The 115,343-nt window shown below is 30.7% G+C and carries 100 protein-coding genes and 3 tRNA genes (1 of these 103 cut by a window edge); 57 read left to right on the top strand and 46 right to left on the bottom strand.

Annotated elements, in window-relative coordinates; translation table 11 throughout:
* The 8 genes from H527_RS0119435 to htpG form a co-directional block, all read right to left on the bottom strand.
* On the bottom strand, positions 1-490 hold the 5' portion of the coding sequence (locus tag H527_RS0119435; protein WP_027414187.1) for a hypothetical protein. It extends 368 nt beyond the left edge of the window; the window shows 490 of its 858 coding nt (coding positions 1-490); the start codon lies at positions 488-490; its stop codon lies beyond the left edge, outside the window.
* 110 nt (positions 491-600) lie between these two features.
* Positions 601-1,206: a MarR family winged helix-turn-helix transcriptional regulator gene (locus tag H527_RS0119430; RefSeq protein ID WP_027414186.1), complete on the bottom strand. Its 606-nt coding sequence runs from the start codon at positions 1,204-1,206 to the stop codon at positions 601-603.
* A 67-nt stretch (positions 1,207-1,273) separates the two neighbouring features.
* Positions 1,274-1,540, bottom strand: a complete 267-nt coding sequence (locus H527_RS0119425) for a DUF2024 family protein (protein WP_027414185.1) — start codon at positions 1,538-1,540, stop codon at positions 1,274-1,276.
* Positions 1,541-1,564: 24 nt separating this feature from the next.
* Positions 1,565-2,290, bottom strand: coding sequence for a hypothetical protein (locus H527_RS0119420; protein ID WP_027414184.1), 726 nt, complete (start codon positions 2,288-2,290; stop codon positions 1,565-1,567).
* 90 nt (positions 2,291-2,380) lie between these two features.
* On the bottom strand, positions 2,381-2,614 hold the full coding sequence (locus H527_RS0119415) for a hypothetical protein (RefSeq protein ID WP_027414183.1): 234 nt from the start codon (positions 2,612-2,614) through the stop codon (positions 2,381-2,383).
* A gap of 131 nt (positions 2,615-2,745) precedes the next feature.
* Positions 2,746-5,061 (bottom strand): outer membrane beta-barrel family protein, encoded by a 2,316-nt coding sequence (locus H527_RS0119410; RefSeq protein ID WP_051316876.1) that lies wholly within the window; start codon positions 5,059-5,061, stop codon positions 2,746-2,748.
* A gap of 85 nt (positions 5,062-5,146) precedes the next feature.
* Complete coding sequence (locus H527_RS23355; RefSeq protein WP_051316875.1) at positions 5,147-6,136, bottom strand: response regulator transcription factor; 990 nt, start codon at positions 6,134-6,136, stop codon at positions 5,147-5,149.
* A 145-nt stretch (positions 6,137-6,281) separates the two neighbouring features.
* Positions 6,282-8,168 carry a molecular chaperone HtpG gene (gene htpG / locus H527_RS0119400; RefSeq protein ID WP_027414181.1) on the bottom strand — a complete coding sequence of 629 codons (1,887 nt, stop codon included), beginning with the start codon at positions 8,166-8,168 and terminating at the stop codon, positions 6,282-6,284.
* A gap of 237 nt (positions 8,169-8,405) precedes the next feature.
* Here htpG and H527_RS0119395 point away from each other — a divergent pair, with 237 nt between their 5' ends.
* From H527_RS0119395 to H527_RS0119385, 3 genes are all read left to right on the top strand, one after another.
* The gene (locus H527_RS0119395) at positions 8,406-9,071 is read left to right on the top strand and encodes a TetR family transcriptional regulator C-terminal domain-containing protein (protein WP_027414180.1); all 666 of its coding nucleotides are present in this window, start codon (positions 8,406-8,408) and stop codon (positions 9,069-9,071) included.
* Positions 9,072-9,116: 45 nt separating this feature from the next.
* Positions 9,117-10,424, top strand: coding sequence for an ABC1 kinase family protein (locus H527_RS0119390; RefSeq protein WP_027414179.1), 1,308 nt, complete (start codon positions 9,117-9,119; stop codon positions 10,422-10,424).
* Between the two features lie 295 nt (positions 10,425-10,719).
* Positions 10,720-11,727, top strand: coding sequence for a 3-oxoacyl-ACP synthase III family protein (locus tag H527_RS0119385; RefSeq protein WP_027414178.1), 1,008 nt, complete (start codon positions 10,720-10,722; stop codon positions 11,725-11,727).
* 209 nt (positions 11,728-11,936) lie between these two features.
* Here H527_RS0119385 and H527_RS0119380 read toward each other — a convergent pair whose 3' ends face one another.
* Complete coding sequence (locus H527_RS0119380) at positions 11,937-14,306, bottom strand: TonB-dependent receptor (RefSeq protein WP_035089160.1); 2,370 nt, start codon at positions 14,304-14,306, stop codon at positions 11,937-11,939.
* 411 nt (positions 14,307-14,717) lie between these two features.
* Between H527_RS0119380 and H527_RS0119370 the strand changes: the two genes are divergently transcribed.
* Positions 14,718-15,080 carry a CoA-binding protein gene (locus tag H527_RS0119370; protein WP_027414176.1) on the top strand — a complete coding sequence of 121 codons (363 nt, stop codon included), beginning with the start codon at positions 14,718-14,720 and terminating at the stop codon, positions 15,078-15,080.
* On the opposite strand, the gene H527_RS0119365 is transcribed toward H527_RS0119370, so the two are convergent.
* Positions 15,051-16,550: a sodium:solute symporter gene (locus tag H527_RS0119365; RefSeq protein WP_027414175.1), complete on the bottom strand. Its 1,500-nt coding sequence runs from the start codon at positions 16,548-16,550 to the stop codon at positions 15,051-15,053. The genes H527_RS0119370 and H527_RS0119365 overlap by 30 nt on opposite strands.
* A gap of 84 nt (positions 16,551-16,634) precedes the next feature.
* Positions 16,635-17,321, bottom strand: coding sequence for an ABC transporter ATP-binding protein (locus tag H527_RS0119360; RefSeq protein WP_027414174.1), 687 nt, complete (start codon positions 17,319-17,321; stop codon positions 16,635-16,637).
* 249 nt (positions 17,322-17,570) lie between these two features.
* On the opposite strand from H527_RS0119360, the gene H527_RS0119355 reads away from it, so the two are divergent.
* Complete coding sequence (locus tag H527_RS0119355; RefSeq protein WP_081414654.1) at positions 17,571-18,167, top strand: PAS domain-containing protein; 597 nt, start codon at positions 17,571-17,573, stop codon at positions 18,165-18,167.
* 122 nt (positions 18,168-18,289) lie between these two features.
* Here the strand turns inward: H527_RS0119355 and H527_RS0119350 are convergent, their stop codons facing one another.
* The 5 genes from H527_RS0119350 to lnt all read right to left on the bottom strand — a co-directional run bounded on the left by H527_RS0119350 (position 18,290) and on the right by lnt (position 24,901).
* On the bottom strand, positions 18,290-19,411 hold the full coding sequence (locus H527_RS0119350) for a nuclear transport factor 2 family protein (protein WP_027414172.1): 1,122 nt from the start codon (positions 19,409-19,411) through the stop codon (positions 18,290-18,292).
* A 123-nt stretch (positions 19,412-19,534) separates the two neighbouring features.
* Positions 19,535-20,581, bottom strand: a complete 1,047-nt coding sequence (locus tag H527_RS0119345; protein ID WP_027414171.1) for a helix-turn-helix domain-containing protein — start codon at positions 20,579-20,581, stop codon at positions 19,535-19,537.
* 106 nt (positions 20,582-20,687) lie between these two features.
* Positions 20,688-21,248 (bottom strand): hypothetical protein, encoded by a 561-nt coding sequence (locus H527_RS0119340; protein WP_027414170.1) that lies wholly within the window; start codon positions 21,246-21,248, stop codon positions 20,688-20,690.
* Positions 21,249-21,288: 40 nt separating this feature from the next.
* The gene (locus tag H527_RS0119335; RefSeq protein WP_027414169.1) at positions 21,289-23,160 is read right to left on the bottom strand and encodes an ABC-F family ATP-binding cassette domain-containing protein; all 1,872 of its coding nucleotides are present in this window, start codon (positions 23,158-23,160) and stop codon (positions 21,289-21,291) included.
* Between the two features lie 160 nt (positions 23,161-23,320).
* Positions 23,321-24,901, bottom strand: a complete 1,581-nt coding sequence (gene lnt, locus H527_RS0119330; protein ID WP_027414168.1) for an apolipoprotein N-acyltransferase — start codon at positions 24,899-24,901, stop codon at positions 23,321-23,323.
* Between the two features lie 351 nt (positions 24,902-25,252).
* Between lnt and H527_RS0119325 the strand changes: the two genes are divergently transcribed.
* The 5 genes from H527_RS0119325 (at position 25,253) to H527_RS0119300 (ending at position 30,598) form a co-directional block, all read left to right on the top strand.
* Complete coding sequence (locus H527_RS0119325; RefSeq protein ID WP_027414167.1) at positions 25,253-25,468, top strand: hypothetical protein; 216 nt, start codon at positions 25,253-25,255, stop codon at positions 25,466-25,468.
* 391 nt (positions 25,469-25,859) lie between these two features.
* A complete protein-coding gene (locus tag H527_RS0119315; RefSeq protein WP_027414165.1) occupies positions 25,860-26,612 on the top strand; it encodes a CDP-alcohol phosphatidyltransferase family protein in 753 nt (250 codons plus the stop codon).
* A 3-nt stretch (positions 26,613-26,615) separates the two neighbouring features.
* On the top strand, positions 26,616-27,173 hold the full coding sequence (locus tag H527_RS0119310) for a hypothetical protein (RefSeq protein WP_211235746.1): 558 nt from the start codon (positions 26,616-26,618) through the stop codon (positions 27,171-27,173).
* A gap of 18 nt (positions 27,174-27,191) precedes the next feature.
* Complete coding sequence (locus H527_RS0119305) at positions 27,192-29,645, top strand: DUF3160 domain-containing protein (RefSeq protein ID WP_027414163.1); 2,454 nt, start codon at positions 27,192-27,194, stop codon at positions 29,643-29,645.
* A gap of 32 nt (positions 29,646-29,677) precedes the next feature.
* Positions 29,678-30,598: a CapA family protein gene (locus H527_RS0119300; RefSeq protein ID WP_035089216.1), complete on the top strand. Its 921-nt coding sequence runs from the start codon at positions 29,678-29,680 to the stop codon at positions 30,596-30,598.
* A 19-nt stretch (positions 30,599-30,617) separates the two neighbouring features.
* On the opposite strand, the gene lptB is transcribed toward H527_RS0119300, so the two are convergent.
* The 4 genes from lptB to H527_RS0119280 all read right to left on the bottom strand — a co-directional run bounded on the left by lptB (position 30,618) and on the right by H527_RS0119280 (position 33,594).
* The gene (gene lptB / locus H527_RS0119295) at positions 30,618-31,361 is read right to left on the bottom strand and encodes an LPS export ABC transporter ATP-binding protein (RefSeq protein WP_027414161.1); all 744 of its coding nucleotides are present in this window, start codon (positions 31,359-31,361) and stop codon (positions 30,618-30,620) included.
* Between the two features lie 81 nt (positions 31,362-31,442).
* Positions 31,443-31,793: a carboxymuconolactone decarboxylase family protein gene (locus tag H527_RS0119290; RefSeq protein WP_027414160.1), complete on the bottom strand. Its 351-nt coding sequence runs from the start codon at positions 31,791-31,793 to the stop codon at positions 31,443-31,445.
* The gene (tatC, locus tag H527_RS0119285) at positions 31,790-32,626 is read right to left on the bottom strand and encodes a twin-arginine translocase subunit TatC (protein WP_027414159.1); all 837 of its coding nucleotides are present in this window, start codon (positions 32,624-32,626) and stop codon (positions 31,790-31,792) included. The genes H527_RS0119290 and tatC overlap by 4 nt, the downstream gene beginning before the upstream one ends.
* Entirely contained in the window at positions 32,626-33,594 is a 969-nt protein-coding gene (locus H527_RS0119280) for a KpsF/GutQ family sugar-phosphate isomerase (RefSeq protein WP_027414158.1), read from the bottom strand. The genes tatC and H527_RS0119280 overlap by 1 nt, the downstream gene beginning before the upstream one ends.
* Before the next feature lie 236 nt (positions 33,595-33,830).
* Between H527_RS0119280 and H527_RS0119275 the strand changes: the two genes are divergently transcribed.
* Positions 33,831-36,035, top strand: coding sequence for an ATP-dependent DNA helicase RecQ (locus H527_RS0119275; protein WP_027414157.1), 2,205 nt, complete (start codon positions 33,831-33,833; stop codon positions 36,033-36,035).
* Between the two features lie 66 nt (positions 36,036-36,101).
* Here H527_RS0119275 and H527_RS0119270 read toward each other — a convergent pair whose 3' ends face one another.
* Positions 36,102-37,352 carry a hypothetical protein gene (locus H527_RS0119270; protein ID WP_027414156.1) on the bottom strand — a complete coding sequence of 417 codons (1,251 nt, stop codon included), beginning with the start codon at positions 37,350-37,352 and terminating at the stop codon, positions 36,102-36,104.
* Between the two features lie 268 nt (positions 37,353-37,620).
* On the opposite strand from H527_RS0119270, the gene H527_RS0119265 reads away from it, so the two are divergent.
* Together H527_RS0119265 and H527_RS0119260 are read left to right on the top strand one after the other, a co-directional pair.
* Positions 37,621-38,553: a peptidylprolyl isomerase gene (locus tag H527_RS0119265; RefSeq protein ID WP_027414155.1), complete on the top strand. Its 933-nt coding sequence runs from the start codon at positions 37,621-37,623 to the stop codon at positions 38,551-38,553.
* Between the two features lie 303 nt (positions 38,554-38,856).
* A complete protein-coding gene (locus H527_RS0119260; RefSeq protein WP_027414154.1) occupies positions 38,857-39,651 on the top strand; it encodes a hypothetical protein in 795 nt (264 codons plus the stop codon).
* Between the two features lie 292 nt (positions 39,652-39,943).
* Here the strand turns inward: H527_RS0119260 and H527_RS0119255 are convergent, their stop codons facing one another.
* From H527_RS0119255 to H527_RS0119240, 4 genes are all read right to left on the bottom strand, one after another.
* Positions 39,944-40,501: a thioredoxin family protein gene (locus tag H527_RS0119255; protein WP_027414153.1), complete on the bottom strand. Its 558-nt coding sequence runs from the start codon at positions 40,499-40,501 to the stop codon at positions 39,944-39,946.
* Between the two features lie 272 nt (positions 40,502-40,773).
* Complete coding sequence (locus tag H527_RS0119250; RefSeq protein ID WP_027414152.1) at positions 40,774-43,287, bottom strand: M14 family metallopeptidase; 2,514 nt, start codon at positions 43,285-43,287, stop codon at positions 40,774-40,776.
* 245 nt (positions 43,288-43,532) lie between these two features.
* Positions 43,533-43,922: a PUR family DNA/RNA-binding protein gene (locus tag H527_RS0119245; RefSeq protein ID WP_027414151.1), complete on the bottom strand. Its 390-nt coding sequence runs from the start codon at positions 43,920-43,922 to the stop codon at positions 43,533-43,535.
* A 79-nt stretch (positions 43,923-44,001) separates the two neighbouring features.
* Positions 44,002-45,759 (bottom strand): ABC transporter ATP-binding protein, encoded by a 1,758-nt coding sequence (locus H527_RS0119240; protein ID WP_027414150.1) that lies wholly within the window; start codon positions 45,757-45,759, stop codon positions 44,002-44,004.
* 137 nt (positions 45,760-45,896) lie between these two features.
* On the opposite strand from H527_RS0119240, the gene H527_RS0119235 reads away from it, so the two are divergent.
* The 4 genes from H527_RS0119235 (at position 45,897) to yajC (ending at position 48,987) form a co-directional block, all read left to right on the top strand.
* The gene (locus H527_RS0119235) at positions 45,897-46,997 is read left to right on the top strand and encodes a Glu/Leu/Phe/Val family dehydrogenase (protein WP_027414149.1); all 1,101 of its coding nucleotides are present in this window, start codon (positions 45,897-45,899) and stop codon (positions 46,995-46,997) included.
* 215 nt (positions 46,998-47,212) lie between these two features.
* Positions 47,213-48,157, top strand: a complete 945-nt coding sequence (nusB, locus tag H527_RS0119230; RefSeq protein WP_027414148.1) for a transcription antitermination factor NusB — start codon at positions 47,213-47,215, stop codon at positions 48,155-48,157.
* 52 nt (positions 48,158-48,209) lie between these two features.
* Positions 48,210-48,689, top strand: coding sequence for a DUF1573 domain-containing protein (locus tag H527_RS0119225; protein ID WP_027414147.1), 480 nt, complete (start codon positions 48,210-48,212; stop codon positions 48,687-48,689).
* Positions 48,690-48,693: 4 nt separating this feature from the next.
* Positions 48,694-48,987, top strand: a complete 294-nt coding sequence (gene yajC, locus H527_RS0119220; RefSeq protein ID WP_027414146.1) for a preprotein translocase subunit YajC — start codon at positions 48,694-48,696, stop codon at positions 48,985-48,987.
* A gap of 183 nt (positions 48,988-49,170) precedes the next feature.
* Here the strand turns inward: yajC and pepT are convergent, their stop codons facing one another.
* Entirely contained in the window at positions 49,171-50,409 is a 1,239-nt protein-coding gene (gene pepT, locus H527_RS0119215) for a peptidase T (RefSeq protein ID WP_027414145.1), read from the bottom strand.
* Between the two features lie 94 nt (positions 50,410-50,503).
* On the opposite strand from pepT, the gene H527_RS0119210 reads away from it, so the two are divergent.
* From H527_RS0119210 to H527_RS0119125, 18 genes are all read left to right on the top strand, one after another.
* On the top strand, positions 50,504-51,526 hold the full coding sequence (locus tag H527_RS0119210; protein WP_027414144.1) for a quinone-dependent dihydroorotate dehydrogenase: 1,023 nt from the start codon (positions 50,504-50,506) through the stop codon (positions 51,524-51,526).
* Between the two features lie 45 nt (positions 51,527-51,571).
* Positions 51,572-52,198 carry a LysE family translocator gene (locus H527_RS0119205; RefSeq protein ID WP_027414143.1) on the top strand — a complete coding sequence of 209 codons (627 nt, stop codon included), beginning with the start codon at positions 51,572-51,574 and terminating at the stop codon, positions 52,196-52,198.
* Positions 52,199-52,247: 49 nt separating this feature from the next.
* Entirely contained in the window at positions 52,248-53,114 is an 867-nt protein-coding gene (locus tag H527_RS0119200) for a hydroxymethylglutaryl-CoA lyase (RefSeq protein WP_027414142.1), read from the top strand.
* Between the two features lie 579 nt (positions 53,115-53,693).
* Positions 53,694-54,926 (top strand): DUF4856 domain-containing protein, encoded by a 1,233-nt coding sequence (locus H527_RS0119195; protein ID WP_035089152.1) that lies wholly within the window; start codon positions 53,694-53,696, stop codon positions 54,924-54,926.
* 102 nt (positions 54,927-55,028) lie between these two features.
* Positions 55,029-56,147, top strand: coding sequence for an imelysin family protein (locus tag H527_RS0119190; protein ID WP_027414140.1), 1,119 nt, complete (start codon positions 55,029-55,031; stop codon positions 56,145-56,147).
* Positions 56,148-56,162: 15 nt separating this feature from the next.
* Positions 56,163-57,524 (top strand): HTTM domain-containing protein, encoded by a 1,362-nt coding sequence (locus H527_RS0119185; protein WP_027414139.1) that lies wholly within the window; start codon positions 56,163-56,165, stop codon positions 57,522-57,524.
* Positions 57,505-59,919, top strand: coding sequence for a TonB-dependent receptor domain-containing protein (locus H527_RS0119180; protein ID WP_027414138.1), 2,415 nt, complete (start codon positions 57,505-57,507; stop codon positions 59,917-59,919). Before H527_RS0119185 ends, H527_RS0119180 begins: the two co-directional genes overlap by 20 nt.
* A gap of 196 nt (positions 59,920-60,115) precedes the next feature.
* Positions 60,116-60,625: a PAS domain-containing protein gene (locus H527_RS0119175; RefSeq protein ID WP_027414137.1), complete on the top strand. Its 510-nt coding sequence runs from the start codon at positions 60,116-60,118 to the stop codon at positions 60,623-60,625.
* A 196-nt stretch (positions 60,626-60,821) separates the two neighbouring features.
* Entirely contained in the window at positions 60,822-61,325 is a 504-nt protein-coding gene (locus tag H527_RS0119170; RefSeq protein ID WP_027414136.1) for a ferritin, read from the top strand.
* 564 nt (positions 61,326-61,889) lie between these two features.
* Positions 61,890-62,330, top strand: coding sequence for a thioredoxin family protein (locus H527_RS0119165; RefSeq protein WP_027414135.1), 441 nt, complete (start codon positions 61,890-61,892; stop codon positions 62,328-62,330).
* Between the two features lie 4 nt (positions 62,331-62,334).
* Entirely contained in the window at positions 62,335-63,312 is a 978-nt protein-coding gene (locus H527_RS0119160) for an FAD:protein FMN transferase (RefSeq protein ID WP_373297423.1), read from the top strand.
* Positions 63,313-63,340: 28 nt separating this feature from the next.
* Positions 63,341-63,553: a DUF4266 domain-containing protein gene (locus tag H527_RS0119155; RefSeq protein WP_027414133.1), complete on the top strand. Its 213-nt coding sequence runs from the start codon at positions 63,341-63,343 to the stop codon at positions 63,551-63,553.
* Between the two features lie 37 nt (positions 63,554-63,590).
* On the top strand, positions 63,591-64,838 hold the full coding sequence (locus H527_RS0119150; RefSeq protein ID WP_035089147.1) for a DUF3570 domain-containing protein: 1,248 nt from the start codon (positions 63,591-63,593) through the stop codon (positions 64,836-64,838).
* A 253-nt stretch (positions 64,839-65,091) separates the two neighbouring features.
* On the top strand, positions 65,092-65,481 hold the full coding sequence (locus tag H527_RS0119145) for a lipocalin-like domain-containing protein (RefSeq protein WP_027414131.1): 390 nt from the start codon (positions 65,092-65,094) through the stop codon (positions 65,479-65,481).
* A gap of 115 nt (positions 65,482-65,596) precedes the next feature.
* The gene (locus tag H527_RS0119140) at positions 65,597-65,980 is read left to right on the top strand and encodes a hypothetical protein (protein WP_027414130.1); all 384 of its coding nucleotides are present in this window, start codon (positions 65,597-65,599) and stop codon (positions 65,978-65,980) included.
* A gap of 284 nt (positions 65,981-66,264) precedes the next feature.
* Positions 66,265-68,631 (top strand): DUF2339 domain-containing protein, encoded by a 2,367-nt coding sequence (locus H527_RS0119135; protein ID WP_027414129.1) that lies wholly within the window; start codon positions 66,265-66,267, stop codon positions 68,629-68,631.
* The gene (locus tag H527_RS0119130; protein ID WP_027414128.1) at positions 68,615-69,850 is read left to right on the top strand and encodes a DUF3999 family protein; all 1,236 of its coding nucleotides are present in this window, start codon (positions 68,615-68,617) and stop codon (positions 69,848-69,850) included. Before H527_RS0119135 ends, H527_RS0119130 begins: the two co-directional genes overlap by 17 nt.
* A gap of 403 nt (positions 69,851-70,253) precedes the next feature.
* On the top strand, positions 70,254-70,733 hold the full coding sequence (locus H527_RS0119125) for a hypothetical protein (RefSeq protein ID WP_027414127.1): 480 nt from the start codon (positions 70,254-70,256) through the stop codon (positions 70,731-70,733).
* 20 nt (positions 70,734-70,753) lie between these two features.
* Here the strand turns inward: H527_RS0119125 and H527_RS24745 are convergent, their stop codons facing one another.
* The gene (locus H527_RS24745) at positions 70,754-70,879 is read right to left on the bottom strand and encodes a hypothetical protein (RefSeq protein ID WP_262891713.1); all 126 of its coding nucleotides are present in this window, start codon (positions 70,877-70,879) and stop codon (positions 70,754-70,756) included.
* 505 nt (positions 70,880-71,384) lie between these two features.
* On the opposite strand from H527_RS24745, the gene guaB reads away from it, so the two are divergent.
* Complete coding sequence (gene guaB / locus H527_RS0119115; protein ID WP_027414126.1) at positions 71,385-72,860, top strand: IMP dehydrogenase; 1,476 nt, start codon at positions 71,385-71,387, stop codon at positions 72,858-72,860.
* A 199-nt stretch (positions 72,861-73,059) separates the two neighbouring features.
* Here the strand turns inward: guaB and H527_RS0119110 are convergent, their stop codons facing one another.
* Both H527_RS0119110 and H527_RS0119105 read right to left on the bottom strand, forming a co-directional pair.
* Positions 73,060-73,578 carry an OmpH/Skp family outer membrane protein gene (locus tag H527_RS0119110; protein WP_027414125.1) on the bottom strand — a complete coding sequence of 173 codons (519 nt, stop codon included), beginning with the start codon at positions 73,576-73,578 and terminating at the stop codon, positions 73,060-73,062.
* A gap of 85 nt (positions 73,579-73,663) precedes the next feature.
* On the bottom strand, positions 73,664-73,903 hold the full coding sequence (locus tag H527_RS0119105) for a hypothetical protein (RefSeq protein WP_027414124.1): 240 nt from the start codon (positions 73,901-73,903) through the stop codon (positions 73,664-73,666).
* Positions 73,904-74,344: 441 nt separating this feature from the next.
* Between H527_RS0119105 and H527_RS22750 the strand changes: the two genes are divergently transcribed.
* The 6 genes from H527_RS22750 to H527_RS0119075 all read left to right on the top strand — a co-directional run bounded on the left by H527_RS22750 (position 74,345) and on the right by H527_RS0119075 (position 82,822).
* Positions 74,345-76,300 (top strand): peptidylprolyl isomerase, encoded by a 1,956-nt coding sequence (locus H527_RS22750; RefSeq protein ID WP_035089143.1) that lies wholly within the window; start codon positions 74,345-74,347, stop codon positions 76,298-76,300.
* Between the two features lie 54 nt (positions 76,301-76,354).
* Positions 76,355-77,203 carry a hypothetical protein gene (locus tag H527_RS0119095; protein ID WP_027414123.1) on the top strand — a complete coding sequence of 283 codons (849 nt, stop codon included), beginning with the start codon at positions 76,355-76,357 and terminating at the stop codon, positions 77,201-77,203.
* Complete coding sequence (locus tag H527_RS0119090; protein WP_229809238.1) at positions 77,196-78,644, top strand: peptidylprolyl isomerase; 1,449 nt, start codon at positions 77,196-77,198, stop codon at positions 78,642-78,644. Before H527_RS0119095 ends, H527_RS0119090 begins: the two co-directional genes overlap by 8 nt.
* A 1-nt stretch (position 78,645) precedes the next feature.
* A complete protein-coding gene (locus tag H527_RS0119085) occupies positions 78,646-79,602 on the top strand; it encodes an AAA family ATPase (protein WP_027414121.1) in 957 nt (318 codons plus the stop codon).
* Positions 79,603-79,812: 210 nt separating this feature from the next.
* Positions 79,813-80,241, top strand: coding sequence for a hypothetical protein (locus H527_RS22745; RefSeq protein WP_051316874.1), 429 nt, complete (start codon positions 79,813-79,815; stop codon positions 80,239-80,241).
* 310 nt (positions 80,242-80,551) lie between these two features.
* Entirely contained in the window at positions 80,552-82,822 is a 2,271-nt protein-coding gene (locus H527_RS0119075; RefSeq protein ID WP_027414120.1) for an aconitate hydratase, read from the top strand.
* Positions 82,823-82,896: 74 nt separating this feature from the next.
* Here the strand turns inward: H527_RS0119075 and H527_RS0119070 are convergent, their stop codons facing one another.
* Positions 82,897-83,079 (bottom strand): hypothetical protein, encoded by a 183-nt coding sequence (locus H527_RS0119070; RefSeq protein WP_027414119.1) that lies wholly within the window; start codon positions 83,077-83,079, stop codon positions 82,897-82,899.
* Between the two features lie 254 nt (positions 83,080-83,333).
* Between H527_RS0119070 and H527_RS0119065 the strand changes: the two genes are divergently transcribed.
* Both H527_RS0119065 and H527_RS0119060 read left to right on the top strand, forming a co-directional pair.
* Entirely contained in the window at positions 83,334-84,002 is a 669-nt protein-coding gene (locus H527_RS0119065) for a Crp/Fnr family transcriptional regulator (RefSeq protein WP_027414118.1), read from the top strand.
* 668 nt (positions 84,003-84,670) lie between these two features.
* A complete protein-coding gene (locus H527_RS0119060; RefSeq protein WP_162143834.1) occupies positions 84,671-85,150 on the top strand; it encodes a TlpA family protein disulfide reductase in 480 nt (159 codons plus the stop codon).
* Positions 85,151-85,166: 16 nt separating this feature from the next.
* Here H527_RS0119060 and H527_RS0119055 read toward each other — a convergent pair whose 3' ends face one another.
* From H527_RS0119055 to H527_RS0119025, 7 genes are all read right to left on the bottom strand, one after another.
* Entirely contained in the window at positions 85,167-85,616 is a 450-nt protein-coding gene (locus H527_RS0119055; RefSeq protein WP_027414116.1) for a sterol desaturase family protein, read from the bottom strand.
* A gap of 27 nt (positions 85,617-85,643) precedes the next feature.
* Entirely contained in the window at positions 85,644-86,483 is an 840-nt protein-coding gene (locus tag H527_RS0119050; protein WP_027414115.1) for a phytoene/squalene synthase family protein, read from the bottom strand.
* Between the two features lie 55 nt (positions 86,484-86,538).
* Entirely contained in the window at positions 86,539-88,014 is a 1,476-nt protein-coding gene (locus H527_RS0119045) for a phytoene desaturase family protein (RefSeq protein ID WP_027414114.1), read from the bottom strand.
* 21 nt (positions 88,015-88,035) lie between these two features.
* Entirely contained in the window at positions 88,036-88,932 is an 897-nt protein-coding gene (locus H527_RS0119040) for a MerR family transcriptional regulator (RefSeq protein WP_027414113.1), read from the bottom strand.
* 487 nt (positions 88,933-89,419) lie between these two features.
* Positions 89,420-89,503 (bottom strand) — tRNA-Leu (locus H527_RS0119035).
* A 64-nt stretch (positions 89,504-89,567) separates the two neighbouring features.
* Positions 89,568-89,640: transfer RNA gene (locus tag H527_RS0119030), tRNA-Lys, on the bottom strand.
* A gap of 77 nt (positions 89,641-89,717) precedes the next feature.
* Positions 89,718-89,790, bottom strand: a tRNA-Lys gene (locus tag H527_RS0119025).
* A gap of 132 nt (positions 89,791-89,922) precedes the next feature.
* Here H527_RS0119025 and H527_RS0119020 point away from each other — a divergent pair.
* The gene (locus H527_RS0119020) at positions 89,923-90,444 is read left to right on the top strand and encodes a shikimate kinase (protein ID WP_027414112.1); all 522 of its coding nucleotides are present in this window, start codon (positions 89,923-89,925) and stop codon (positions 90,442-90,444) included.
* Here the strand turns inward: H527_RS0119020 and H527_RS0119015 are convergent.
* From H527_RS0119015 to H527_RS0119005, 3 genes are all read right to left on the bottom strand, one after another.
* Complete coding sequence (locus tag H527_RS0119015) at positions 90,436-90,936, bottom strand: phosphoribosyltransferase family protein (RefSeq protein WP_027414111.1); 501 nt, start codon at positions 90,934-90,936, stop codon at positions 90,436-90,438. The two genes, H527_RS0119020 and H527_RS0119015, sit on opposite strands and share 9 nt — an antisense overlap.
* A gap of 96 nt (positions 90,937-91,032) precedes the next feature.
* Positions 91,033-91,617 carry a methyltransferase domain-containing protein gene (locus H527_RS0119010; RefSeq protein WP_027414110.1) on the bottom strand — a complete coding sequence of 195 codons (585 nt, stop codon included), beginning with the start codon at positions 91,615-91,617 and terminating at the stop codon, positions 91,033-91,035.
* Positions 91,614-92,003, bottom strand: a complete 390-nt coding sequence (locus tag H527_RS0119005) for an RNA-binding S4 domain-containing protein (protein WP_027414109.1) — start codon at positions 92,001-92,003, stop codon at positions 91,614-91,616. Before H527_RS0119005 ends, H527_RS0119010 begins: the two co-directional genes overlap by 4 nt.
* 173 nt (positions 92,004-92,176) lie before the next feature.
* Between H527_RS0119005 and H527_RS0119000 the strand changes: the two genes are divergently transcribed.
* The gene (locus tag H527_RS0119000; protein WP_027414108.1) at positions 92,177-93,148 is read left to right on the top strand and encodes an FKBP-type peptidyl-prolyl cis-trans isomerase; all 972 of its coding nucleotides are present in this window, start codon (positions 92,177-92,179) and stop codon (positions 93,146-93,148) included.
* A gap of 375 nt (positions 93,149-93,523) precedes the next feature.
* Here H527_RS0119000 and H527_RS0118995 read toward each other — a convergent pair whose 3' ends face one another.
* The 3 genes from H527_RS0118995 to H527_RS0118985 all read right to left on the bottom strand — a co-directional run bounded on the left by H527_RS0118995 (position 93,524) and on the right by H527_RS0118985 (position 96,239).
* On the bottom strand, positions 93,524-94,108 hold the full coding sequence (locus H527_RS0118995) for a porin family protein (RefSeq protein ID WP_027414107.1): 585 nt from the start codon (positions 94,106-94,108) through the stop codon (positions 93,524-93,526).
* Positions 94,109-94,417: 309 nt separating this feature from the next.
* Complete coding sequence (locus H527_RS0118990) at positions 94,418-95,371, bottom strand: transketolase family protein (RefSeq protein ID WP_027414106.1); 954 nt, start codon at positions 95,369-95,371, stop codon at positions 94,418-94,420.
* Positions 95,372-95,393: 22 nt separating this feature from the next.
* On the bottom strand, positions 95,394-96,239 hold the full coding sequence (locus tag H527_RS0118985) for a transketolase (RefSeq protein ID WP_027414105.1): 846 nt from the start codon (positions 96,237-96,239) through the stop codon (positions 95,394-95,396).
* Positions 96,240-96,516: 277 nt separating this feature from the next.
* Between H527_RS0118985 and tgt the strand changes: the two genes are divergently transcribed.
* The 8 genes from tgt (at position 96,517) to H527_RS0118945 (ending at position 106,022) form a co-directional block, all read left to right on the top strand.
* Positions 96,517-97,647: a tRNA guanosine(34) transglycosylase Tgt gene (tgt, locus tag H527_RS0118980; protein ID WP_027414104.1), complete on the top strand. Its 1,131-nt coding sequence runs from the start codon at positions 96,517-96,519 to the stop codon at positions 97,645-97,647.
* A 77-nt stretch (positions 97,648-97,724) separates the two neighbouring features.
* Positions 97,725-98,795 carry an LptF/LptG family permease gene (locus tag H527_RS0118975; protein WP_027414103.1) on the top strand — a complete coding sequence of 357 codons (1,071 nt, stop codon included), beginning with the start codon at positions 97,725-97,727 and terminating at the stop codon, positions 98,793-98,795.
* Complete coding sequence (locus H527_RS0118970) at positions 98,782-99,714, top strand: DMT family transporter (RefSeq protein WP_027414102.1); 933 nt, start codon at positions 98,782-98,784, stop codon at positions 99,712-99,714. The genes H527_RS0118975 and H527_RS0118970 overlap by 14 nt, the downstream gene beginning before the upstream one ends.
* 50 nt (positions 99,715-99,764) lie before the next feature.
* On the top strand, positions 99,765-100,718 hold the full coding sequence (locus H527_RS0118965) for an acetyl-CoA carboxylase carboxyltransferase subunit alpha (protein WP_027414101.1): 954 nt from the start codon (positions 99,765-99,767) through the stop codon (positions 100,716-100,718).
* Between the two features lie 168 nt (positions 100,719-100,886).
* Positions 100,887-102,434 carry a replicative DNA helicase gene (gene dnaB, locus H527_RS0118960; RefSeq protein ID WP_027414100.1) on the top strand — a complete coding sequence of 516 codons (1,548 nt, stop codon included), beginning with the start codon at positions 100,887-100,889 and terminating at the stop codon, positions 102,432-102,434.
* A 115-nt stretch (positions 102,435-102,549) separates the two neighbouring features.
* Positions 102,550-103,734 carry an asparagine synthetase B gene (locus H527_RS0118955; protein WP_229809239.1) on the top strand — a complete coding sequence of 395 codons (1,185 nt, stop codon included), beginning with the start codon at positions 102,550-102,552 and terminating at the stop codon, positions 103,732-103,734.
* An 81-nt stretch (positions 103,735-103,815) separates the two neighbouring features.
* Positions 103,816-104,619 (top strand): hypothetical protein, encoded by an 804-nt coding sequence (locus H527_RS0118950; RefSeq protein WP_027414098.1) that lies wholly within the window; start codon positions 103,816-103,818, stop codon positions 104,617-104,619.
* 281 nt (positions 104,620-104,900) lie between these two features.
* Entirely contained in the window at positions 104,901-106,022 is a 1,122-nt protein-coding gene (locus H527_RS0118945; RefSeq protein WP_027414097.1) for a pyridoxal-phosphate-dependent aminotransferase family protein, read from the top strand.
* A 75-nt stretch (positions 106,023-106,097) separates the two neighbouring features.
* Here the strand turns inward: H527_RS0118945 and H527_RS0118940 are convergent, their stop codons facing one another.
* Together H527_RS0118940 and H527_RS0118935 are read right to left on the bottom strand one after the other, a co-directional pair.
* A complete protein-coding gene (locus H527_RS0118940) occupies positions 106,098-107,393 on the bottom strand; it encodes an amidohydrolase family protein (RefSeq protein ID WP_027414096.1) in 1,296 nt (431 codons plus the stop codon).
* 50 nt (positions 107,394-107,443) lie between these two features.
* Positions 107,444-110,431 carry an amidohydrolase family protein gene (locus tag H527_RS0118935; RefSeq protein ID WP_027414095.1) on the bottom strand — a complete coding sequence of 996 codons (2,988 nt, stop codon included), beginning with the start codon at positions 110,429-110,431 and terminating at the stop codon, positions 107,444-107,446.
* 153 nt (positions 110,432-110,584) lie between these two features.
* On the opposite strand from H527_RS0118935, the gene H527_RS0118930 reads away from it, so the two are divergent.
* Positions 110,585-111,259, top strand: coding sequence for a hypothetical protein (locus H527_RS0118930; RefSeq protein ID WP_155837960.1), 675 nt, complete (start codon positions 110,585-110,587; stop codon positions 111,257-111,259).
* 132 nt (positions 111,260-111,391) lie between these two features.
* Positions 111,392-112,060 carry a hypothetical protein gene (locus tag H527_RS0118925; protein WP_155837959.1) on the top strand — a complete coding sequence of 223 codons (669 nt, stop codon included), beginning with the start codon at positions 111,392-111,394 and terminating at the stop codon, positions 112,058-112,060.
* 5 nt (positions 112,061-112,065) lie between these two features.
* Here the strand turns inward: H527_RS0118925 and H527_RS0118920 are convergent, their stop codons facing one another.
* Positions 112,066-113,130 carry a DUF3810 domain-containing protein gene (locus H527_RS0118920; protein WP_027414092.1) on the bottom strand — a complete coding sequence of 355 codons (1,065 nt, stop codon included), beginning with the start codon at positions 113,128-113,130 and terminating at the stop codon, positions 112,066-112,068.
* A 168-nt stretch (positions 113,131-113,298) separates the two neighbouring features.
* Here H527_RS0118920 and H527_RS0118915 point away from each other — a divergent pair, with 168 nt between their 5' ends.
* Positions 113,299-114,759 carry an aminoacyl-histidine dipeptidase gene (locus H527_RS0118915; RefSeq protein ID WP_027414091.1) on the top strand — a complete coding sequence of 487 codons (1,461 nt, stop codon included), beginning with the start codon at positions 113,299-113,301 and terminating at the stop codon, positions 114,757-114,759.
* Positions 114,760-115,343 lie beyond the last annotated feature (584 nt).

Genomic DNA, 115,343 nt, shown 5'->3' with positions numbered 1-115,343 from the left:
GAGGTTTTGGCTCTGTTAATTCTAATTTAGTGCCAGGATCATTTAATTTATACGGTAATCCAAAAAAATAGGACCAAGTAAACATGTCAAAACGAGCACCTTTATCATTAGCCTCTTTTGGGGATAGAAACACTTTTTTGCCGTCATAAATTAAAGTACTGCCATCTTTTTTATCAATTCTTATTTTGGTAGAATTTGTTAGCATAGTAATTTTTGCATCTAAACGTTGTTTTCCGCCAAAGAAAATATTGGTGTTAAAACTAACCGCTTTATGATTTAAAAATTCAGACTTTTTGTGAGCTTCTTCTATTTTTTTAATATATAGATTAGTTAAAGAAGGCGCTCCATCACCAATCCCCTTGTCTGGTTCTACTGCAATATTTTCGGTATTTTCTTTTGGAGCTTCGTTTATAGGTTGATTTTCTTCTTTTTTATTTTTACCACAGCTTAATACGGTAAGTGTTATAATACAAAGCAATAAATTCTTCATGAGTTAAGAGTTTTAATTTTTATGAGCAAAATTACTGAAAGTAGTTTTTTTTAAACAATATTTAGGATAACTGTAACAGAAAATGACAAGAATATAATGGGATAAAAACTCTACAACCTTTCTTCAAATTCAGGGCAATCTAACCTGATGTCTGTATCTTTTAAATTAGTTTGTATTAGGTTACAATAGTGTTTGCTTTTATCTTTTGTGTAAAATTTACAAGCATAACAAGTTCTTTGTACAGATAATATACCAGATTGATTAAGTTTATAAATGAGAGTATTTATTATTTTTAATAAAGATTCTTGTTCCTCAGTATTAAAGTGAAGTAGTTGTTTTTTTATTGGAGCGGCAAAATTTTCAGTTTCTGAAACTTTTTTGTGCCCTTCTGGAGTTAAGTTTATATAGTAACTTCTACTATCTGAAGCTGTTTTGTTTTTAAAAATCATTTCTTTTTTTTCTAATATTTTAACAGCATCACTAATAGTAGGTTTAGTGACATTAAATTCTTTTGCAAGATGGCTTACTGTGCATAAATCTATTTTATGATATGCTATAAAGATTAGAATCTGTATTTGTATTGGACTTAGACCTAAAAGTTTTGCATGCTCCCATAACAGAGATCTAAAAACTTCTGAGATACGTTCTAGTCCAATTACAATTTTACTATTAACGTCTTTGTGTTGAAATGATATGTCAAAAATACTTTTACTCATTTAGAATGCTAATGAGAAATTTTGTTTTCTCATTAGCAAAGTTAGTAATCCTAATTATTTAAATACCTTATTCTTGGCAATTTTCTATTTCGATGATTGAATATCCTTTGATTTTAATATCATTAATTATTTCGGGGGTTCCTTGTTCGATATGGCAAAGTATACACTTATCCGAAGCAATAGTTTCGACTTTAAAAGACTTATTACTTAGATAATCTTCTCCAAATTTAAAAACAATAGAACGATCTTTTATAAAATCAGGAACAAGTATGTCAAAATGCATTACTATTCCATTGTTTCGTTTCACGTAAGTATCCCAAACTGCTATTTTCATATATTTATTTTATTATTTAAAATACTATTTTGATTTTACCATATATGGCAGAGAAAGATCTTTACTTAGTACACTATATACTTTGTATACACCGAGCATAGGTTTGTCTTTGATTTCTGTATTTACTTGCATGTATGCAGAGACAGCATCAAATTTGAAATCAGTTTTATTATTCATTCTATAATCTGGTATTATAACTTTAATACTGGTTTGATTAGTAATAACCTGAAAACCTGGAGAATCCATGTACATAGGCATTCCTGGATTGGTTGGTGGTAATTTTACTGTTGGATCTGTTTTTTTAAATTGTTTTACAGATAATCCCCCTTCTACGCGTTCATCTTTGTGCAAAATAACCCAGTGAGGATGCCATATAATACCATCATTATCATAGGTAAGATCATTATTTTCATCCCATAAGGGAGTGTCATCAAAATCAGGATGAGAGGTTAAAGCTAGGGCAACAATTCCTTCTGTTTTACTAAACCCTACATCAGTTGGTTGTAATGTAGTAGGAAAAACATAACCTAAAACAGGTGCGCCATGTAATTTTCCTATAGGGGTAGGGGTGGTATTTCCGGCTTTTCCCTTTACATGGATTTCCCAGATAGTACTGGCAATAGTTGTATCATGTATGATAGAAGCTTTTATTATTTGTAGATCATTATTATTGTATTTTATACATGTATCGCAAGCCAATAATGTGCTTGTTAAGAGAATGAATACTAAAGTTAAAATTGTATTTTTCATGTGTTTTTTCATTAGAATTTGTTAAGAACTATTTTTAAATAGTTAGGACTCTATAATATTAGGAATCCTAACTATTTAGATTAAAAAAAATTATCCTTTTACATCTGCTATAGATGCTCCAAAGTTAATATGTAATACATTTCCATTAGGAGTTAGTAATGCAGGAACTGATTGTACACCAGCTAACTCTGCACTTTTAATTTTTGATGGATCATTTCCTAAATGTATGATCTCTATATTATCAGAGCCAATTAAGTTAACAATGTCATGTTCTGCGGTGATACATACAGGGCAACCAGCGTGGTAAAAAATTGATTTATTCATTTTAAAATATTTATAAGTTAATGCAAAATTGCAATACAAATATAGTAAGGAATCCTAACTAAATATAATATTTTAATTGTTTTTTTAAGAGTAGGTTCCGTTAATGGTTAAGTATACTGTGATGATAGTTTTTATTGCATCCTATTCGATGAGTTATCAATATCCATATTTTTAAAAGAAGATTTTTTTGTTTCCCCAAATACATATTTTAAAGAAAATGATATTTCCCGACTATCTGCATAAAAAATATCTTGAACTTTGATGTTATTAGAAGTATAATTACTTTGATGCTTTACACTTTTAAAAATATCATTAAAGTTTATAGCAAGCTGTAATTTTTTTAGAAATGTTTTTGAAAAAGATATACTCGCCATAAAAAGAGCATTTCTTTTAAAAGCACTTTGATTCCTTTTGGTTAGCCCCCATAAACTTAATCCTAAAATTGTTTTTGGTGCAATTTTAAATTCATTATTTGAAAAGTAGTACAGATAAGGTTTACTAGATTTACTTATAGTTGTCGGGTTTTCAATTCTGTTATACTCTAATGTTAATGAATTTGTGGTATTCCAAAACTTATAGGTAGCGGTATTTGTAAATTGAATTTGATATCCTGATTCTTTTTTAAAATTTTGAGGAGAAGATATTACTCTGTTATCTATAGAATTATAGGATACGTCGTAGAAAACAGGATTGTCTTTAATGTAATAATTAAGGTTGAAATTATATTTTTTATATTGCAGTTTAGTAGATATTTCTTCGGTAATAGTTGGTTTTAAATTAACGTTTCTTGAAAACTCTACAAAAGGATTAATGAATGTGCTAATAGAACTAGCGTTAAGGTAATCTGGTCTGCTTATAGTTTTATTATAGTTAATATAGATACTTTTAGCAGTATCTAGAGGGAATTTAATCTGTAGTTTGGGAAAATAATTAAATTGTTTTCTGTCTACTAATAGTTTAGCATCTTTAAAACCACCTTTTACAATATTCATTTCAGATCGAATACCGGCTGAATATTCTATTTTATTAAGTTTTCCAGAAAGTTGTGTATACGAAGCGTAGATAAATTCTTGATAATTATATTTAGAGGTTTTTATATTAGAAGGATTTACAAATTCGAAATTAGAAAGAGCAACAGCATAGGCTTTTGAAATAGCGCCTCCCATTTCAAATTTTATAGTATCATGAATTTCTTTTTCAATATCTATTTTACTAGCAAAAACATCAATTTCGTATCGTTGATTTCTGTTTTGCGATAACTTAAAACCTGTTTCATTTAAGTTATTAAAAATAGTACTTTTTGGATGTCTAATATAGTTGGAGTGTTGAAAACCAAAAAATAAATTAGTTGCAGAATCTATCTTTTTATTAAAATTTATAGTGCTACTTATAAAACTTCTTTTTTCATCATTTTCTCCCTTGGTTAGGATATAATCCTTTTCTGTTTCTTGTTGTAAAACTGTATTTGTTTGGATAGGGAATTTATCAGATTGAGCCCTTAAGTTTGTATAGACTGAGATATAATCTTCTTTATTTAACTGGTAAAACAAACCACCTCCTATAATAAATTGTGGTCTTGGGCCTATAGCATTTACATCGTATTTAGATTCGATATTTTCATCTAAAATTTTGAGTTCAGATCTAGCACTTTCCCAAAATCCTAATTGGTTGTAATTAAAATTTGCTCGTAGTTCTAATTTGTTTTTTTTATAATTAGAATTTATGCCCAAATAGTTGTTGAAACGGTTTTTGAAGGAAGCAATTTCAGATAATGTTATGGTATGACCATTCATTTTACTACTTTCTCTTGTAATTAGGATAAGAATTCTTCCGTCGGCTTCATACTTTGCAGGTGGGTTTTCTATAAGTTCTATATCTTTTATGTCTTCTACGGATAAAGATTTAAGTTGGTCTAAATCGATTTTTTGATTGTCGATATAAAGTAAAGGGTTTCCTTTTCCTATAGTATAGATAGATTGTTTATTTGAGCTTATTTGAATTCCCGGAAGCTTAGATAAAAGATCGATAGCTGATGTAGAAGATTCTAAATTAGAATTTTTAACACTAATTTTTAAATTGCCGTTACGTATTGTCACAGGGTTTTTAATAGTCTTAATAGTTACTTCATCTAATAATTCAGTGTTTTTATGAAGTATAATAGAGACAATTTTATCTTGATCTAATAGGATTTTTATGGACTCTCTACTATACCCTAACGAGGTAACATTAATAGTATATTCGTTTGGTTTTAATTTTTCAATATAAAATTTACCATTTTTTACCCAACTAGATTCTATAATATTTAAATCTTTATCAAGAACAATTACTTCTCCTTTTTCTATTATAATATTATCAGAATTAAAAATAGTTCCGGATATATTATATTTTATTTGACCATAGCAGATATAAGAAAGAAAGAGGAATAGAGGATATACGATGCGCTTCATTTTATTTTTGAAGCAAATAACTCATGAAATATAAAAAGAATAGTAATAAAACTAAGCTGAATAAAGTACTAGTACTGGTATGAATTTATTTTTTAAGGAGTAAATCTTGTCGGCTAGATATATTTAACTTATTGTAAATGTTAGTGATATGAGTTTTCACAGTGCTAAGGCTAATAAATAACTCATTTGCGATCTCCTTGTTGCTTTTACCAGAGATTATAAGGTCTTTTATAACTTTTTCTTGATTACTTAAGGGTATTTCGTTAGTCTTTTTTTGTTTTTTTACGGATCTTATATAAATAAAACTCAATAGAGCAATAATCAAAAAAGCTATTCCATTTATCCAGATACTTATGTTATATTTTTTATTTACAATTTTTTGATCAATAAAGCGCAATTTATTTTCTAAGTACACATAAGTGGAAGGATCCAGTTCGCTGGATTTAAGTTCTTTTAATAAACTTGTATAATAATCAGGATTTTTTCTAACATCTTTTTCTAATAAATTTTGGTCATCTAGTCTTTTTATACCGATAAGTTTTACTAAAAGTATTTGTAAAGAATCTTTTACATACCCTTTGGTTTCTATAAGATATTGTTTTGGATCAAAATCAGATGTCAAGTTTTCGTATCTGGCTTCAAACTTTTTTAATTTTTTCCATTCCCTATTTGCAATATTATCACTTGTTTGCTTATCAAATAGTTTTTTTCCTTTATTAAAAAAGATAGTATCGTTTTTAGATAAGATAAATAGTTCAAAGTTTTTTATTTTATTAAAAAGTATGTCTTTTTCTTTTTTGGGTAGTGCGTTTACATGTACTTTATAAATAAGATTTGTTGAGGTGAACAAGCTTTTATCAAAATTAAAGAAGCCTTCTTTTGTAATGGAGGAAGAAGCAATAGTTTTTACATTATAATTATTTAAGTTTTCTTTAAGTTGAACTTGACTTAAATAAACTTTTGATTCCCATTGCTCAGGGTTTTCAATATTTACATATCCCGAAACACAATTTTGCCCAAATAGATGTACTCCTATTAATAATAGAATGGTAAGAATAAAATTCAAGTTCTTCATTTTATAAAAGTATGTAAATCATTATGGATGTAAAAAAATATAATGTTAGTTTTTTTAAATCAAAAAGTAGTGTTATATAAAAAACCGCTTCAATGATACAACAAAGAAGCGGTTTAATATGTCTAACAACGTTAGTGATCTAATACTATTTTACCATTTCGTAACTACGTTTGATAAAATCTGTTAACTCTTCTCCTTTTAATAGGTTTTGAGAAAGCCTAGCTAAGTCCAAAGATTGTTTTATTAAACGCTCTTTTTTCTTATCTGTTTTGGCATCTTTAATTTGGCTGATTAAATCATGATTTGTATTTACAATAAGGTTATGCATCTCTGGCATATTACCAAACATGTTCATACCGCCGCCGCCTGTTTGCTGCATCTCTTTCATTCTACGCATAAATTCTGGCTGCGTGATCATAAATGGCGAAGCATTGCTATCCATTGCTTCTAGTTGTATCGTGTATTTTTCTTTAGGCACCACTTTTTCAAGATCTGTTTTAAGACTTTCTTTTTCCTCATCAGATAATTTAGAAATTGTTTCTTCATCTTTTTTGATAAGGTTATCAATATGATCTCCATCTACTCGAGCAAAAGAAATATTTTCTTTACTTGTTTCTAATTTTTGAATTAAATGAGAAACGATAGGAGAGTCTAAAAGTAATACTTCATAACCTTTGTCTTTGGCTGCAGAAATATAAGAATGTTGTTCCTCTTTATTAGATGCATACAGAACTATTAGTTTGCCATCTTTATCAGTTTGAGAATCTTTAATTTTTTCTTGTAATTCTTCAAAAGTAAAGAAAGAATTATCTACGGTTGGAAAAAGAGCAAATTTGTCTGCTTTTTCAAAGAATTTATCTTCAGAAAGCATTCCGTACTCGATCACGATTTTTATATCATTCCATTTTTGCTCAAAATCTTCTCTATTGTTTTTAAACATAGAAGTTAATTTATCTGCAACTTTTCGAGTAATATAACTAGATATTTTCTTTACATTTCCATCTGCCTGTAGGTAAGAACGAGATACATTAAGAGGGATATCTGGAGAATCTATTACACCTCTAAGCATTGTAAGGAATTCTGGTACAATACCTTCTACATTATCTGTAACATATACCTGATTTTGGTATAATTGTATTTTATCTTTTTGCATGTTCATATCCTGACCCATTTTTGGGAAATATAAAATTCCCGTTAGGTTAAAAGGATAATCTACATTAAGATGAATATTAAAAAGAGGCTCTTCGAATTGCATAGGGTACAATTCACGATAAAAACTTTTATAATCCTGATCTTCTAAATCTGCTGGTTGTTTAGTCCATGCAGGGTTAGGATTATTAATAATGTTATCTACTTCTTGAGTAGGAGCAGGATCTTCTTCTTTAGCATCTTCAGGCTTTGGTAAAGTTTCAGTCTTCGTACCAAATTTAATAGATACTGGCATGAACTTGTTATACTTTACCAATAACTCACGTATTCTACTTTCTTCAAGAAACTCTGCATCATCTTCTCCAATATGTAAGATAATTTCGGTTCCTCTTTCGGTTTTATCATGAGCTTCAATACTATATGTTGGTGATCCATCACAAATCCAATGTGCTGCTGGCTCATCTTTATAAGATTTTGTGATAATCTCTACTTTACTTGCAACCATAAAAGCAGAATAGAACCCTAAACCAAAGTGCCCTATGATTCCAGAATCTTTAGCACTGTCTTTATATTTTTCAAGAAATTCTTCAGCTCCAGAAAAAGCAACTTGATTGATATATTTTTCAACCTCTTCAGCTGTCATACCAATTCCTTGGTCGATGATATGTAATTGTTTCTTCTCCTTATCAATTTTTATTTCGATAAAAGGATTGCCATACTCTACATTTACTTCACCAATACTAGTTAAATGTTTTAACTTTAAAGTCGCATCTGTTGCATTTGATACTAATTCTCGTAAGAAAATTTCATGATCAGAATACAAGAATTTTTTAATTAAAGGAAAAATGTTTTCTACCGATACATTAATACTTCCTGTTGCCATTTTTATACTGTTTTAATTTAATTATTATCTTCTTTTGAAGAGTACTAGTCAAAAAAAATACCAATTAATAGTAACTGCCAAACTGACACTTTTTCCTATGTCTATTTTGTAATTATTAAGAGCAAAAAAGATTCAATACTTATCAGAAATAATTTTTTAATATATTTTTTTGTTTAACTTATTTTGAAATAAATTAAACAATTTATATCTTTACGTAGAAAAATAATTTATAAAGATATGGCTGCAAGTAAAAAGAATCAGACTATAAATGACCAAATCATAATATCAAAATACATGGATTATGTATTGGAACAGGATCATTATCCAAATTCTGTTTATAAATTTTGTAAGGACAATAAAATAAAAGAAGAAGAATTTTATTCTTTTTTTGGCAGTTTAGATAATGTAGATAATGCTATATGGAGTACTTTTTTTATAAATGCCATGACAGCAATGAATAATAATGATGAGTACGGGGCTTTTTCAAATAGAGATAAGTTACTTACATTTTTTTATACTTTTTTTGAGATACTAACTTTAAATCGGAGTTATGTTTTGTTTGCTCTTAACAGATATAGTATGCCTATAGAAAATTTAAAACAATTAAAAGATTTAAGAGTACATATTAAAGATTTTGCAGGACAATTAATTAAAGAAGGCAATGAGGATAAATCATTTAAAATAACTAAAAATCCTCTTTCAGTCTATGCAGAAGGAACTTGGTTACAATTTCTATTTATATTAAAATTCTGGAAAGAAGATTCCTCACCAGGCTTTGAAAAAACAGATATAGCAATAGAAAAATCGGTAAACACAATCTTTGATTTGTTTGATAATACACCTCTTAATAATGTATTAGACTTTGGAAAATTTCTTTGGAAAGAAAAAATAAAATGGAATTAATGAAATAATTAATAATTGGATAGAAAATAACATAAAAGAAACTAAATGAAGACAATAGATAAAATACCTACCAGCAAATTAGGACGGACGGCAGAGCTTGTAAAAACAGGAGTAAAAGTGGGTGGGAATTATCTAAAATATTATGGCAAAAAAGCAGTTAATCCAGATGTGACCAGAGATCAATTAAATGAAGATAATGCTACAGATATATATGATGGATTAAAAAATTTAAAAGGAAGCGCGTTAAAGGTAGCTCAAATGCTTTCTATGGAAAAAAATATTTTACCTAATGCTTATGTAGAAAAATTTTCCTTATCTCAGTTTAGTGTTCCGCCTCTCTCGCCACCTTTAGTGAGAAAAACTTTTAAAAAATATCATGGTAAATATCCAGAAGATTTATATGATTCGTTTGTAACTCAATCTGTTAATGCTGCGAGTATCGGTCAGGTACACAAAGCTACTAAAGATGGGAAAAAACTTGCTGTGAAAATTCAATACCCTGGAGTTGCAAACAGTATAAGTTCTGATTTAGCGATGGTTAAACCCATCGCTATCAGAATGTTTAATTTAAAAGGAAAAGATTCTGAAAAGTATTTTAAAGAGTTAGAAGGTAAACTTTTAGAAGAAACAGATTATATATTAGAGGTTAAGCAAAGTAAAGAAATTACGGAATCTTGTTCAAGAATTCCTAATTTAAGATTTCCTAAATATTATGAATCCTTATCTAGCGAACGTATCATCACTATGGATTGGATGGATGGGATGCATCTTAGTGAGTTTTCAAAAGTAAATAATGATCAGGATATAGCTAATAAGGTTGGTCAGGCACTTTGGGATTTTTATATGTATCAAATGCATATTCTTAAAGCAGTGCATGCAGATCCGCATCCAGGCAATTTTTTGGTAGATCATGAAAATAATTTGATAGCAATTGATTTTGGATGTGTAAAACAAATCCCATTAGAATTTTATACTCCTTATTTTGAGTTAGCAGAGAAAGAAAACATAGAGAACCCTGAATTTTTCAATCAAAAGATGGTTCAGTTAGAAATATTGAAAGAAGAGGATTCTCCTACAGAAAAAGCATTTTTTTCTAAATTATTTTATGAGATGCTGAGTTTATTTACTAAGCCCCTTAACTCAGAGATATTTGATTTTGCAGATAAAGATTTCTGGAATAGAATAACAGAACTAAGTGAAAAATATTCAAAAGATACAGAATTAAGAAAAATGAATGGTAATAGAGGAAGCAAACATTTCTTATATATCAATCGCACATTTTTTGGACTATATAATTTACTACACGATCTTAAAGCTGAGATTAGAGTTAAAAATTTTGAAAAGTACCTGTGATCAGTTAACTAACTGATCTGGTTTGTTTATTTATTGGTTAGGTTGTTAGAAAGATGCGCTGTGGTTGGCGCATCTTTCTTGTTTAATATCTTATTAAATAGGGTGATTGTTAATCGATTTTACTATGAAATGTTTTTGATACAAGTCTAAAAAACAGGTCTTTGTTGTTATGTTTGTTATGCACGCATATAATATAACAAAGGTTTCTTTTACCAATACCTAGAGAATACATATCTTGTGTGGCAGATTTTTAATAAGGATAGAATAACGCACATAATACACAATAACTAGCTATATGTATACTTCAAAAATATCAGGTTTGGGATCTTATGTTCCTGAAAATATTGTAACCAATGATGATCTTTCTAAAATAATGGATACCAACGATGAATGGATTCAGGAAAGAACAGGTATAAAAGAGAGACGTCATATTAAAAAAGGAGATGGTAATAGTACTTCTGTAATGGGAGTTAAAGCTGCTAAGATAGCTTTAGAAAGAGCTAATCTTGAAGCAGATGACATAGAGTTAATTATTTTTGCCACGCTTAGTCCAGATATGTATTTTCCAGGAGGAGGAGTGCAAGTTCAGGAAATGATGAATATGAAAACAATTCCTGCGTTAGATGTTCGTAACCAATGTAGCGGTTTTATCTATGCTTTATCCGTAGCAGATCAATTTATTAAAACGGGCATGTATAAAAATGTCTTAGTTATAGGAAGCGAAAATCATAGTGGTGGTTTAGATATGACAACCAGAGGTAGAGGGGTTTCTGTAATTTTTGGGGATGGAGCAGGAGCAGCGGTATTAACCAGAAGTGAAGAAGAGGGAAGAGGGATTTTATCCACCCATCTGCATAGTGAAGGGGCTCATGCAAAAGAATTATCTCTGGAAGGACCTAGTACAGAGCATTGGGTACCAGAGATTATTGCAGAAGATCCGCAGGAAAATATTCCGTACTACCCATATATGAATGGTCAATTTGTATTTAAGAATGCTGTAGTGCGTTTTTCTGAAGTTATAAATGAAGGTTTGCAAACCAATAACCTTTCGTCTACCGATATCGATATGTTAATACCACATCAGGCAAATTTGAGAATTTCTCAATTTGTACAAAAAAAGTTTAAATTGTCGGATGATCAGGTGTTTAATAATATTCAAAAATATGGTAACACTACAGCAGCTTCTATTCCGATTGCACTTACAGAAGCATGGGAAAAAGGAAAGATAAAAGAAGGAGATATAATAGTTCTTGCTGCTTTTGGTAGTGGTTTTACTTGGGGAAGTGCTATTTTAAAATGGTAGTAGTCTGCAACATAAATATAATAAAAACGCGAAACATATTGCTTCGCGTTTTTTGCGTGATAACTTGGTTACTTTTTCTTTAAAGGCTAATTCAAATAAATCATAACCATGATTCTATATATAGAAACGTTATAAAATGGATAGTGTTACAGAATATGCTATTTTTTTGTAATTATTTAAGATTATTACGCTATTTTTTTAAGAGTTCTTTAAAGTATTCCTCCACCAGACTTCTCATTAGTATCTCTTTGTTTTCTAGAAGCTTTTCTATTTTTTCCGCTTCCAAATCTATACGATAAACCTAAGAAAACAGTCTGTGTTTCGCCTTTAAACTCTCCATTTTGTGGATACGGATTATCTCCATAAAATCGAAAACGCATGGTGTTAAAAACATCATTAAAATTAACACTGACACTTCCTTTACCTTCCATAAAACTATATCGGGCACCAGTATTTATAAAATAAAATGGTTTTGTTTTAAATTGTACTCCTTCTTGTTCCCCTCTGTAAAAACCAAATACCTGAAATGTTAGATTTTTGGTAGCTTTTAAGCTGTTGTTAACTCTGAAATTATATATAACAGCATCTACTTCTTTACTTATGTTATCTATAATTCCTTTTTGTGTTTGTCCATAAAGATCAAAACTAGCGTTAAAACTCCACCAATTAGTTAGCTTATAATTACTAGATACTTCTATGCCATAAGCAGAATTATTGTCAAAATTTCCAAAAGTTAATATTTGACCTTCTTCTACATCAGGATTTTCTATTAGTGTTTGGTTAATTTCATTATTAATTATCCTATAAAAAACACCGCTAGTTATAGATCCTTTATCAAGCTTTTTGGTATAATTTGCTTCAATAGAGTTTGTAAATTGTGGATCTAATGAAGGATTTCCGATCGAAACTATTCTTGGAGTACTCCATTCTCTAATTGGATTAACTTGATTTAACCCAGGCCTGTCAATTCTTCTGCTATAACTTAATTGATAGCTGTTTTTTTCGCTAGGAGTATAGTTAAGGTATCCAGAAGGATATATTGTAAAAATATCATCTTCAAATACTTTTTCTCCATTAAAAACAGCTTCTACTTCATAGTTCTCTACACGCGCTCCTAATTGATAGGACCATTTCTCAAAATTTTGACCATAAGTAGCATAAAAAGAATGTATATTTCTATCGTAGGTATATTTAGAATTTGAAAATAAAGTAGATTGGTATTTATTATTTGTTCTTCTTAATCGGGTTTCATATCCTAATTCTAACTTAACTTTTTCAGTTAATGGATTTACATAATCTAAATTAATTGTAGTGTTATTTCTCTCATTATCGATAATATCTTTGTAGTCTATCAAAGATCCATCTCCTCCTGTAAAATTAAACCTATCATCACTATCACTATTAAAATTATTATAGTCTACTTCTAATTCGATATTATGACCTTCTTTTTTGAAGTCGTGCTTATAGTCAAAATTATAAGTAGAACCCAAATTATCATTATCGCTGATTAGGTTTTGAGATATATCATTTAAGGTAATATCGGTAAATAAAATATCAGTATTTCCAGAGGTTAAGCCATCAAATAAATTTTGATTAGTGTATACAGAAATAGTATTGTTATCATTAATAAAATAATCTAAACCTATTTTAAAAAGATGCGATTTATTATTATCTAAAAAAGTAAAGTTTGTTCTGTAATCTTCATCTTCTCTAAATACAAACCCACCATTTAATTGTTTTGTGATGTTATTGCCATAGTTACCATAAAAATTTATTTTTCCAGTTCTATAATTTAAATCTACAGAACTATTAAATCGTGCATTTTCATCAAAATTAAGACCTAGATTAACATTCCCGTTAAAACCTATATTACTGTTTTTATGTAATACGATATTTATAATTCCGCTCATTCCTTCTGGATTATATTTAGCAGATGGATTAGTAATTAGTTCTATTTTTTTAATAGAAGTAGAAGGAATTTGTTTTAGTAATTGAGCAGCATCAATATTAGTTGGTTTACCATCAATAAGAATACGAACATTTTGGTTACCTCTAAGTGCTATGTTTCCATCTTGATCTAGATTAACTGATGGTATATTATTCATTATTTCAGAAGCAGTGCCTCCAGTTGTGGTTAGATCTTTTCCTATATTAATCACTTTTCGATCAATTTTTTGCTCTATAGTAGTTCTTTCTGCAATTACAGTAACATCATCTAAGGTTTCAGCTTCCTCTTCTAATGCAATGATACCTATATTTAAATCTTTATTCTTTTTAGAAATCTCTATAAATTGAGAATATGTTTTGTACCCTATAAATTGTAATTTTAAAGTATACCTCCCTTTGGGGATATCTAAGATTAGAAAATCTCCGTTTTCGGTGCTTATACCACCACTAATAATTTTATGTGATCCGTCATGAATTGAAACTGTAGCGTAGGGGATGGGCTGTTGCAAGCTTTTGTCAATAACCTTTCCTTTTAAAGTTCCGATTATAGAATTATTACTTGGTTGTGCTGATAGTAAAAGACACCAGAATGAGAAGAGTAATAAAATAATTTTTTGATTAATTGTATTCATTTGTAATGTTTATTTGATTGATGAATGTTATACATTGTACTTTGTATTGCATAATACATATGCATAGTGATTTCATGTATATAGAAGTAAGACGAGGGTATGGGGATTCTGTTACACTTTATTTTAACAAAATATTGAAAAACCAAAAACCGCCTCTATTTTTTTTTAGAGGCGGTTTTATATAATAATCAAATGATAACACTAACCATCAACTATGAATAAAATTTGATTATTAAAGTAACTAACTAAATTTTATGAAAATACATCTTTTATAAAAAAGACGCGATCTCTTGATTTGTGTTGCAAGTTTTACTTGTTTTTAACAGTTTAAGGATCATTTTTAACATTTATACTTTTATTAAATATTACAATAAAGCTATTTTCCTTATTTTTAAAATTAAGATATTAGTTATGAATAAAAAAACACTAGTGTTGGGAGCATCACTAAAAGCGGATAGGTATTCTAATATGGCAATTAATAAATTGATAAATTATAATCATGACGTTATAGCAATTGGATTAAAAAAGGGAGAGGTTGCTGGAATTGAAATTCAAACTCAGTTAGATATGATAGAGGGTATAAACACAGTTACTTTATATTTAAACCCTATTAGACAACAACCATATTATGACCAAGTGTTAAATCTAAAGCCAGAAAGAGTAATTTTTAACCCAGGTACAGAGAATCCAGAATTTTATCAAAAGCTTAGAGATGCTAATATAAAAGTAGAAATTGCGTGTACATTAGTACTCCTTTCTACGGATCAATATTAATCCTAAAAAAGTCAAAAAACCATTAATAATTAATATTTCAAAACCTACTTGGTAGTATAATTCTTTTGCTATGCTTTCAGAGGTTGTCCACGAATTATTAGTTGTGATATATATATATAATTGAGAAGCAATATTTAGGATTATTGATATTGCTACAGAGATAAAACATATAATTGGTACTAGTTTATCTTTAATTTTGAATTTAGTAAAAAGCCCAAAAGCATATAGCCCTAGTAATGGGCCATATGTAAACCCTGCAAACTTAAATAGTTTGGCAATAACACTTTCGTCTTTTATAATATATTTAAAAGAAATTATAACCAATACAAGTATACAGGAGAACAGAATATGTATTTTTTTTCTGATTTTAACTTGATCTAATGGGTTATGTTTTTTTTCGATATCTAAAATATCTATACTAAAAGATGTTGTTAACGAGGTTAAAGCGCTATCTGCGCTACTATATGCAGCAGCAATAAGCCCTAGTATAAAAAAGATAGCAATACCAAAGCCTAAATTACTTTTAGTAGCAATTACCGAAAAAAGCTGATCTTTATGTGCTTCTATTCCATTTTGAGACGCATATTGGGTTAGTAGCAAACCAAGACCTAAAAAAATAAAATTTACAATGGTTAAAACAATAGTAAACCAAAACATGTTTTTTTGAGCATCTTTTAAACTACGACAAGTAAGATTTTTTTGCATCATATCCTGATCCAAACCAGTCATTACAATTGCTATAAATGCTCCGGATAAAAATTGTTTCCAAAAATAATTAGCACTTTTAAAATCATCAAAAAAGAAAGTTTTAGATAGCTCACTATCTAGTACATAAGCTAACAAATTAGATCCTTTAATTTCCAGATCGTCTGAGACGTAGTATATTGCTACACCTACAGATATTAGCATAAATAAAGTTTGTAAGGTGTCTGTCCATACAATAGTTTTAATTCCAGATTTAAAAGTATATAACCATATTAATAAAATAGTTATAATAACAGTAATCCAGAAAGGAACTCCCAAAGTGTCAAAAAGAATAGCTTGTAAAACATTTGCCACTAAAAATAACCTGAAACTGGCACCTATAACTCTGGATAACAAAAAGAACGAAGCTCCGGTTTTATAGGAATAATCACCAAAGCGTTCTTGAAGATAAGAGTAAATAGAAGTTAAATTAAGTTTGTAATATAAAGGAAGTAAAATGGTGCCTATAACCAGATATCCTAAAATGTATCCTAGGACGACCTGCATATAACTAAATTGCGAGGCTTCAACCCAGCCAGGAACAGAAATAAAAGTAACTCCGCTAAGGGATGCTCCAATCATCCCGAAAGCAACAATATACCAAGGAGATTGTCGATTAGCTTTAAAAAAAGCATCATTCCCAGAGTTTTTTCCTGTGAAATAAGAAATAATAAGAAGAATCCCAAAATAGGCTCCTATGAGAAGCAGGATATGTAATGGTTGCATGAATTTGGGTTAAAATGAATCTCCAAAATACGAATTAATCTTAAACTTTCAAGGTTTTTAAAAACCCCAGAAGATCTTTACGAATTATTTATTTCTTACATCACTTTCGATCACCCCATCACGCAATCGAATAACTCGATGTGCATGAGCTGCAACCTCCTCCTCATGGGTTACTAAAATAACAGTATTACCCGCAGCGTGAATTTCATCAAAGAGTTGCATGATCTCTAGAGAGGTTTTAGAATCCAGATTTCCTGTCGGTTCATCTGCCAGAATTATAGAAGGTTTATTTACCAGTGCCCTTCCAACAGCAACACGTTGTCTTTGACCTCCCGAAAGCTGATTAGGTTTATGATCCATACGATCCGAAAGTCCAACATCTCTTAATACTTCTTCGGCTCTAATAATCCTATCTTTTTTAGAAATACCTGCATATACCATAGGTAAAGCAACATTATCCAATGCCGTAGTTCTGGGAAGTAAATTAAAGGTTTGAAATACAAAACCTATTTCGCGATTACGAATATCTGCCAACTCATTATCGGTCATTTCACTTACATCATTTCCATTAAGAATATAAGCTCCCCCAGTTGGTGTGTCCAAACATCCTAAGAGGTTCATGAGTGTAGACTTACCAGATCCAGAAGGTCCCATTATAGCCAAATATTCTCCTCGGGTAATATCTAGGTCTATACCTTTAAGTACATAAACCGTTTCTTGGCCTAGTTGAAAATTTCGGATGATGTTTCTAATTTCAATAACGTTTTTCATGTAATAATCTTTGCAGATGGTTAATATACAATTTTAGATTATATGACGCGATATAGAAAAAGATGTTACACCGTATAATAAAAAGGTGTTTTACATATATTTGAAATTGTATGGGAATAGTGACTAGTTAAGGGTTCGTTAAAATTTTGAAGACCTTAATTTTCTTAATTAAGACTATGACTTTTGTCATGTTTTGAACTTCATGTTCCTACTAGTTTTGTGCCAAAATATTAACTAGTATAGATAAATATGAAAGCACTAAAAAGACCAGAACCTATCAATGTAGAGATTGTTTTAGATCTAAAACAAACCATCATGAGTAAAACGAACCCCAAAGGGGTTATTGAATATGCAAATGATTATTTTATGGAAATATCTGGTTATGAGGAGTATGAGTTGATAGGGCAACCTCATAATGTAATTAGACATCCAGATATGCCTAAAGTTATATTTAAATGGTTGTGGGAAAGATTAGGAGAAAAGAAAAATATGCATGCTTTAGTGAAAAATATGGCAAAAGACGGACGATTTTACTGGGTAATCACTGATTTTGAAGTTAAATTAGATGATACGGGAGAAATATCTTCTTTTTTTGCAAGAAGAAAAGCTCCCCCTAGAAAAACTATTGAACTGGTAAGTGAACTTTATAGAAAAATCCTGTCAATCGAACAAGCAGGAGGAATCGAGGTAGCCGAAAAATATCTAATAGGGTTCTTAGAAGAAAAAGGAATGACTTATGACGAGTATATAGAGAGTATATGTCTTGCAGAAGAGAAGAAACCTCTAGATATGAAAGAACTTCAATATTATAAACGTAAAGGCTTATTTGTAAGAATGTTTAAATAAAACGATACAACGAAGTCATATGATGTGAAAATACTTGCTATTATTTATTACAAAAAGCCTAAAGACTATTTTAATAGTGATTTTAGGCTTTTTGTATTTTAATAAAAAAATATTTGGAACTATTAGATGTCCTTTTTAGATAATATTTCTATAATTTTTTGAGCAACAATTTCTGAAGATAAATGGTTCTGACCAGTAATTAGATTTCCATCTGTTTCTAGGTGTGGAGAATTTCTTGGAGAAAATTTAAAGGTTCCGCCTCTTTCTTCAATAGTTTTTAGAATTAAAAAAGGAAAATTTTTAAAATATTCTTTAGAGGAGTCTTCATAATTATCGGGATATCCACTTACACGTTTTCCTTGTACAAGATATTTTCCATCTTTCGTTTTTAAATTTACAATTCCGGCAGTTCCATGACATACAGAAGATATAATTCCATTATGTTGCTCATATATCTCCATAGAAATGTCTTGAATTTTTTTATTTTCAGGAACACCATACATAGCACTTCCACCACCGACATAATAGACCGCTTTATATTTTTTTGGATCTATCTCGTTAGGAGTTTTTGTGTTTTTTAGAGCACTCATAAAATTAGTATTATACAAATATTCCTTTTGTAGATTATCTGAGGTATTTATGTATGCTAAAGGTACAGAGCCACCCTCTGGACTTACAAAATCAATTGTATATCCAGCTTTTTTAAAAGTATGAAATGCTTTTACAATTTCAGCAAAGCTATTACCAGTTTTAAGTTTTGAATCTCCATAAAAATGAGCATTCGAAACGATAAATAATATTTGATCCTTATTATTTTTATGAAATATCCTTTTGGAGGCAGACTTACTCATAATTACCCAGGTTTCTTCCAGTTTTTTCATTAAAAAAAGATCTGTATACCTTAATTGTTTGCTGGGAATTAAAATTTCTACTTTAGCGACTGCAATGTCATTTTCTCGATCTATAGCAACTATTCTACCAGTTCTTCCATTAAATTTATTTTGTTCTCCTTTTGTAAACCAACTAATATACTCACTAGAAGGCACAACCCAGAGTTCATCATTTTTATTATTTAAGTATAGATTGGCATCTTTATAAAAGGCTTTGCTTATTTGCTCTGGTCTATTATAAGAAGTCCCTTCTATATAATTTATTAAAGAATTAGAAATAAGCTGTTCTTCAGATTGAGCATTAGTAATATTAAAAATTAGAATACATACAACTGTGTAAAAAATGTTTTTCATGATTTTGTTTTTTATAGAGACAATAGTATGCGGTATCTCGATAAAATCAGTGATGTTTTATAATTTAGGTGTACGGATTTATAATATTGGACACTATGATAAAATAGAAAATGTATTAAGGTGTTATACTTGTGCAGATTTATACTGGGTAGGGGTCATATCCGTAAGTTTTTTAAATGTGGAGTAAAATGTTGATTTGGAGTTAAAACCACATTCGTAACCAATATTCTCTATCGTGTATTTACTATCTTTTGCTAATAAGATTTTAGCTTCATGTATTCGATATTCATTAACAAATACAGAAAAACTTTTGTTTAGGTTATCGTTTATGAATTGAGATAAAATATGGGGTTGTATATTAATTTGTTTAGCTAAATCAGGTAGTTTAAGGTTAGGATTTTTATAGAATTCTTTCGTGTTCATTATTTGTTCCAGCTCTTCAAAAATTCTTTTAGCTTCATTATCCTCTATTTTTTTGTCTGCATATTTTGGTTGCTCCTTAAAAAGAATAGAATATTTCTTTTTACGAAAAAATAATATTAAGATCAATAAATAAAACACAAACGAAAAGGAGAGAGCTCCTACAATATAAGAAGTATAGGAAACTGTTTTGTATGCGACCCAAATAATTAAATTACCAAGATAAACACTAATAATCCATATCTCTACACTATTTAATTTATTTGGTTTCTTTACTAAAATTTTAAAAACGTTTTTTAAAAGAAAGCCAGACGCTAAGATGTATCCTAGCCATTGGTAGTAGATAATTTTTATAAAATAAAACCTCCATAAATCAGGGTGTTCTTGATACGAGTATTGGTAACCAACTACAAGTATAAGGGTCGATAAAAAAACAAAATGATACTTCCAGGAACGATCTAATTTCTTTGAGGAAGGGTATAACATAGATTTTAAATAAAAAAATAAAGAAGGACCAATAAGAAAACAAGCAGATAATCCTATTTGTAAGTAGATTTTGGATAACTCTTTATTAAAATAATAAAATATAGATTTCCAAATTCGAATACTAAGCATGGTTAATAATGTTCCTAAAAAATAATTAGAGGCATGTTTAGGTTTGGCGTAAAAGAAAAAATATATAGCCAGAAGTGTACCATTGAATGCTCCAATTGCGCTAAAAAAAAATAAAAACTGACTGTCAAAATTCATTGGTAGAATAGGATAATCTGAAAACTTATAGGAACACCAAAATTAAACAGAAAAATTCAGTAAAAGGAAGTGAGTTTATTTTTTTTTAGATATGTACTCAAATTCGTTATGTCCTGATACTAAAGTTTTCTTTAGCTTGTTCCTTTCTTATAAATACAAATCCTAATCGAAAAACATCGATAGTTACCGTTACTTTTGGGTGCTGTTTTATTTCCTCCCAGAGGGTGGTATTAGTTATATTATTGTAAATAGAATTAAAGATAAGAACAGTGTCATTATGCATATAAGAAAATAAATTTTCTAGAGTACTACTTTTCTCAAGTGCATCTATATCTGCGTATATCATATCAAAAACGCCGTTGGGTGTTGTTGCAATAGTTATAGAATTGTTTAATGACAGGATGGTCGATATACTTTGTGAGGAGTCTTGCAATATAAGAGCCTTTTTAATCGCAAAATAAGTGATGGTCTTATATAATAGTTTAGCGGTACTATAAGATACCTTATTTTTTGAATTGTATATCTGTCTCAAAGAAACATACTCTTTTCTTTTTCTCCTTTTATAAAAACATTTAGTAACCAGATCGTATACAAAAGGGGAGTGTACCCCATGTTGATTAGTAGACTTTAAAAAAAACTTTAAATATGCTCTAAATATAAAGCTCATGTTTAGATCTGCTCTTTGTTTCGTGATCAGATTTCACAAATTATTCTTCCATTTTTTCAGAAAGCTCTAACCAGCGCATTTCATTTTCTTCAATTTCCTGAATGATTTTATCTAATTTTTGGGATTCAACATTAATTTTATCCGCTTCTAGATTACCCTCAAGAAATAGATTCTCAATCTCTTTCTTTTTGATCTCTAATTTTTTAAGATCTCGTTCGATTCGACTAAACTCTTTTTGTTCGTTGTAACTAAGCGCAGCTTTATTATCTTTTTTCCAAGAGTTTTTTGTGTTTGCCTCAGTGTTATTTACAGGTGTTTTTACTTCAGGTTCTTTACTGTCTTCATATATTCTGTAATCCGAATAATTACCAGGAAAATCTTGTATAACACCATTTCCTCTAAAAACAAATAAGTGATCTACAATTTTATCCATAAAATATCGATCATGCGATACTACTAGTAAACAACCAGGGAAATCTAGTAAAAAATTTTCTAGTACATTAAGAGTTACAATATCTAGGTCGTTAGTAGGCTCATCCAGAATCAAGAAGTTAGGATTCTGAATTAAAACGGTACAGAGGTATAATCTTTTTCTCTCTCCTCCACTTAATTTTTCTACAAAATCGTATTGTTTTTTTCTATCAAATAAAAAGCGTTCTAGTAATTGTTGTGCTGAGATTTGTCTTCCTTTTTTTAAGGGAATATAATCTCCAAACTCTCGAATTACATCAATAACTTTTTGACCTTCTTTAATGTTTATACCACTTTGTGTATAGTATCCAAATTTTATAGTTTCACCAACCACAATTTTTCCATGATCGGGTGTTATACCACCAGTAATCATATTCAGAAAAGTAGATTTACCAGTTCCATTTTTACCTATAATCCCTATACGTTCTCCTGTTTTAAATACATATTCGAACTTATCTAGTAGGATATTATCATCAAAGCTTTTTGAGATTTTATGAAGCTCAAGAATTTTACTTCCCATACGCTCCATATTGATTTCTAGCTGTACCTCATGATCATTACGGCGTTTATGGGCGCGGTCTTTAATCTCGTAAAAATCATCTATTCTGGATTTAGATTTAGTAGTTCGTGCTTTTGGTTGGCGACGCATCCAGTCCAGTTCTTTTTTATATAATTGTTTTGCTTTATCGGTAGCAATTTGCTCATTTGCAACTCGGGATTCTTTATTTTCGAGATAGTAAGCATAATTACCTTTGTAACTATATAATTTTCCGTTTTCTAATTCTACAATTTCATTACATACATTTTCTAAAAAATAACGATCATGAGTTACCATAAACAAGGTAAAGTTTTCTTTTGCAAAATACTCCTCTAACCACTCTATCATTTCTAGATCTAAATGGTTAGTTGGTTCATCCAGATATAAAAGATTGGGTTTGCTAAGTAAAATATTGGCGAGTGCCAATCGTTTTTTTTGCCCCCCAGATAGATCACTTACTTTTTTACTTAGATCCTCTAGTTTAAGTTTAAAAAGTATTTGTTTGTATTGCGTTTCAAAATCCCATGCATTGGCAGCATCCATTTTTTCAAAAGCATGTTGATACGCTTCTGCATCCTCTGGATTTTGTAAAGCTTTTTCGTAGGCATTAATTATATGCAGTATATCATTGTCTGAAGCAAAAATTGTTTCTTCAATGGTAAGATTAGGATCCAAGTTAGGTTCTTGTGGTAAAAAAGCTACTTTAAGATTTTTACGATACACTACAAGACCATCATCTGGATCTTCGTCTCCTGCTACTATATTAAGTAACGATGTTTTTCCAGTTCCGTTTTTAGCAACAAAACCAATTTTTTGTCCTTCGTTAATCCCAAAGGAGATATCTTTAAAGAGAACACGTTCTCCAAAAGACTTAGCAATATTTTCTACTGATACGTAATTCACAATTTTTTATAAGGTTGTAAAGGTACAAGGTTTCTGAGTTACAAAGAAACAAAGTTTTAAAGTTTCTGTTTTGTAAGGTAGAACTTGTGAAAATAGATGTATGTTCGTTTAAATAACGATATTTTTTAGTTGAAAATTTATAGGAATACGTACGAGAATTCTATATTTTTCCTTTTCGTCGAGTAATGGATACCAGAAAGATAACAATAGAGATAAAAACAGCTATTCTGGCAAGATAATTACCTGCTTTTGCATAAAAAGTGATTTTATCGTTGATTTTTAATTTTCCGATTATAGTTCCTCGCTTTTCATATCCTAATGAAGAAATGATATTCCCAGTCTGATCAATAATAGCAGAAATACCTGTATTAGCACTTCGGGCAATGCTTCTGCGGGTTTCTATTGCTCTTAGTTTTGCATAATATAAATGTTGCCTGTGCCCCTGCGTATTGCCCCACCAAGCATCATTGGTTATAATAGCAAGAAAATTAGCACCATTTCTAATATACCCTGTTGCAAATTCGCCATATACACTTTCATAACAAATAAGAGTACCTACGCCAATACTATCTTTACTTAAAAAAACTTCCCTATCTTCTTGTGTAGTTTTTTTTGCTACCGTTCCTCCCAGATCGATCATAGCGTCTCCAAGAATAGGTTTTAAAATATTTTGGTATGGAAAATTCTCAACCCCTACAACCAATTTACTTTTATGGTATAGTTCATCAGTTCCATCTGGGCGAACAAAAAAAGCAGAATTGTAGTCGTCATAATAGATTCCCTCTTTATAGGTATTCGTTTGTTTTTTAATTTTATTAGGATCTTCAAACACATCGATTAAAGATATTCCTGATAAAAAGTTAGCATTAGGATACTGATTCAGTATTTTTAATGCAGTTTTTCTAGCAATAGAGCTAGAAAAATATGGTAATCTGTTAGTGTCTGCAAAAACAGTTTCTGGAGCAATAATAAATTGGGTGTCTGCAGTGATCGCTGTTTTGGTAAGAGAATCTAGTAATGTGCCAATATGTTTATCGGTAGTGTTGTATTTTTCGGTATATGGATTAATATTTGGTTGTAAAATGACTACTTCTATATCCTTGCCGTTTTCTTTATAGGTTTTTAAGATAATAAAGGATATTATAATTGGGATACTAATAAGCAAACCATTACGAATTGCAGATCTGTATAGAATGGTTTTGTCTTTATGTTCTTTAAAAAGTAAAACACTTTTAAAAATACTGATGTTCACAATCCAAATCCAAAGCGTTCCACCAAAAGTACCCGTATACTCATACCATTGAATCCATGAGGTGAAATTTGCAAAACCATTACCTAGATTTAACCAAGGCCACGAGAATTGCCATTGTAAATGTAGATATTCAAAACTCATCCAAAAGCAGATTAAAAATATACTACTTATGATGAATGTAGTTTTTTTAGCAATGATGTGGTATATTAAAAACACCAAAGTCATGACTAAACTATTTACAATCTCAGCAAACCACATACCGAATGGGGTAGAATTATATATCCACCAGGTAGTGATTAAATTCCATATAATAAAAGTAAGGAAAGCGAGTCCAAAAACCTGCATTTTACTGTATTTATTATAACGAATAGTATACTCTGCAAATAAAAGAGGAATAAATCCAAAGAATAAAAATAACGGGAATCCATAGGTAGGCCAACTAACAGCAAGCAAAAGACCTGAAAGAATAGACAGAATAATATTTCTCATATAAAAAAAGCTTCCTTGTTAGAAACGAAATTAAACTTATTTCGTTACAATTAATACAATTAAATACTTCTTTTTTATTGTATTGATGTGATAGATGTAAGAATCTTTAAAAACATTGATTAGTATTATTCTAAAGATGATTTTTTTGTTATATTTAATGTAACTAATAAAACCTGTGCATTTTGATAATAAGACTATAAAATAGTTATTGTTATTACTTCTTTATGTATAAAAAAATATAAAGCTTTTTTAAGGTTTTTGTTTTATAGATAATATTCTTTTCGAAAAAAAGACACAAACGATGAGTGTCTTAAAATAGTTGTCGTAAAAAATAATCTTAAAACTTATATTATGAAAAATCACATTTCAAACTTGGGTAAAATTTTAACCAAAACACAACAAAAAAAGATTAATGGAGGTAGTTTTAACCCTTGCCCTTGTAGCTCAGAATATGAATTATATTCTGACGGTTCATGTTCATATCCGGCAAGTGGAACAGCTTGGGGAACTCCTTTTCCAGGAGGTCGATGTCTAGGTACTTTACAAAACGATTTTTGTTGTTCTTAAACAAATTATTTTCCTTTATTCATAGAAAACGATGAGTGTCTTAAAAACAGTTGTTGTAAAAAATAATCTTAAAACTTATATTATGAAAAATTACATTTCGAACTTGGGTAAAATTTTAACCAAAACGCAACAAAAACAGATTAGTGGAGGAAAGCCAGTTAATTGTTATCAGCATGCAATTTGCCCACCAATTGATGAGCCAGATTCATGTATAATTTACGGAGGAGTATGTTATCAACTTTAAATGAGTAATCCTAAGCTGTAATCGCAGTTTTTATATAAAATTCCTCGAGGCTATGCTTCGAGGAATTAAAACCTCAAAGATTAAAAAGGATGTTTTTAAATATTTATTAGAGCAAATAGTTTACTATTTTTACGCAAAATTGAATTTATGAACATCAAAAAGCATATTCCAAATAGTATAACACTTCTTAACCTTCTTTGTGGCTGTATTGCAGTTATTTTTGCCGTTCAGGGGCAATTAGAATTGGCAGCTGTTTTTGTTATATTAGGTATAGGATTTGATTTTTTTGATGGTTTTGCTGCAAGAATATTAAATGTAAAAAGTGATTTAGGCTTGCAGTTAGATTCTTTAGCAGATATGGTTACTAGTGGTGTTGTGCCAGGTATTGTAATGTATCAGCTATTATCACAAGTATTTGGTAAACCGTTTTATGTAATTCCAGATTCTTGGAATTCGGATTCTGTTCTACAAAGTTTAGATATGTCTTATGTTTCATTATTAGGGTTATTGATTACTTTAGCTTCAGCATATCGGTTAGCAAAATTTAATATAGATACTCGACAGACGGATTCTTTTATAGGTCTACCAACACCAGCAAATACACTTCTTATCATTTGCTTGCCTCTTATTCTTAAGTTTCAACAAGAGACTTGGGTAGTAGAAATTATCTTAAATAAATGGTTTTTGATAGGACTAACTTTGTTAAGTTGTTATTTATTAAATGCTGAAATCTCTTTATTTTCTCTAAAATTTAAGACATGGAGATTTGCAGAAAATAAAATTCGTTATATCTTTTTGTTAACAACAATTTTTTTAATTTTTTTAATAAAATTTATGGCAATCCCCTGTGTAATATTGCTGTATGTTTTGATGTCTATGTTTTTGGATAAGAAAGGTTAGTATATGTTTTGTATAGTTTTACAGGAAAATTTAAGGTTTTGTTTATTTATAATTTCTTGTGTATTACTTTTTTCATCATGTAATAAAAAGAATTTTCTAAAAAAAGAAATCAAAAAAGGAAGTTTCTCTCTTTTAAAAGAAAACGATTCACTTTATTATTTAACAATAACTTCTGCTAACAATTCAGATAAGTGGAAATTACCGTATCCTGTTTATCAGTTTCAAACTGGGGATGTAGATGGTAATGGTATCGAAGATGCATTAATAGGGGTAATTAAACCAACTAGATTTGACTCTATAAAAGCCAATCGATTATTTATTTTCAAAAATTACAGAGGATTGGTTCGTCCACTTTGGTTAGGATCTAGATTGAGTCAACCTTTAGTGAATTTTAGTTTTAAAAAAAAAGAAAAATACACGCGAATAAGAAGCGTAGAAAGAGAAAAGAGCGGTAAATATCTGGTGGCAGAATATAAATGGCGTAAGTTCGGATTAGAATTCACGAAGTATTTAAGGCGAGAAACAGATAGCATATCGGCAATAGCACTTTTAGAAAAATAATTAAGATATAAAAAGCGTATGAAAAAACTAATTCTATTATCTGTTTCTTTAATTATATTCAGTTGTGGTGATAAAGAAAAATCTAAAACAAAAGTTACTGAAAATCAAACGACTAATGCTATAGAAAAAGTGCAAAATAAAGAGTTAGTTACTCCAGTAATTTCTGCTAAAAGTATTGATATAGAGCAATTAAAAGATGCGATTGATTTAGAAATGGATATTTCTAACCTTAGCTTATCAGATATCCGAATTCTTAGAAACTCTTTTGCGGCTAGACAAGGATACTGTTTTATGAAAGCAGATCTTAGAGGTGTCTTTAGTACAACAACCTGGTATGATGAAAGAATGAGGAAAAGATACTGGGACGAAGAGGGAGGTGAATCTGCGAATCCAATTTCTTATACAGAGGAAGAGCAAAATTTTATTAATAAATTGAAATTCAGAGAAAATGAATTGAAGCAGCAAAACTTTGTGAAAGATGGAAGCCGTAAATCGGTAAACGTAAATAATATAGTAAATCTTTTTCAGATGGAAGAAATGCCATCTGAATTAACGGGGATGTTAGCTAAAACTGGATTTGCAATTATACCAAATAATAATATTCAATTATTTCATGTATATGAACAAAATGATTATCAGCAGTTTCCAAATTTTGTAACTACTGATATGTATATGCAATTATTTCATATGTATTTTGGATATGTGCTAAGGACCGTAGAAGAAGATCAATTTATACCATTGCTGTCTCAAATATGTAAGATGATGATGAAAGATATGAGAGATCTGTCAGAAACTACTACAGATACATCTATCAAAGATCTGGCAAACTATAACCTAACGTATTATGCTATAGCATACACTTCATTAACACAAAAAAAGGTTACAGTTCCAGATAGGTATAAAGATTTGTATGAAAAGGAACTAGCAAATGTTGACGCTGCGATAGATGATGCCTCCGTTTTTTTGGATTATGAACAGGCAACTTTTCCTTACAGTCTTTTTAAACCAAGAGGACATTATACAAGGACAGAAGAATTGAAGCGTTATTTTAAAGCGATGATGTGGTTACAAACAGCACCCTTTTGCTTAGACAACGATATGCATTTAAAAAAGGCAATTGTGAGTGCCTCATTTTTGGCGAATAGCCCCAATTTTGGAGAAGAAACCTGGGATAAGTATAAAGCTATTATGGAACCAATTAATTTTATAATAGGTCTTCCTGATAATGTTTCGTTTTTAGACGTAGCTAAGTGGATTAAAAAGAAAGAACTTAATCTAAATGATCTTCTTACAAATCAGAATACATTAGAGAGTTTAAGAAAAGAAATAAAGAAAATAGCAGATGCCCAAAATGTAATAAAATCTAAGAGTGCGGTTAGTTGTGTGGATAAAATTAATTTTATTCCTCAGCGATATTTATCCGATAATGAAGTTTTACAAGAACTAGTAGATGTTAAAAGTGAAGTAACAAAAAGAGGATATCCAAAAGGATTAGATGTAATGGCCGCATTTGGAAGTGTTTCTGCTAGTAATGTTTTATTAAATGAATTAAAAGAAGGAGATAACTGGAGGGAGTATCCAACAATACTCAATGCCATGAAAAACAAAATGAAAGGACTAGATTGGAACTCTACTTTGTATAATAAGTGGATTCAAAGCCTTTTGGAATTACAAAAACCTAATGACAGTTATCCTTATTTTATGCAAAGCTCGCAATGGGCCAAAAAAGACCTAAATGCTTCTTTAGCATCTTGGGCAGAGTTAAAACATGATGCAATCCTTTATGCAGAACAACCTATGTCTGCAGAATGTGGTGATGGTGGCCCGCCAAGTCCGTATACCGTTGGATATGTAGAACCAAACATCAGATATTGGAACTCTGTGATAGAGTTGATAGATTTAACTAAAGAAGTTTTAGAGAAAAATCACTTAATGAATTCTAATATTTCCAGAATAACAACCAGTTTAAAAGAAAATGCAGAATTTTTGCTTTCTGCTAGTAAAAAAGAGTTATCTGGGCAGCAGCTTTCTGAAAAAGAATATTCACAGATAGAACTAATAGGTAGTACATTCGAATGGTTAACATTAGATTTAGTAAAACAAAAAGATCAATATCTGGATGATTGGCATAGTGTAAAAGGTCCAGACAAGTCAGTAGCTGTTGTGGCTGATATTTACACATCTAATTCAGGAAATAACCCTGATAAAGGTATTTTGCATGTTGCAACAGGTAACGTGAATGATATTTATGTGGTAGTAGAAATCGAAGGATATTTGTATATCACCAAAGGAGCGGTATTTGGATATCATGAATTTCATATTCCAATGGGCAATCGATTAACAGATGAAGAATGGCAAGAAATGCTTAATAATGGAGAAGCCCCAGATGTGCCAGATTGGATAAAAGAAATTATGCTCCCAATAAAAACACCAAAGACTAATGAAAAAATCTTTTATAGTTCGGGTTGTTAGGAACAGTTATATTGTTGAATAGACTAAAATTTATGCGTAATACATCGCTTTTTGCGTTACTTTTAATAAGTATACTAACAGTTTCGTGTGATTTCTTAAATGAAGAACCCAAGGTAAATAAAATCGTTTTTGTAGGAGATCTCCTTTTGGATAGGGGAGTTAGAGAAAGAATAGAATACTTAGGTATACATAGTTTGTTTCATTCTACTATAGACTCTGTTTTTAGAGAAAGTGACATTGTGATTGCAAATTTAGAGTGCCCGGCCACCGAAATTGAAGAACCAATTAATAAAAAATTTATTTTCAGAGCCGATCCAGAATGGTTAACAGTATTAAAAGAACATAAGATTACACATCTTAATATGGCTAATAACCATTCGATGGATCAAGGAAGAAAAGGGTTGGTCGACACAAAAATGAATATTGTAAAAAGCGGATTAATACCTTTGGGGTTTGGAGATAATCTAAAAGAAGCTTGCAAGGGACAGTTAATAGCTTCTTATCCACGAAAAGTATATGTGTTTTCTTCGCTTCAAGTACCTTCAGAAAACTGGCCATTTTTAGAAGATAAACCTTGTGTATGCGAAGATTCTTTTGATTCTATAGCCAAAAGGATCAAAAAATTGAGAGCTATAGAATCCAACTCTGTTATAATTGTTCAATTACATTGGGGAGCAGAACATACTATAAAACCATTAACATCTCAAAAACAACAAGCCTATGCATTAATTGATTCAGGAGCAGATGTTATTATAGGGCACCATACACACACCATACAATCAATTGAATTTTATAAAGGAAAACCCATTTATTATAGTATTGGTAATTTTATTTTTGATCAATCTAATCCAATTAATTCTAAAGGTTTAATAGTGCAAATAGAAATAACAAAAACAAAACTCTTATGCAAAGAAATTACATTTGATATCAAAAATTGTATGCCTAAGTTGTAAGTATATAAGCACTTTTCTTTTAATTAAAATCTATTTTCTTTTTTCTAAGTTCAAAATTTTGTCCTAAATATACTTTACGAACCATTTCATCTTCTGCTAATTCTTCTGGAATACCCGCTTTTAAGATGCTTCCTTCAAACATTAGATAAGTTCTATCTGTTATTGCTAGTGTTTCCTGAACATTGTGATCGGTAATAAGGATCCCAATGTTTTTATTCTTTAATTGGGCAACAATACGTTGTATATCCTCTACAGCAACTGGATCTACTCCAGCAAAAGGTTCGTCTAATAGAATAAAGTTAGGATCTGTTGCCAAGGCACGAGCAATCTCTGTACGACGACGTTCTCCACCACTAAGTAGATCACCACGACTTTTGCGAATATGTCCTAATCCAAACTCTTCGATAAGCTCTTCCATCTTGTGTAATTGCTCTTTTTTGGTAAGCTTGGTAAGTTGTAATACACTTAAAATGTTGTCTTCAATACTTAATTTTCTAAAAACAGAAGCTTCTTGGGCAAGATATCCTATCCCGTTTTGGGCTCTTTTATACATAGGATATTTTGTGATATCGGTATTTTCTAGAGTGATTTTTCCGCCATTAGGTTTTACTAAGCCAACGATCATGTAAAAGGAAGTGGTTTTACCTGCACCATTAGGACCTAAAAGCCCAACAATTTCACCTTGATTTACTTCTAGAGAAATGCCTTTTACTACTTTTCTGCCTTTGTATGTTTTTATAAGATTTTCTGCTTTTAACTTCATATCAGAATGACTTCTTTTATATAGTGGATGTTGCTAAAATGAACTCGTAAATTTACACTATTCTTTTTAACCGTTAATTGTTTAAGAAGTTTTTGCTTCTAAAGCATCCCAAAACTCATAAGCACGCCGAAGATGAGGAATAACAATGGTACCACCAACAAGAGTGGCTATACTAAGTGCTTCAACTACCTCTTCTTTTTTTAGCTCTTCTTTATGGCAAGTTTCCAAATGGTACTGTACACAGTCATCACAACGTAATACAGCAGAGGCAACTAACCCTAATAACTCTTTTGTTTTTACATTTAATGCGCCTTCCATATACGCATTAGTGTCTAAATTGAAGATTCTTTTTATTATTTTGTTATTATCTTCTAGAATACGAGAATTCATTTTTTCTCGGTAGTCATTAAAATCATCTACTATATCGTTCATTTAGGCTGTTTTTGTAATTTTTTATTTTGTTTTTTAATCACAGTTTTAGAAATAAATATACTTATCTCATATAGTATTAATATAGGGATAGCTACAATAACCTGACTAGCAATATCAGGAGGTGTAATTATAGCAGAAAGTATTAATACGATTACTAGAGCAAATTTCCTGTATTTTTTTAAGAATTCGGGAGTAACCAAGCCTACTTTAGTAAGGAAAAACATGATAACTGGAAGTTCGAATATTAATCCACATGCAATTACGGATGCTCTAACTAAAGCTATATAGCTGTCGATGTCAAATTCATTAAGAACTTCTTTACTAACCTGATAGCCTCCTAAAAAATTAATAGACAAAGGGGTGATCACATAGTAACCAAAAAGTACCCCTAGAAAAAAAAGAAAAGAGCATATAATAATAAAACCTTTGGAGTATTTTTTTTCTTTATCATACATTGCAGGAGCAATGAATTTCCAGAATTCATATATAACATATGGAAAAGCAATTATGAAACCTGCAGTTATAGATGTCCAAATATGAACAGAAAATTGCCCAGCAACTTTTCTGCTTTGTACACTAAAAGGGAGTTCTTTAAAACATAAACTTTCATCTAACCCTAGATATTTGGATAAATTACAAAGTGCTTTGTATGTGGGGAAATCAGCTTTTTTTGGACCAAAAATTAATACGTCAAAAACAAATTCTTTAGCGATAAATGCTATGATTCCAGCAGTCATCACCGCTATAGTAGCTCTAATTAAATGCCATCTTAACTCTTCTAGATGATCTAAAAAAGACATGGCTTGAGGATTTTTTGTAGTATTTTTTGTCATTATAGAATACCTTCTCTAACTAGATCATGAATATGCAAAAAACCAGCATATTTGCCATTTTCTACAGCTAATAATTGCGAAATAGAGTTCTCTTCTAGTTGTTCAAGAGCATCTACAGCCATTGCATCATTATTAATACTTTTAGGGTTTGGTGACATAATATCTTTAGCAGTTAGTTTTTCAAAAGAAGATATGTTAGTAGTAAGCATTCTACGTAAATCACCATCTGTTATAATGCCCAAAATGACTCCATTTTCAGTAACCGCAGTAGCTCCAAGTCTTTTTTCTGTCATTTCTACAATTACACTAGCTATGTTAGAATCTGGAGATACTTCAGGTTTTTCGTTTTGAGAAGTAATATCACTTACTCGCAAATACAATTTTTTTCCTAAAGCCCCACCAGGATGATATTTGGCAAAATCTCTGCTAGAAAAACCTTGTAGATGTAATAAGCAAACTGCAAGAGCATCTCCAATAACAAGTTGAGCAGTAGTACTAGTGGTAGGGGCTAAATTATTAGGACATGCTTCTTTTTCTACATAAGCATGTAAAACATAATCTGCTTCTTTCCCTAAAAAAGACTCTTTATTGGAGGTAATAGCTATTAAAGTGTTCTTAAAATTTTTAATAAGAGGTACTAATACTTTTATTTCGGGAGTATTACCACTTTTAGAAATACAGATAACAATATCATCTTCGAGAATGTTTCCTAAATCTCCATGAATAGCATCTGCAGCATGCATAAAAACCGCAGGAGTTCCTGTAGAGTTCATTGTTGCTACAATTTTAGTAGCAATAATAGCGCTTTTACCAATCCCTGTAATAATAACCCTGCCTTTTGATTTATGTATGTTTTCTACAGCATTAGAGAATTCTTCGTCTATAAGCTCTTCTAGATAAGCAATCGCACGGGCTTCTTCAGCGATAGTTTTTTTTGCGTATGAAATTATAGTGTCCTGAGTGTTCAAAATTTAAAAAATTTGCATGTTATAATTAAAGATTTTGTTATCTTTAATTTATGCAAAGGTATACAATACCTTATTAATTTTAAATAGTCATAAAAAAAAGCGTATTAAATTATGCTTTGTTTATCTTTGACATATTAAAGTTAAAAACGAAACATCCACTAAATCTGTCTTGGGGGAATCAGATTTTAGTGTTAGTGAATCTTTAGTTTATTGGTATATAAAAGTTATAATATTTAATGAGTTTGAATGAAACTGACTTACAAAGTGCTTTAAAAAAACATTTTGGATTTAGTCAATTTAGAGGACTACAGGAAAAGGTAATACAAAGTATTTTAAGAAAACAAAATACTTTTGTAATAATGCCTACAGGTGGAGGAAAATCCCTTTGTTATCAATTGCCTGCTTTAATGTTTAAGGGTACCGCTATTGTGGTTTCTCCTTTGATTGCGTTAATGAAAAATCAAGTGGATGCTATTCGAAGCATCTCATCGGTAGAAGGCATTGCTCACGTACTTAACTCATCTCTCAATAAGTCTGAGGTGAAGAGAGTAAAAGAGGATATTGAAAATGGAGTTACCAAATTATTGTATGTGGCGCCAGAATCTTTGACCAAAGAGGAATATGTTGATTTTTTAAAATCTCAAGAGATCTCTTTTTTGGCAGTAGATGAAGCCCATTGCATTAGTGAGTGGGGACACGATTTTAGACCTGAATATCGAAATCTTAGAAGTATTATTAAGAGGATAGGAGAAGATATTCCAATTATTGGACTTACTGCAACTGCGACGCCTAAAGTACAAGAAGATATTCTTAAAAACTTAGCGATGAGTGATGCTAAAACTTTTAAAGCATCGTTTAATCGACCTAACTTATATTACGAAATACGTCCTAAAACAAAAAATGTAGATGCCGATATTACTCGTTTTGTAAAGCAAAATTCAGGTAAAAGTGGTATTATATACTGCCTTAGTAGAAAAAGAGTAGAAGAATTAGCACAAACATTAGAAGTTAATGGTGTAAAAGCTGTTCCTTATCATGCAGGATTAGATGCAAAAACCAGAGCGAGACATCAAGATATGTTTTTAATGGAAGATGTTGATGTAGTCGTTGCTACTATTGCTTTTGGAATGGGTATTGATAAGCCAGACGTACGATTTGTGATTCATCATGATATGCCCAAAAGTATAGAGAGTTATTATCAAGAAACAGGGCGTGCAGGTCGAGATGGAGGAGAAGGGCACTGTTTAGCATATTACGCATATAAGGATATTGAAAAACTGGAGAAGTTTATGAGTGGTAAGCCTGTAGCAGAACAAGAAATTGGGCATGCTTTGTTACAAGAAATTGTGGCTTTTGCCGAAACTTCTATATCTAGGCGCAAATTTATCCTCCATTATTTTGGAGAAGAGTTTGATGAAATAAATGGAGATGGTGCGGATATGGATGATAATATCCGTAATCCAAAGAAAAAACACGAAGCTAAAGACGAAGTTAAATTACTTTTAGAGGTAGTTAGTAAAACAGGAGAGATTTATAAGGCAAAAGATCTGGTAAGTACACTAATAGGTAAAAGTAATGCATTAATTATATCTCATAAAACTCATCAACAGCCTTTTTTTGGTAGTGGTAATGCTAAAGCCAATAACTATTGGATGGCTCTAGTAAGACAAGTGTTGGTAGGGGGGTATTTACGTAAAGATATCGAAACATATGGAGTGATTAGGATAACAGAAGAAGGACGAGGTTTTATTAATAACCCTGTCAGTTTTATGATGACCGAAGATCATGTTTATAACAATAATACAGAAGATTCTATAATTACTGCTACAAAATCTGGTAGTAAAGGAAGTGGAGACGATAAATTAGCAGGAATGCTTAGAGATTTAAGAAAATCTGTAGCAAAAAAAATAGGAGTTCCTCCATTCGTAGTATTTCAAGACCCATCGATTGATGATATGGCTTTAAAGTACCCTGTAACTATAGAGGAATTAGCAAATGTTCATGGAGTAGGAGAAGGAAAAGCCAAAAAATATGGTAATGAATTTGTTACTCTTATAGCTAAATATGTTGAAGAAAATGATATTTTACGACCCGATGATTTTGTGGTGAAAAGTACAGGAGCTAATAGTGGTCTTAAATTATATATTATACAAAATGTAGATCGTAAGTTGCCTTTAGATGATATAGCTGCAGCAAAGGGGATGAATATGAATACCTTTATCAAAGAAATGGAAGCTATCGTGTATAGTGGTACTAAACTTAATATTGCATATTGGATTGATGATATTCTAGATGAAGATCAACAAGAAGAAATTCACGAATATTTTATCGAAGCAGAAGATGATAAGATAGATAAAGCAATAGAGGAGTTTGATGGGGATTATGATGATGAAGAATTACGTTTGTATCGCATTAAATTTATTAGTGAAGTAGCAAATTAAAAATAATATACGTTGTAAATAAAAAAGGTGTCCTCTGTTTTTAGGACACCTTTTTTGTTATTAAAATTACATTTCAAAATTTGATAACTTCTTTTTGTTGTATTTAGATAAGTTTATAGATATGTATAAGCTTGATGTTGATAACTTAGAATTTGATAATGAAGTGCTTAATGTTTCACTTTTAGCAATGTTCTTATCTGTATATATTCGATATCCAACTTTAAAGCGTCCAACACCAAATCCACCTCCATAAAAGTAATCCAAAGTGATTTTTTCAACACTGTTAAAAACAGATTTAGTGCCCAAGTCATGATCCACAGAGAGCCCTCCTTCAAAGAAAAGCTCAAAATCTGAACTTAAATAAACATGAAATCTGGGGGCTAGAGCAACATTGATGCTTTTAAAGTCTAGAGTTAATGGGGTTATTGTTCCAGCAGCATTGTTTTGTTGTGTAGAAAAAGCTCTATAAGTAGATTCTAAAAAAAAACTAAGGTCAACTTTATAGAATGGAATAAAAGTTTCTAAATAAATACCATATTTTGTTGCTAGTGTATTGTCGTAAGTAACCGTTTGATTTAGATTAAATTCTGAAGGATGAGAAAAACTCACAAAATCTAAGGAAGCTATAAGTCCAACCTTTGTTTGACTAATCTTTCTTTTTACTATATACTCTATTTTTGCTCCTTTACAATTGTTATAATCAGAAAAATAGTTTTTTAAATCTCTTTGTGAGTGTGTTAATTCTCCAACATCTTGATTTCTGCAATTTACATATTGCTGTAATTGTTCTTTAAATTGAGTGTTAGCTTTTGGGATAACTTTTTTTCCTGCTTTTTTACTATCATCAGGAATATAATAAGTTTTATAAATTAATAAATCAGGGTATGGTGTGTCTTTGGATGTGTAAAAAAAACGATGTACATCGTTTTCAGAATATTGATATAAAGAAGCTTCACTTTTTAGAATTACTCTAAGAAAAACTTTTTTTATTTTTAATTCTGGATTTTTACTTTTTGTTGATTTTCCAATATTATCCCCTCTAAGATCAAATTTCATTATGTATCTCTTAAAAATATAATCTTGACCTACCCCAAATTCTTTATAATCTTTAATTTTACCAATAGATGGGCTTGATGAAATTGTTTTTTTCCAAGTAAATTCTGTTGGGTTTTGCTTCCAGGATATTTTTTTTATAAGACATTCTTTTCGATTACCATCATTGTCAATAAAATACCCAGATTCGTAAATGTTTTGTGCAGTAATGGTAGGAATGAAAAATAGATAAAATAATAAAAGTAAAGTAAGTAGTAGTTTCATTGCATATATTGGTTATTCTTAAGTGTTTTTAAATTTTAGTAATTCTTTATAACAGATTTGTCTATTATTTATTGTTCTTAAACACTGTTTCCTATGATTTAGATTCATTAAACCTTATGGTAATAAAATTTTGTAGTCTCCTATTAAAAAAAATAGTTTTGGTTTTTGTGGATATTTAAGACTTATAAAACTTTAATAACTCTAATATTAAACCAAAGTCAATTACTTATCTTTGCAACTTTAAAACAAAAAGCTTAAAAACTATATTATGCAAGAAGGATTATACGCAAAATTTAATACAACAAAAGGAAGTATTCTTATTAATTTAGAATATAAGAAGACACCGGGAACGGTAGGTAATTTTGTTGGTTTAGCCGAAGGTAATTTAGAAAACCAAGCAATTCCACAAGGAAAACCGTATTATAATGGTCTAAAGTTCCATAGAGTGATTGCAGATTTTATGGTTCAGGGAGGAGATCCTCAAGGTACAGGATCTGGAGGTCCAGGGTATCAATTTGATGATGAAATACATCCTGATTTAAAACATGATGGTCCTGGAGTATTATCAATGGCCAATGCAGGTCCAGGAACAAATGGAAGTCAGTTTTTTATAACTCATGTGGAAACATCTTGGTTAGATGGTAAACATACAGTTTTTGGTAAAGTTGTAGAAGGGCAAGATGTAGTAAATAGCATCGAAGAAGGAGATGAAATACAATCTGTAGAAATTCAAAGAGTTGGAGTAGATGCAGAGAGTTTTAATGCAGTAGAGACTTTTAGAACTTTTAATGGAGCAAAAGCAGAGAGAGAAGCGGCAGCTAAGAAAAAGACAGAGAGTTTGTTAGAAGAACTTGCAGCGGGATTTGATAAAACTGATAGTGGTTTGCGATATAAAGTGATCCAAAATGGAGATGGTGTAAAAGCAGAAAAAGGAAAAACCGTATCTGTACATTATAAAGGAAGTCTTACTGATGGTACCGTATTTGACTCTTCCTATAAACGTAATCAGCCTATAGATTTTTCATTAGGTATGGGACAGGTAATTTCTGGTTGGGATGAAGGAATCGCATTGTTGCAAGTAGGAGATAAAGCAAGATTTGTAATTCCATCGCATTTAGGATATGGAGAACGAGGAGCTGGAGGGGTTATACCTCCAGATGCAACACTTATTTTTGATGTAGAATTAGTAAATGTGAAATAGATTTTTTCACGTTTTTTATTTTTTTTAAAACCCGAATATTAGTTATGTTCGGGTTTTTTTTGTTTTCTTATTATCAAAGAATTATAATGTTTATTTTTTTAATAAAAGATAGATGAGTAAAAATAAATTATCATATCTTAAGATTGTTTTTGTGTCAAAAGCTTTATTTTTAATTTTTTATACTTAATTTAACCTTTAATTTATTTTTTGTTTTAATAAAAATCATTTTGTTAAAAAGATACGTTGAGGTGTTTAAATCCTCTTTTATTTATACTTTAAACAAAAATTGCTATACCCCTAGATATGAAACAAAAGCTTATTGTTTTTTTTGCCCTTTGTAATGTTTGTCTTGTGAGAAGTCAACAAAAAGAAGATATTTTAGTTAATATTAATGATCAAATAGAGATAATAGATGGATATATAGAATTTGAAACTTTTTACTTAGATCCAGAAGAGTTTTTGGATAAAATGGCAGATCATGGAGCTGAACTAAATGGGTATTATGAGCATGAAAGATTGAAAAAAATTATTAGAAAAGTAGGAACTAGAACTACAGATATAATAACTACATTTTATTTTTGGAATGATAATCTAATTTATGTTAACTATCAACAACGGCCTTATGTAGAGACAAAAAATGAAAGTGGACAGGTAGTTTTGGATTATTCTAATGCATATACCAAGTATGAATCTATACATTATTTTGATAATAATAAGGAGATAGAGAAAAAGGAGATGGGTGAACCGATAGAAGGTATTGTTCTCGAAAAAGGATTTGTTGGATATGCCCAAAAAATGAAATCTTTATTAGATAATAAGTTTTATAATAGGGATACTTATAGAGCTTTACAAGGAAAATGGCTTTTTATTCAAAACACAGAAGATTACCTGATGTTTGAAGGAACTATACGATTTAATTTTTATAATGGTCGATTTGCTAATCGATTAAAAACAAGAATAGAAAATGATGTATTGATTTGTTTTTTTCCAATGGATGATCGTATCTATAGATATAAAATAGAAAGTATAAACGATACAATGCTTGTGCTAACAGATCTATCTTCTAAAGAAGAGTTTTCATATGCAAAAGTAGAATGATTTTTTAATGAAGGTTATATTTTTAAAATGTATGAAGAAGAGTAAGGGATATTTGATGTTAAATTAATACTTGTTTGTTTATTTAGGAGATAATAAAATATTTTTTCGATATCGAAGAATATAAATATATAGTGCATTAATACTCATTTAGTACATCTATAAACTATAGTAGGATTTTAATCCTTTGAATGGATTTTGATTTATTAATGTTTTTCTCAAAAAAAAAACATTTTTATCAATCGATCTCTTTTCTTTTTATACTGCTGATCTAAGAATAGAATAATTTATGTACTTATTCTTTCCATTTTATATTACAGCCAATACTTGGTTTTTGATTTTCTGACACTTTTCTATTACGAAGTACCGTATCTAGAGCTTGTCGAAGATCTCTGCCGTTTACAGGGATCCCGTTACCTGGTCTTGAGTCATCGAGTTGACCTCGATATATTAGTTTTAAATCAGTATCGAATAAATAAAAATCAGGAGTACATGCTGCATCATAAGCTTTAGCAATCTCTTGATTTTCATCAAATAAATAAGGAAAAGTGTAATTGTTTTTTTGAGCTGTTTTCCACATTTCTTTGGGGGAATCTTGTGGGTATTTTTCAATATCGTTGCTGCTTATAGCAACAAAACCAAACCCTTGGGTACGATAATCATTAGCTATACGAACAATTTCTTCATTTACATGTATAACAAATGGACAATGATTACAGATAAACATAATAATTGTTCCTTTTTGACCTTTAACATCGTTTAGATTAACTAAGTCATTAGTTACGCTATCGATAAGAGAAAAGTCCGGAGCAATAGTGCCAAGAGGCAACATATTCGAAGGAGTACGAGCCATAATTTTCTTTTTTTGATAAGACCCCAAATTACAATTTTATACTCTAATAAATATAAAAATATTATCTTAGTTACATTTAAATTTAACCACAAACAGAGTGCTTTTTTCTATTGCCAATTTAAACAAATAGTTAGTGCACCTAGATATGAGTTTTACTATTTTTTTTTGATAATAGTTTTTAAATAGAACTAGCTCCTTTCGATTTTTTTTAGTTTGAAGCTTATAGTAAAACAAAGAAAAAGCTGTAGGTAGTTTGTTGAAAATAGAGGGTATTACATTTCATTGCTAAAGAAAATTGCATTCATTAGTAATTTATTGGTGCCATACCAGAAAGCTCTAAAATTTGTATTGTCTGTAAATAAGATAACTTTTCCTTTTCCAAGTTGATTATATTTAAAAGGGATAGTTCCTGATAACGAATCTAAATTTTTTTTACTTATGTATCCGCTAAGTAAAGGTGTTTTGGTGTACTGAATAGGATTGTTATAACTTTGTTTATCTGGTTTTATAAATAATGTTGTGTTCCTAAATAGAGGGATTTTATCATTTTTATACCCAAAATTGATAGGATGGGAGCGATCTATTTTAGCTTCAAAAATTGCTCCACCAATTACCTGAGCTCCAAAAAAATCTTGTTTTTGTTCAAAAGAGATATTTTTCGCATCATTTTTTATAGCGACGAATTCAATTTTCATAAGGTCTTTGTCTTTGAAAAACTGTGCGGCATTTCTATAACCAATTAAAGTGCCTCCACTATGAATCCAGTTTTTTATTTTTGTTATATTTTGGCTGTTTATACTTTCTTTCTGGCTGTTTGGTAATATGATATGCGTGTATGTAGATAAATCAGTTTTTGTTAAATTACCAGTGGTTAGTTTGGTAATAGGGATGTCATAGCGTTGATCCATTAGATGCCAAATTTCTCCAGAATCATAAGGGGTAATACCATTTCCTGTAAGTAGACCGATTTTTGGGGTAGATAGAGGTCTAAATTTATCACTCCCTAAATCTATGCCATTAGTAAGCCCTGTAGAAACATTAGTAATATCTACATGATTATCTAATCCTATTTTTTGAAGTAAAACGTGTAATTCGTCTTTATCTAATTTTTGATTCTGTACGGGTATTAAAATGGTACCATAATCATAATCTTTGTTTTCTAAAGAGAAAGGTTTAGTGCCTACTTTTGCGCGTATTCCTTTGCTAAGGATTTGGTATAATGCTCTGGGTGTATAATACTCATGCCATTCTAATAAGTATGCATAATTACTTTTGGTTATAGGAATTGTTTTTCTATGTGTAAGATCTAATATTTCATCACCAAAATCAATGGAAGATATGTTGTCTGCAAAATCTAGATTAAAAGCCAAAGGAAATGTCCATGCAGAGATATCATAAAATAAACTATCCTGAAATGTTGTTCTTTTTTCAAAAATAGCTTTAAGTAATCTTTTTTGTCTTTGGTTTTTAGGAATAACATAACTATATCCTTTTTTGAAATTTTTGTTTTGGATGGTTAAATCTTGTTTAATTTCATATAATTGTATTTGATGTCTTTTAAGAATTTCTGCCAGATGGTATGAAGAAGCGGCGTCTTTTTCATTACCAAAAATATAGGCACCTTTAGACTCTTCTTTTCTTGCATTATTGTAAAAATCACGTTTGTATTCTAATAATTCTTTACGCATTGATTTTGCAGCTTCGAGAGTAGAGAGAGCTGCCGTAAATTGATTTTTTATAGTAAAAGGAAAAGTTAATATTCCATTATCTGTTTGTTGTGCATGACCACGAGAACTACCTTGCTCAAATAAAATACCAACACCACCATTTATATCAGGAAAAGTAGACCCTTTACCATAATAAAAGTCATCAAAATTTTCTTCAGTATAATATAAAGAACCAATATTATCTAATGCTTTCACATGATAATTTGCTATTTTTTTAGTTAATTCTTGGTTTAGTTTAGGGGTTAGCGGATGTGTTCTGGATTGGATACCTGGTTGAAAAAAGAAAGAGCTATTAGGTCCCATTTCATGATGATCTGTAAGGATATTAGGGTACCACTTATGAAAAGTTGTAATACGAGCCTGAGATTCTGGTAATTGTGCAGGTAACCAATCTCTGTTCATATCAAACCAATAATGATTGGTTCTTCCTCCAGGCCATATCTCGCTATATTCTCGATCTTGCGGATCTGTGCTAATATTTTTACTTTTGTTAGTGTTAGCCCAATATGCAAAACGTTGTAAACCGTCTGGATTAAAAGAAGGGTCGAATAAAATAACAACATTCTTTAAAAGCTCCTCTATTTCTTTTCCTTGTGCAGCTGCTAGATAGTAGGCAGTTATAATTGAAGCGTTTGAGCCACTGGGTTCATTACCATGAATAGAAAACCCTTGATATACAATTGCAGGTAAGTCATCTATATTTAATCGATTAGAATCACTTTTTGTAAGTTCTACATGTTTTTTTTGTATTTCCTTGAGATTGCTATGGTTTTTTTCAGAAGTAATAGTGAGTAATAATAAAGGTCTGTCTTCAAAAGTTTTACCTCTATCTTCAATAGTAATTCTGGGAGAAGCTACAGCAAGAGCTTGCATGTAGTTAACTAATTTATCATGTGTAACATGCCATTTCCCAGGGATATATCCTAGTATGCTTTGAGGTGTTGGGATTTCAGGATTGTAGGTGATGTTTTTTGGAAGGTAATATTCTAAAGATAAGTTATCCTGAGAAAAAGAAATAGTACTTAAGGATATAAAAAAAATAGTAAAAATATATTTCATATGTTTAAAATTTTAACTTATTGTTAAAAGATAATCTACAAAAACAATAAGAAACACTTTAAGTTATATTAATTCTATTGTAGAAAACTTTAGGGGTTTGTAATATAAGACCTATACGATATTCTAAAAAAGTATTATTTTCTATAAGTCTCGTTTAAGTTGTTTTTTGAAATGTGAATATAAAAAAAACCACCTCAGATATTGAGATGGTTTACATAACTTTAACTTAAGTCTTTTTTGTTTGTTTAGATATCATCAAAATTTACATCTGTAAAACTCCCTGTAGAAGCAACAACTTCTTCTGTGTTGCCTTCAGTTTCATCTTTTTCATATGATTTTTGAAAATCTTTCTGATGTCTTTCGCTGATTACTTCTTCTCCTTTTTCGTCAACAATAAAATCAGTCATTTCATTTAAGATTTCTGTAAACCCAGCAAAATCTTCTTTATACAGATAGATTTTGTGTTTCTTATAGTGAAAAGATCCATCATCATTAGTGAACTTTTTACTTTCTGTTACTGTTAAATAGTAATCTCCTGCTTTTGTAGCTCTTACGTCAAAGAAATAAGTTCTTCTTCCTGCCCGTAAAACTTTTGAGAAAATTTCTTCTTTATCCATCATTTCATTATCACTCATAATCCGTATTTATTAATTAATTAATATTGTTATGATGGTTTCAAAAATCCAAAAAAAATGTTAATCGTACAAAAAAAACTTATATTTCTTTTTCATTAAGTTGTTTTAAATAAAGTTCTTTGTAGTATCCGTTAGTCTTTATTAGCTGATTATGAGTACCTTGTTGGGTTATTTTGCCGTCTTCTAATACGATGATTTTATTTGCATTTTTAGCTGTAGATACCCTATGAGTTACTATAAAAGTTGTTTTATTCTCAGAAATTTCGCGAAGATTATTAAGTATTTCTTCTTCGGTTTCAGTATCTACTGCAGATAAACAATCATCAAAAAGAAGTATGGCTGGATTCTTAATTATGGCTCGGGCAATAGAAACTCTTTGTTTTTGACCTCCGGAAAGGGTAATACCACGTTCTCCTAAAACAGTTTTATATCCTTTGTTGAAGTTAATTATGTTTTTGTGTACCACTGCGTTTTTTGCTGCTTGATGAATTTCTTTTTCTGAGGCTTTTTCGTTTCCAAATTTTATATTATTTTCTATAGTATCACTAAACAAAAAAGCATCCTGAGGAACATAACCAATACTTTCTCTTAGATCGTTTAAATTGAGGTCTTTTATAGGCGTTTCATCAACACGAATTTCTCCAGAAGATACATCATAAAGCCTTCCGATTAGGTCGAGTATAGTAGATTTTCCTGAACCAGTTTTGCCAATAAAACCTATTGTTTCTCCGTTTTTAATGCAAAAACTTATGTTTTTTAAAGCTGTGATATTAGTGTCATCATAAGTAAAAGAAACATTGTCAAAACATATATCTCCTCGAACAGGTGTTTTTTGGATTACTGTATTCGTGATTTCAGGTTCTTGACTTAGAAATTCGTTAATTCTTACTTGAGAGGCTTCAGCTTGTTGTATAATAGAACTAACCCATCCTACGGTTGCAACAGGCCAAGTTAGCATATTTACAAATATGATAAATTCAACAATGATACCCAGATCTTTTATTGTTCCGTCAATAAACTGTTTCCCTCCAATGTATATTACCAATATATTACTAAACCCGATGAGTAAAACCATAAGGGGAAAAAATAAAGCCTGTACTTTGGCTAGATCCAAATTTTTCTCTTTGCTTTTGTTTGATAATTCAATGAAATTTTTTTGTGTTTGAGGTTCAATACCATATGCTTTTATAACTGTAATGCCACTAAAAGATTCTTGTGTAAATGTGGTTAATTTAGAGAGAAACTCTTGGACAACAGTACTGCGCTTATGAATAGCAACACTTAATTTGTATATGGATACAGATAATATTGGTAAAGGGGCTAAGGTGTACAACGTTAATTCGGGAGCTATACTAATCATGTAGCTTATTACTACAACAAATAAAGTAATAGTGTTTACGCTGTACATAATTGCAGGACCCACATACATTCTGACTTTAGTAACATCTTCACTAATACGATTCATTAAATCTCCTGTTCTGTTTTTTTTATAAAAATTTAGGGATAATTTTTCATAATGCTGGAATATTTCATTTTTTAAATCAAACTCAATAAACCTAGAAACTACAATAAAAGTTTGACGCATTAAAAAAGTAAATAAAGCAGAAATAAGTAAAGCTCCAATGATTAGTGAGATATTAATAATAAGACCGGTCTTTACTTGAGTGATATCCGTAATTTCTTTATTGATATATTGTTCTACTACATCAACAGAGTCACCAACTAATGTAGGAACCATTGTAGCAAAAATTCTTGCAATAATAGTAATGACCAAACCTATAATTAAGCGGTATTTATATTTAGAAAAATACTTGTTTAAATGTCGCAATGCAGGCATAAAAAATAATATTTGAGAATAAATTAATTAGTGTATTCGTAAAATTTAACAGTCTTAAATTTGAAATTGATAAAAATATGCTATTTTAGCATCTTAATTTTGAGTATAATATAATTTCATTATAAAATTTTCACAACATGATAACTGAAGTATTTACTGCAAATCAACTAAAAAAAGAAGCTCCAGTGTTTGGTCAACTATCGTTTGATGATCACGAACAAGTTGTTTTTTGTCAGGACAAAGATACAGGATTGAAAGCAATAATAGGTGTGCATAATACAATTTTAGGGCCAGCTTTAGGAGGGACAAGAATGTATGACTATGCAACAGAATGGGATGCTCTTAATGATGTATTAAGATTATCAAGAGGAATGACCTATAAGGCAGCTATCACAGGTTTAAATCTTGGTGGAGGAAAAGCAGTTATTATAGGGGATCCAAAAAAAATAAAAACACCAGAGTTAATGAGACGCTTTGGAAAGTTTGTGCATACACTTGGAGGTAAGTATTATACAGCAGAAGATGTAGGGATGGAGACAACTGATATGGATGTAGTTAGAGAGGTAACTCCTTATGTAACAGGAATATCAGAATCTAAAGGAGGGGCGGGAAATCCTTCCCCAGTTACCGCATATGGAGTGTATATGGGTATGAAAGCAGCTACGAAATTTACATACGGAGATGAGGCACTAAAAGGAAAACGAATTTTGGTTCAAGGTATTGGTCATGTAGGTGAAGAGTTAGTCCGCTTAACTGCAGAAGAAGGTGCACATGTTATAATTAGCGATATCAATGAAGAAAGGTTAGCAGAGGTGAGTAAAAAATACGGTGTAGATATATACAGAGGCAATGATTTGTATGCAGAAACGGCAGATATTTACGCACCCTGTGCATTAGGAGCAACGGTTAATGACGGTACTATTGATAAATTAAACGTAAAAATAATTGCAGGAGCAGCAAATAATCAATTAGCTGATGAAAATATTCATGGGCCTATATTGCAAAAGAAAGGAATAGTGTATGCACCAGATTTTTTAATTAATGCTGGGGGTATTATAAATGTATACGCAGAGATAGAAGGTTATGGTAGAGATCAAATTATGGCTAAAACCGAAAATATCTTTGATACAACTTTAGATATATTAAATAGAGCAAAAGCAGCTAATATAACTACAAATGCAGCAGCAAATGCTATTGCTGAAGATAGAATTGCTACTCGAAAAAAAGAAAACCAATAATAATAAGAGGTAAAAAACTTAAAATTCTTTTTAGTGACAGGCAATAATTACTGTTTTTTTATGCAGTATAATTACTTTAATTTTTTTTTGAACACAATTTAGATAGAAAAAAAAGAGTTTTAAGATCGGTAGATTAAAAATAATAGTATTTTTGCAGGACAAAAGTCAATAGTGGCTTTTGTCCTTTTTTAATATAAAGTTCTTTGTAATTTTCTATGTTAACCAGAAGACATATTAGAGTAAAAGTAATGCAGTCTCTTTATTCGATAGAGCAGACGCAAAGTGACAACCTTGTCAAAGAAGAGAAGTTTCTTCTTTTTAGTATTGATCAGATGTATGAATTATTTCTTATAAATCTTCAGCTTCTGGTAGAAATTAGAAAACATGCGGCAGATCTTTTAGATATTAGTAAAAAGAAATATTTGCCTACTTCCGAAGAAAAAAATCCTAACACCAAATTTATAAATAACGAAGTATTATTGTTATTAGAGAAAAATATTCTCTTAAAAGAGGAGATGGATAAAAAAAGACTTAATTGTTGGGAGTTAGATGGGGAATATGTAGCAATATTATGGAAAGAAATTAGAGAAAGTGATCAGTATAAATCTTATATGAGTACTAAATTTAGTGCTTTTAGAGAAGATAAAGATTTTATAATAGAAATCTTTAAAGAAATTATCGCTCCTAATGAAAAACTGTACGATTATATTGAAGATAAAAAACTTACATGGGTTGATGATTTGCCATTAGTAAACACATCTATTATAAAGATGCTTCGTAAACTAAAAGAATCCCATACAGAAAATATGTCTTTGCCAAAATTGTATAAGGATGTAGAGGATAAAAAATTTGCTATAGATATCTTTAAGAAAACAACACTTAATGGAGTAGAGTTTACAAAAGAAATTGATGGAAGAACCCCAAATTGGGATCAAGATCGTATAGCAGAACTGGATAAAGCTATTATAAAAATGGCTATTTGTGAGTTTGTAAAGTTTCCTTCAATACCTGTAAAAGTAACAATTAACGAATATTTAGAAATAGCAAAGGAATATAGTACCCCTAAAAGTAGTATTTTTATCAACGGAATTTTAGATAAAATTTCTAAAGAGTACAAAGAAAACGGTAAATTAAACAAAGTAGGCCGTGGACTTATGTAATATTAGAAAAAATAGTATTTTTAACCCTCAACAATAATTAAAAACTCAAGTAATGAAAAAAGGAATCTTAATTTTAGCTGGAGTTTTTGCTATGACATTCGTGTCTTGCAAAGATAAAGCAGCAGAAAAAGTTAAAGAAGAAAATGTAGAAATAGCAGCAGATCGCGACGCAAAGAATGCAGATTTTCCTGTTATGACTTTTACCAAAAACGAACATGATTTTGGAACTATTAATGAAGGAGATGTAGTAGAGCATAAATTTGCTTTTACTAATACAGGTAAAGCTCCATTAGTAATTGTAAGTGCAAAAGGTAGTTGTGGATGTACTGTGCCAGAGTGGCCAAAAGAGCCAATTGCTCCAGGTGATACAGCAGAGATGCTAGTAAAATTTAACTCTAGCGGAAAGCCAAATCAGCAAACTAAACAAGTTACTATAACTGCAAATACAGAAGCTGGAAAAGAAATTATTAAAATTAAAGCTATGGTAACTCCAAAAGCTCAACCAGTAAGTGGAACACCAGTAAGCGAATAATTTTATGGATCAAATTCAACAGTTTCTACCTTTTGTATTAATATTTGTGGTAATGTATTTTTTTATGATACGACCACAAATGCAAAAATCAAAAAAAGAGAAAAAATTTGCTGAAGAGCTTAAAAAAGGAGACAAAATAGTAACGAAAAGTGGTCTTCATGGAAAAGTTTTTGACTTTAGCGAAAAAAATAACGCTGTTATTATCGAAACAGGATCAGGGAAATTAACTTATGATAAATCTGCAATTTCATTGGAGATGAGTCAAAAGCTTAACCAGCCTGTAGTAGAAAAAAAGTAATAACTAGCATCCTTTTAAAAGCGCTATAAAACTAATTTAGTTTTATAGCGCTTTTTTTATTTTCTAAAACACTATTATAAAAATACATATTTAACCCATTTTATGCAGTAGAAAACTTATTGAATCTTCAAGCTTCATTACGAAATTCTACTACATAAAGAGGGTTTAACGGATGTATTTTATTTATTTTTTGTTAGCCGTTAGTTCTGCAATCTTTACGATAACTTCTACTGCTCGTATCATACTTTCTACAGGAACATACTCATAACGCCCATGAAAATTATGCCCACCAGCAAAAATATTAGGACAAGGTAATCCCATAAAACTTAATTGAGACCCATCGGTTCCACCGCGAATAGGTTTTATAAGGGGGGTAATACCAAGAGATTTCATAGCTTCTTCTGCGATATCCACAATATGCATTACTGGCTCTACCTTTTCTCGCATATTAAAATATTGATCTTTGATCTCTATTTGTATAACTTCTTTTCCGTGTTGGGCATTAATTTCTGCTCCTAATTTATTCATGACTTCTTTTCTCGCTTCAAAATGCTCTTTGTCATGATCCCGGATAATATAATGTAGCTGGGTTTCTTCTACATCACCTTTTATGTTATGTAAATGAAAAAAACCTTCTCTGCCTGTAGTGTGTTCTGGTGTTTCTAATCTGGGTAAAGAATTGATAAAGTCTTGTGCAATGTACATGCTATTAATCATTTTTCCTTTAGCGTAGCCAGGATGTACAATTTTGCCTTTTATAGTTACAACAGCTCCAGCGGCATTAAAATTTTCAAACTCTAGTTCTCCAATCTGACTACCATCCATAGTGTATGCCCAATCTGCACCAAATTTTTTGACATCAAATTTATGAGCTCCACGACCTATTTCTTCGTCGGGTGTAAATCCAATACGAATTTTACCATGTTTAATTTCTGGGTGCTGTACCAGATATTCCATAGCAGTTACTATTTCGGTAACCCCCGCTTTATCATCTGCACCTAGTAGTGTTGTTCCATCTGTAGTGATAAGAGTCTGCCCTTTATATTGTTTTAAATCCTCAAAATAATCAGGTGATAGTACAATGTTTTGAGAAGCATTTAATACAATGTCTTTACCATCGTAATCTTCTATAATCTGTGGTTTTACATTTGCTCCTGTAAAATCAGGACTGGTATCGAAATGAGATATAAACCCTATAGTAGGTACTTCATGGTCTACGTTAGATGGTAGTGTAGCCATAATATATGCATGCTCATCTATGCTTACATCTTTTAAACCTATGTCTGTTAATTCTTGTGCTAGTTTATTAGCAAGATCCCATTGTTTTTTTGTACTAGGAGTTGTAGTGCTTTCTGGATCACTCTCTGTGTCGATAGTAACGTAACTAATAAATCTATTTGTGATATGTTTTTTTGAAATCATGATACTGAAATATTTTATACATCTGAAGAATTCAAAAATACACTTTTATTAGAACCTTGTATGACTTATTTTTGCATAATCAAATCTATATTTAATGTATAAACTTTTAGTAAGACCTTTATTATTCTTATTTGACCCAGAAAGCGTACATCATTTTACTTTTAAAATGATCCGTTTTTTTTCAAAAATCCCCTTATTTCCATTCGTTTTTAGAAGTTTATATCAAATTAAAGATCCTGGTTTAGAAAGAGAAGTCTTTGGATTGAAATTTAAAAACCCAGTAGGATTAGCTGCTGGATTTGATAAAGATGCAAAATTATTTAATGAACTTCATAATTTTGGATTTGGTTTTATAGAAATAGGAACATTAACACCAAAGGCACAAATAGGGAATCCTAAAAAGAGATTGTTTAGGCTTAAGTCAGATTCTGCAATAATTAATAGAATGGGATTTAATAACGAAGGTGTTAAAGATGCCGTTAAACGATTAAAAAAGAATAAAAGAGTATTAATAGGTGGAAATATAGGTAAGAATACAGATACTTTACCAGAAAATTATACTAGAGATTATTTAGAATGTTTTAATGCATTACATCCGTATGTCGATTACTTTGTTCTAAATGTAAGTTGTCCAAACGTAGGGAGTCATGCAAAACTAAATGATAAAGAGTATTTAAATGAATTAATACTTGCTGTGCAGAAAGCAAATAAAACATTTCAAAAACAAAAGCCTATTGTTTTAAAGATAGCTCCAGATTTGAATAAAAATCAATTGGATGAAATAATAGAATTAGTAGCAGAAACAAGGTTAGATGGAGTTATTGCAAGTAATACTTCTGTTTCAAGAAAAGACTTGCGTATGCCAAAAGATCAATTAGATGCTATTGGTAATGGGGGGCTTAGCGGGCAACCGATAAAAGATAAAAGTACAGAGGTAATTAAATATTTATCAGAAAAAAGTAACAAAGCGTTTCCAATTATAGGAGTAGGAGGGATTCATAGCGCTCAAGACGCTTTAGAAAAACTGCAAGCTGGGGCGAGTTTGGTACAAATATATACGGGGTTTATATATGAAGGCCCTAAATTAATTAAGGATATTAATAAAGCACTGCTTTAAAACACAAACCTTGAGAGTTTTTAAAACCTTCAAGGTTTAAAAGTTATGAACTACGAAATTCTTTATACGTTTGTTATTGCTATTTCTGTTTTAGCGATAACCCCTGGTCCTGATAATATTTTTGTATTAATGCAAAGTGTCGTTAATGGCAAAAAGTATGGGTTAGCTGTAGTAGCAGGCTTAATGACAGGGTGCTTGATTCATACTACATTAGTGGCTTTTGGAGTATCTGCTATAATAAAGCAAAGTGAAGTATTGTTTTTTGTTATAAAACTATTTGGTGCGTTGTACCTGTTTTTTCTTGCTTACAAGGTGTTTAAAAGTGAAGCTTCGGTAAATTTGTCTGAAGGCAATTTACCCAAAAAAAGTTTCGGGCAATTATTTAAGCAGGGATTTGTTATGAATGTTTTAAACCCTAAAGTATCTATATTTTTTTTGGCATTTTTCCCAGGGTTTTTGTTTAGTACTACTATAAGTAATGTATTACAGTTTTATATATTAGGTTTTCTTTTTATTATAGTCTCGTTTATAATTTTTGGATTAATAGCTATTCTTTCAGGGTTTATTTCAGAGTATTTAAAAAAGAATTCAAAGGTAGGAGTTGTTTTGAAATGGCTTCAGATCGTTGTCTTTATCGGAATTGGAGTTTTTGTGCTTTTTTCTAAAAAATAGTTATATTTTTATACACACAATTGAATATTTCTTAGTTTAGAATTCTAAAATGGCTGAAAACATAAAAATTATTGAATGTCCCAGAGATGCTATGCAGGGTATAAAAGAATTTATACCAACAGAGAAAAAAGTTCAATATATTCAATCGCTGCTACGCTGTGGTTTTGATACTATAGATTTTGGTAGTTTTGTATCTCCAAAAGCAATACCTCAAATGACAGACACAGCAGAGGTTTTGTCACAGTTAGATCTTTCTAGTACAAAAAGTAAGTTGTTGGCTATCATAGCTAATGTAAGAGGAGCTAATGATGCGGTGCAACATGACGCAATCAATTACCTTGGATATCCTTTTTCGATTTCTGAAAACTTCCAGATGCGGAATACACATAAAACCATCGCAGAATCTGTAGCGACTTTGCAAGAAATATTAAATATTGCAGATGGAGCAAATAAAGAAGTGGTAGCTTATCTTTCTATGGGATTCGGTAATCCTTATGGAGATCCCTGGAATGTTGAAATAGTGGGGGAATGGACAGAAAAGCTTAGTAAAATGGGAGTGAAGATTCTTTCTCTTTCAGATACTGTAGGTACTTCAACTCCAGAAATTATAAGCTATTTATTTTCTAATTTAATTTCATCATATTCTGAAATAGAATTTGGAGCACATTTACATACTACACCAACCAGCTGGTTTGAAAAAGTAGATGCTGCGTATAAGGCAGGTTGTAGAAGGTTTGATGGAGCAATTCAAGGATTTGGAGGATGCCCGATGGCAAAAGATGAATTAACTGGGAATATGCCAACTGAACGTATGATATCTTACTTTACTACAGTTGATGCGGATACAGATATAAGAACACTTAGCTTTGAGTCGTCTTATAACGAAGCTACTAAAATATTTTCAGCATATCATTAAAAACAGTTTGCTTAAGGTGGTAGCAGATAAGTAAAATTATAATAATGTTAGTGTTTATTATCTTAGTTACGATATAATTTATCTGGTTAAATAAAATAATTTTAGACCCTTATAGGAGTTTCATTTTTTTGAGGACTTGCTTTGAAAATAAAATATATTTCTAAAAACAAACCTTGTAAAGGTATTTTAAAGTTGTTAATTTAGAATTCTTTATAGTTTTTTTAGAAAGAAAAGGATAGTCAATAAAGAAGTATTATACCATTTATCATTTGAATATATCAGAATAAAATGTTCTTTTTACACCTCAATTTCAAAATAAATATAAACTGTAGTTCAGCTATGTTCGATACCAGATCAAGTCTAGCACAAGCTTTTCTTCTTCATTGAAACAAAAAAATATTTTCTTTTCCAGTAAATTTAAACAATAATTGGTATTAATTAACGGATAATAGTTGGATAACACAGTTGTAATGTGAAATAAAAATTTATTTAGATTTATTACAAATAAAATTGGTCAATTCTATTCTGATAAATATATTTGTAAACTTTATAATTATTGATATTAAGTCTAAATAAAAAATGATGAAAATAAAAAATTTATTAAAAAGCATATGCTTATCTGTAGTTTTTGTATTAGGAGCTTGCTCTTCTGATGATGATAGCACGTCGCCCATTGATCAGGTAGTAGCACCAGAAAAATATACCTTTGAACGTAAAGGGGGAAGTTCTGTGAGTTTTAGCGGGCAAACTACTCGTATTGCCATGGCAGAAGAAATAGTGAGTGAACTAAAGGATCGTACTAATACAGAGGTGGTTTTGAATGCAATGTTTTCTCATGTCGAAGGTGCGAATGATTTTTCGGATACAGATTTAAATGCATCTAATAAAAGTGTTAGAAGTAAAGTTGCTGCTTCTAAAGATTATTTTTCTGCAAATACAACAGATGCGATTGCTATAAGAAATCAATTTGATGGTTGGATAAAAAATCAAGTAGATGAAGTTTTTCCTAATTGGGAGATAACTGCTAAAGCAGGAGTTGCAGGGGTTATACAAGAAGCTGGAGGAGGATCTAAGAGGTATGTTGATGCAAAAGGGTTAGAGTTAAATCAAGCATTTGCTAAAAGTTTGATAGGTGCTTTGATGACAGATCAGGCCCTAAACAATTATTTAAGTACAGCTGTTCTGGATGAAGCAGATAATGTAGTAAATAATGATAAAGATGTAGTAGAAGAAGGTAAGAACTATACTACTATGGAACATAAATGGGACGAGGCTTATGGATATTTATATGGGACTTCTGCGGATAAAACAAACCCTAATGCTACCATTGGTGCTGATGACAACTTTTTAAACAAATATATTGGTAGAGTAGAAGCAGATTCTGATTTTAAAGGTATAGCAAAAGACATTTTTGATGCCTTTAAATTAGGTAGAGCTGCTATTGTTGCAAAACAATATGATGTGCGTGATAAACAGGCAGCTATTATTAAAGAAAAAATATCACAAGTTATAGCAATTAGAGCAGTGTATTATTTGCAACAAGGCAAAAAAGCTCTAGAAGCACCTGTAGTGGATTATGCTAGTGCTTTTCATGATCTATCTGAAGGATTTGGATTTGTATATAGTTTACAGTTTACCAGAAAATCAGATAGCAATACACCTTATTTTACTAAATCAGAAGTCCAGACATATATAGACCAATTGATGGAAGGTGCTAATGGATTTTGGGATTTGTCTCCAAATACATTACAATCTATTTCAGAAAAAATTGCTGAAAAATTTAGTTTTAGTGTAGCACAGGCAGGTAGCTAAAGAATAAATCATTTATAAAGATAAAAAAGAGGTAGGAAATTATTTCATTTCGACCTCTTTTTTTACATTTGCAAAAATTTATTAAGAATAAATAAAAATAAAATGAAGAAGTCATTATTTTTAATTTTGATAATAACTTTTCTAGTAATCGGTTGTTCATCAAGTGATGACGCAAACGTTACGGATGGAAATAAAGATAATTTTGATAGAAAAGCATTATTAATTAATGTCGCAGATAATATAGTAATTCCTGCGTATCAAAATTTTTCGGAGGATATGACTGCTTTAAAAACAGCTACTTCTAATTTTACAACGACCACTAATGAGGCAAATCTTGTAATATTAAGAAACGTATGGATAGAGGCGTATATCTCGTGGCAATCTGTTGGTATGTTTGAAATAGGAAAAGCAGAAGAAATTTCATTTCGAAATTTCATGAATGTATATCCTGTTACTACATCAGATCTAGAATCTAATATTGCTACAGGAGAATATGATCTTACTACGGTTACAAAACAAGATGAACAGGGTTTCGCAGCTTTAGATTATCTTTTAAATGGTTTGTCGGATACTGATGCGGGCATCGTAGAGTTTTACTCTACAAATACCAATGCTGCTGGTTATAAAAAATATATAACCGATTTGGTTAATCGTATGGATAATCTTGCTAATCAGGTTTTAACGAATTGGAAAGAAGGTTATAGAGATACTTTTGTTAATAATAGTGGAGCTTCCGCAACAAGTTCATTAGATAAGTTAGTAAATGATTTTATTTTTCATTACGAAAAACATTTACGGGCAGCTAAAATAGGAATCCCTGCGGGAATATTTTCTGAAACTTTTGATAATAAAGTTGAAGCTTTTTATAAAGGAGATATATCTAAAAAACTTTTTAATGCGAACCTTAGTGCATTGCAAGATTTTTTTAATGGAAAACACTTTGCTGGAGATTCTAAAGGAGAAAGTTTAAAAACATATTTAGATTTCTTAAATACGATTAGAAATGGAGAAGATTTGAGCTCACTTATTAATAATCAATTTAATACAGCAAGAGCAATGGCATCAGGTTTAAATGATGATTTTTCATTTCAAATCCGTACCGATAATAGCCTAATGACAAAAACTTATGATGAACTACAAAAAAACGTGGTTTATCTAAAAGTTGACATGCTTCAGGCAATTTCTGTTAGTGTTGATTTTGTAGATGCAGACGGAGATTAAAGTAACTATTGTTAGATGAAATTTAATCTTAACGAATATTTTAAAAAACATACAGAGGCTGCACCACTTGCAGTCTTTCGTGTTTTTTTTGGATTAATGATGTTGACTAGTATTATTCGTTTTTGGAGTTATGGCTGGATTGATAAATTGTATATTCAGCCTAAGTTTTTTTTCTCTTTTTATGGATTTGAATGGGTAAAGCCTATAGGTGCATATACCTATGCTGTTTTTTTTATTTGCGGTATCTCTACAATTTTGATAACATTGGGGTTTAAGTATAAAATTGCTATTGTTACCTTTTTTCTTAGTTTTACTTATATAGAATTAATGGATAAAACAACATACCTTAACCATTATTATTTTATAAGTTTATTAAGTTTTATAATGATATTTTTACCTGCGAATGCATATTATTCGTTGGATGCAAAAATAAAAGGTACATCTTTTCAATATATTCCAAGCTGGACAATCGATGTCATTAAATTACTTTTAGGTATTGTTTATTTCTATGCAGGCTTAGCAAAACTTAATTCAGATTGGCTATTAGATGCTATGCCACTTAAAATTTGGTTGCCTTCTAAATATGATATCCCTTTTTTGGGAGATATACTACAAAAAGAATGGGCGCATTATTTATTTAGTTATTCTGGAGCGATATATGATCTTACCATTCCATTTTTGTTATTATATCGAAAAACAAGACCTTTTGCCTTTGTAATGGTAGTTGTTTTTCATGTATTGACTCGTGTGCTTTTTCCAATAGGAATGTTTCCTTATATTATGATTATAAGTACATTAGTTTTTTTTAATTCTGTTTTTCATCATAAAATATTAGATTTTATTTCTAAAATATGTAAAATAAATAAATCAAAATTTGATACAAATAAGGTGTTGAAATTCAGTTATGTAAAGAATAAAATTTTAATATCCTTCTTTTTGATATTCTTCATGATTCAGTTATTTTTCCCGTTTAGGTATCTAATATATCCTGGTGAGTTATTTTGGACAGAAGAAGGGTATCGATTTTCATGGAGAGTGATGTTAATGGAAAAGGCAGGTTACGCTAATTTTAAAATTGTAAATAGTGAAACAAAAGAAAGATTTTATGTGGATAATGATGATTTTCTTACTGCCTTTCAACAAAAACAAATGGCATCACAACCCGATTTTATATTAGAATATGCACACTATTTAAAAGAACATTTCGAAAGCCAAGGACATCAAAATATACAAGTATTTGTAGAGAGTTATGTAGCACTCAATGGAAGGTTAAGTACCCTATATATAGACCCAAAAGTGGATTTGGGAAAACAAAAAGAATCATTAAAACATAAAAAGTGGATTATTCCATTCAAAGATGAAATTAAAGGATTATAATATATTTTTTGTAGCATTATTAATAGTTACTACTGTTTTTGGGCAACATGAATTAGAAGGAAAAGTAATAGGATTTGATAATCAACCGATTGCTAATGCTGAAGTGTATATAAGGAATTCTAGTAGTCATACAATTACCAATAGTGATGGGGAGTTTAAATTTACTGATTTGAAATCAGGAGAATACTGGATTACTATTTTTAGTTTTGATTTTGAAATTTTAGAAGAAAAGATAAAAGTAGAGAGAAATGTAATTAAAAATTTTGTTTTAAACCCTTTAGGAGAAGAACTTTCAGAAGTTTTGATAACTCAACGAAAAGAAAAGATTTTTGGTTTAAAACAACTTAAGCCTGTAGAAGGGACTGCTATTTTTGCAGGTAAAAAGAGTGAAGTTGTTTTGGTAGATCAAACTGTTGGTAATTTGGCAGCTAATAATGCAAGACAGATTTACGCGCAAGTTGTTGGGTTAAATATTTATGAAAATAGCGTAGGTGGCTTACAGCTAAATATTGGGGGAAGAGGTTTGGACCCTAATAGGACGGCTAATTTTAACACTCGACAAAATGGATATGATATAAGTGCTGATGTTTTGGGGTACCCAGAGAGCTATTATACACCTCCAGCAGAAGCTTTGAGCGAAATACAAGTTGTGCGCGGAGCCGCTTCATTACAATATGGAACTCAGTTTGGAGGATTGATTAATTTTAAATTGAAACAACCTAATCCAAACAAAAAAATAGAACTAATATCTAGACAATCTTTAGGATCTTATAATTTATTTACGAGTTTCAACAGTCTAGGAGGTACAGTAGGTAAATTAAGCTATTATACTTATTTTAATTATAAAGAAGGAAAAGGTTTTAGGCCTAATACACAATTTGATTCCAAAAACTTATATGTCCATCTTGGATATCAAATTTCTAAAAAAACCAAAATATCTGGAGAGTTTACTTATCTTAACTATTTAGCACAACAACCAGGAGGGTTATCAGATGCTAGATTTAAAGAAAATCCTTCCCAAAGTAATAGAACTAGAAATTGGTTTAAAGTAGACTGGAAATTGTTTTCTTTGCGATTTGATCATAAATTATCTGATAAAACAGATATTAGTTTAAACCTTTTTGGGTTAGATGCATCTAGATCTGCAGTAGGTTTTAGAACTAATAGAGTAGATCAAGAGGATCAATTGGAAAGCCCTAGAGACCTTATTGTTGGTGATTTCTTAAATTTTGGAGCAGAAGGAAGAGTTTTATCAAGATATAACCTGTTTGGTAAGGAATCTATATTTTTGATTGGAACAAAATATTATCAGGCGAATAATGCAGAAGGACAAGGTCCTGGAACAGCGGATTTGGGCTCTGATTTTGATTTTACAAAGGATAAGTTTCCTACATACCCTAATCAGTCTGATTTTGATTATCCAAATTTAAATGTAGCTGTTTTTGGAGAAAATATTTTTAATATAACTAATACCCTTTCTGTTACTCCAGGATTTCGGTTTGAATATTTAAAAACGGAAGTAGATGGTTCTTCTAGAAATATTATCACAGATTTGGCGGGTAATGTCATTCGAGATAATAGTATACAGGATAATAGAACTTTTGAGAGATCCTTTGTTTTATTAGGACTAGGAATTAGTTATAAACCTTTAAATGTACTTGAAATTTATGCTAATATTTCAGAAAATTATCGATCAGTAACTTTTTCTGATATAAATATAGTAAACCCTTCTTTTCGAATAGACCCTGATATAACTGATGAATCAGGATTTACTTCAGATGTAGGTATAAGAGGAAAAATTAATGATTTGATTTCATATGATGTTGGTCTTTTTGGATTGTTTTATAATAATCGCATTGGGGTTATTCAACAAGAACAAGCTGATGGAAGTGTAAAAAATTTTAGAACTAACGTAGGAGATGCTACTATGTATGGTTTAGAATCTTTAGTTGATTTTAATCTAAACAAAATTTTATTGAATAATAGTTCTGATATCAGCTTTAATTGGTTTGCAAATACTTCGTTGGTTAATTCTAAATATAATGGCACAAATAAAGAAGTGGAGTTTGTACCTAATCTTAATATGAAGACAGGACTTAGGTTTGGTTATAAAAATCTTTTAGCCTCAGTACAATATTCATATTTGTCAGAACAATTTTCTGATGCAGAAAATTCTGTTAAACCTGGATTAAGTGGTGTAAGAGGGCTTATGCCAGCTTATGATATAATGGACTTTTCTTTATCTTATTCTTATAAAATATTCAAATTAGAAACCGGTATAAATAATATATTAGATAAAAGTTATTTTACGCAAAGAGCAACAGGATATCCTGGCCCTGGAATAATACCTTCTGAGCCATTAACATGGTACACAACCTTACAGTTTCGATGGTAAATGATATTTTATAATTTATCTAATGCAATAACATGATCTAACACATGTTTTTTTAAAACAAAGGTGTTTATTAGAGGTTTTGTTATTGTTTTAATTTAAAATATACCAGTAAATTTTTATAGGATTAAAGAATTAACTTTTGTTCAATATTAGTTACAATTTTAATTAGATACTTTTGAGTAAAACAGCAGTGCTTATGAATGAATTCTTTGCATACGATAGTGTAATGGATAAGTATTACAAAAAAATGTCTAACCATGTATTACCATTATTATCATGGGAGTTTTATGGGGAACATCATAAACTAATTGAAAGTTTTAGGGATGATTTTGTTGCGTTAAAGAAAGTTACCAAAAATTGGAGTTTTAATATAGATTATAAACAGTTTATTGAAGAGGACTCTGTTATTGTTGTTACTAATCCAAAACTTAAAATAGTATTTGCATCTCAAAATATTCAAAAAATGAATGGATACCTTCCAGAAGAAGTGATAGGTAATTCGCCAAAGATGTTTCAGGGTGATGAAACATGTATCAAAACATCAATAACAGTAAGAAAAGCAATAGATAGTATGCTCCCTTTTGAAGTATCTATCCTTAATTATAGAAAAGATCAAACATCATATATGTGTTTGATAAAAGGGTTTCCAGTACATGATAAACAAGGTAGGCTAGTTAATTATATAGCTTTTGAAAAAGCCGCATAGTTTACAATATTCAATAATTTACTTCTTAAACTTTATTAGTTTTTCATCGCCATATATGTTAAAAAACACTTATGGATCGTTAAAATGTTTTTAATCGTTAAATAGTCTTATTTTAAATAATACAATTGACTATACGTTATTTCTAAAGCATAATAAATTATTGTATTTTAGTTTTTTTGAAAAAAAATACAAAAAAATGATACAAGAAATAGAAAAATTATTAAATGATCAAATAAGATACGAAGCAAAAGCTTCAGTTCAGTATCTTTCTATGGCAAGTTGGGCGGATACAAGAGGATATAATGGTGTCGCTAACTTTTTTTATACTCAATCAGAAGAAGAACGAGTACATATGATTAAATTGGTTAAGTTTATTAATGAAAGAAGTGGTGTTGCTATTATTCCTGAAATAGATAAGCCAAGAGATGATTTTGATTCTTTAACTGAGCTTTTTGAAACATTCTTAAAAAGTGAAGAATTTGTAACATCAAAGATCAATAATATCATATACGAGTGTTTACAGCGACAAGACTATAATGTGCATAATTTTATGCAATGGTATGTTTCAGAACAGTTAGAAGAAGAGGCAATAGCACGTACATTGTTAGATAAATTAAGAATTATTGGAGAAGATAAATCTGGACATTATTTATTTGACAGAGATATAAATACTTTTCAGGCTGGAGGGCAAGGTAAATAATTGTTGATAAGCTATTAAAGATTAAAAAAAGTTTCTTTTTCTTTAAAATATTTTTATTATTTTCGTGCTTTATTTAGATTTAATAAAAATTAAAGAAAGTGCAAAATACAGATATTCCATCCTTGTATTCTCCTTGTTTAGTCCTTGATTGTGAAATATCATGTGGAGGGAAAAAGAAAAAGTGCTGTAAAAAATATAAAAAGAAAGGGAAATCTAATTGTAAAAGATGTCCTAAATTATAATCACCTTAATTAGGTTTTTTTGAAACTTAGTATACATAAAAGATAGCGGTGTTTATTATATAATACCGCTATTTTTGTTTATAAATGTTTGTTGAAAAAAAAATCAGCTCGAACCAAGGCTTGTCTTGAAAAACAATATATATTGTTCAGAAGCATATTTCTTAGCTTATTTTGAGTTTGTTAGTCATTAATATTTTTTTGTAAAGTAATTGTTATTTAAATTTAGTAGACATTATGATTTATTTATAAAGTTTACTAGGGAATAGATAATTACAACAAGGAAAATTTCTATATGTAGTATCCTGTTAATAAGATTAAATAGATGAGAAAAATTATTTTAATATTACTATTGGTGTTTTTGTATACAAATGTTATAAATGCTCAAGAATGGAGGACTAATTTTGATGAAGCTAAAAAGATAGCAAAAAATGAAAACAAACATATAATTTTAGTATTTGCAGGATCAGATTGGTGTGCGCCATGTATAAAATTAGAGAAGAAAATATTGGCAACTAAAGAGTTTAAAGAGTCTGTAAAAAATGATTTTGTATTAATTAAAGCTGATTTCCCTAGAAAAAAGAAAAATCAATTGGCAGAAGGTTTACAAAATCAGAATAAAAAACTTGCAGAAAAATATAACAAAAGCGGAGGTTTCCCTTTAGTAGTTGTTGTGGATAAAAATGGAGAAAAACTAGGAGAAGTAGGGTATGAAAATATACCACCGAATTCTTATTTAGATATTCTAAATCAAATGATAAAATAATATTTTGAAAGCCTTTTTTATAATCTTATTTTTATTAATCATAAACTGTAGTTTTTCACAACAGATACATAAACGAACCCTAAAACTAATGGGAAGTCGTTTTGATATTACTGTAGTAGCAGAAGATAGCGTTCAAGCTAAACAATATATAAATACAGCAATAAAAGAAATCCAACGTATAGAAAGTCTAATATCCTCTTGGAGTAAAGATTCTCAAACTTCTTTAATCAACAATAATGCAGGAATTACCCCAATAAAAGTTGATAAAGAGCTTTTTGATTTAATATCCAGAGCAATACAAATATCTAAATTAACAGATGGTGCTTTTGATATTAGCTATGCATCGATGGATAAAATATGGAAATTTGATGATAGCATGGTAGAAATACCCTCTAATAAAGAAATTGAAGCATCCGTTGCAAAAGTAGGGTACTCTAATATTATTTTAGATAAAGATCAATCTACAGTATTTCTAAAACTGAAAGGTATGAAAATAGGCTTTGGAGCAATTGGCAAAGGATACGCCGCAGATAAAGCTAAAAAACTCTTAATAGCTATAGGTGTGGACGCAGGAATTATTAATGCTTCTGGAGATATGAATACATGGGGGAAACAACCAGATGGAAGTGATTGGAAAGTGGCAATTACTAATCCGTTAAATAAAAACAATGCATTTGCGTTACTTCCAGTAATAAATAAAGCAGTAGTGACTTCTGGAAATTATGAAAAATATGTTGTTTTAGGTAATAAAAGATATTCTCATATCATTGATCCAAGAACAGGATATCCATCCACGGGGATTGTTAGTGTAAGTGTTTTTGCACCAAAAGCAGAACTAGCAGATGCTTTAGCCACTTCTGTATTTGTAATGGGCATAGAAACAGGGCTAAATAGAATAAACCAATTAGCGGGAGTAGAATGTATAATTGTCGATGAGCAAGGAAAAATACATACATCAAATCACATTAAAATAGACAATTAAAAATAGTTTTATAAAAACAATAATTTATATGAATAAAGTAATATTAGTAGTTTTTGCAATACTATTTTCTTTACAATCATGTGTTGCTGTAAAAGAATATGAAAAAGTACAAATTAACGATCCAGATATGGAACTTGTCTTAAAAAAATGTGATCGTTTTGAATCTAATTTTCAGGCGTATAGGGAGTCTGCAGCAGGTGCAAACGGAGGTAAAACGGGTGGAGGTTGTGGTTGCAATTAATCATAATTCGATATATAAATTTTGATAAAAAAACATTTTGAAAAAATTTCCATTATTAGCAATATTGTTTTCTGCTTTTTTTATAAAAGCTCAAGAAAAACAACAAAATGAAACAGCGACTTACAAGAAAAGAGTGTTAGAATCTACAGAAGTAGATTTCTTAATGAGTTATTATGCACAAGATGGGGATAATGCAGCAGTTACAGGAGGTGTTGGTACAGAGGAGCTTACAGACGTAACGCCTACTATTGTAGTTTCAATTCCTTTAAATGATGATGATGTGCTAAGTATAGACGCAGGTGTATCTGCGTATTCATCGGCATCTTCAAGTAATGTAAACCCTTTTGATGGTAATGTTCTAGCAAACCCATTTGTTGCATCTTCAGGAGCATCCGAAAGTGATATTTTGGTAACGGTATCAACAAATTATAGTCATAGTAGTGATGATCGAGATAAAATATGGTCTGCCAATTTAGCAATCGCTAGTGAGTATGATTATTTTTCTTTAGGATTTGGAGGCAGCTATACAAGGCTTTTCAATGAAAAAAACACAGAATTAAGTGTAAAAGCAAATGTTTTTTTAGATACCTGGAAAACAATTTATCCATCAGAGTTAAGAGATCAGCCAACATTTACTCCATTTAACAATAAATCTCGAAATTCTTATTCGGTAGGATTTGACTTTTCACAGATTTTATCTAAAAAACTACAAGGATCTCTCTCGTTAGATTTCATACAGCAACAAGGACTTTTATCCACACCTTTTCAAAGAGTACAATTTGCAGATATTGCGGATGTCGTTATTCAGGAATTTACGTATGCCGATGATGTAGAAAGATTACCAGACTCTAGACTTAAAATAGCAATGGGTGGTAGGCTACATTATTATATTAGTGAAATATTTACAGTACGTACATTCTATAGATATTATACAGATGATTGGGGTGTAAAATCCCATACAACAAGTATAGAAATACCTATCAAGATTACAGATAAGTTTACGATATATCCTTCATATCGATTTTATAAGCAAACTGCAGCAGATTATTTTGCGCCATTTAATCAGCATCTTTCTACTCAACAGTTTTATACATCAGATTATGATTTGTCAGATTTTGAAGCCAATCAATATGGTTTTGGAATTAGCTATACAGATATTTTTACAAAATTCCATATTTGGAAACTTGGCTTAAAAAGTATTGACCTTAGATTTAGACAATACGATAGAAACTCAGGGCTTAGTGCAACTCTCTTTTCTAGTGGATTTAGTTTTGTTGTAGATTAATTAAGCTTTTAGATATATCATTTTTTTATGTTTCAATAAAAACACAAGTAAGCAGGTTTTTCAAACTAAGCTTTCTGGTATAGGAAACCTTCACAATCTATTGATTAAAAACAAGTTTCATCTTTTTACTTAATTTTTTTTAAGAAAAACAATTATTTTCCTGCTACTAGGTATGGTTATTGATTAAATAAAAAAAATAAACGAGCAGAATAAAACTAAAAAAGTTAAATTTAACCTTGTTAAACCTCAATTTATGCATTTTAAATTTAATATATCTATTCTCATTTTTTTAGCAATAGTAATAACCAGCTTTAAAAAGAACCCTAAATTAATAAGGTCTGGAGAATTTAAAAATAAAGAGATATGTCAACAGCATTTGGAGTCTGAAAATTTAATAGGTAAATGGATTATGAATGGAGATCCAGAAACGTATATAAATTTGGGAGAGAATGGTGTTGCTGTAGAAAAATCTCTAGGAGATCCTTTAAAAAGATACTGGTTAATAAAGGGTAATAAACTATGCTTAAAAGCAACTTCTGTACAAAATAATAAAGAAATATGTATAGATTATGAATTAGACGAAGATGAACTTGTTCTAACTATGAATGATATGAAACTTTATTATATAAGATCTAGAGAGTAATGTTTTATAAAATATAGTAATTTAAATTTGACTCTTTTTTTGAATATATAAAAGAATTAAATCTATGAATTGCGAAAAAAAACATTAAATTTATCCTTATTAAAAACATTAAATTATGAAAAGACCCCAATCTATATCTGTAATTTTTGCCTTAGTTGCTTTGGTATTTGTATTAACAGCATTTAAGACAGAAGATATTTTATCTCAAAGAGAATATCTGAAAGAGATGCAGATCACAGATGATCAAAAAGATCATGGAGGATTAGTAGGAACATGGATTAAACAAGATGATCCAGAAACAATTCTTGTTTTTTCTTTAGACTTTACTTTAACAGAAAAATCTAAAGAAAAAACAACTCAAAACACGTGGTCAGTAAACTCAAAAGATCGTGAAGTTTGCATAGGGACTTCGGATTGTATATATTATGATGTAACGGAATTAGCTCTATTTCTTTATATAGATGATAAAATAGTTGCTTATAATAGAGATAGAAAGTAAGTTTTATTATAATATTACATACAAAAAAACGGATACAAGGAACGTATCCGTTTTTTTGTATGTAATATTTTGAGGTAAAAAAAATAATCTTCTATATTGTAGAATAGTTGCTGTTATAGAAAATAATTTCACTTTTTAGAAATAAAGCTTAATTATAGGGGGGTATTTAGGATTAGTTTTTTTTAAAATGAATAACCCAAATAAACTTAAGTTTGAAACAAATAACTATAAATATAATTTTTTATAGTTAAATTGAGAAGGTAGGTGACTTAGAATATATTTATATGGAAAACAATCAGGATCATATTCATAGGCTTTTAGAAGAATTAAATAATCTTCAAAATAGGCAACAAAAATTTTCAAATCAAATACAGGATCTTAAAAATAGGGTGTATGAATTACAGAATTCATTAAAAGTTGAACTAGAGCCAAAAGTAGAAGTTCCTAAGGATGTTTCTGAGATTCCTGAAAGTGTTGTAGAAAAAAATACTTCGTCTAAACCTATTATTCGGAAATCAGCAAATGTATCCGAAGTAAAAACTGAAATACCCCAAATTAAAACTCCTAAAAAGAAATCAAATCTAGAGAAATTTATAGGAGAAAATTTAATTAATAAAATAGGTATTGTTATTATTATAATAGGAGTAGCTATAGGAGCTAAATATACAATTGAAAATGATCTAATAGGGCCGATAACAAGGATTGTTCTAGGGTATTTAGCAGGATTAGGTCTTTTAGGAATAGCAATAAAATTAAAAAAGAGATATCAAAATTTTAGTGCTGTTTTAATAAGTGGAGCCATGGCGATACTCTATTTTATAACCTATTTAGCCTATGATCTATATGAGCTTATTCCACAAATAATAACATTTGTATTTATGCTATTGTTTACTGCTTTTACTGTTTATGCAGCCATGCAGTACAATAAACAAGTCATTGCACATATTGGGTTGGTAGGAGCATATGCTGTTCCGTTTTTATTGAGTAATGGTTCAGGAAGAGTAGGAATACTGTTTAGTTATATGGTTATAATTAATATCGGAATTCTTATTATAGCAATAAAAAAATATTGGAAACTTCTTTATGGCTCATCCTTCTTTTTTACTTGGATTATTTTTATATCCTGGTACTTATTTAAATATAAAGAAGAAGGTCATTTTGTTCTCGGATTTATATTTCTAGTCATCTTTTTTGTTATATTTTACTTAGTTTTCTTAGTATACAAATTGAGAAAGAAAGAAAGTTTTAGAACTACCGATGTTATTCTACAACTTTTAAATTCATTTGTTTTTTATGGAATAGGTTTTTCGATGTTACAACAAAATGAATATGGTAAAGAATTATTAGGAGTTTTTACATTGATTAATGCAATAATTCATTTTATTGTTAGTGTAGTTATATATAGATTAAAATTAGCAGATCCAAAACTATTGCATTTCGTTTCGGGTATGGTTTTAATTTATATAACCATTGCATTCCCCGTACAATTAGATGGAAATTGGGTCACGTTATTATGGGCTGGAGAAGCCGCTTTGTTATTCTGGATAGGAAGATCTAAAAAAGTGCCGATTTATGAAATACTCTCTTATCCTTTGTGGTTTTTAACTTTTTTCAGTTTGATGCATGACTGGATAACAGTGTATTATAGATATGATTCACTATCTCCAGAAACAGGTTTCATACCAGTGTTTAATATTTATTTAATGACATCAATATTGTGTATAGTAGCTTACATATTCATTTACATAATACATCGCAACAAAAAGCTTTCTTTTCCTTGGCCTACCCAATTTTGGTTATACACCCTTCTTTCCGTTATTGTAGGGTTATTATTAGTCTGTACAAGTTATTTTGCATTTTGGATAGAAATAGACAGCTACTGGGATAGTGTTTATATAGATAAAGAACAGTTTTTTCTATCTCAAAATATTAAAGAAAATGAAGAGTATACTGTCTTATCTAATATCAAAAATTTTAAAGCCATTTGGTTGCTTAATTATACCATGTTATTTTTTGTTGTTTTATCTTTTTTGAATATAAAAAAAATAAAAAATAACATTTTAGGCTATATCACTTTAATATTTATAGTATTTATTCTTCTAGGATTTTTAACTCGCGGTCTTTATTTACTAAGTGAAATACGAGTTAACTGTTTGTATTTAAGTACAACAGAATTTAAAGTTAGTTTATTTTCTTATTTAGGCATACGATATATATCGTTTATATTTTTAGCTGGATTATTATTTACTTTTTATAAATATGTACGACAACAATTTTTAGACAGAACCTTTAAAATTGCTTTTGAGATGATACTTCACTGTGCATTAATTTGGATAGTAAGTAGTGAGTTAATACACTGGCTAGATATAGCAGATTATACAGAAACCAATAAACTCGGCTTAAGTATTTTGTGGGGAGTTTATGCGTTATTACTAATTGCTATAGGAATAGGAAAAAGAAAGAAGTATTTGCGTATTCTCGCTATTATTATATTTGGGATTACACTTATAAAATTATTTTTTCATGACATCTCTAATTTAGGAACTATTGCTAAAACCGTTGTGTTCTTATCTTTGGGAATACTTCTTTTAATAATATCGTTTTTATACAATAAGTACAAACATATCATTGCAGATGAAAAAGAAAATTAAGTTTATAAATTTTTTTATACTATTATTTTTTTTAGAGAGCCAAGCGCAAATTAATCAGTATGCTTATAAAAGTATTTTGCCTGATGTTACAGATACATGGTATGCAATATGTTTGCCCAATGAAGTGTTTGGTAAAGTTTCATCAGATTTATCTGATATTAGAATTTACGGGATAACAAATAAAAAAGACACAATAGAAGCACCATATCTTTTACGATTAAGAAGTGAAAAAGTGTCTAAAAAAACAATACCTTTTTCTGTCTTTAATACTACCTATAATAATAAAGAAGCCAGTATAACATTAAAAATCCCTTCAAAAGAACCTATTAACCAGATTCAATTAGATTTTGAGGAACCTAATTTTGATAGGTTAATTACTTTAGAAGGAAGCCAAAATTTAACAGAGTGGTATGTTGTTGAAAAGGATTATCGTATTCTTTCTATTAAAAATGAATTCACTAATTATCAATTTACTACTGTTCGGTTTTCTAAGACACTATATAACTATTTTAGAATACGTATTAAAAGTGATAAAAAACCAGTTTTGAGATCTGCAAATGTTATAATAAAGGAAGTTGATGGTGCTGATTATCAAGAATATGATGTTGCTAGTTTTGATACTCAGAATCCCAAAAATATTAAAAAAACAATCATAGATTTAGCTCTTAAAACAGCTGTTCCTATAAGTTCTATTTATCTTCAAACAGAAGAAGATTTTGATTATTATCGTCCGTTATCTATTAAGTATTTGGCAGATAGTATACAAACCCAACAAGGGGTTTGGAAACCTTTATATAAAGAACTTACTTCTGGGGTATTAAGTTCTGTAGAAAAAAACATATTTCCTTGTAGAAGTACAATTGCTAAAAAAATTAGGATAACAATAGATAACCATGACAATCAACCTTTAAAAATAAATAAAGTTAGAGTAAAGGGATATAAACATGAACTTGTAGCAAGGTTTACTAACCCTGCTACATATTATCTTGTTTATGGCAATAAAAAAGCAAGAAAGCCAGTATATGACCTTAATTATCTATCTACAAAAATTCCAAAGGGGTTGCCTGTAATAACTCCAGATAAAGCACAGGTTATAAAATTTGAAAACACCAATACTATAAAACCATTATTCATGAATAAAATATGGCTTTGGAGTATAATGCTTATTGTAATTTTAGTGCTAGGAGGTTTTACATTATCTATGATGAAAAAAAAATAACAACAATTTTTATTTTACTGCTTCGTTGTTAATATAAAACACTTTTTTTAAATAAACAGGCAATAAAAAAAAGTTTTTTAGCCTCCTGTAAAGAGGTGTTTTCTTTGCTATACATAAGCTATGTTTCACAAACTTATTTTGCAGGGTTTTTATTGATAGATTTAAGAATAATAACGCTATATATGGAAACCCGTAAAAAAAATAAAGGATAATTAACTAGGTTAGTGGCTTCATAAGTTTTTTATTAAAATTTTAAACCAATTGTTGCAATGGTTAATTTTAATTAGGCTTTAAAATCTTATGATAATTTTATCGTTGTTTATCGCATTAGATGGCGTTTAAGCAAAATAAAAATTATAACTGCTTAAGATTTAAAATAGAATATAGCTATAAATAAGGATAGATGAAGACCCAATTAGTTACCATGTTTGATATGTTTTTTGGAGCAAAATCCAAAAATAAAATTGTAGAAGATAGTACATCAAAACTTTTTTTAACACACACTGATACCTTCTCTGGAAGAACTCTTGTGATAGAAGAAGAAGCTTATACGGTATGGGCATATCTTCTTTGTGAAAATAAAGAAAATATAGATTTTGATGGCTTTTTGTGTGCAGTAACAAATCCTTTTACAGCTAATAATATAACCCTTCAAAAAATTACTCCTACAAAAAAAGATATTCCATTCCCCTCAGTATTTGCAAATGAATATAGTTATGTTGAAAACTTAAAGAAAAAAGACATTAAAATTAACTGGAGAAAAGATCATATTAACATATTTATAAAGACAAGTTTATATCTCATAATGAATATAAAAGAAAAATGCAGTTATTCGAAAGCTTTAACCAAAGACTGTGATTATGGAATGCAATTACATTATTAGAGTGTAGTAATTTTTACTTGCTAAGTAGCAAGTTCTCCATTGCTAATTGTTTCTTTGCCTGTTTCAATAGCTCCCCATTTTGAACTTGTATTAAATCTTATAGATACAGGTTTTCCATTTTTAAGAGTTTCAAGAATAGATTGCAATTCGGTTTCATAAAAATAAATAGTAATGGTTCCATTATTACATAATCTGTTTGGAGGTAGTTTTTTTGTTTTTAATAATACCCAAATGCCCTAGGTATTGTTGATTAGAACCGTATAAATATACAAAGCCTATTTGATATCCGCCACCACTAGCGTAGTTACTTACTATTTTATGAGATATGACTATTATGGTAAATTTTGAGTTTGAGTTATGTTGATTTTGTCTTCAAATGTAGTGTATAATATACCTTTAATGTAGAGGGAAAAGACGTGTTTGTATAGGGGGGATTCTTCTTGTTGCTTTTTAACAGGTGTTTTTTTAGAACCTGTAATGGAAGATGTTTTTAGTTTTATAGCTTGAATTGTAATGGTGCAATTTTTCTATAGCATCTAGTTTGTAACGTGAAAATTTTAGATTATATAAAATTAGGTTATTAAATAAAGGGAGATAGCTCGATATTAATTAAAAAGACGTACATTTGCACGCAATTAAATTTTAATTGCCATGACAGCACATGAATCCAAAATCGTTGGAGAAGGTTTAACCTATGACGATGTTCTTTTAGTCCCCGCTTTTTCCGAAGTATTGCCTAGAGAGGTAAGTATCCGGGCTAAATTCACAAAAAATATAACACTTAATGTTCCTATCGTTTCTGCGGCTATGGATACTGTTACAGAAAGTCGTATGGCTATCGCTATGGCTCAAGAAGGAGGTATAGGAGTGCTACATAAGAACATGACTATAGAAGAACAGGCGATTAAAGTGCGTAAAGTAAAACGTGCAGAAAGCGGTATGATTATCGACCCAGTAACACTCCCTATCGATGCTAGAGTAATTGATGCTAAAAATAATATGCGAGAGCATAGTATTGGAGGGATTCCTATTGTTGATGATAATTATAAATTGATCGGTATTGTAACGAATAGGGATCTTCGCTTTGAGAAAAATAACCAACGCCCAATCTCTGAAGTCATGACTAGTGAGAATTTGGTTACCGTAGGGGAAGGGACATCATTACAACAAGCAGAAGTAATTTTGCAAAAGAATAAAATAGAAAAACTACCTGTAGTTGATAAAAACTATACACTAGTTGGCTTAATTACTTTTAGAGATATAACTAAGTTAACCTTAAAACCAAATGCAAATAAAGATAATTTAGGGCGTTTGCGTGTAGCAGCAGCAATTGGAGTTACTGGTGATGCCGTAGAGAGAGCAGAAGCATTAGTTAAATCTGGGGTAGATGCAGTAGTTATTGATACTGCTCATGGTCATACTAAAGGTGTGGTTGCAGTTTTGAAAGAAGTGAAATCAAAATTCCCTGAATTAGAAGTAGTAGTAGGTAATATAGCTACTGCAGAAGCAGCAAAATATCTGGTCGAAGCGGGAGCAGATGCAGTAAAAGTAGGTATTGGTCCTGGTTCTATTTGTACAACAAGAGTGGTTGCTGGTGTAGGGTTTCCTCAGTTTTCTGCGGTATTAGAAGTAGCTAATGCTATAAAAGGCTCTGGGGTTCCTGTAATTGCAGATGGAGGTATAAGGTATACAGGAGATATCCCTAAGGCTATTGCTGCAGGAGCAGATACAGTAATGTTAGGATCGCTCTTAGCAGGTACAAAAGAATCTCCCGGAGAAACCATAATTTATGAAGGTCGAAAATTTAAAACATATAGAGGGATGGGGTCCGTAGAGGCAATGAATAAAGGCTCTAAAGATCGATATTTTCAAGATGTTGAAGATGATATCAAAAAACTGGTTCCCGAAGGTATTGTTGGTAGAGTAGCTTATAAAGGAGATCTTATTGAAAGTATTCATCAGTTTATAGGAGGGTTACGTGCAGGAATGGGCTATTGTGGTGCTAAAGACATTCAAGCATTACAAGATAATGGTCGTTTTGTGAAAATTACAGCTAGTGGTATTAATGAAAGTCATCCGCATGATGTAACTATAACTAAGGAGGCTCCTAATTATAGTAGAAGATAATAGGACGGGACAAGTAGATAAAAAAAGAGAGTGTTTGAAAAGTCAAACACTCTCTTTTTTATTGTAAATTTTTCAAAAAACTAACTCTAAAAGAAGGTTTTGTAGAAAGAAACAAAGAGTTTTTAGAAATTGTTATTAATCCGATTAAATTGTATTAAAAATTACTTTTCAGACCTTTAGTTTGGTATTACTGTTTTTTTTATTTTTTAGGCTCTTCTATTTTTATTCCTAATTTAGTCATAACCTTTTTAGTGAGATCATAATTAGGGTCTATGTATGCCAAACCACTGGTGGTTATAGTGAATACTTGAGTATAGCTTTCTGCTTTAGCAATTTCTTCTAATGCTTTGCCGATTTTTTGATAAAGTGGTTGTAATAATTTATTTTGTTGTAATTGAACCAATTGGGCTCCATTCTGACGAAATTTAGCAATATCATCTTCTAAACCGATGATTTCTTCTTGCTTAGTTTTCTTTATAGGCTCTGTAAAAGAAGTTACTTTTTCTTGATATTCTTTTACTTTTACTTGATATTCATCGACTTTTATTTTTAAATCACCTTCAAGCTTAGAATTATAAGCTTTTAAGTCTTCTTGTACCTTAGTTAATTCTGGCATTTTAGAAAGAATAAAATCGGTATCGATTGTTCCGGTTTTTGATTGAGCGTTTAACTGCAAACTAGCAATTAACACTAAGAAGGATAATATTACTTTTTTCATCTTAAATTTTTTCTATTTTTTTAAGTTTTTGCAAATATATAAGGTCTTATTCAATATACGTGCCATGAATTATTTTTTTTAAAACCTAATCTTCGTACACTTGTCCACGATGAGGTTTTAAGGCATCTCTTATTTTTTTCATTTCAGAATCTGTAACAATCATAAAAGCTATGCTATGTATTTCATTTATATCTTGATAGCCAGTAATATTAAGAGACGTTTCTTCTAAATGAATATATTCTTTAAGGTGGATTTCATGATGTTGTGCAGTTTTACTAGCATTAGGACCCTTGAAATCCCAAATTAATTTTAATTTTCGTTCCAAAATATAATTTAATTAGTTTTACGGTTTTTAAAATAAAGAGATCTATTTTTAATCTAAAATAGAAAAACTTAAAGTAAACTCTAATATATTCCTCGTTTTTTAAATACATTTTTTTCTTCAACAAAAACAATGAAACTTTTTACTTAACAAAAGGATTTCTATTTAGTATTTGTGTAAGGAAGTTTCTTTAAATTGTTTTTTAACATTTGATAAAGAGAAAATATACGTAGTTGTAATTAATTTTGATCTAGTTTTTTCGTTTATATTATATACGCATAATATAACTTGTGTTTACTAGTTAAATAAACATATGTAGTAGGTATTGAGATAAAAAAATAAAAGTTAATACTACAATGTGTACTTGCTTCGTTACAAAAGTAACTTGTAAAACACCTTAATATTATTATTTTTGTCCGGTTAGGACTTTATCATATAGAAATTATGTACAAAAAGTTAGTATTATTTTTTTTAGGAAGTATTATTTTTACAATTACAAACGCGCAGCAATCAAAAGATGTATTGTTTACGATTGATAATTCTCCTGTCTATATTTCGGAATTTAAAAGAGTATATCTCAAAAATATTAATCTAGTAAAAGACGATTCACAAAAAAGCATAGACAAATATCTAGATCTATTTGTTAATTACAAATTGAAGTTAAAAGAAGCAAGATTTTTGGGATTAGATAAAAAAGAAGCTTATCTAAAAGAATTAGAAGGATATAGAAAGCAACTAGCAGCTGGATATCTTACAGATACAAGAACTTCTGAAGCTTTAGTAAGAGAAGCGTATGAGCGTTCATTAGAACAAGTAAATGCAAGTCATATTCTAATAGAAGTAAAACCCAATGCACTTCCAAAAGATACGCTTGTTGCGTATCAAAAGATTATAGAAGCAAAAAATAAGATCAATAAAGGAGAATCTTTTGATATTGTAGCAAAAGCGTATAGTGAAGATCCTTCAGTAATTAAAAATAATGGGGATCTAGGATGGTTCTCTGTTTTTCGAATGGTATACCCGTTCGAACAAGCAGCATACCAGACTAAAGTAGGAGAAGTTTCAGAGCCTTTTAGAACCCAATTTGGTTATCATCTCGTAAAAGTTAATGGTAAAGAAAAAAGATATGGAGAGGTTACTGTAGCACATATTATGGTGGCGATTAATAAAAATAGAAGCTCTGAAGAAGCGGAAAAAAGAATTAAAGAAATCAACCAACAATTGACACAAGGAGTTTCTTTTGCTTCTCTGGCAAAACAATATAGTGATGATCCAAGTACCGCTATTGATGGAGGTAAGATCAGACGTTTTGGGCAAGGAGCATTAAATTCAGAAGAATTTGAAAAAGTTGCATTTAGTTTAGAAGAACCAGGTGAAATATCTAAACCTGTTGTAACACAGTATGGATGGCATATGATTCAATTGATAGAAAAACATCCTCCAAAAACTTTTGAAGAACAGAAAGAAGAGTTTACACAAAAAGTAAAAAGAGATAGTAGGTCGAAATTAGTCACAGAATCATTTATTCATTCTTTGAAGGAGAAATATTCAGTTATAGAAAATAAAAAAGCAATTAATTATTTTAAAGAAATAATTCCAACCACATTTTTTAAAGAAGAATGGAGCTTTCCTGAAAATAAGCGTTTAAGTGAAGAATTGTTTAGTATAAAAAAAGAAAAGTATTTATTTAAAGATTTTGCACAATTTTTACAAAACAACCAAAGGAAAGAAAACGAATTCGTAGATGTATCTGTTTTTGTAGAAGAGATGTATAAAAAATATGAGTCCTCGGTATTATTAAAATACTATGAAGAACACCTTGAAGAGGATAATGAAGATTTTAGAAATGTAATAGGGGAGTATAGAGACGGTCTTTTACTTTTTGATCTTATGGATTCTAAAATATGGAATATGTCTAAGGTAGACTCTATTGGATTAAAAAAATATTATGAAGAACAAAAAGAAAGCTATACACAAAATGAAACATATAAAATCCTTAAAGCCTCTTCATCAAAGCATGAAGTAATAAATAAAGTTCAAGAATTATTAAGGAAACAAAAGACTATTGAAGAAATAAAAAGAGAAGTTAATAATGATGATATGGCAGTGGTTCTCTTTTCAGAAGAAGAGGTAATAAAAGGAGAAGATATGTTTCCTGCAGATTTTTCTATAAAAGAAGGAGCTATAACCGTAGCAGAAGAGGAAAACTTCATGACTTTGATTATGGTTAAAGAAATAGTACCTTCCCGAATTAAAACGTTTGAAGAAACTAAAGGAGAGGTTGTTAATGATTTTCAAGAAAGTATAGAAAAACAATGGTTGGATCAATTAAAGACTAAATACTCAGTAAAAATTAATGAAAAGACATTAAAAAAAGCTAAAAAAGAATTATCCATTTAGTGCCTACCAAGTATTCTATTCTACTTGCCAATTTAATAATAAAAAATGTAACGTGTGAGATATTGTAAATTGATAGTATTGTTATTTGTAATTGTTTCTTGTCAAAATTTCAGAAATCAAGTTAAAGAAGAAGCGATAGCTAGAGTAAACAATATATATTTATATAAAAGCGATATAGAAAAGTTAGTTCCCAAAAATACTTCTAAGGGAGATAGTATAAATATTGTAAATGATTATATTAATAGATGGGCTACACGTCAATTGTTTATTGATAAAGCAAAATTAAACCTAACCGAAGAAGAGCTAAAAGAGTTCGAGGATCTTGTAGAGAGTTATCAAAGTACATTATATATTAATGCATATAAAAATGCAATAATCAATAAAACTATTAATATGGAGATCACAGAAGAGGATCTTCAGACATATTATAATCAAAATTTAAAAAATTTTAATCTTAATGAGGAGTTAGTAAAATTACGTTACTTACATTTGCCACCAGATTACGGAAATATTGTTGCAACGCAGAAACAATTAAATCGTTTTAATGAAGAAGATGTAGAGGAACTTAAGGAGAGAAAAATAGAGTTTCTAACATATTCATTAAATGATTCTGTTTGGATTAAATTGGATCAGGTGTTAAATAAGATTCCAATCCTTAAAAAACAGGATAAAACAAAACTCCTAAAAGAAAGAAATTTTATACAGCTTAGAGATTCTTCAGGAGTATATATGGTTATAATAAAAGATGTTTTAAGACGTAAAGAAATAGCACCTTTAGAATATATTAAACCAACTATAAGACAAATTATATTAAATAAGCGAAAGCTGGAGCTTATAAAAAAAATTGAAAAAGAAATTACAAAAGATGCAGTTGAGAACAAACAATTTGAAGTTTATGATTAAAACTACAATACTATGTGTGATATTTACCATTGCTACGGGGATACAAGTTTATGCACAAGAAATTATAGAAGATGTAGTTAAGGACGCTGATACTATAATGAAAAATGATACCATAAGTATTGCTATAGATTCTGTAAAGCAACCTTTTCAAAAAATGAAAATTGACGGTGTAGCTGCAGTTATTGGAGAGAATGTAATCTTAGATAGTGATGTAGATATTGCATATCAACAATTAGTTAGTGAAGGTGTTTCGATAGCAGAAGTAAGCCGTTGTGAACTTGCAGGTAGTTTGTTTGAGAGTAAATTATATGCACATCACGCAATTCAAGATAGTATTGAGGTAAAAGATGCTGAAGTTAATTCTATGGTAGATCAACAATTAAGTTATATGACTAATGAGTTGGGAACAGTAGAAAAAGTGCTAAAATTCTACAAAAAAGATGATCTGACAGATTTTAAGAAAGAACTTTTTGAAATCAATAAATCTAATAGATTGTCAGAGCAAATGAGAAGCAAGATTATTAAAGATATAGAAATTACTCCTGAGGAAATTAGAGAGTTCTTTAATGATATTCCAATAGAGGAAAGACCTCTTTTTGGAACCGAAATAGAATTAGCTCAAATTGTAATAGAACCAGAAATAACTGCAGAAGAAGAGCAGAAAGTAGTTGATCGTTTAAACCAATTTAGAGAAGATATTGTCGAAAATGGAAGCAGTTTTGCAACAAAAGCAGTGTTGTATTCTCAAGATCCTGGTTCTAAATCTACAGGAGGGAAATATACTTTAGATCGCCAAACAAATTTTGCGAAAGAATTTAAAGATGTAGCTTTTAGCCTACAAGAAGAAGAAGTAAGTGAGCCATTTAAAACCGATTTTGGTTGGCATATCGTAAAAGTTGATAAAATTAGAGGAGAAGAAATAGATGTAAGACATATTCTTCTTGTACCAGAAGTGACAAAAAAAAGTGAAGAAAAAGCAAAAAAGTTAATAGACTCTCTTAGAACAATTCTTGTATCTGGTTCTATAGACTTTAAGGAAGCTGCACAAAAGTTTAGCGATGAAAAAGAAACTCGTGAAGATGGAGGGCAATTAATAAATCCAACTACAGGAGACACACATTTTGAACTTACCAAAATTGACCCTATATTGTATGATCAAGTATCAAAATTAAAAACAAAAGAGGTTTCTTTGGTTATTCCTGATCAAGATCGTCAAGGTCGAGTAAAATATAAGTTGATAACAGTGCTTAATCGATATGATGAGCATATAGCAGATTACGCAAAAGATTATCTTAAAATACAAGAACTAGCACTTAGAAAAAAACAAATCGATGCTATTCGTAAATGGCAAGAAGAAAAAATATTAGACACCTATATTAAGGTAAATGGAGAATATAGAAACTGTGAGTATAGTGGTAACTGGTTAAAAAAAGAAAAATAATATGTCAAAGGACGTAGTGGCTGTAGAAAAACTGGTAAAAAAACATTCAGATCTCAAAAAAGAGATTTCTAAAGTGATTATCGGTCAAGAAAAAGTTATTGATCAAATACTTATTTCTATTTTTTCTGGAGGCCATTCACTATTGATAGGGGTTCCGGGTTTGGCAAAGACTTTAATGGTTAATACTATCTCTCAAGCTTTGGGTTTAGATTTTAAAAGAATCCAATTTACCCCAGATCTAATGCCAAGCGACATATTAGGAAGCGAAATACTAGATGAGACAAGACATTTTAAGTTTATAAAAGGACCTATATTTTCAAATATTATTCTTGCAGACGAAATTAATCGAACTCCTCCAAAAACACAAGCAGCACTTCTAGAAGCAATGCAAGAAAGGTCGGTTACTGTAGCGGGTCACCATTATAGTTTAGATTTACCATATTTTGTTCTAGCAACTCAAAACCCTATAGAACAAGAAGGAACATACCCTTTGCCAGAAGCACAGTTAGATAGGTTTATGTTTGCTATAGAATTAAAATACCCGAGCTTTCAAGAAGAAGTTGATGTAGTTAAAAGCACTACAGGAGATACAACCAATACAATTAATCCATTATTCACTGCACAAGAAATTATTGAATTTCAGAAACTAATTCGTCGTATACCAATAGCAGATAATGTAATTGAATATGCAGTAAAGATGGTAGGTAAAACTAGGCCTAACGAGGAAACAGCAACACATTTGGTTAAAAACTATATAGATTGGGGTGCAGGTCCTAGAGCTTCTCAAAACTTGGTTCTTGCAGCAAAAGCAAATGCAGCTATACAAGGAAAATTTTCTCCAGATATTGAAGATGTGCAGGCTGTAGCAATGGGTATACTTCGCCACCGTATGATAAAGAATTATAAAGCCGAAGCCGAAGGCGTTAGTATAGAAGATATTATAAATAGTTTATTCTGATTTTTTATAACATCATATTTTTTCTACTCTTTATTTTGTTTTGATCTTTGTAGCTAGCTTAAAAAAGCACATGTTTTATAAAGTATACACTTGTTATTTTTACAATTTTTTAAATGTTTATTTATAGAGCATTAAACCTTTAAAGGTTTAATAAGTCTTAGTATAGAACGTTCAATAATTATATTGTTTAAAAAATTAGAAAAGTAAAATATGAAAAAGAGTATAATATACACTCTGGTATTATTTTTAGGAATTTTATCAGTATCAGCACAGTCTAAAGAAGGTAAAATAGACCACAAAAAATTAAGAAAAGAATTTTATGAAAGTTTGTCTCAAGATCAAAAAAGCGCATTAGAAGATAAAAAAAGACTTCGAAAGGAACATAAAGAAATAATGAAAACTAGTTTTAGTAAAGAACAATTAGCAATTGTAGAAGATAAAACACTTTCGAAGCAAGAAAAAAGAAAAGCACTCAGAAAAACCTTTAATGATAAACAAAAAGAAATTTTTGAAAAACATAAAACATTAATGAAAAAGGAGCGTGAAAAGTTTAAAGCTTCATTGTCTGATATACAAATTGAACAATTTGAGAAGTTAGAAAAGAGAAAAGGTAAAAGAGGAAAACATAAAAAAGAATAAATTTTTTTAAATAGTTTTAGAATTGTAAAAGGTGGAGTTGTATAGCTTTACCTTTTTTTATTCCTATCTTTTTACTCTTATTTTTTTAAGCCACTATAACGTTTTCGTAAGTTAAATTAATATAGAAACTTTTTCTTGTCTTAATTTTTAGTGATTTATTGAATTTGATAATTTAAAATTATCAAATTCAATAAATCACCGCCCTTATTTTTCTAAAAATGCAAAAACAGAGTATTAGATATAATCATTTAAGAAAATCCTTTAAAATTCGTATTTTTGCAGGAGTTTTCAATACTTAAAAAAAATAGATATGGCATTTGATATCGATATGATAAAAAAGGTGTATGATCAGGTAGCAGATCGTGTTAATACAGCACGAGAAGTTACAGGTAAACCTTTAACATTGGCAGAGAAAATTTTATATTCACACCTATGGGATGTAAATACAAAAAAAGCATTCGAACGGGGTAAAGATTATGTTGATTTTGCACCAGACCGTATCGCTTGTCAAGATGCAACTGCACAAATGGCATTGCTGCAGTTTATGCAGGCAGGAAAAACTAAAGTAGCAGTGCCAACAACAGTACACTGTGATCACTTAATACAAGCAAAAGAAGGAGCAGTAAAAGATTTGAAAAATGCTAATGACATCAGTAGTGAGGTGTTTAGCTTCTTAGAATCTGTGTCAGATAAATATGGAATTGGATTCTGGAAACCAGGAGCAGGTATTATTCATCAAGTAGTGTTAGAAAACTATGCTTTTCCTGGAGGGATGATGATTGGAACAGATTCTCACACTGTGAACGCAGGTGGTTTAGGAATGGTTGCAATTGGTGTTGGTGGAGCAGATGCTGTAGATGTAATGGCAGGTATGGCATGGGAATTAAAGTTTCCTAAATTAATAGGTGTGAAATTAACAGGAAAATTATCTGGTTGGACAGCACCTAAGGATGTAATCTTAAAAGTAGCAGAAATTCTTACTGTAAAAGGAGGAACTGGTGCTATAGTAGAATATTTTGGACCAGGGGCAACATCCATGTCGTGTACAGGAAAAGGAACTATTTGTAATATGGGTGCCGAAATTGGTGCTACAACATCTACTTTTGGTTATGATGAATCTATGGAACGCTATTTACGGGCCACAGAAAGAGCAGAAGTAGCAGATGCTGCTAATAAAGTAAAAGAACACCTGACAGGAGATGCTGAAGTTTATGCAAATCCAGAAAACTATTTTGATCAAGTAATCGAAATTAACTTATCTGAATTAGGGCCATTATTAAATGGACCTTTTACACCAGATTTATCAACAACAGTTGGTGATGAAATGACAGAAAAGGCAAAAGCAAATGATTGGCCAATTCAAGTAGAATGGGGATTAATAGGATCTTGTACAAACTCTTCTTACGAAGATTTATCTCGCGCCTCTTCAATTGCACAACAAGCATTAGATAAAGGTTTAAAAATGAAAGCAGAATTAGGGATTAACCCAGGTTCTGAACAAGTAAGATATACAGCAGATAGAGACGGTATTCTTGGGATATTTGAAAAACTAGATGCAAAAATATTTACGAATGCTTGCGGACCTTGTATTGGACAATGGGCAAGGTATAATGATCCTAAAAATGCTCCAAAAAATAGTATTGTACACTCTTTTAATAGAAACTTTGCTAAGCGTGCAGATGGTAACCCTAATACACACGCTTTTGTTGCGTCACCAGAATTAACTGCTGCAATTGCTGTAGCAGGGCGGTTAGATTTCAATCCATTAACAGATAAGCTAATTAATGAAAACGGCGAAGAAGTAATGTTCGACGAACCAAAAGGATGGGAATTACCTCCAAAAGGGTTTGAAGTGAAAGATAATGGATACTTAGCTCCAGTAGAAGATGGTAGTGGTGTAGAAGTAAAAGTAAGTCCAACCTCAGAAAGATTACAACTATTAACACCATTTGAGCCAATAGGTAGAGAGATTAAAGGAGCTAAATTACTTATAAAAGCATTTGGTAAGTGTACTACAGATCATATTTCTATGGCAGGGCCATGGTTGCGTTATAGAGGACACTTAGATAATATTTCTAATAACTGTTTAATTGGAGCGGTAAATGCATTTGGTAAAAAAACAAACTTTGTTAAGAATCAATTAACAGGAGAGTTTGGTGGTGTACCAGATACAGCTAGAGCATATAAAGCAGCAGGAGTACCAACTATTGTTGTAGGAGATCATAACTATGGAGAAGGATCATCACGAGAGCATGCAGCAATGGAGCCACGTCACTTAGGGGTGTGTGCAGTAATTGTAAAGTCATTTGCTCGTATACATGAAACAAACCTTAAAAAACAAGGAATGCTTGGATTAACGTTTGTTAATGAAAATGATTATGACTTGATACAGGAGGATGATACTTTTAATTTTACAGATCTTGATCAATTTGCATCAGGAAAACAGTTAACATTAGAAATTGTTCATGCAGATGGATCTAAAGATAATGTGATGTTAAATCATACTTATAATAATCCTCAAATAGAATGGTTTAAAGAAGGTTCCGCATTAAATTTGATTAAAAAACAAAATAATCAATAAATAACTAGAACCTATATAAAAAAACAAACTCCTAAAGATTTATCTTTAGGAGTTTGTTTTTTATAATACCTTAATTATTGAGGAAAACAGTCAGAATGCACTAAAACACAGCCCTTGTATTGTGGCGGTAGTTCCTCATATTGTGCACATGTAACTATAATTGGACCATTGTAACCGCTACAAGAACCTCCTCCATTTATTGTTCTTTGTTCTGCTTTAGACAAGCATTTTCCTAAGTTTAGAATTGTTTTTTTCATATTGTTTTTGTGTAATATAGAACCCCGAACTAAATACAACTCTCAGGGAATGAGTATGCTTATAAAGTTACATTTTTTTAGTTTATTATAATTACTTTATGAAGTATAGATAAAAAATACACGTTTTTTTATACATGAGGACTTATATATAATTTAGTATTATATAGTTGGAAGGTTTTTTTATACAATAATGTAAGAATTTTCATCGTTTTACGAACTAAATAATGAGACTAATCTTATAAAAGATAAATGGCATGCGTACTATCTGGTTTTTTGAGGATGCAAATCTCCTTAAATTATTATGCCCTCATAAATTTAAAAGATATAAAGAAGATCATAATTTTCATGCCTATAGAAAAAATGATTATATCTATTTTGAAGAAGATTCTGCAAATAAAGTATATCTTATTGAGCGAGGAAAGGTAAAAATAGGATGCTATGCAGATGATGGTTACGAGATAATAAAAGCAATTTTAATAAGAGGAGAGGTTTTTGGAGAAAAAGCTATTTTAGGAGAAAATAAAAGAACAGAGTTTGCACAATCTCTAGATAATACTACTTCTATATGCCCAATTGGAGTAGGAACAATGCATGGACTCATGCAGGATAATCAATCATTTAGCTTAAAAATTTATAAATTTATAGGTATGCGTTTCAAACGTTTAGAAAGAAGATTACAATTACTTCTTTTTAAAGATACTAAGACAAGATTGTTAGAGTTTTTAAACGAACTTAAAGAAGATTACGGATATTGTTGTCCAGACACAGGTGATATGGTAATAGAGCATCCTTATACTCAAAAAGATATAGCTAATCTTATAGGAACTTCAAGGCCTACTTTAAATATTATTCTAAATGAATTAAAAGAATCTAATATTATTGAGTTTAATAGAAAAAAAATTCGATTAAAAAATGTTGCTTAGTGCTTTAGGTGTCTAATATTTTATTATGGTAGATACTTTGTATAATAACTATAAAAACAAAAACGTAATTGTGGGAGTTTTTGGTGGTTTGATCTGTCGCTTCTTTTCTGTAATAATGATCAATCTAATAATATGTCTGTCGAATCTAATTTTAACATTTGGTGTGGTTTGTAACTGCTAGGAATACCTCTTGTTGTTAGTTTAAATTCACTAATTTTAAATACAGGATAAAACTATAAAGGTGGTTTTGTTAATCTCGACAAGAACATTTACGATAATGATTACAGCAGATGGTATTATTGGAAATATTAATTAGTTTTAGTGAATAGTATTTAATGGGATTCAATTATCAGGAGAAGACTTTTTTAGAAAGTAACCCGATAGAGTTTTTTTATTGAATATTAGACAAAAACAGTAGTGATATTTGTAAAGCCATTTCACGCTTTATTAATTTAGGATTAGGTTTTTATCCTTTATAGTTTAATATATAAAACTACTTAGGTAGTTTTATATATTATTTATATAGTTTTGTAAGTTGTTAAGGATTTTAGGACAAACCAAACGCAGAATAACCTTAAAAGAAATATATGAAATTTAATAAAAAGAATATTTCCAATGTAATTTTTGTAATCATACTGATTTTGTTTTTTATACCTAATACAAGAGGTATGATGCAAATATTTTTAACTAGGATTTTTTCTTTTAGTCCAGGAGTAGTAGAGGTAGAGGAAAGAGCAAAAGTGGTATCTTATGATTGGAAATTACATGGTGTAAATACCGAGTCTATTAATTTTGATACAGCTAAAGGAAAAGTTATTTTAATTAATTATTGGGCGACATGGTGCCCGCCATGTATTGCCGAAATGCCTTCTTTGCAAAATCTATATAACGACTACAAAGATAAGGTGGTGTTTCTTTTTGTAACTACAGATGATGACCCAGAAATTAATAAGTTTATGAAAAATAAAAGTTACTATTATCCGATATACAGATCTTTGTCAGAACATCCAAAACCTTTTGTAAGTAAAACTATACCAGCGACATATTTAATAAATAAAAAAGGAGATATTATAATAGATAAAGTGGGTGCTGCGGATTGGGATAGCTCTAAGGTAAGACAGACTATAGATGCATTGTTAGAAGAATAGTGCTATTGTTCTATATCTATTTTTTGAAATATTTAAAAGGAACTAATAACATGCCGAAACATTCCCCTTTTTCTTTTCCTATATTTTTGTGATGCATTTTATGAGCTCTCCTAACTCCTTTTGCATATCGGTTATTTACATTTCTGAAAAGTTTAAATCGTTGGTGAATAAAAATATCATGGACCATAAAATAAGCAATTCCGTATGCTAAAATACCAAACCCTATTGGTCTGCCTATCCAGAAACTTTGAGAATCATGAAGTAAAATACAAGACATGCTTACAATAGCATAAAAAACAAAGAAAAAATCATTACGCTCCCACCAACTATTGTGATCTTTATGGTGGTGATCCTTATGTAATGACCATAAAAAACCATGCATAATATATTTATGAGAGAACCATGCCATAAATTCCATTATAGAAAATGTAGCTAAAAAAATGAATATTTGAATTAATATTTTCACAGTATAAATTTTTACACAAAAATAGGATTAAATTAAATTCAATCTATAATCTAAATATGACTTCGCTAGCAGTCCAAATTTTTGATAATTAGAAACTCGGATACGTGTATTTTTTATTTCTAAAGATGGTGTTTTTTTTAACTTGTTTAATAGTTTTTTGTAATAGACATAAGCAGTGTATACTCCAAATTTAGCTTCAATAGGTAATTGTAGAATGCCATTTAGAGCTTTATTAAAATCCTCTTCTATTTCATTGATAATCCTAAGCTTAGATTTTTCATCAAGTTGATTTAGATTTGTGTTAGGAAAATAAGTTCGATCAAGATCTTCATAATCAGATTTTAAATCTCTTAAAAAATTAACTTTCTGAAAAGCAGAGCCTAAGTGCATAGCACTCTGTTTTAATTCATTATATTTTTTCTTATTTCCGTTTACAAAAACTTTTAGACACATTAATCCAACTACGTCTGCAGAACCATAAATATATTCTTTGTATTCTTGATCTGTTAAATATTTGGTTTTATAAAGATCTAGCCGCATACTTTTCATAAAAGCTTCATATAGTTCAATATCAATATTGTATTGATGTACTGTTTTTTGAAAAGCGTTTAAAATAGGGTTAAGGCTGATTTTGTATTTAATAGCTTTGTACATTTCTTTTTCAAAATCATTAAATAACCTTTCTTTATTATAATCATGAAATGTATCTACAATCTCGTCTGCAAATCTTACAAATCCATAAATATTATAAATATCTTGCCGTATAGAGTTAGAAAGCATTTTTGATGCTAATGAAAAGGAAGTGCTGTAGGAATTAGTTACAATTTTACTACAACTATAAGATACGGTATCAAAAATAGATTTCATAGAGATGGGGTTTATAGTTTTTTTATGATTTGCTGTTTTACATTTTAATTAATTTTCATTTTTTATACTGTTTGTATTGATTTTCAATTAATCCTGCAACTAGTTTCCCTGATATTAAAGAAGGGGGAACTCCTGGCCCAGGAACACTAAGTTGTCCTGTGAAAAATAAATCTTTCACCTTTTTACTTTTTAATTTAGGTCTAAGAAAAGCAGTTTGTAATAATGTGTTTGCCATTCCATAAGCATTACCCTTGTATGAATTATATTCTTTTATAAAATCTTTGACGCAAAAGGACTCTTTAAACATAATGTTGTTTTTAATTTTTTGTTTAGTAAGTACTTCAAAACGTGTTATTATTTTTTCAAAATAAATTTCTCTTAATTCCTCTGTATCTTCAATTCCTGGAGCTAATGGTATTAGAAAAAAACCATTTTCCATTCCTTCTGGAGCTGATTTTTTATCTGTCACAGATGTAAAATTTGCATAAAACAAAGGTTTTTCAGGCCATTTAGGGGTATCGTAGATCTCTTTGGCATGTTTTTCAAAATCAGTGTCAAAAAACAAATTATGGTGATTTATATTTTTTAATTTTTTGTCAAAACCTACATAAAACAATAAAGAGGAAGGAGCAAAAGTTTTATTGCTCCAATATTTTTCAGAATATTGTCTATATTCTTTATCTAGGAGTGTTTCTCCATGATGATAATCTGCACCACATAAAACAGTGTCGGATTTAATTTTTGTTGAATTAACTATTACGCCAACAGTTTTGTTGTTTTTTACCTCTATTTTTTCTACAGTAGTATTGGTTTTAATAACAACTCCTAAGGATTTTGCTAATTTCTCCATGCCTAATATTACTTGGTACATTCCTCCTTTGGGATGCCATGTTCCTAATCCAAAATCAGCATAATTCATAAAGCTATAAAAAGCAGGGGTATCACTGGGTTTAGCACCTAAAAAGAGAACGGGGAATTCTAGAATTTGAATTAGTTTTTCGTTTTTAAATTCCTTTCGGACTTCCTTTGAGATCGTACTAAAGAACTGCCCTATTTTTAAAATAGTTTCCTTAGTTATTAATTCAGCAGGCGAAACTCCTGGCCGGTACACTAGTTTTTTTATAGCAACTTCATAATTATTTTTAGCAATATGAATGAATTTTTTTAGCTTGATAGAACTTCCTTTTTCTTCCATTTCAAAGGTGTCGTATATTTTGTCTAACGAATCACCTATGGTAATACTTTCATTATTCTTAAAGAAAACCTTATATGCAGGGCTTAACTTGTCTAATGTGTAAAAATCAGATATGGATTTATCAAAGTCTCTAAAAAAACTTTCAAAAACATCTGGCATCCAATACCAAGATGGACCTATGTCGAAAGTAAATCCATCTTTTTTAAATTGTCTGGCTCGGCCTCCAATAGTGTCATTTTTTTCATAAATAGTTACATTAAAACCCGATTTTGCTAAGTAGCAAGAAGCAGAAAGCGATGAAAATCCAGAACCTATTATTACTACTTTTTTAGACATAATTTAAAATGGTTAACAAAGTTAAAGCTCAGAAATCAATTCATTAATGGATTCAAAATGTCGGTGATTCTTTTGACTGCTTTTAGGGCTGTTTAATATCTGTTTTCCTAATACCCAAAATTCATTAAGTTTATCAGTACAAACAATTTTATTAAACTCATTTAAGTATTCATTGATGTTTTCTTTTTCTGGTTTAATTGTAAAATAAGAAACAAATACACTGTTTTCATGAAAGGAGAGTATATTGGGTAAGCTATCTAAAGGTATGCTTGGGCCAAGATAAATCGCTTTGTATCCGTGTAAAAGAATCTCATAATTTATATATAATAAACCTAACTCATGTATTTCATTTTCAGGCAGAAACAAGATAAAAGCTTTCTCTTTTTTTGTAGGTTTAGAATATTGAAACTTTTCAATATTTAATAAAAGTTTTTGTTTTATAAGATTAGTAATAAAATGCTCATGAGATGGGCTTATTGTATCGGTTTGCCATAATAACCCTATTTCTTTAAGAAGAGGAATAAAGATATCTATGAAGATTTGTCTAAAATTTCGTTTACGAGCTAATTGCTCATAAGTTTCTGAAAAAAGTTCAAGATCATAATTTAACATTGAAATTTTAAGAGAATTAATAGCTTGATTTTTTATACTATTATCAGAAACGATACTTCTTACATATTCATTAATTTCTTGATTATTTAATTTAGATATTCTGGATATTTTATAGCCACTGTTTACCAAATAAGTTACATTAAGTAACTTTTGAAGATTTTCTAAATTATAAGTCCTGATATTAGTTTCTGTGCGGTTAGGAGAAAGTAAGTTATATCTTTTTTCCCAAATTCTTATAGTGTGAGCTTTTACGCCACAAAGGTTTTCTAGGTCTTTGATACTAAAGTATTGCTTAATATTGTTCACTCTTTTATTTAAATTGTTAAACAAAAATAACAAAAAGAAATGATAATCTTTTTCAGTTAGTGTTAAAATAATAATATAAATTGTTAAAAGAAGACTTTTTTAATGCTTTTTTTAGAAGTTTTAATTAATAGTATTGTATTTAGGAATAGATCTTGATATGGTATTGTGTCTAGCAAGGAAAAGAGTTTTTTGTTTAAATTTAATCGTTTTATAAGATCTAAAATGGTCTTATAAACCTAAATGTATCAACAGAATTTTTTAACGCCAAAATAAAAGCCTTTTAGAGCCTTAATTCAGAAGGGGGGGGGCTAGAATTCTTCCTGTTTAGATTGGCTAGAGTATTTGCGTAAACACAACTTTTGGGAATGGTCCAAGTTGTACTCGGGAAATTAACTAAGAAAACAAAGATTAAGAAAATGTTTACTTACCGCAAAATTACCACCATAAAATTAAAAACCTGTTAGTTAGTGGTTTAAATGTATAAAAGTGCCCAGAGCGGGAGTCGAACCCGCACGCCCTAATGGACACATGGCCCTCAACCATGCCTGTCTACCAGTTCCAGCACCTGGGCGACTTATTTCTTACAAGATAGTATAAAAACAAAAAAGTACCGTATAAAATACGGTACTTTTTAGTGACCGGGCTGGGGCTCGAACCCAGGACCCTCTCCTTAAAAGGGAGATGCTCTACCAACTGAGCTACCAGGTCATAGAAAAATTCATTAACATAATAAAATAAGAACTAAATAGATAATTAAAAAAGCATTATAGCTATTTATCTCTTAGTGACCGGGCTGGGGCTCGAACCCAGGACCCTCTCCTTAAAAGGGAGATGCTCTACCAACTGAGCTACCAGGTCATACATTCTTTTCCTTGAATGCGGGTGCAAATATACTATCATTAATTTATTTTTCAAGAAAAATTTGATATAAATTTACAATTTATTTTAAAACTCCTTTTTTTTTAAAGATATCTAACTAATTTTGATGCTATGAATATAGTTTTAATGGGATATATGGGGAGCGGAAAATCTTTGATTGGCAGGGATTTGGCTCGAAAATTGAAATTTGATTATTTAGATTTAGATAATTTTATTGAAATTCAAGAAAAAAAAAAAATTTCTGAGATTTTTGCAGATAAAGGAGAAATATACTTTAGAAATAAAGAATCTTTATGTCTAAAAGTGGTTTTAGAAGAGTATAAAAACACTATTATTTCACTAGGGGGAGGTACTCCTTGTTTTGCAGGAAATCTAGAAAACATACAACAAGATAAGAATTCAAAAAGTGTGTATCTGCAAACCTCGCTAGATCAATTGGTCCTAAGACTATTTGATGAGCGAAAAAAACGACCATTGATTTCTCATCTTAATTTAAAAGATGAGTTAAGTGATTTTGTTCGTAAACATTTATTCGAAAGATCTTTTTATTATAATCAAGCAGATTATAAAGTGATAACCGATAAAAAAGACCCTAATCAAATAAGCGAAGAGTGTATCTCTCTTTTATTTTAAGATAGCAAGGTCTTCTAATCCAAATTGTACAACAATATGTTCATGTAAAGAGGTAGATAAGGAAATGCCTTTAAAGTCTGCTTTAATAGGATATTTTTTATGGTTACGGTTAACTAAAACAGCTGTTTTAAACCTAGTAAGGGGAACATCTAGAAAATGTTTTACACCATAAATAAGAGCTGTGCCAGAATTTAATACATCATCGGCAAGTATTATAGACTTATTTTGATATTTATCGGGAGCTATAGAGGTTTTTACAGTGTTTTGAGGGGATTTTTTGTTCATAGTAACTTCACACAATGTCACCTTGATATCAGAGATGTCCTCTAAGGTATTTTTTAAGCGTTGTGCAAATATGTAACCATTTTTTGCAATTCCAGCAATTATAATCTCTTTTTCATCAACATTGGTTTCATAGATTTGATAAGCAATACGTTTTATTTTATGCTGTATTTGCTCATGAGTAAGAATTATGTTTTGATCAGTTTGCATATTTTTTATTATAGATTGAAGATACGATGGTGTTTATAAATAGTGTTAAAACGATATTCTTCTAAATTTAAATAAGATTTTAATTTAGGGGAATACTTATAATGGTTTTTCAAATATAAAAAAGAGTTCGTTACCCATGCGTGGATCTATAGAATTATAACAATTTTCTAGTGTTTTTATATTATAGTGTTTTGAGAACATAAGTTTGTATTCTTTTTTTGAACCACCAAAAGGAGGTCCGATTTGGGTGAATTCAGAAGAAAATAAAACGCCAGCGATCTTTCCTTTAGGATAAAGAAGATTATATGATTTAAGAATATAATCATTTCTTAGTTCTGCTGGTAATGCACAAAAAAATGTTTGCTCTAAAATTAAATCAAAAGCATCGTTGTGTTTAAAAAAATCTTTACAAATTAAATTTTCTGAAGGAAATTCAGGAACACGTTTTTTGAAATTTCTCAATACTTCCTCTACAATATCTAATATGTATATATTTTTAAAACCTTTTTTAAAGAGGTATTCGGCTTCATGAGCATTTCCACAACCTGGGATAAGGATTTTAATATTATGATCGTATAATTGATTACAATAATCAATTAAAGGGGGAGACGGATAACCAATATCCCATCCGGTTTGTTTACTTCTATAGCGATCTTTCCAATATTTTTTATCTGGTGTCATTCCTCGCTATCGTTTTCTGTACCATCTGTATACCAGTCATCAATATCTCGACGATCTTTTTTGGTAGGTCTTCCTGCTCCTTTTTTTCTGTAATAATCTTTAGAGTATTTCAAAAGATCTAATTTTTGCAACGCTTCTTTAGGAGTAGTGTCTTTACGATAGATATCAACTAGTTTAGCTCCGATTCGACTATCGGGTGTGTCTAATACTACAAGTTCATAATTGATTTGATTTTTACGAATAGTAATTTTATCCGTATTGTAAATTTCTCTGGAAGGTTTAATAAGGTCGCCATTAACACGTACTTTTCCTTCTTTGCAGGCCTTTGTAGCGATACTTCGTGTTTTAAAGTATCGTATGCACCATAAATATTTGTCAACTCGCATAATAGGGTTAAAATACATTTTATATTATATAATTATGAAATGAATTATAATAAAAAAACAATGTTAGATTTTATTATAAACAAATTTCATCTGCTTATTAAAACAAAAACATAAACAGGAGTAACAAAAGTACAAGAAAATCGTATCTTGCGTCCTTAAAAAAGTAATTAGTAATGAATATTAAGACACATATTTTTATAATCGCTTTAATTGTAACAGCTTTGTCAGCTTGTAAAAAAGATGATGATGTAGATGTGGTTGTTGTGCCTCCAAGAGATAGAGGAGAACAGCAGATAAAGGATGATGCTTTGCTTCAGGATTATTTAAAGACACACTTTTATACTTTAGAGGATGTATATGTAAATGGAGATAATACCGTAGAGTATAGGACGGTAAAATTGGATACTATAGCTGGAGATAATAGTGATAAACCATCTATTATGGATTCTGGATTAGTAACGACAAAAAAAATCACTAAAGGGGATGTGGAATATACATTGTATGTTTTGGGTCTAAGAACTGGTGAAGGTAGTCAAAAACCAACTTTTGCAGATTCAACATTAGTGACATATAAGGGGCAGCTTCCTTATAAAAACGGAGATAAAATATTTGATAGTGCTCTTAATCCAGTTTGGTTTGATTTAACATCTGTTGTAGATGGGTTTAGAGAGGCTTTAGTTGATTTTAAAGGGGCTTCTGGAGTTTCAAAGTATAATGAAGATGGTACAGTAACTTATAATGATGATTTTGGAGAATTAGTTGTGTTTATTCCTTCAGGGCTAGCTTATTTTTCTGAAGCTAGAACAAGTATACCCGCCTATTCTTCACTTATTTTTAATGTTCAATTGTATAAGGTTAATGAAGCCGATCATGATAGAGATGGTATACCGTCATATTTGGAGGATTTGGATGGAGATGGAATGCTAGTAATGGATGTTGATGATAATACAGATGGAGATGGTTTTGTAAATTATTTAGATACAGATGATGATGGTGATGGTATATTAACCAAAAATGAAATAACAGTTAAAGATCTTAATCAGGATGGTTTTATCACTCTAGATGAAATAACCTTTTATGATGATAATGGTAATGGTATAAAAAACCATTTGGATAAAGATGATCGAGATTCAAAAAACAAATAAAAAATGCAATCTGTTTTTAGAGGACGCTGAAAAAATCTTTTAATAGGATTGAAATAAAAGGAGTAAAACCAAAATGTTTTTACTCCTTTTTTGTCTTAGATATTGATTTATATCTATTATATATGGATTTAACAACAAGAAAGTAATTAAACTCTATAGTAATAAGACTTAATCGTTCTGAAAGACAATCTTCTTAGAAAAATCAACGAATTAATTGATTTTTTCTTTATTCATGATGAATTATCTAAAGAAGCACTACTTAAATAATGGTTAAAGCAAGGGGTCCTGTCCGTTCAAGTGTTTTTTATCATTTATAATTTAAAAGAATTTTTTTTTAGTGCCTCGATTTTTTAGGAACCTTTTGCTTTAAACAAATTATAGATCTATAGCTAGACTAAAAATAACTTGATTAGGTCTAGAATCTACCCTAATACTCTTATCTATAGATTCAGCTCGATTTTTACTAAGCCCTTGCTCGTATCGTATATCTACATTAAAACGATCAAATTGTAATCCAGCTCCAAATTGTAGTCCTACTGTAAATTTGTTTTTCACATCACTTAATCTAACATCTTCTAGGTCATTTTTTACGATGTACTGAAGTGCAGGCCCTCCAAAAACATGAATAGGTCCTAAAATAGTGATTCCTGCAAGAATAGGTAGGTCTAATTTTTTAATACTATAGTCTAAGTTTCTTTTTGTAAGGGTATATTTACTTTTGTTTACAGTATACTGTAGTTCTGGTTTTATATAGATGTTGTCTGTTAATTTTCCTCTTAAGAAAATTCCAAGATGATATCCAACACGATCTTCTGCTGATGTCTTAGTGATGTCAGAAATTTCAATTTTTCCATTATCTCCATAGTTAAGCCCAGCTTTAACCCCGAAAGCTACTTTTTTTTCTTGAGAAAGTATTGTGCAGGAGATAAGTAGCATAAAAAAAATAAATCCATTTTTCATTGTAAAATAATTTTTTTCTTAACCTGAGTTATAGAGCAGAATTTTGTTGTGAAGGCATAGTGAAATCAGATGTTTTGTTTTTACATCATTAAATTCAGAAGTATAGTGTAGCTTCATGAATTGAAGTGCTTTCAAGTTGTGATAGATTTTCTATTCTATAATTCAAATTAAAGATTAATAAATAATTTGAGTAATATTGGTATAAAGGCTAGTGTTTGTAAAAACGGTTATGGTTTATTTTTATTTTTATTAAAAACAAAAAACCTTCTAAAATTAATCAGAAGGTTTTCTTAAAATATATATAGTATTCTATTTTCTTTTTATCACTTTTTGTACAGCTTCATTAATAGATGTAGCATTCAAACCATACTTCTCCATTAATTGATCAGGAGTTCCGCTTTCTCCAAAAGTATCATTGGTTCCAATAAATTCTTGTGGAACTGGATGATGTTGTGCTAGTACCCTTGCTACGCTTTCTCCTAAACCACCAAGTATGTTATGTTCTTCAGCAGTAACAATACACCCTGTTTTTTTTACAGAAGCTAGAATAGTTTCGTCATCCAATGGTTTAATGGAGTGAATGTTAATTACTTCTGCATGAATACCTTGTTCATATAAAGATTCAGCAGCTTGTAAGGCTTCCCATACCAGATGTCCAGTTGCAACTATAGTTACATCGCTACCTTCTTGTAGTAGAACAGCTTTTCCTATTTCAAATTTTTGATCTTCAGGAGTAAAATTAGCTACTTTTGGTCTTCCGAAGCGTAAATATACTGGTCCTTCATGATCTGCTATTGCAATTGTTGCGGCTTTGGTTTGGTTGTAATCACAAGTGTTGATTACAGTCATTCCTGGTAGCATTTTCATTAAACCAATATCTTCTAATATTTGATGAGTAGCACCATCTTCACCTAATGTCAATCCAGCATGCGACGCACAAATTTTTACATTTTTATCGCTGTATGCTATAGATTGTCTAATTTGATCATAAACACGTCCAGTAGAGAAGTTTGCAAATGTTCCTGTAAAAGGTATTTTTCCGCCTATTGTTAATCCAGCAGCGATTCCCATCATATTAGCTTCGGCAATTCCTATTTGAAAAAAACGCTCTGGATTGTTTGCTATAAAAGCATCCATTTTTAAAGAACCTATTAAATCGGCGCATAATGCTACAACGTTCTCATTAGTTTTACCTAATTCTTCTAAACCAGCACCGAAACCTGAACGAGTATCCTTTTTTCCTGTGTCAATATATTTTTTCATTTTCTTTTTTGAATTTGGTAAATTAATAATCTCCTAAAGTTTCAGGATTTTGTTCTAATCCTATAGCTAATTGTTCGTCATTAGGAGCTTTGCCATGCCAAGCGTGAGTGTGCATCATAAAATCAACCCCATTACCCATCACGGTATGCATTAAAATGCAAACTGGTTTACCTTTACCTGTTCTGTTTTTAGCCTCGTTTAATCCTTCAATTACAGCAGATATGTTATTACCTTCTTTAATTTCCATAACATCCCATCCAAAGGCTTCAAATTTAGCTTTTAAATCTCCCATAGGAAGTACATCATCAGTAGATCCATCGATTTGTTGCCCATTATAATCAATGGTAGAAATAAGATTGTCTACTTTTTTTCCTGCAGCATACATTGCAGCTTCCCAAATTTGACCTTCTTGTAATTCTCCATCTCCATGTAAGCTATATACAAGGTGATTGTCATTGTTTAGTTTTTTTGCAATTGCAGAACCAATAGCAACAGACATTCCCTGCCCTAGAGACCCTGAAGCAATTCGTATTCCTGGTAGCCCTTCATGGGTTGTTGGATGTCCTTGTAACCTGCTGTTGATTAACCTAAAAGTATTTAGCTCTTCTACCGGAAAATATCCACTTCGTGCAAGAACACTGTAATATACTGGTGAGATATGACCATTAGACAGGAAAAAAATATCTTCGCCGATACCATCCATATCAAAATCGTCTTTTCTATCTAAAACCTTTTGATACAGAGCTACAAAAAACTCTGTACACCCTAAAGATCCTCCTGGATGACCAGAATTAACCTTATGCACTTGTCGTAAAATATCTCTACGAACTTGCGTTGCAAAATCCTCTAATTGTTTTGTTTTTGGCATTATGATGCTGATTTCTTGATATTAAAGTTTCAAAAATACAGGTTTTGAATACGGTGGCAAAATGAATAGCAGCTTTTAATTAAGAAACTATTGTTAATAACAATAAGTTTTCAAAAATGATATTTTTTTTTAAAAAGATAATAGAAAAATAACAAGGAATAAACCTTTATATATAGAGTTTTACTTTATAATGAAGTGTGTTTATCAAACAAAAAAATAACTATCGAGTTGCAACTTAAATTTGTTAGTTATCTTTGCGGTCTACCAAACAGGAATTATGCAATTTGACCTTTTATCCAAAGACCCTCTAAGTAAGGCGAGAGCAGGCAAGATAACAACAGATCACGGAATTATTGAGACTCCAATTTTTATGCCAGTAGGAACTGTAGCTACGGTAAAAGGAGTTCACCAGCGTGAATTAAAAAATGATATTAATCCAGATATTATTTTAGGAAATACCTATCATTTATATTTAAGACCAGGGACATCTATTTTAGAAAAAGCAGGTGGACTGCATAAGTTTATGAATTGGGATCGCAATATCCTTACGGATAGTGGAGGCTATCAAGTATATTCATTATCTTCTAATCGCAAAATTAAGGAAGAAGGAGTAAAGTTTAAATCACATATAGATGGTTCTTACCATGTGTTTACTCCAGAAAATGTAATGGAAATTCAGCGAACTATTGGAGCAGATATTATTATGGCATTTGATGAATGCACACCATATCCTTGTGATTACAGATATGCGAAAAGAAGTATGCATATGACACATAGGTGGTTAGATCGTTGTATGCAACATTTAGAAAAAATACCAGTTAAATATGGGTATGACCAGGCTTTTTTTCCAATAGTACAAGGAAGTACTTATAAAGATCTTAGACAACAATCCGCAGAGTATATAGCAAATGCAGGAGCAGTAGGCAATGCAATAGGAGGATTATCTGTAGGAGAGCCAGCAGAAGAAATGTATGCGATGACCGAAGTTGTAACTGCTATTTTGCCAGAAGATAAACCCAGATATTTGATGGGAGTAGGTACACCAATTAATATATTAGAAAACATAGCTTTAGGAATTGATATGTTTGATTGTGTAATGCCTACACGTAATGCGCGAAATGGTATGCTTTTTACAGCTCATGGAACCATTAATATGAAAAATAAAAAATGGAAAGATGATTTTTCTCCAATAGATGAAATGGGGATTACTTTTGTAGATACAGAATATTCTAAGGCATATTTAAAACATCTTTTTTCGGTAAATGAATTGTTAGGAAAACAAATAGCGACTATACATAATTTAGGTTTTTATTTATGGCTGGTTCGCGAAGCTAGAAAACATATATTAGCAGGAGATTTTAATTCTTGGAAAAATAGGATGGTTAAACAAATGGATAAAAGATTATAAAAATGCTAAAAAATAATATTAAGGATCAAGACTAATTGTAAGTAACAATTATAAAGTTTTGAATTTAGAGTAATTTTATGAAAATATTAGATTGGTATATACTTAAAAGATATTTAGGAACCTTTTTTATGATGATTCTACTTTTTATTCCTATAGGGATTATAGTAGATGTGTCTGAAAAGATTGACAATATTTTGAAGAATGAAGTTCCTTTTAACGCAATAATATTCTATTATATTGATTTTACAGTATATTTTGCAAATCTATTGTTTCCTTTATTTGTTTTTCTGTCTGTAATTTGGTTTACCTCTAAACTAGCCAATAAAACAGAAATTATAGCCTTTTTAAGCTCTGGAGTTTCTTTTTGGAGGTTTTTAAGGCCTTATATGATTGGTGCAGTTATTATTTGTTTAGGAGCTTTGGCTATGGGGTTGTTTCTAGCTCCAAAAGCTAGCCAAGGATTTAATGAATTTAAATACAATTACCTCCATAAAAACAGGAAAGTTCAAGAAACACAAAATATATATCGCCAACTTAATGATAGTATGTTTTTATATGCTAATAACTTTAAACCTTTAGAAAAATCAGCAACTAATTTTACCTTAGAGTATTTTAATGAAAATAAATTAGTAACTAAAATTTCTGCTAGAAGCATTCTTTACAAAGACAGTATTTATGAATTGAAAGACTATGTAAAGCGTATAATTTTAGAAGATAAAGATATTATAGAAAAAGCTAAGACTAAGGATACTGTTTTGCCATTTAATATAGATGAATTTACACCAGTTACCTATGTGGCAGAAACCCTTAACTATACTGAATTGAATAAATTTATAGAAAAAGAAAGTAAAAGAGGATCTTCAGACATAAATAGATATAAAGTAGTAGCTTATAAACGATGGAGTATACCTGTATCAGCATTTATTCTTACCATTATAGGAGTTGCGGTCTCTTCAATGAAAAGACGAGGCGGTATGGGAGTTAATCTAGCAGTTGGTATTTCTTTAGCCTTTATATTTATCTTTTTTGATAAAGTACTAGGTACTTTAGCAAATCAATCTGATTTTCCACCGATAATCGCAGTATGGTTCCCTAATGTATCTTTTGGAATCTTAGCCATTTATTTGTTATATAATGCCAAACGCTAAACTTTTTAATTACCTGCATTTACATTTTATAGTTTTTGTATGGGGGTTTACAGCTATTTTAGGAGAGTTAATATCTATAGAAGCTTTACCATTAGTTTGGTATAGAATGCTACTCGCATCGGGATTTATTTATTTATACATATACATAAAGAAAATAAGACTAATAATTTCGCGAAAGCTATTTTTTGTACTCTTTTTTGCAGGAATAGTTATAGCATTACACTGGATTACCTTTTTTGCAGCGATAAAAGTGTCTAACATTTCCATAACCTTAGCAATGCTGTCTACAGGGGCCTTTTTTACATCTATCTTAGAACCTATTTTTTATAAAAGAAAAATAGTGTGGTATGAGGTGTTTTTTGGATTAATGGTTATTACTGGATTATACATAATTTTTAAAGTAGAAGGAGATTATCTTACAGGTATTCTTTATGCATTATGTTCCGCTTTTTTGTCTTCGGTATTTTCTTTGATAAACGGAAAAGTAGCACAAAAATATAATCCATCAATGATTTCTTTTTATGAATTATTAAGTGGAGTAGGAGTGGTAACTATTTATTTATTAGGAATGACGATTTTTGGAGATACCACAGGAGGATTTACCATCTCCTTTTTTCAATTATCTACTTCGGATTGGGTATTTATATCCATATTAGCATCCATTTGCACAGCATACGCTTTCATAGCTTCAGTGCAGGTAATGAGATACTTAAGTCCGTATACTGTCATGTTAACTACTAATTTAGAACCTGTATATGGGATAGTATTAGCTTTCTTAATATTTGGAGAAACTGAGAAAATGAATCCTCAGTTTTATTACGGAGCAATTATTATTCTTTGCACAGTTGTATTGAATGGAATATTTAAAAATGCTAAAAAAACAAAAAGACAAGGAACTTTAAGCAACATTACGAAGTAAAGTTTTTATATTTGTCGGCTAACCCTAGTTAATATAAATATATTCTTGATATGGAATATTTAGATTTTGAACTCCCCATTAAAGAGCTTGAAGAACAATTTCATAAAGCTTGTGCCATAGGCCAGGAGAGCGAAGTAGATGTTACGGATACTTGTAAACAAATTGAAAAAAAATTACAAGAAACCAAAAAAGAAATATACAAAAATCTTACGCCATGGCAGCGGGTGCAGCTGTCTAGGCATCCTTCAAGGCCATATACATTAGATTATGTAGATGCGATTTGTGGAGAATCTTTCTTAGAGTTGCATGGGGACAGAAATGTTCGCGATGATAAAGCGATGATAGGTGGTTTAGGAAAGATTGGTGACCAAACTTTTATGTTTATAGGTCAACAAAAAGGATACAATACTAAAACCAGACAGTATCGTAATTTTGGAATGGCTAACCCCGAAGGATACCGCAAAGCATTGCGTTTAATGAAAAGTGCAGAGAAATTTGGGATTCCTGTGGTGAGCTTTATAGATACTCCAGGTGCATATCCTGGATTAGAAGCAGAAGAAAGAGGTCAGGGAGAGGCAATTGCCCGTAATATTTTAGAAATGACCCGTCTTAAAGTTCCGATTATTGTACTTATAATAGGTGAAGGAGCTAGTGGAGGAGCCTTAGGAATAGGAGTGGGAGATAAAGTATTAATGCTAGAAAATGCTTGGTACTCTGTAATTTCACCAGAAAATTGCTCTTCTATCTTATGGAGAAGTTGGGATCAAAAGGAACAGGCGGCCGAAGCCTTAAAACTTACAGCAAAAGATAGTGTAAAGCTTAAGGTAGTAGACGAAATTGTTAAAGAACCATTAGGAGGAGCGCATAGCGATAGAGAAACTACTTTTAAAACTGTAAGAGATACAATTTTAGCTTCTTTTGAAGAATTAAAAAACTTATCACCAGAAGAACTGGTAGAAAAGCGTATGGATAAATATGCGAATATGGGAGTATTTAAAGGATAAATCCCAAGTAGTCGCTAATCACCTAAATCTGAAGTGTTAAACTTCAGATTTTTTTATGCTTATTAACAATAAAATAAACTTATTAACAGTCCATTTGTTGAAGACCAGTGGACATTCGTATCTTTATATGTAGGTACATCTCTTTACATTTTTTTTACATTCGTAGCTATGGAAAAAGTACAGCAAACTAAGCAAGTAAATTATGGTCGGGGGAACGTAATTTCGCTTGAGAAAGGAAAAATACCACCTCAAGCAGTTGATTTAGAGGAAGTTGTTCTTGGAGCGATGATGATCGATAAAAAAGGAGTTGATGAAATTATTGATATTCTTAATCCAGATGTTTTTTATCGAGAAGCACATCAATACATCTTCGAAGCAATATTTAAACTCTTCGAAAACTCTGAGCCAATAGACTTATTAACGGTTTCTACCCAACTTAAAAAAGACTCTAAGCTAGAATTAGCAGGAGGAGATTATTATTTAATACAATTAACTCAAAAAGTAGCATCTTCTGCACATATTGAGTTTCATGCAAGGATTATTCTTCAAAAATATATTCAACGAAGTTTGATTAAAATTTCGAACGAAATTATCGAAGAATCTTATGATGAAACTACCGATGTTTTTGATCTTTTGGATATGGCAGAATCCAGATTATATGAGGTTACACAAGGTAATATAAAACGATCTACCGAAAGTGCCCAAAATCTGGTTATACAAGCAAAGAAAAAAATACAAGAAATATCTAATAAAGAAGGAATGAGTGGTGTTCCTTCTGGATTTGATAAATTAGATAAACTTACTTCTGGGTGGCAACCTAGTGATTTAATTATTGTAGCAGCTCGTCCTGGTATGGGTAAAACAGCATTAACCTTATCTATGGCAAGAAATATGGCTGTAGGAAGCAATATACCTGTTGCCTTTTTCTCTTTAGAGATGTCCTCGGTACAATTAATTACACGTCTAATTTCATCAGAAACAGGACTCTCTTCAGAAAAATTACGTACTGGTAAATTAGAAAAACACGAATGGGAACAGCTTAACGTAAAAGTTAAAGACCTGGAAAAAGCACCATTGTTTATCGATGATACTCCTTCATTATCTATTTTTGACCTTAGAGCCAAAGCACGAAGGCTTGCATCTCAACACGGGATTAAAATGATTGTAATTGATTATCTTCAATTAATGACTGCTGGAGGTTCTGGTAAAAATGGAAACCGTGAACAAGAGATCTCTACAATTTCTCGTAACTTAAAAGCTTTAGCAAAAGAATTAAGTATTCCTGTAATAGCTTTATCACAGTTATCTCGTGCCGTAGAAACTCGTGGAGGAAGTAAAAGACCTTTACTTAGTGATCTTCGGGAATCTGGAGCGATAGAGCAGGATGCTGATATTGTAGCTTTTATATTTAGACCTGAGTATTATAAAATTGATGAATGGGATGATGAAGAAAGATCTCCTACACAAGGACAAGGAGAGTTCATTGTAGCAAAACACCGTAATGGTGGATTAGAAAATATAAGGTTAAAATTCATTGGTCACTTAGGTAAATTTGATAACTTAGATGATTTTAGTACCCCTTTTGAGTTTCATTCTAAAATGAATGACGGTAAAGAAGAAGATGAATCCTTTAGTGCCAAACATCTTCCTAGTGCCGATGAAGCCTTTGGGAGTAGCATAAATGACTCTAATGATGATGATGAAGTACCTTTTTAAAAATATACAAATAGCAAAACCAAGGACGCTATATAAAAGATCTTTTAGACCTTTTATATTTGTCTTGATTTTGCTATTTACAATACAATCTTTTGCTTCTTATATACTAATACCTATGGACGCCGAAGGGCAACAAAACCATCTAAAAGCGTATGGGATTACGTATTGGACTTTAAGTAAAGATCTTAAAGTTAAATGGTTGTTGAATTATAGAGGAGGATCTTTTTTATTACCAGATACCGAAGATATTCGAAAAGAATGTACCATTCGTGGTGTATCTTATGAGGTACTTAATGATAGAGATACCAATCAGATTTTAGAAGATATTAGTAGTCCATCTCAAAATATGGAAGCTGTAGTTCTCGAAAAAGCTCCAAAAATTGCAGTATACTCTCCAAAAGGAAATCAACCTTGGGATGATGCCGTTACCATGGTATTAACTTTTGCAGAAATCCCTTATGAAACCATTTACGATAAAGAGGTATTAGAAGATAATCTAATTTTATACGATTGGTTGCATTTGCATCATGAAGATTTTACAGGACAATATGGTAAATTTTACGATTCTTATAGGGCTGCTCCCTGGTATATAAGAGAAAAAGCAGCAGCAGAAAAATTAGCAAAAGACCTTGGATATCAAAAAGTATCTCAAGAAAAATTAGGGGTTGCTTTAAAAATCAGGGATTATGTTGTTGGAGGAGGCTTTATGTTTGCTATGTGCAGTGCTACAGATAGTTTTGAGATAGCATTGGCGGCAGAAGGTGTGGATATTTGCGAATCTATGTTTGATGGTGACCCTAGTGAGCCTGGGTATCAGTCTAAAATAGATTATAATAAAACCTTTGCATTTAAAAATTTTACGTTAGAACGTAGTCCAAATATATATGAATTTTCTTCTATAGATATGACTAGAAATCGTCGTATCTCTAAAACCACAGACTATTTTACTCTTATGGATTTTTCAGCTAAATGGGATCCAATACCTACCATGTTGTGTCAAAATCATACTGCTTTAGTTAAAGGTTTTATGGGGCAAACAACCGCATATAATCCCAACGAAATAAAATCTAATGTATTAGTTTTAGGAGAAAATAAAACCAATTCTGAAGCTCGCTATATACATGGGATTAAAGGAAAAGGTTTTTTTACGTTTTATGGAGGGCATGATCCCGAAGATTATACGCATAGAGTTGGAGACCCAAAAACAGAATTAGAATTACATCCTAACTCCCCAGGGTATCGCTTAATTTTGAACAATGTCCTTTTTCCTGCAGCAAAAAAGAAAAAGCAGAAAACCTGATATTAGCTTGTTATTTCTGTAAGGTTATAGAATAATTTCGACTACTTGTGCTTTAAAGTATAAATTTGTATAACCTCAATTATGAAAAAAACACTCGCACTATTATTTATAATAATTTTATTAGCGTCTTGTAACTCAAAAGTAAATAAAGAGCCAGAAGCTAAAAAAGAACCCAAAGAAGAAATTATACCAGACAGATCTGCTGATTTTCCTGAAGATATAACTGCTGTTTTTAAAGCACATGGAGGCATTTTAGCTTTTGATCAAATGAATACTTTAGTTTTTGAAAAGGTTAATCCAGAAGGAAACGAAAAACATATTACAGATCTTAAAACTCGACGTGCTCGTATAGAAACAGATAAATTTGTTTTAGGTTTTGATGGCAAAGAAGCCTGGATAGTACAAGACTCTACTTACTTTGAAAGAGACCCTAGATTCTATCATAATCTAATGTTTTATTTTTATACAATGCCTTTTGTATTAGGAGATCAAGGGATTTCGTATCAAAAATCTGATGATCTTAAAGTCGATGGGATTTCATACCCTGGGTATAAAATATCTTATGGTGATGGAGTAGGAGATTCTCCAAAAGATAATTATTTTCTTTACTATGATAAAGCTTCTAAAAAAATGAAGTTTCTTGGGTATACAGTTACTTTTTTTAGTAAAGAAACCAGTGAAAAAATTAGTTTAGTAGAATATACGGATTGGAATGATGTAAATGGATTATTATTACCTAAAACTCTAAAATGGAGAGAATATAAAGATGGTTTGGTTGGTAACGTTAAGAAAGAAGTGAATTTTATAAATGCTAAAGCAAGTAAACAAAAACCTTCTGCTTCGTTGTTTGAAAAGCCGAAAGAAGAAAAAGCTGAAAATTTATAGTTTATTAGGAGTATAAATCTATTTAAAATAAGAAGCGCTATAGAGTTAACTCTATAGCGCTTCTTATTTTATGAAAAAACTCACTTTTTTTTTTCATAAAAATTAGGGTGCTTTTTTTTGAATTTAATAATTTCTTTAAAATATTTTACATCCTTAATTGAGTATTGATAGTATGAGCTTTGATTTTATATAAAACTTAATAAAAACCAAAACCACAGGTTAATCAAATTATTTAACTTTATCGAAAACGATATAGTTGATAATCTGCTAAAATTAATAGTATGTATAGCGAGCTTAAAACCAGTACTAGAATTTTAATGGGACCAGGCCCATCTGATGCACATCCCAGAGTTTTAAAAGCAATGGCTACCCCATTGATAGGTCATTTAGATCCAGAATTTGTAACGATTATGGATGAGGTAAAAACAATGGTACAAGAAACTTTTATTACTAAAAACCACCTAACCTTTGTAGTATCTGCTCCTGGAAGCGCAGGTATGGAAACATGTTTGGTAAATCTTATAGAACCAGGAGATGAAGTCATTATAGGGGTTAATGGAGTCTTTGGAGGCAGGATGGTCGATATAGCAGAGCGCTGCGGAGCTATAGTACATAAGATAGAAGTAGAGTGGGGAACAGTGATTTCTACCGATCATGTTAAAAAAGCATTAGAAAAATGCCCAAAACCTAAGTTGTTGGCCTTGGTTCATGCCGAAACTTCTACAGGAGCATTGCAGCCATTAAAAGAAATTAGTGATCTAGTTCATAATGCAGGGGGTTTATTTATGGTAGATGCAGTGACTTCCTATTGTGGAATAGAGCTAAAAGTAGACGAATGGGGTATAGATGCAATATACACAGGAACACAAAAATGTCTTAGTGCTCCTCCTGGGTTATCACCAGTTAGTTTTTCGGATAAAGCAGTACAAGTATTAGAAAACCGAAAAACAAAAGTGCAAAGTTGGTTTTTAGATCTTAGTTTAGTTAAAAATTACTGGGGAGGTGCAAAACGAGCGTATCATCATACCGCACCAGTATCCTCTGTATTTGCGTTAAGAGAATCGTTACGAATTGTTTTGGAAGAAGGATTAGACAATCGATGGGTCAGACATCAAAAAGTACATCAAGTATTAAAAACAAAATTAGAAACATTAGGGTTTCAATATCTGGTAGAGGAACCATACCGTTTACCAAATTTAAACTCTGTATTCTTACCAAAAGGAAATGATGAAGCTTTACTTAGGACAAAATTATTAAATGACTATAATATCGAAGTAGGAGGAGGGTTAGGAGCTTTTGCTGGAAAAATTTGGAGAATAGGTATCATGGGCGAAAGTTGTACAAATAATCATGTAAATATGCTGGTTAGCGCATTAGAGGATATGAAAGAGTTTAAGTACTGAAAAAACAGTATTTCTAAAAAATATACTCCACATAAATTATTTAATTTATGTGGAGTACTTTGTTATTATTATTTCTTATTTAGTAGTGTACTTGTTCTTATATCGTTTCCAAAGCTTAGTCTGGTGACTTTCTAAACTAATATCACGTCCTTGGATAAAAGCTTTTTCTAATTGATTTGTTCGCATATCCAAAGCATCTCCAATACTAATAAATAAAGTAGCATCTTTACCAACTTCCAGAGTTCCTGTAAAAGCATCAATACCAAGTATCTTTGCACTATTACCCGTAATAAGCTGTACTGCTTTTTCTTTATCTAATCCATGTGCAGCAACCGTTCCTGCTTGAAAAGGCAGATTTCTAGCATTAGCACGCTCCATTTGACCAGTGTTTTGCAATGCAACCAGCACACCAGCATCCATAAGTAGCTTTGCATTTTTATACGGTAAATCGTAATCGTCATCTTCTAATTCAGGAGTACTGTGTGTTCTTGTGATCAATACCGAAACATTATTTTGTTTTAATTGCGATGCTACCTTATACGCTTGGTACGCACCAACTATTACTGTTTTTTGGATATTATTTTCTTTTGCAAAAGTGATTACATCCAAAATTTGCTTTTCGGTACCTGCATTTACAAATAAGGTTTTAGATCCGTCAAAAATACCATGCATTGCTTGATATGGTAGATTAGTTGTCGTACTTTTTGAAGGGGTAGCAGCTTTAGCCTGATGTATAAAATCTACTAATTCTGTAACTTGTTTAGAATAGTCTTTATTGGGTTTGTAACCAGGATCTTCACCTAGCCACCAACGACCTCTGGTAAAAGTACTTGGCCAATTTATATGTATTCCATCATCTAATTTTATTACTGCATCCTCCCAGTTCCAGGCGTCTAATTGTACGATCGATGAGGTTCCTGAAATCTTACCTCCACGAGGAGTAACTTGTGCGATCAAAATACCATTTGGACGCATACTTTCTACAATCTTGCTTTCTGCATTATAAGCAATAATACTGCGTATATGGGGATTGTAATTTCCTATTTCGCTATCGTCATCGGTTGCTCGAACCGCACCTATTTCTACAAGACCTAATGTAGAATTGGGAGCGATAAACCCAGGATATACATGTTTTCCTGTAGCATCGATTATTTTTCCTGTAGTAGAGAAATTTCCTTTAACTCCAATGGCGGTTATCTTTCCATTTTCAAAAGTTATACTGCTATTTTCTATAACTTCTCCATTACCAATATGAGCAGTAGCACCAGTTATGGTAATTATTTCGCTTTGCGCCTTAGCAGGAGTTTGTTGTGCTGTTAGATTTCCGAAGAAAATTAGAAACAGCCCTGTTATGCATACTATTTTTTTCATGTTTTTGTTGTATTGGATTTCGACAAGCTCAGTCTGACATAATTTTATTTTTAATTAATAGTCTCTAAAGTTTCACACTCAAAATGCTGCTTTTCTTTTTTCTTTGCAGGTTGTGTTTTAAGACCACTATTTTTGGCTTTTAATAATAATGCTGAAAGTTTGTTTTTTTCTGCAGCAATAGATTTTCGCATTACCTTATCTTTTTCGATATCAAAGTAGACAGCTCCTTCGATTATTGTTTTTTCAGCTTTAGCGTATATGGATAATGGATGGTCTGTCCATAAAACTACATCTGCATCTTTTCCTACTTTTATGCTTCCTACCCGATTATCTATATGTAATAATTTAGCAGGGTTAAGAGTTACAAATTTTAAAGCATCCTCTTCACTAACACCGCCATATTTTACAGATTTAGCAGCCTCTTGATTAAGACGACGAGCCATCTCTGCGTCATCACTATTAATAGCAGTAACTACTCCTTGATTGTGCATAATAGAAGCATTATAAGGGATAGCATCATTTACCTCATATTTATATGCCCACCAGTCTGAAAAAGTAGACCCTCCAACACCATGAGCTGCCATTTTATCAGCTACTTTATAGCCTTCTAAAATATGGGTAAAAGTATTGATCTTAAAGTTGAACTTTTCAGCAACTTTCATAAGCATGTTGATTTCACTTTGTACATAAGAGTGGCAGCTTATATAGCGCTCTCCATTAAGGATCTCTACAAGAGTCTCCATTTCGGTGTCTTTACGATACGATTTTCCGCTGTTTTTAAGTTTTTCGTATTCTTTTGCACGAGAAAAATAATCCATATACAATTGTTCTACTCCCATTCTGGATTGCGGAAAACGGCTAAAACTTTGCCAGTTGCTTTGCTTTACGTTTTCACCTAAAGCAAATTTTATAAATTTAGGAGAGTTAGGAAAAATAAGATTATCCGCATCTTGCCCCCATTTTAGTTTTATAATTGCAGATCTACCACCAATAGGATTTGCAGACCCATGTAGTATTTGTATAGAAGTAACTCCACCAGCAAGATTTCTATAGATATTAATATCATCAGGAGACACTACATCTTCGATAGTCACCTCTGCAGAGGAGTTGTGCCCTGCTTCATTAATTGCTGCTGCTGCAATATGAGAGTGTTCATCTATTATTCCTGCAGTAATATGTTTTCCTGTAGCATCAATTACTTTTGCATTTGTGGAGCTAAGGTTTTTACCAACGGCAGAGATTTTACCATCTTTTATCAATACATCGGTTTCTGTTAAAATTCCATCAGCTTCATTTGTCCAAACTGTTGCATTTTTAAATAGTATGGTTTCTGGTTTAGGTAGTTGGGTGTTGCCGTACGCAATATTTGGATAGGTAATAGGGAATATTTCTGGTTTTTCTTCTGGTTTTTTAGGTTTTTCTTTTGAATTTTTAGCAGAATCATCTTTTGGTTTCTTTTGTATAGAAAAAGAAGTTTCAGATCCATTTGGCAGAATTGCTTTACCACTCCAAAGTGTAGCAGTGTTGTTAACCTGGGATACAATTCTGGTATATTGAGTCTTTGTGGTATCGGGATCTGTAAAAGTAAGATGCACCCAATCCTCTGTTCGGCTTATTTTGGTTCCTAATTTAGTCTCTCCTAATTTGATTACAGCTTTAGGGGTAGAAGTTTTTCCTGAGATAGATACATCATAAGTAGTACCTGCAACGGTTAGCTCATAAGCACCATTGATATCGGTAGTAGTCCTATCGTTTATTATATTTTTATGCCCTTGTACCCAATTTTCATACAGTATATTGTCTTTAGAGAATAACTCTTTTTTAGTAATTAAAAAATTAGCGTAGCTTCCTTTTTTAAGGCTTCCCAATAAATCACTTTTTCCTAAAATTTGAGCAGGAATAGTAGTAAGAGCGGCAATAGCAGTCTTTTTGTCTAAACCATGCTGAATGGCTTTTTCTATTCTGGAGTTAAGTTCTCCTATCTTTTTTAGTTTGTGTGTAGTTAACGAAAAAGAGATTCCGTTTTTAGATAAAACCGCAGGGTTTGTAGGTGCTTGGTTCCAGTGGCGCATATCTCCCAAACTTACCGAGTTAGTAGCAAAAGGATCGGATACATCGTATGCTTCTGGAAAATCTAAAGGAATAATATATTTAGCATTTGTAGCCTTTACTTTATCAATTTTTGCATACTCATCTCCACCACCAACAATAACATATTGTGTATTAAACTGATCCCCTATCTTATCTGCTCTAAAACCGTTTATTCTGCTTCCTGCTTCAAAAATTTGCGGCAAATTTTTATTTCGGAGTAATGCCTCTAAGGATAAATCTTTGTTATCTGCGTTACCAGTAGTATACCAATTGGCATCGTAGTACATTTGCCTTAGTAATGCTATCGCTCCCATTAAAGAGGTCGGATAAAGTTGTTTACTTTTATTGCTTTTAGAAAAAGACAAAAACTGTGCAGATCGATCACTTAATAATCGTTCTCCTTCCGTTCCTTTATTATTTAGAGCAACTAGCAATCCTGTTCCTCTTACAATACCATCGGGCATGTGGGTATGAAGGACTCCAAAACCTTGTTGGATATATTCTGTAGCTTTTTTTGCATCATATTTAAAATGAGTAAGCGCATTGGTTTCGGGTCGGATATGATCGTTCCAATAATACCCTGCTCTGGATGCCTCATATTGAGGATTGCCACGAAATGGGCTTTCTCCTTTAGATTTTGGTTTTTCGATACCAAAATTAGTGTAAGGATCGATAAAAGAAGCATAAATATGTTTTCCTTGTAGATCTATAATAATACTGTTAGCAGGTATGGTAACAGTATTTCCGACCTGTACAATTTTACCTTTTTGAATAACCAACGTTCCGTTCTTAATTTCAGAATCGGGTGAGGTATGAATGGTAGCGTTTTTAAATACGGTATAGTTAGAGTCTGTAGTGTTAACTCCATCATTTTTTGGAAAATAATCCTGAGCATAAGAATTTAAGATTCCGCATACCACCGTAAGTGATAATAGAAGTTTTTTCATAGGAATAGGTGTAAAGCAAAATGAATTGATTTTAAAGATAGCAGTTGCACTAAAAAAATATTATTAATTAAGATTGTTTTAACATTAGTAATGTTGTTATATACACTGATTTTTAGAAATTGAACCAAAATATTAACAATAAAATTTTAAATAATGCAAAATTTTTTACTTTTATTTCTATTAACTATCTCAATGACAGGGCAGCAAACTATAGATAATGGAGCTGATCCGGAAGGAAACTCGTTTATCTCTCCTTATAGTACAACAATGATTGTTAGAAATAAAGAAATAGATCGTACCATCAAAGGACATCAGTATTATGAAGAGCATAATAGTCTAGCTACGATATATATCAATAAAAAAAGAGATCGCAAATGCTTAGTTAGATATAATGCTTTTAATGATGAAATAGAAGTTTCACAAAAAGATCAAGCTTTTAATATCTTAAAAATAGATAACATCGAAGTAGCTCTTGAAAAATATAGTTACAGATTATTTAATTATGAAGGAGATAAACATTTTTTTATAACGTTTAATAAAGGACGATACTCGTTAGCAATAAAAACTCAAAAGAAAATAAAAGGAGGTAGACAAGCTAGAACTGGTTATGAAACAAGTAGTCCTTCTCGATATATTTCAATTAACAAGTATTTTGTAGTAGATAATGAAAAGGAAGAAATTAAAAGCATAAAGCTTAAAAAGAAAAATATTATTGAAGTTTTAAACGATAAAAAAGACCAAGTAGAAAAGTTTTTGTCTTCAAAAAAATTAAATTTAAAAAAAGAAGAAGATGTAATCGCAGTTATCGATTACTACAATACGCTATAACTTTATGATTGACTTATCTATTTAATTTTGTCTGAATTTAATATATCAGATTGTTAAATAGTGTTTTTAATAATGAGTGATATGATATGTAAAAGTCATTTCTTTACTTCGGAAAAGTTTAAATTTAAGAGAATGCAAAAATTGTTTTTAGTGCTTTTATTGTTGCAAAATTGCCTGGTTGTTGGGCAAGCAAAAATTGGCCCAGTTGCTGGGGCTGAAGAAACCGAAAATATGAGTGCCTATGGGACTCGAGTAGTTGTCAAGAAACCTCTTAAGAACACTGTTCAGGGGCATCAGTATTATGAAAATGAAAATAAGCTTGCTTCAGTATACGTAAACGGAAAAAAAATGCGTAGAGCCTATGTTAGATATAATACTATAAATGATGAAATTGAAGTTACAGAAATATTCAATGTTTTGAAAAGAGAGAATATTCGAGTTGTTTTGGACGAAGGGTACGTTTATAAGATGTTAGATTATGAAGGGAGAAAGCAGTTTTTTGTCTTTTTAAAAGAAGGGGAGAATTCTTTGGTGATGAAGGTAGAAAAGAAATTAAAGCAAGGTCAAAATGCAATTAATGCTTATGAACAGACAACGAATGATGAATATGTAGAAAAGCGTAGTTATTTTATATTGAAAGCTGGAGGCGGTTTACTTAAAATCAAATTAAAACAGAAAGATATATTGAAAGTTTTGGAAGATAAAAAGAATGAAATTGAAAAGTACGTTTCCTCAAAAGGGCTTAATTATAAAAAAGAAAATGACCTAATTAGGATTGTAGATTATTATAATACATTGTAGATGCTCTATAACCTAGTCTTATAATAATTAACTAATAAAGCTACAACATAACTATAAGTTTCCATACCATCAGGTTGGTTGTTGGCTTTTAAGTAACTGTCGTAAGTACTTTCAAAAATAAACTCTAAAGGGTTTTCGTAAGATTCCCAAAACTCATTTACTTCGCGATAATTTGCTCGTATACCAGGTCTTAACTCTTCTGCCAGGCAAATAGCCTTTTCTTCGTTACGAAAGTATAAATCATTAAGGCAAAATTTTAGAGCAAATGTAGTTCCGCTATATTTAAAATAAGGATCTTCATAATTCATAGTAGTTAATGCCGCAATAAAATTAGCTTCATTTTCTTTAGCAAAACCTAGTTGGTGAGCCTCTTCATGACAACTTGTTGTAGGAGCTTTGTAATTAAGAATCAAACCATTTACTTGTGCCTCGTTAGTAAGAGGGTTTAGATATCCGCTAAATCCCATATAGGTAAGAGGCAGACTTAATATAGATTTTTTAATACTTTTTGGATGGTATTTTAAATCGGGTAATATGGTATGTAATTGCTCGTATGCAGGAATAGTTTTTTTAAATATTTCATTTTTATTATATGGTATTTGTATAGATAAAGAATCGTTGGGTTCTAAAGTAGCGTGCAAAGAATTAGCATGAGTTATTAATTTTTCAGAAACAGTAATAAGCTCTTCTTCAGTATATTCATCGTCTAATTCTAATATTTCATGTAAGGGTAGTCTATAATAATTTATTCCCCAAAGGATATGAAAACATGCATATACAATTGATAAAGTAGCGCCAATATCCAATACTATTTCTTTCCATAAAAAATGCTTTTTAAATACCTTTTTAAATAAAAAACGTATTAGCATAATAATTAAAACACAGTATAAAATGTCTCCAAAAGAAAATGGCAACCATCCAAATACATATCGCAAAATTTTAGAGGTATATACAAATAAACCATTACTATAAAATCGTTCTACAGCTTCAGGAAAAAAAGAGATCCCCTTAATAATAAGGATTTGAACTGGTAATAATAAAGTAAGATATAGTTTTGTCTTAGATTGCATTGCGTAAATATATGTACAATTTCAAAGTTAAATTGATATAGAAATCAACAATTAAGAGTTTTTTAGTACAGATTAAAAGTAATTTATAAACTTAGCTACTTTACGCTCCTTAAACTTTGATACTTAATTTAAAATATAGAATTTCGCAGTTCTAAAAATAACAGATCTATGAATTCAGAAATAAGAGCTTTAGAACCCCAAAACCTTTGGAATAAATTTGCAGACCTTAATGCGGTACCACGTCCTTCAAAAAAAGAAGAACGAGTAATTGCATTTATGAAAAACTTTGGAGAATCCTTAGGATTGTCTGTGCATATTGATACCGTCGGTAATGTTATTATCAAAAAACCAGCTACGGCAGGTATGGAGGATCGCAAAACGATAGTGATGCAATCGCATTTGGATATGGTACATCAAAAAAATGCAGATACCGATTTTGATTTTGATGCTCAGGGAATAGAAATGCGTATCGATGGGGACTGGGTTAGAGCTAATGGTACTACTCTGGGAGCAGATAACGGATTGGGAGTGGCAACTATTATGGCAATTCTAGAATCTACAGATATACCACACCCTGCAATCGAAGCATTGTTTACTATCGACGAAGAGACTGGAATGACAGGTGCAATGGGGCTAGAAGGAGGTTTGTTAGACGGAGAGATATTACTAAATCTGGATACTGAAGAGGATGATGAAATAGGAGTAGGATGTGCTGGAGGTGTAGATATTACTGCAACAAGAAGCTATAAGCAAGAAACGGTAGCAGAAGGCAAAACAGGGTATACTATTGCCATACGAGGACTTAATGGTGGGCACTCGGGTATGGATATTCATAAAGGTTTAGGTAATGCTAATAAGATAATGAACCGTCTTTTATATGATGGGTTCGAAAACTTTGGATTACAAATAAGTAATATAGAAGGAGGAAGCCTGCGTAATGCAATCCCAAGAGAAAGTTTTGCTACTGTAGTAGTAGATACGATACAGGCAGAAGCTTTTGAGTTTGAAATAGGAGAGTTGTCTAAAATTATTAAACAAGAACTTGTAATAGTAGAACCTAATTTGGTTATAGAAGTTACTGCAACAGATACTCCAGAAAATGTAATGGAGTTAGGGGTGCAAGAAGGGATTATAAAAGCATTGTATGCAGCACATAACGGGGTGTATACCATGAGTGCATCGATACCTGATTTGGTAGAAACCTCTAATAATATAGCAAAAGTAACTATTGCAAATGGAGAAATTTCTGTAAAGTGTTTAACTCGTAGTAGTGTAGAAACCTCTAAACAAGATTTGGTAAACAAACTAAGAGCTACTTTTGAGCTTACAGGATGCGAGGTAACTACAGGTGGAGATTACCCAGGATGGGCACCCAATATGGATTCGCCAATATTAAAAGTATTGGATACTCTATATACAAAATTAAATAATGAAAAAGCACATGTTGCCGCTTGCCATGCTGGTTTAGAATGCGGTATCCTTGGGCAAAATTATCCAGATATGGATATGATTTCCTTTGGACCAACAATTTTGGGAGCGCACTCTCCAGACGAAAGAGCAAGCATATCATCGGTACAGAAATACTGGAAATTTGTAAAAGAGATTTTAAAAGAAATTCCTAAGCGATAAGTAAAAAAATAGTGTATTAAAAAATCCCTCGATAGTATCTAACTGTTGAGGGATTTTTGTTTTTGTATATCTATAGATACTAATTTTGGATACCTATGAGATAAAAATTTATAATACATAACAGTGACTTGATATGTCATTCCGTTGCAGAACGGAATCCACGACTAATACTACTTAAGTGAAAGGTTAAGTACAATACAATAATTTACAGGACACACACATATAATTCGATTTGTTATTCTTTAGTGAACACTACCTGTCATTCCGTTGCAGAACGGAATCCATAGGTTATACTAAGCCCCAAACAGAATAGATTCTGGTATTTTTACATTGTTACGTTAAGATTATTAATTGTCTGTCGTAGTCTTTTGAAGGTAGAGCTTCGAGAGCCTCAGCCCACTGCAACCCCTGAGGTTCTAGAAGGGTGAAGAATGCGATTGCGGCAGGTAGGAACGTAAAATCAGGTGGAGGAATGCAACATTAGGGTGTAGGAACACAACATTAGGGTTGAGGAATGCAACATTAGGGTGTAGGAACGCAACATTAGGGTTGAGGAACGCAACATCAGGGTGTAGGAACGTAAC

The sequence above is a fragment of the Aquimarina muelleri DSM 19832 genome (assembly GCF_000430665.1).
Taxonomy (GTDB): Bacteria; Bacteroidota; Bacteroidia; order Flavobacteriales; family Flavobacteriaceae; genus Aquimarina; species Aquimarina muelleri.
The sequence above is the reverse complement of the archived record's forward strand: the minus strand, read 5'-3'. Positions and strand labels throughout refer to the sequence as shown.

What these genes read in the sequence shown, in the direction of transcription:
- H527_RS0118945 (WP_027414097.1), top strand. Translation starts at nt 104,901, where the DNA reads ATGTATAGCGAGCTTAAAACCAGTACTAGAATTTTAATGGGACCAGGC.
- H527_RS0118975 (WP_027414103.1), top strand. Translation starts at nt 97,725, where the DNA reads ATGAAAATATTAGATTGGTATATACTTAAAAGATATTTAGGAACCTTT.
- H527_RS0119315 (WP_027414165.1), top strand. Translation starts at nt 25,860, where the DNA reads ATGAACATCAAAAAGCATATTCCAAATAGTATAACACTTCTTAACCTT.
- H527_RS0119185 (WP_027414139.1), top strand. Translation starts at nt 56,163, where the DNA reads ATGAAATTTAATCTTAACGAATATTTTAAAAAACATACAGAGGCTGCA.
- H527_RS0119045 (WP_027414114.1), bottom strand. Translation starts at nt 88,014, where the DNA reads ATGTCTAAAAAAGTAGTAATAATAGGTTCTGGATTTTCATCGCTTTCT.
- H527_RS0119070 (WP_027414119.1), bottom strand. Translation starts at nt 83,079, where the DNA reads ATGAAAAAAACAATTCTAAACTTAGGAAAATGCTTGTCTAAAGCAGAA.
- H527_RS0119065 (WP_027414118.1), top strand. Translation starts at nt 83,334, where the DNA reads ATGCGTACTATCTGGTTTTTTGAGGATGCAAATCTCCTTAAATTATTA.
- H527_RS0119210 (WP_027414144.1), top strand. Translation starts at nt 50,504, where the DNA reads ATGTATAAACTTTTAGTAAGACCTTTATTATTCTTATTTGACCCAGAA.
- htpG (WP_027414181.1), bottom strand. Translation starts at nt 8,168, where the DNA reads ATGGCAACAGGAAGTATTAATGTATCGGTAGAAAACATTTTTCCTTTA.
- H527_RS0119340 (WP_027414170.1), bottom strand. Translation starts at nt 21,248, where the DNA reads ATGAGCTTTATATTTAGAGCATATTTAAAGTTTTTTTTAAAGTCTACT.
- H527_RS0119015 (WP_027414111.1), bottom strand. Translation starts at nt 90,936, where the DNA reads ATGCAAACTGATCAAAACATAATTCTTACTCATGAGCAAATACAGCAT.
- H527_RS0119135 (WP_027414129.1), top strand. Translation starts at nt 66,265, where the DNA reads ATGGAAAACAATCAGGATCATATTCATAGGCTTTTAGAAGAATTAAAT.
- H527_RS0119060 (WP_162143834.1), top strand. Translation starts at nt 84,671, where the DNA reads ATGATGCAAATATTTTTAACTAGGATTTTTTCTTTTAGTCCAGGAGTA.
- H527_RS0119170 (WP_027414136.1), top strand. Translation starts at nt 60,822, where the DNA reads ATGATACAAGAAATAGAAAAATTATTAAATGATCAAATAAGATACGAA.
- H527_RS0118935 (WP_027414095.1), bottom strand. Translation starts at nt 110,431, where the DNA reads ATGAAAAAACTTCTATTATCACTTACGGTGGTATGCGGAATCTTAAAT.
- H527_RS0119180 (WP_027414138.1), top strand. Translation starts at nt 57,505, where the DNA reads ATGAAATTAAAGGATTATAATATATTTTTTGTAGCATTATTAATAGTT.
- H527_RS0119420 (WP_027414184.1), bottom strand. Translation starts at nt 2,290, where the DNA reads ATGAAAAATACAATTTTAACTTTAGTATTCATTCTCTTAACAAGCACA.
- H527_RS0119075 (WP_027414120.1), top strand. Translation starts at nt 80,552, where the DNA reads ATGGCATTTGATATCGATATGATAAAAAAGGTGTATGATCAGGTAGCA.
- H527_RS0119130 (WP_027414128.1), top strand. Translation starts at nt 68,615, where the DNA reads ATGAAAAAGAAAATTAAGTTTATAAATTTTTTTATACTATTATTTTTT.
- H527_RS0119370 (WP_027414176.1), top strand. Translation starts at nt 14,718, where the DNA reads ATGAATAAAAAAACACTAGTGTTGGGAGCATCACTAAAAGCGGATAGG.
- H527_RS0119165 (WP_027414135.1), top strand. Translation starts at nt 61,890, where the DNA reads ATGAGAAAAATTATTTTAATATTACTATTGGTGTTTTTGTATACAAAT.
- H527_RS0119125 (WP_027414127.1), top strand. Translation starts at nt 70,254, where the DNA reads ATGAAGACCCAATTAGTTACCATGTTTGATATGTTTTTTGGAGCAAAA.
- H527_RS0119005 (WP_027414109.1), bottom strand. Translation starts at nt 92,003, where the DNA reads ATGCGAGTTGACAAATATTTATGGTGCATACGATACTTTAAAACACGA.
- H527_RS0119270 (WP_027414156.1), bottom strand. Translation starts at nt 37,352, where the DNA reads ATGAAACTACTACTTACTTTACTTTTATTATTTTATCTATTTTTCATT.
- H527_RS0119415 (WP_027414183.1), bottom strand. Translation starts at nt 2,614, where the DNA reads ATGAATAAATCAATTTTTTACCACGCTGGTTGCCCTGTATGTATCACC.
- H527_RS0119090 (WP_229809238.1), top strand. Translation starts at nt 77,196, where the DNA reads ATGATTAAAACTACAATACTATGTGTGATATTTACCATTGCTACGGGG.
- H527_RS0118915 (WP_027414091.1), top strand. Translation starts at nt 113,299, where the DNA reads ATGAATTCAGAAATAAGAGCTTTAGAACCCCAAAACCTTTGGAATAAA.
- H527_RS0119020 (WP_027414112.1), top strand. Translation starts at nt 89,923, where the DNA reads ATGAATATAGTTTTAATGGGATATATGGGGAGCGGAAAATCTTTGATT.
- lnt (WP_027414168.1), bottom strand. Translation starts at nt 24,901, where the DNA reads ATGAGAAATATTATTCTGTCTATTCTTTCAGGTCTTTTGCTTGCTGTT.
- H527_RS0119290 (WP_027414160.1), bottom strand. Translation starts at nt 31,793, where the DNA reads ATGAACGATATAGTAGATGATTTTAATGACTACCGAGAAAAAATGAAT.
- H527_RS0119155 (WP_027414133.1), top strand. Translation starts at nt 63,341, where the DNA reads ATGAATAAAGTAATATTAGTAGTTTTTGCAATACTATTTTCTTTACAA.
- H527_RS0119140 (WP_027414130.1), top strand. Translation starts at nt 65,597, where the DNA reads ATGAAAAGACCCCAATCTATATCTGTAATTTTTGCCTTAGTTGCTTTG.
- pepT (WP_027414145.1), bottom strand. Translation starts at nt 50,409, where the DNA reads ATGATTTCAAAAAAACATATCACAAATAGATTTATTAGTTACGTTACT.
- H527_RS0119425 (WP_027414185.1), bottom strand. Translation starts at nt 1,540, where the DNA reads ATGAAAATAGCAGTTTGGGATACTTACGTGAAACGAAACAATGGAATA.
- H527_RS0119350 (WP_027414172.1), bottom strand. Translation starts at nt 19,411, where the DNA reads ATGAAAAACATTTTTTACACAGTTGTATGTATTCTAATTTTTAATATT.
- H527_RS0119245 (WP_027414151.1), bottom strand. Translation starts at nt 43,922, where the DNA reads ATGAGTGATAATGAAATGATGGATAAAGAAGAAATTTTCTCAAAAGTT.
- H527_RS0118920 (WP_027414092.1), bottom strand. Translation starts at nt 113,130, where the DNA reads ATGCAATCTAAGACAAAACTATATCTTACTTTATTATTACCAGTTCAA.
- tatC (WP_027414159.1), bottom strand. Translation starts at nt 32,626, where the DNA reads ATGACAAAAAATACTACAAAAAATCCTCAAGCCATGTCTTTTTTAGAT.
- H527_RS0119200 (WP_027414142.1), top strand. Translation starts at nt 52,248, where the DNA reads ATGGCTGAAAACATAAAAATTATTGAATGTCCCAGAGATGCTATGCAG.
- H527_RS0119260 (WP_027414154.1), top strand. Translation starts at nt 38,857, where the DNA reads ATGAAACAAAAGCTTATTGTTTTTTTTGCCCTTTGTAATGTTTGTCTT.
- H527_RS0119000 (WP_027414108.1), top strand. Translation starts at nt 92,177, where the DNA reads ATGAATATTAAGACACATATTTTTATAATCGCTTTAATTGTAACAGCT.
- H527_RS0119410 (WP_051316876.1), bottom strand. Translation starts at nt 5,061, where the DNA reads ATGAAGCGCATCGTATATCCTCTATTCCTCTTTCTTTCTTATATCTGC.
- H527_RS0119395 (WP_027414180.1), top strand. Translation starts at nt 8,406, where the DNA reads ATGGCTGCAAGTAAAAAGAATCAGACTATAAATGACCAAATCATAATA.
- H527_RS22745 (WP_051316874.1), top strand. Translation starts at nt 79,813, where the DNA reads ATGAAAAAGAGTATAATATACACTCTGGTATTATTTTTAGGAATTTTA.
- H527_RS0119010 (WP_027414110.1), bottom strand. Translation starts at nt 91,617, where the DNA reads ATGACACCAGATAAAAAATATTGGAAAGATCGCTATAGAAGTAAACAA.
- H527_RS0119145 (WP_027414131.1), top strand. Translation starts at nt 65,092, where the DNA reads ATGCATTTTAAATTTAATATATCTATTCTCATTTTTTTAGCAATAGTA.
- H527_RS0119235 (WP_027414149.1), top strand. Translation starts at nt 45,897, where the DNA reads ATGATAACTGAAGTATTTACTGCAAATCAACTAAAAAAAGAAGCTCCA.
- H527_RS0119195 (WP_035089152.1), top strand. Translation starts at nt 53,694, where the DNA reads ATGATGAAAATAAAAAATTTATTAAAAAGCATATGCTTATCTGTAGTT.
- H527_RS22750 (WP_035089143.1), top strand. Translation starts at nt 74,345, where the DNA reads ATGTACAAAAAGTTAGTATTATTTTTTTTAGGAAGTATTATTTTTACA.
- H527_RS0119355 (WP_081414654.1), top strand. Translation starts at nt 17,571, where the DNA reads ATGAAAGCACTAAAAAGACCAGAACCTATCAATGTAGAGATTGTTTTA.
- H527_RS0119085 (WP_027414121.1), top strand. Translation starts at nt 78,646, where the DNA reads ATGTCAAAGGACGTAGTGGCTGTAGAAAAACTGGTAAAAAAACATTCA.
- H527_RS0119225 (WP_027414147.1), top strand. Translation starts at nt 48,210, where the DNA reads ATGAAAAAAGGAATCTTAATTTTAGCTGGAGTTTTTGCTATGACATTC.
- H527_RS0119385 (WP_027414178.1), top strand. Translation starts at nt 10,720, where the DNA reads ATGTATACTTCAAAAATATCAGGTTTGGGATCTTATGTTCCTGAAAAT.
- H527_RS23355 (WP_051316875.1), bottom strand. Translation starts at nt 6,136, where the DNA reads ATGAAGAACTTGAATTTTATTCTTACCATTCTATTATTAATAGGAGTA.
- H527_RS0119265 (WP_027414155.1), top strand. Translation starts at nt 37,621, where the DNA reads ATGCAAGAAGGATTATACGCAAAATTTAATACAACAAAAGGAAGTATT.
- H527_RS0119050 (WP_027414115.1), bottom strand. Translation starts at nt 86,483, where the DNA reads ATGAAATCTATTTTTGATACCGTATCTTATAGTTGTAGTAAAATTGTA.
- H527_RS0119240 (WP_027414150.1), bottom strand. Translation starts at nt 45,759, where the DNA reads ATGCCTGCATTGCGACATTTAAACAAGTATTTTTCTAAATATAAATAC.
- guaB (WP_027414126.1), top strand. Translation starts at nt 71,385, where the DNA reads ATGACAGCACATGAATCCAAAATCGTTGGAGAAGGTTTAACCTATGAC.
- H527_RS0119365 (WP_027414175.1), bottom strand. Translation starts at nt 16,550, where the DNA reads ATGCAACCATTACATATCCTGCTTCTCATAGGAGCCTATTTTGGGATT.
- H527_RS0118925 (WP_155837959.1), top strand. Translation starts at nt 111,392, where the DNA reads ATGCAAAAATTGTTTTTAGTGCTTTTATTGTTGCAAAATTGCCTGGTT.
- H527_RS0119190 (WP_027414140.1), top strand. Translation starts at nt 55,029, where the DNA reads ATGAAGAAGTCATTATTTTTAATTTTGATAATAACTTTTCTAGTAATC.
- H527_RS0118955 (WP_229809239.1), top strand. Translation starts at nt 102,550, where the DNA reads ATGGACGCCGAAGGGCAACAAAACCATCTAAAAGCGTATGGGATTACG.
- H527_RS0119430 (WP_027414186.1), bottom strand. Translation starts at nt 1,206, where the DNA reads ATGAGTAAAAGTATTTTTGACATATCATTTCAACACAAAGACGTTAAT.
- H527_RS0119360 (WP_027414174.1), bottom strand. Translation starts at nt 17,321, where the DNA reads ATGAAAAACGTTATTGAAATTAGAAACATCATCCGAAATTTTCAACTA.
- nusB (WP_027414148.1), top strand. Translation starts at nt 47,213, where the DNA reads ATGTTAACCAGAAGACATATTAGAGTAAAAGTAATGCAGTCTCTTTAT.
- H527_RS0118990 (WP_027414106.1), bottom strand. Translation starts at nt 95,371, where the DNA reads ATGAAAAAATATATTGACACAGGAAAAAAGGATACTCGTTCAGGTTTC.
- H527_RS0119250 (WP_027414152.1), bottom strand. Translation starts at nt 43,287, where the DNA reads ATGAAATATATTTTTACTATTTTTTTTATATCCTTAAGTACTATTTCT.
- H527_RS0118940 (WP_027414096.1), bottom strand. Translation starts at nt 107,393, where the DNA reads ATGAAAAAAATAGTATGCATAACAGGGCTGTTTCTAATTTTCTTCGGA.
- dnaB (WP_027414100.1), top strand. Translation starts at nt 100,887, where the DNA reads ATGGAAAAAGTACAGCAAACTAAGCAAGTAAATTATGGTCGGGGGAAC.
- tgt (WP_027414104.1), top strand. Translation starts at nt 96,517, where the DNA reads ATGCAATTTGACCTTTTATCCAAAGACCCTCTAAGTAAGGCGAGAGCA.
- H527_RS0119255 (WP_027414153.1), bottom strand. Translation starts at nt 40,501, where the DNA reads ATGGCTCGTACTCCTTCGAATATGTTGCCTCTTGGCACTATTGCTCCG.
- H527_RS0119275 (WP_027414157.1), top strand. Translation starts at nt 33,831, where the DNA reads ATGAGTTTGAATGAAACTGACTTACAAAGTGCTTTAAAAAAACATTTT.
- H527_RS0119310 (WP_211235746.1), top strand. Translation starts at nt 26,616, where the DNA reads ATGTTTTGTATAGTTTTACAGGAAAATTTAAGGTTTTGTTTATTTATA.
- H527_RS0118995 (WP_027414107.1), bottom strand. Translation starts at nt 94,108, where the DNA reads ATGAAAAATGGATTTATTTTTTTTATGCTACTTATCTCCTGCACAATA.
- H527_RS0119325 (WP_027414167.1), top strand. Translation starts at nt 25,253, where the DNA reads ATGAAAAATCACATTTCAAACTTGGGTAAAATTTTAACCAAAACACAA.
- H527_RS0119205 (WP_027414143.1), top strand. Translation starts at nt 51,572, where the DNA reads ATGAACTACGAAATTCTTTATACGTTTGTTATTGCTATTTCTGTTTTA.
- yajC (WP_027414146.1), top strand. Translation starts at nt 48,694, where the DNA reads ATGGATCAAATTCAACAGTTTCTACCTTTTGTATTAATATTTGTGGTA.
- H527_RS0119380 (WP_035089160.1), bottom strand. Translation starts at nt 14,306, where the DNA reads ATGAATACAATTAATCAAAAAATTATTTTATTACTCTTCTCATTCTGG.
- H527_RS0118930 (WP_155837960.1), top strand. Translation starts at nt 110,585, where the DNA reads ATGCAAAATTTTTTACTTTTATTTCTATTAACTATCTCAATGACAGGG.
- H527_RS0118970 (WP_027414102.1), top strand. Translation starts at nt 98,782, where the DNA reads ATGCCAAACGCTAAACTTTTTAATTACCTGCATTTACATTTTATAGTT.
- H527_RS0119300 (WP_035089216.1), top strand. Translation starts at nt 29,678, where the DNA reads ATGCGTAATACATCGCTTTTTGCGTTACTTTTAATAAGTATACTAACA.
- H527_RS0119345 (WP_027414171.1), bottom strand. Translation starts at nt 20,581, where the DNA reads ATGAATTTTGACAGTCAGTTTTTATTTTTTTTTAGCGCAATTGGAGCA.
- H527_RS0118965 (WP_027414101.1), top strand. Translation starts at nt 99,765, where the DNA reads ATGGAATATTTAGATTTTGAACTCCCCATTAAAGAGCTTGAAGAACAA.
- H527_RS0118950 (WP_027414098.1), top strand. Translation starts at nt 103,816, where the DNA reads ATGAAAAAAACACTCGCACTATTATTTATAATAATTTTATTAGCGTCT.
- H527_RS0118985 (WP_027414105.1), bottom strand. Translation starts at nt 96,239, where the DNA reads ATGCCAAAAACAAAACAATTAGAGGATTTTGCAACGCAAGTTCGTAGA.
- lptB (WP_027414161.1), bottom strand. Translation starts at nt 31,361, where the DNA reads ATGAAGTTAAAAGCAGAAAATCTTATAAAAACATACAAAGGCAGAAAA.
- H527_RS0119110 (WP_027414125.1), bottom strand. Translation starts at nt 73,578, where the DNA reads ATGAAAAAAGTAATATTATCCTTCTTAGTGTTAATTGCTAGTTTGCAG.
- H527_RS0119305 (WP_027414163.1), top strand. Translation starts at nt 27,192, where the DNA reads ATGAAAAAACTAATTCTATTATCTGTTTCTTTAATTATATTCAGTTGT.
- H527_RS0119390 (WP_027414179.1), top strand. Translation starts at nt 9,117, where the DNA reads ATGAAGACAATAGATAAAATACCTACCAGCAAATTAGGACGGACGGCA.
- H527_RS0119175 (WP_027414137.1), top strand. Translation starts at nt 60,116, where the DNA reads ATGAATGAATTCTTTGCATACGATAGTGTAATGGATAAGTATTACAAA.